Consider the following 115343-nt stretch of genomic DNA (forward strand, 5'->3'; position numbering starts at 1 on the left):
CTTTGCACTCCCTCCATCGTTCTTCCTTAGATTTTCCATGGTTTCCGATTAAGTCATGTCAATCTGGCACTCTCAAGGGCTCGGTTGGGTTTACCGACAAGAGAAAACATGACTCCTCCTATGTCCATCGAGACAAAGAAAGACGAAGAAATCCTGAAAAAACTTCGGGGGCATATTCTTGATCAGTTGGAACGAGACAAACTGGACCTCCCCCTGTTGCCGCAAGTGGCCAATCAGGTGTTAACCGTCTCAGGTGACCCCAACGCCGATGTCGCAAAACTGTCAACACTCATCCAGCAGGATCAAGCTTTAGCCGGCCAACTCTTACGAATTGCCAATTCACCAGCGTATCTTCCTCGATCTCCGATCGTCTCATTGCAACAAGCCATCGCCTGGCTTGGATTGAATATGCTCTCCGGTATCGCATTTTCCATATCAGTCCAATCAGGCATCTTCAACATTAAAGGCTATGAAAAGCCGGTTAAAGACCTGTGGCGCCATGCCTTGACCACAGGTCTATATGGAAAAGAAATTGCTCGAAAAATTCGACATAACGTCGAAAACGCCTTTCTCTGCGGATTGCTCCATAGTATTGGGAAACCCGTCGTGCTGCATACGATTCTCGGCATGCGAAAAACCGATGAAAGCCCCATACCCTGGTCCATCATGGAGCAACTCATGAAAGACTGTCATGTGGAATTGGGGGCGTCGCTCGCGAAAAGCTGGGAACTCCCGGAACCTGTGTGCGAGGCCATTCTTTTGTATCAAGATCACACGTACGCCCAAGCCACTTCTCCGACCAAAGGCGCGATCATTACCTGCCTGGCAGATCATATCGCCTCGTTTCACCTCAACTCGCAATCCATGGACGAAAAAACTCTTCGAACCCGACCTGTCATACAAGATTTAAATTTCTATCCTGAAGACATGGATGCCTTACTGGCATTACATGACTCCATCCATGCCAGTGTGGAATGCATGATCTTATGAGTCTCAACACCCACTATGACATCGTCGTAATCGGCAGCGGGCCGGCTGGCCAAAAAGCCGCCATCCAAGGGGCCAAAGCCGGAAAGCGCGTCGCCCTTATCGAACAGAATCGGGAAGTGGGAGGTTCCTGCGTGTACCATGGAACCATCCCTAGCAAAACCCTACGAGAAAGTGCCCTACAGATCATTCGGTTTCAACAAACCACCGAAGTCTTTGAATTTAAAATGCGAGACGACATCAAAATCGCCAGTCTCATGAAACGGCTCAACCATGTCGTCAATGCCCATAGCACATTCATGAACGAACAGATCAACCGGAATAATATTGATCGGTTTCATGGTCGCGCCAAATTTCTTTCTGATCGGGAAGTTACCATCCAGGGCATTGACGGCAAACCCATTATCCTGAGCGCTAATTTCATCGTTGTGGGAACTGGATCAAGCCCTCGCGTCCCAGACAACATTCCGGTGGATCATGAACATATTTTAGATAGCGATTCCATTCTCTCGCTCGTCTACCTTCCCAAATCCCTCACGGTCTTAGGAGGCGGCGTCATCGCCAGTGAATATGCCTCGATCTTTGCCCTCTTAGGCGTCCAAGTCACAATGATTGACTCGGCAGACCGTCCGCTTCGGTTTCTGGACAAAGAACTCACTGATGAATTTTGTGGAGCTTTTCAGGACAGTGGAGGAGAGTATCAGGGGGACCAAAAGATTCAAGAAGCCCACTGGGACGGCTACTCCAATGTCGTCACGGTACTGAAAAATGGGAAAACCATTCAAAGCGAAAAGTTACTGGTTGCTCTCGGGCGTATCGCCAACATTAAGAATTTGAATATTGAAGTCGCCGGGCTTTCGGCGACTAATCGAGGACTTATCCCCGTGAATGCACAATGCCAAACAACGATCCCGCACATCTATGCGGTAGGCGATGTCATTGGCCCTCCATCCTTAGCCTCTTCCTCGATGGAACAAGGACGGCGAGCCGTCTGTCATGCGTTAGGGTTAGATCCAGGCGTCAATCCTGAAAACATTCCCATGGGTATCTACACTATCCCGGAAATGTCCAGCGTCGGGCTGAGCGAACAGGAAGTGATCGAGAAATATGGAGGGGCGATTGTTGGGCGGGGAAAATTCAATGAAATTGCACGAGGTCAAATTTCGGGAATGACCATCGGACTCTTAAAGATGGTCGCTGACCCAAAAGGCGAATACCTGCTCGGCGTCCACATCGTCGGAGAAGGCGCCACCGAACTCATTCACATTGGCCAGATGGGGTTGCTGCATGACGTCAAAATAGATAGTTTTGTCGAAAATATTTTCAACTTCCCGACCCTCGCCGAAGCTTACCGCGTCGCTGCACTCGACATTACCAAACAACGTCGTCGATAACGCTTTTCCTTCACTCTTCAATTTGACGTATGGAACCGTACCGGATCTCTCAAAAATTCAACCCAAGATCCTTCATAGTAAACATCTGATCGAACACCACCAAATTATCGCTTACCCACACATAGACTGGCTTCAAGCGCATGTTCTAACCGCGCTAAGCCCTTCTGCACATCGCGACCGATATGCACGCGAATGACGCGTCGATCTTTGGCCGTGAGACTTTTTAGATCACCTAATGCTTGGGCTGCTTTGAGCACTCCAAATGTATACGGTTCATCCGGAATGTTGAGGTCTTCGACATCATCACACGTCACTTGAATGAAAACTCCAGAATTAGGTCCGCCTTTGTGTAATTGCCCTGTCGAGTGGAGAAAACGCGGCCCATAGCCCAAGGTCGTGGCCACTTGTTTCGCGTCACGAATCTTTGTTCGCATTCGTTGAAACATTTCTTGAGCTTCGTCCGTATGCTCAACATAGGCATTGATGGCCACATAGTCTCCAGGTTTTACTCTGGAAAGATGATTCGCGATGACGTCATCAAATGTGGCCGCTCCGTTGAGGGCCTTGTGATTCGTCTCATCAGCGTAGACCTCTAAATCCTGATCTGTCAGCACCGGTTTAGCTTCCTGGAGTTTCCCTGTTTTCTTGAATTCGTCGAGATATCCTTTGGTGTAATCTTTACTTTCTTGGACATTGGGTTGATCAAAGGCATTGATGCCAAGAATTGACCCGGCCACGGCTGTCGCCATTTCCCACAGGAAGAATTCCGCTCCGACATTGATCAAGTCGGTGAGATCTACACGAATTATCGGGTGTCCGGCTTTTTCAAGCGCAGCCATTTTGGCATCTTGCGCCGAACACGGTTCTTTTGAATAGCGGATGTAGGCAAAGACACGGTCTTGTCCATAGACTTCGGGAGCGGCCAAGGATTCTCCATCAACGGGAACAATTCCGGTTCCTTCTTTCCCTGTACTCTCCGCTACAAGCTGCTCGAGCCAGGCACCGAGATCCCAAATGGCAGGTGAGGTGACAAACGTGAGTTTATCGCGCCCCGCTTTCGCTAAGGTTCCTAAGGCGGTTCCCAACAGGACCCCCGGATTTTCTTGCGCGTGCACGGAGGCTCCACAGGAATGACGCATGCGTTCCGCCCGATAAAGAAAATCCTGAATGTTGACTCCCATCAGGGCGGCCGGGACGATTCCAAAATTGGAAAGGGCCGAATACCGTCCGCCGATTTCCGGAACGCCCGGGAGGATATGTCGAAAGTTCAATTGCTTCGCCACACCTTCAAGCAATGAGCCAGGATCGGTGATGGCAATAAAATGTTTGCCGGCCTTTTCAGCAACGACCTGTTTCATACGATCAAAGAAGTATTTTTGGAATACCAATGGTTCCGTCGTCGAACCGGATTTACTCGCCACAATACAGACCGTCTTGGACAAGTCCACCTGTTGCTCAAACGCTCGAACTTGGGAAGGCACGGTACTATCCAGCACATGCAACTCGGGATACCCGGCAATCACACCATAGGTCATTCGTAAGACTTCTGGACACAGGCTACTGCCTCCCATGCCCAAGAGCAGAATATGTTTAAATCCCGCCTCCTTGATGTCTTTCGCGACTTCTTGAAGCTTTGCGATATGAGGCAATTGTTCGTGTGAAATGGTCAACCATCCCAACGCTTGCCGAATGATCTTTTGATGTTCAGGGTTTTGATGCCACACGGTCGGATCTTTGGCCCAAATACGGCGAATGAGATCATTCGCTTGAACTTCTTTGAGCGTGTCATCGACTTGGCTCTGCCATTTCCCGAGGGCATAGGTGACTCGATCCAAATGATCGCCAAGCACCTCGACGCGTTTGCGGCTAATCACTCCCATTAATTGATCAAAGGCATCGACAAATAATTTTGCGCCATCGCGCAGGAGGGTATCTGTCACATCATCAATGGAAATCCCGACATCAGCCAATTGCTGCATGGTGGCCTTGGCCTCGTCCAACCCTTCTTGGATTGTCGGCTTCACAGTGCCATGATCTCGAAAAGCCGCAAATGTGGCTTCAGGCATCGTATTCACCGTGTCCTGTCCAATCAGTTGATCGACATACAGCGTATCGGGATACTTAGGATTCTTTGTTCCCGTGCTGGCCCACAAGACCCGCTGCACCTGTGCACCTTTCGATTTCAACGATTGAAATTCCTTACTCGCAAAGATTTCCTCAAATTTCTTATAAGCCAGTTTGGCATTGGCAATAGCCACTTTCCCGAGAAGCCCCTCCATCGCAGCTTTCTGATTGGCTTGTGACTCCGTTTTGATTTTGGCTTCAAGTTGCTTATCGATGAGGCCGTCGATTCGGCTTACGAAAAAGCTGGCCACTGACGCAATCTGACTCACGTCTCCTTTATTCACTGCCAAACGTTCAAGTCCACGGATATAGCGCCATGCAACCTCTTCATACATCTTCACGCTAAACAAGAGGGTGACATTGATATTGATACCTCGTGACAGCAGTTCTTCAATAGCCGGTAAGCCTTCTTCTGTTCCGGGAACCTTAATCATCACATTCTTCCGGGCGACGGTTTTGTGCAGTCGAACGGCTTCTTCAATGGTGCGCTCAGTGTCAAAGGCTAAATCCGGCGAGACCTCGAGACTCACGTACCCGTCACGTCCCTTTGAACGTTCATAAACGCCCTGCATGACATCAGCCGCATCCTGAATATCTTTGATTGCCACTCGCTCATAAATCTCTTTTATGCCAATTAGTTCAGAAATCGCCTGCTGCAACTCCGCATCATAATCGGTACTGCCGGCAATAGCCTTCTCAAAAATCGCAGGATTCGAAGTCATTCCCATGAGTCCGTCTTGATCAATGAGCGCTTGTAGATCACCGGATGTGATCAAACCACGGCGAATATAGTCGTACCAGGGACTCTGTCCACAATCTCGAAGTTTGACGAGGGGATTCATGAATTAGCCTCCTTGCGTAAGTAAAATATCAAAAGGCAAAATGAAAAAGTGTAAATGCCATAGGCAAAGAGATACGTCATCTTCCAATTTACATTTTGCATTTTACACTGTTCATTATTATTCCTGATCCATTAAGCAAGCCTTTTTCAACATCGACCAGTTCCGTTACGACATCTGTACCAGTTCACGTGATTTCGCGTGTTCAAGCTGGGTTTTTGCAGCTGTAACCACATTTTCAGAAGAGAATCCAAATTTTTTTGCTAATTCTTTGAGTGGAGCCGAAGCGCCGAAGGTTTTCATGCCAATACTGAGTCCATGTATCCCGACGTATTGCGCCCATCCAAATGTCGATGCCAATTCCACCGAAACTCGAGCCGTCACGTGTGGAGGAATAACGGCCTCGCGATAATCCGCAGACTGTTGTTCAAACAACTCCCAAGACGGCATGCTCACGACTCGACTTTTAATCCCTTCACGGATAAGTTGCTCATGGGCTTCGACACACAGTGACACTTCACTGCCCGTTGCCAACAACAAAACATCAGGTTGCCCATTTGGAGCATCAGCAAGTACATACGCTCCTTTCGCCACGCCGGAAGCCGAAGCGTACTGCGTGCGGTCGAGTGTGGGAAGCGCCTGGCGTGTCAAAATGAGCGCCGCAGGCTCATGCTGTAACTTCATAATGACTTTCCATGCTTCGACGACTTCATTGGCATCGGCCGGGCGCAAAGTGATCAACCCGGGGATAGCGCGCAAGGACGGCAATTGTTCGATTGGTTGATGCGTCGGACCATCTTCACCAACACCTATGGAGTCATGTGTAAAAATATGCACGACTGGAATTTCCATCAGGGCACTGAGCCTGATGGCAGGACGGGCGTAGTCACTGAAAATGAAGAACCCTGAACCATAGGGTCGGACTTTGGAAAGCGAAAGACCATTGAGAATAGCACCCATAGCATGCTCTCGAACACCAAAATGAATATTCCGTCCCGTTTGGTTTGTGGCCGTAAATTCACCTGCCCCATCAAACGTTAGCCGCGTTTTTGTGGAAGGAGACAAATCCGCAGAGCCTCCGAGCAGCCACGGAACATTTTGCGCAAAGACATTGAGTACCTTACCCGAAACCTCACGGCCGGCCATACCGTTGGCATCGGCGGGAAAAGTTGGGACATTGGCATCCCATCCATTCGGTAAACCTCGGTGTTGCATGGTGTACAGATGATCTGCCAGCTCGGCATATTGTTTTTTGTAGTCATCAAATAACGTCATCCACCCTTCTCGACAGCTCTTCCCGCGTGTTCCAATCCCTTCTTGGAAATGTTGAAGCACATCAGACGGCACAAGAAACATTTCATTCTCCGGCCACTGATAATTGCGCTTGGTGAGACGAATTTCCTCTTCACCCAACGGCTCACCATGTGCCCCATGCGTGTCCTGCTTATTCGGAGCGCCAAAAGCAATATGACTATCGACAATGATTAATGTCGGACGATCGGTCTCTTTCTTGAAGGTTTCAAATGCTCGCGCGAGCATGTCCAGATCGTTGGCATCCCCCACTCTCGTGACATTCCAGCCATAGGCCATAAACCGAGTCGCGACATCATCACTAAACGCCCACTCCGTGTGCCCTTCAATCGTGATTTTGTTATTGTCATAGATCCAGCAGAGATTCGATAATTTCAAATGACCGGCCAATGACGCCGCTTCACTTGAGACCCCTTCCATCATGCATCCATCACCACAAAGCGCATAGGTGTCGTAATTAATCATCTCAAAACCTGGACGATTAAAATACCCGGCCATCCATCGCTCGGCCATAGCCATACCCACACTTGTCGCCACTCCCTGCCCCAACGGTCCGGTTGTCGTTTCAATCCCAGATGTCCATCGATACTCAGGATGTCCTGGACATTTACTCTCGAGTTGGCGAAATTGCTTAATATCATCAAGCGTCACAGAAGGCTGCCCTAATCGTTCGTACTGAGCATTCACTGACTTAACACCACATAGATGTAGAAGAGAATAGAGCAGCATCGAGGCATGACCGATAGAGAGGACGAAGCGATCACGGTTTGGCCAAATAGGGTCTTCCGGATCAAAACGCAAGAGCCGATTCCAAAGACTGTAAACCACAGGCGCCATGGCCATCGCGGTTCCAGGATGTCCAGAATTGGCCGCTTGTACGGCATCCATCGAGAGCGTTCGAATCGTATTAATACATTTCAAGTCAATAGGCTGCTTCGCATCGTTCATGTGATTCCCCTCCTCGGTGACTTCCGAGTTTGTCTCTGCCAGGTCACAGAATGTGACAATTGCCTTCTTTTGAGACAATTCAGATTAAATTCTATCACCTTTATTTCGGTTTACCATACTAATTTTCATATTTCTCCCAATCATGTGGATGCGTCATACTCGCCTCGTCGTTCACTGATATCCACAGTTGATGAAATATTGGCAGCCACACGGTCGCTGGGGTTCCATCTTCTGTAGAAAGCAACGTATTTTCAATTTTTTCTCTTTATTTTTCTTCACTTAGGCTTCATTCATTCTGTTCTAATTCTTAGGTTTGACGAAAGTAGGATCTTCTCATTGCAAAGCACTAAACGAGAATCGTATGATGAAGCCCTTCATGAAGATTCACCTCAGTCATCCCACGAAAGATATAGAAATTGAAGGCCCGAAACATGTGCGGGACGTATTTAAAGAACTGCAGCTCATCCCTGAAGCCTATCTGGTGATTCGCGGACAAGATCTCGTGACTGAAGATGAACTATTAGCTGACAGTGATGCCATTGAAATTCGCCCTGTCATTTCTGGGGGATCGGAACGTAGGCCATGAAATGCCGAAAATGCCCAGCACGCGCCGTGTTACGAATGCCTCGGCACAACACCGCCTTTTGTTCGGTATGTCTGACGGAATTCGTGAGAAGTCAGGTCCAGAAGGCGATCAAATCTCAAAACATGTTCAGTCCCAACGACCGAATTTTGGTCGCGGTCTCAGGCGGAAAAGACAGCTTGACGTTGTGGGAAATTCTCTTAAAGCTTGGGTATCGGGCGGATGCACTCTATGTTGATCAGGGAATCGGCGCCTATTCGCAGGGCTCACGCGAAAAAGTCGAACAGTTTACAGAACAGATTGCCAAACCTTGTGGAGCCTCCCTGACTATTCACAATGTTGAAGCAGAAGAAGGTGCATGCATTCCCGATCTTGCCAATCTGGTTCGGCGTCCGACCTGTTCAACCTGTGGAACCATCAAACGGTACCAATTTAATCGAGCGGCCATTCAAGGAGGCTATGATGTGATGGCGACTGGCCATAATCTGGATGACGAAGCCGCACGGCTCTTGGGTAATGTCCTCCATTGGCAAGAAGAGTATCTCCAGAAACAAAGCCCGACACTTCCGGCCTCAATGGAAGGCTTCGCTAAAAAAGTGAAACCCCTCTACCGCCTGACGGAACGAGAAATTGCAGCGTATGCGGTCATCAACCGGATTGACTATATGGTTGAAGAATGCCCCATGTCCAAAGGCGCAAAGATGCTTGTATACAAAGATGTGCTCAATCGACTCGAAGCGGAATCTCCTGGAACAAAACACACCTTCTATTGGCAGTTTCTCGCCAAACAAGAAAAGGCTCAAGCCACGCAGGGGTCAATGACGGAAACCGATCAAACCACGCTCAAACCCTGTACCACCTGCAGCCAACCCACGAGTACTGGAATTTGTTCTTACTGTAAAATGGTTACACGCGCCAAAACTCCCGCACGTTGACAAAAATTCAAATTCATCATACTTTCAACGGCTTATCTGACACTTGCCTTATTCCAAGCCAAAAACGCCTTCTTCTCTATCCTCAGTGAACATATTTAGATCTGGCTCTTTTTAACCGAAAATTCTTTTAATAAGGTGCGTTCTTTTTTCGATTGCTCTATTTGTCAAAAATGAGACTCTATGCGTTTTCGAGTGAGACGGCACTCTCATTAAAAACCACACATTTCTCAGAGACACTCAAACCATGATTCATCACCCAATACGATTGAAAGGCACAACTGTCTAACGGATCTTCTTATGGCATTTCTTCCTCTCAACCATCCCGATGACCTTCGAATCGGTCTGTATATAAAAATTGAAGGTTCATGGTTTAGCCACCCTTTCTCCACGAATACCTTTAAAGTCAAACTGGACAAAGATATTGAGACATTACGCAGGCTCACAAAAGTGAGACTCCTGTATGACCCAGATCGTTCTGACCCAATATCTTCTGAAGAGTTTTCTGGAAAAGACGTCACACCCTCTTTAGAACCTATCACCGAAGAGGAGAACGTCACCTTCGATTCCAATCAAGAAACAATAGCCCACTATCGTGAGGAAGAGACAGCTGAAAGAAGACGGGAAACCCATACCACACGACGAAAACAATTACGGAAGACGGACCAGGCCTATCAGGCCGTTCTTCAACAAAGCAAACTCATGTTTCGAGAACTGCGAACGGGTCATTCAAAAGCTATGGGGAGAGCTTCGGATATGGTCGCATCACTAGGGAAAATTATCGGCGACCCAACAAGTTCGATGGCTCTGATGAATCTCATGAGCGCACCGGATGATGTTGATGACTTCTTCATGCATTCACTGAATGTGTGTGCTCTTTCTATGATGCTGGGACAAGCCTTTATGCAAGAGGATGAAGAACTCACAGCCATTGGGATGGGAGCCCTTTTTCATGACCTGGGGCTACTCGAATTTGAGCGCACAAATAGTGGTCCGAAATCGTATCGAAGCACACCGGATTCGAAAGTGTTACGAGCACATCCGCAAAATGGACGAACCTTAACAGAACGATTTCGAGGCATGTCCACCGACAGTCTCGATATCATCGATCAACATCATGAACGTCTCGATGGGTCAGGTTATCCGAGTGGATTACATGAGGCGGAGATCGGATTCTTTTCAAAAATTGTGATGGTCGTTGATGAATATGATGAATTGTGCAATCACCCCGACATCTCCAAGTGCCTGACACCCTATGAAGCCCTTTGTTATCTGTACGCAAATCGACGGGGGCCTCTCTGGGACAAAGCAATAGTCGCATTAGTTCAAATGTTGACTGTGTATCCGCCTGGTTCTCTTGTTGAGTTGTCCGATGAGACCATCGGTGTAGTCAGCAGCATCAATCCTCAAACACGCATGGCTCCTTGGGTGATGCTGTATTCCTCAGAAATTCCAAGAGAAGAAGCCCTCATCATTGACCTCTCTCAAGAAAGCAATCTTTCAATCATCAAAAGCTTCCAACCCAAAGAAATTCCGTATGCGATGCGAGAATATCTCAATCCACGACGCATTATCAGTTACTTTCCTTCAGAGAGTGAACAACCCAACACGCTTCCTTCTCAAGTCCTGCACAGCACACAATCAACACAAGTGTAACTCCACAAGATTAAGTTTGTAACATGCCGTTCGCCTCTGTCATGAACAGGAAATCTATCTCGTCGTGTGAGAAGCATACCTTGGCACGAAGAGAAAACCCTTACCCTCTGAGAGACATCATGTGAATGACGAACGTGGAATATGCAGATGGAGAGTTGGGGCTATTAGCGCAGATCTTCTTGAGGTTGTGAGGAAAGTTCAGGCTTTCGCTTTTCAAACGCAAACAGAAGGAACAGAGAGCAGACACCAAGACTTATCGCCATATCGGCAACATTAAACGCCGGCCAGTGGTACCCATTGATATAAAAATCCAAAAAGTCGATGACTTCGCCAAATTGCAGACGATCAATCAGGTTTCCAATCGCGCCACCGAAAATGCTCGAAATCGTAAGCTGCCCCCACCAATCATTTGGCTGCAGTCTGACGAAAATGGTAATGAGCAGACCAAGCGCAAAGATTGAGGTAATGAGAAAAAAGACCATCCGAAACCCACTGCTACTCGACGCAAGAATTCCAAAGGCGGCGCCAGGGTTCCGGATATAGGTGAGACTGAAGTATTCTGGAATAATGGTAATGGACTGATGAAGATACATCGTCGTGGCGATATAGGACTTCGTCACCTGATCAACCACAATGATGATCACACTCACAATCGCGAGAATAGAAAATCGTTTGACCATGGTCACGACACGACGGCTTCCAAACAACGATCACACAAGGTCGGGTGCTGAGAGTCTATACCGACTGTGACTCGATAGTTCCAACAACGTTCACATTTCATCCCGTCCGCTTTTCCCACATCCACCATGACTTCGAGGGCATCATCAGAAACCAGGCCTTTGTCGGCAGAGTACGATTCACTCTGTTCAACCTGTACTTGCGAAACAATACAGAGTGCAGGCAGATCGAATTCATACCGCTTGAGAAGATCATAATGCTTCGCCGTAGCATGAATTGTCACTCGAGCCTCTAATGGAGCTCCAATCACTTTCTCTCGTCGTTGCTTTTCTAACGCATGTTGCACCACCGTCCGCACGGCTAACAAAGATACCCATTCCTGTTCGACTTGCGTATTCTTCCAACGAGCATCGCTCTTGGGAAACGAAGAGACATGCACGCTAAAGACATCGGCACTTTCAGGCAGACTGTTGCGTAGAGTTTGCCAGATTTCCTCTGACGTAAAGCTCAAAATCGGCGCCATGAGTTTCGACAACGCAACGGCAATCTCCAGGATGACCGTTTGTGATCCTCTCCGCAAGGTTGAGTTCTTCGGAAAGGTGTAAAGCCGATCTTTGAGAATATCCAAGTACGTCGCACTCATGTCCACCGAACAAAAGTAGTCAAGTTCGTGCACAGCCTGACGAAACTCAAAGTCACTATATGCCTTCTGCATGGCCTCGATCAGACGACTGAGACGGTAGAGAGCCCACTGATCAACTCGCGACAAATTCTCGTAGGCCACACGATCGTGCGCGGGATCGAAATCATAGAGATTACTCAATAAAAAGCGAGTGGTATTGCGAATTTTCCGATAGGCATCGACCGTCTGCTTTAAGATGTCCGGCGAAATTCTCAAGTCTTCCTGATAATCCTGTGACGCCACCCATAACCGTAAAATATCGGCTCCAGACTGATTAATTACATCTTGCGGGGCCACCACATTCCCTGCAGACTTGGACATTTTCTTGCCTTCACCATCCACGACAAAACCATGGGTCAACACCGCTTTGTAGGGTGCGCAGTCTTTCGTCGTGACAGATGTTAACAGTGCACTGTGAAACCAGCCTCGATGCTGATCTGATCCTTCAAGATAGAGGTCTGCCGGCCACCACCGTGCATCCCTAGCTTGTAGGACAGCCGCATGACTCACGCCTGACTCAAACCAAACGTCCAAAATGTCTTGTTCTTTTTTAAATGACTGACTCCCACAACCTGGACACTTCGTGCCCGGTGGAAGAAGTTCTTCCGCAGACTGTTCGAACCACACATCCGCACCACGTTCTCGCATCAGTCCGGCAATATGTGTAATCACGGTTGCATCAGTTAAGGTTTCCTCGCATTTCGTACAGGTAAACCCCGGAATCGGCGTCCCCCAAATCCGCTGACGTGACAAACACCAATCTGGTCGATTGAGAATCATGCCATAAATTCGATCTCGCCCTCGTTCAGGAAACCATTGGACTTGATCAATTTCTTTGAGTGCCCGTGCACGCAAATCGCCTTGTTCCATCGACACAAACCACTGCTCAGTCGCTCGAAAAATGACCGGGTTTTTGCATCGCCAACAATGAGGGTACGAGTGATTCACCGAGCCGTGTCCGAGAAGGACTCCAAGGCCTTCTAATTTTTTGACAATCTCCGGATTGGCTTTGAGCACTGGCTGCCCGGCAAAATCCTCAACCTCCGGTTTGAATCGTCCTGTATGATCGACAGGAACCACGACTTGAAGCGGTTCTGTCAGCATGCTTTGCAGTGGAGCCTGATTGTATTTGAGCGCAAGGAGGTAATCTTCCATCCCATGACCTGGCGCAATATGCACGCAGCCGGTCCCTTGCTCTAACGTCACAAAATCTCCAAGCAGTATCGGAGAATGTCCTTTTGTCAAAGGACGTGAACAGGTCAGACCTTCAAACTGCTCTTTGCCTTTTTTGACACCAAGAACCCGGTAGTCAGGCAAACCGCAGGCCTTGACGACCTGCTCGACAAGTTTCTCAGCGACGACCAACACCTCATTTCCAACTTGAAGAAAGGCATAGTCAAAGTCGGGGTGAATCGCGATAGCTTGATTGGCTGGCAGCGTCCATGGCGTGGTTGTCCAAATGACGGTTGAGATTTGATGCGCCTCAGACAAAGTGGGAATCCCAAACATGTCTGGTGACGCTAACTTGGCAGCTGAGGCGTCAAAAGGAAACTTCACATAGATCGAGGGGGAGGTATGGTCTTCGTATTCGACTTCGGCTTCAGCTAACGCCGTCTGATCGGCTGTGCACCACAGCACAGGCTTCAATCCTTTGTAGACGCCACCCTTTTCAACAAACTTCCCGAACTCTTCAATAATGGCCGCCTCATACGATTTGTCCATGGTCAGATAAGGGTGAGTCCAATCGCCTAATACACCCAACCGTTCAAACTCCTCTCGCTGAATGCGGTAAAACTTGCTCGCATAATCCCGACACATCTGTCTGAGCTGAATTGCCGAGAGGCTCTTTTTCTTTTCACCAAGCTGTTTCGTTACTTGATGTTCAATGGGCAACCCATGACAATCCCATCCGGGAACATAAGGGACCCGGTACCCTTCCATCGTTTTGTACTTAATAATGATGTCTTTGAGTATTTTATTTAGCGCATGCCCTATATGGATTTTCCCATTGGCATACGGAGGCCCGTCATGCAGAAGATACAGAGGTTTTTTTGCTCCGGCTTCCTGAATTTTTTCATACAACTGTTGTTCTTCCCACCAAGCTAAAAGCTTTGGCTCCCGCTGAGGGAGATTGGCCTTCATGGGAAAATCTGTCTGAGGAAGGTTGAGAGTCGGCTTGTAGTCCATGAATACTCAATGGTTAGAAACAATAATCAAACATTCGGGCATTCTAGCCATGCCTTCGGGACCCGTCAAACTTTGACGAATCCCGTACAGGCACAACAGGAAGCCCGACGTGTATATTAAATCCATACTCGATGAAATGAATCGTAGTGGAAGGAAAAATTGCAGGATTAACTCAACGCCATCATCCGATCCAACGCAACCTTGGCCAAGACCTTTTCATCATCAGGGACAGAAATCTGATTCACCACTTGTCCTTGAGCCAAGTTTTCCATGGACCAGCACATATGTGCCGCATCAATCCGAAACATCGTGGCACATCGGCACACCATGGGCGACAGGAAAAACACTTGCTTCTCAGTCTGTTCAGCCTTGAGACGGTTGACCAAATTCAACTCTGTGCCAACGACCCACGAAGTCCCGGCAGGAGCTTTACTCACCGTCTGAATAATAAACTCCGTCGACCCCACAAAGTCCGCTTTATTCACCACGTCTTCATGACACTCGGGGTGCACAATGACCTGGATACCTGGATACTGCTTACGAAAATAATCCACATGGAGTGGCTGAAACATTTGGTGGACACTACAATGGCCTTTCCAAAGAATAAGCTTGGCCTTGTGAATCGCCTCAGGGGTATTGCCTCCGTTTGTTTTAAACGGATCCCAGACAATCATTTCGTCCTTGGGGAAGCCCATTTTATTCGCCACATTGCGGCCAAGATGTTCATCTGGAAAAAACAAAATTTTCTCTCGTCGTGACCAGGCCCACTCCATGACCACCTTGGCATTGGAAGAGGTGCAGGTGATTCCGCCATGTTCCCCACAAAACGCTTTGAGATCTGCCGCCGAATTCACATACACCACAGGCGTCACAACCTCATCTACAGGCATAAACAGCGAAAGCGCATCCCAACATTCATCGACCTGTTCAATCGCCGCCATATCGGCCATCGAGCACCCGGCCGCTAAGTCCGGTAAAATGACCGTCTGATTGGATTGGCTAAGAATATCAGCCGTTTCAGCCATAAAATGCACGCCGCAAAACACAACATTGGGAAATTCAGAACGTTCGGCCGCCAGCTTTGAAAGTAATAATGAATCCCCGCGTAAATCCGCGTGCACAATGACTTCATCCCGTTGATAATTATGTCCGAGAATCAGTACTTGGTTGCCAAGCGTCTTCTTGGCTTCGACAATACGGTCGAACAGCTCTTCGGCTGGCCGGTCTTGATAATCGGTAATAGGATATGTGGCTTCTTCTATAGTTTTCATCCGTTGAACCTCGTCTATAGCTGGTTAACTAGAAAATTTTTGGATCAAGACTGCAAGAATGACAACTTTCAATTCTTAGAATTGAGATGAATCTACACTCTATCAGATGAATCAATCCTTGCAAAAGTTCTTTCTCACAAGAATATCATTATACCGGTTGCTCATTACGTACGATCGAGTTGCCCAATTAACTGTCTGATCACGCGCAATGTGTGGTCAAGATCGCCCCGTTCGGTACCATACGCACACTGATTGGCCCAAGGAATATGTTTGCGCATAATGGCCGCATACTGTTGCGTCCCTTTCTCTGTCATCGCAACCAACTTGGCCCGTTTGTGATCTGGATTTCCTCGGCATTCAACAAACTCATCATCTTCTAATGCATCAACCAGTCGTTGAACATTCTGACGGGAAAGCCCAATCCGTCGCCCGATTTGCGGTACCGTCAATGGTTGACTCGCAAGTGAGATAACACCTAACACTTTCCACCGCGCAGTCGTTAAACCAAACGGCTGAACCAACTTATCCCCTTCTACGAGAAATCGTCCATAGAGTCTAAACACCTCGAAAAGGACTTCTGTAAAGGCTTCGCCTTCAGGAGAGTATGATTCTTGAGCTGAATAATTCATGTTGACATTATACTGTCATAATAGCAATAAAACACCAAAATGGCAAGTGATTACAGTAATAGAAGCTGCCCCAAGCGACGGATTTTGCCATAGAAAGACAATGTGAATGCATCCAATTCGGCCACCACATTAATCTCTTTGCGGTGATTGTGCCCTAGGCTGTCTAGCTTCCAGACAATGACGGTGTTCACTTTCGCGTCAAAAATGGCTTCATGCAGTTTTTAAAAGGCAGGCCGTTTTAGAGATCTTCCGCTTTCTGGCTATCAGTCTTTTGGCTGCGGGGAAGAGATGCGAATGTAAACAGCAATCTACTCAAAACGCTCTTTGAGACGATGCATGAGGTCCATACGCTCATGAAAGACGGCGATAATTTGAGGCTTCGATTGTTTGGGGAGAAGATAAAAAACATAGTGATGTTCACAAGGAACAACGAAGGCCTGGGGTAAGTGTTTATGAAAGGACTTCCTGGTGTCCTGTCGAGTACCAATCTTGTTAAAACATCGTTGAAGGTTTTTGAAGTATCGTTCGGCTTGCTCCAGTCCCCAGGTCAATGTGGTATACCGGATAATCTCTTCTAGATCAGCTTCAGCATCTTTCGTTAATTCATACGAAAGCACTAACGAAGGTCCTGCTGCACATCATCAAAGATTTGCTGTGGTGTCCGGATAGAAAATTCTCCACGTTCGGCAGCTTCAATCCGGGGCTTGAGAATTTGTTCGAGCTGGTGCAAGGCTTCTTCCTCGGTCATAGACTCACTACCGGGTAAATCCGGCAAAGAGCGATCCAGCACATAATCCTTGATGCTTTTGCCTTGCAAGGCGGCCATGGCTTTCAAGCGTTGATGTTGTTCCCGTGTCAATTCAATCGAGAGACGACTCATATTTTTGGCCTCCTTTTCCTGTATGTATAAGGTCTTCTCTGTAGAATATCACAAAATACACAAATGCTCAAAAGTATACATTACAACCAGATTATTTAGGGTACACCCTATTTAAGAGGGTTATTTCGTCCATTCGGGCTTACACATTTTGTAGCGCCGAGTGCTTTTGATCCGTGGCAGGAATTTCGGATTGGTAAAGATCGAGCCATGACGACTGAGAGGAAACGGTCGCAGCTTTAAAATGTCCGGTAAAATTCATACGGAAAGTATGAATTGAAAACAGGGAAACGCCAAGGCGTTCCGTTGCTTTTTCCACAAGGGAAAAGCATGAAATGGGTACTCACGGAGGTGCAGATCTTCTGCGATCCGAGCGTGATTCATCTCACCGATGACGAATTGGCAAGGCAGTTAGAGGAAAAACCATGGCGTGAAGTCATGCAAGCGTAGGGGCACCTAAGTCCGGACCAAGAGGCTGCCTGTCAGAAAATCATTTGGCAAGTGCTCAAGGCTGAATGCCGCAGCCCCTATGAGAAAATTCCCGACATTGAAACGATCCTTAAACGCGACAAGGGGCCATTTTTTTAAGTCCCTTGCCGTGATCGAGTTGGGCATCTTTCTGACATCCAGCATTTTCTTGCTTGAAATTATAAGTAATTGCTTATAACATGATAGATAGACATGGATGACGAGGACATAAGGCCTGTAGTGTGGGTAAGCGATGCACGAGAACAAGTGCAATCGTTTCCCAAGGCTGTGAGAGCGGATATTGGTGCGGCGCTCTATGATGTGCAATTAGGGGAGAAACCACCAAAAGCCAAGCCATTTAAGGGAGTGGCGAGTGGGGTTTTAGAGATCGTCACCCGCTTTGATACCGACACGTTTCGGACCGTCTATGCGGTCAAGATTGGGCGAAGGATCTATGTCCTCCATGCGTTTCAGAAGAAATCGCCTAAAGGACGAAAAACGGCGAAGCTGGATGTAGAGATGATTACACGGCGATATAAGGAAGCCGTGGAAATGGAAAAGGAGCAAGAGTCATGAAAAAGAATGGGAAAATAGTCTTTGAAGAAAGCTCCGGCAATGTCTTTGCCGATTTGGGCCTTGATGATGCGGACGAACTCTTAACACGGGCCAAGCTCGGACATTCTATACGGATGATCCTTGTAAAGAAGAAACTCAATCAACGGGAAATCGGCAAACTCTTAGAGATTAAACAACCCGAAGTCTCTAATTTGATGAATGGCCGCTATACGCTGTTCTCACCAGAGCGGCTTTTCGGATTCTTGAATAAGCTGGATCGGAAAGTCACCGTGCAGGTCTCACGGCGTAGAAAAAACGAACCGCTGCAAGAAGTGGTGTTGGCGTAAATGGCCAAGGACGCTTTGCAGTGGCGAACCCAACCGTGGACAAAACCACCAACTTGCCAAGGAAGCGCGAAAGCCTGAATTCTTTATTATCCGCACCGAGATAAAACCCGTGAAGTTTTGACAAAAAGGTCGTAAAGGGGTGCAATTGCAGGTACATTATGTATGGACGTTGAATAGCATGATGAGAAACGGGAATATAACCTTAAAAAGCCCGGTATCGACTTTGTCCGGGCCGCGAGAATTTTTGACAATCCGATACTCGAACGTCTCAATGATCGGAAGGACTATGAAGAAGACCGCTATATTGCCATTGGCCATTGGAACGAACAGTTTTTAGTTGTCGTCTATACCTGGCGAGGAAACAATCGCCGGATTATTTCGGCATGGAAGGCAGGACGAGATGAAAAAAGAACGTATAACCAAAGTATCGGGTAATGAGCTGAAAAAAATGGAAGACCGCACACATGCTAATCCGCCTGTGGGCCCATCATTGCCTAAAGACTTTTGGAAGACGGCGAAGGTCGTCTATCCTGCTAGTCCCAAGGAGGCTGTAAAAGTGCGGTATGATCGGGACGTGTTGGATTGGTTCAAAGCCCAAGGCCGAGGCTATCAAACCCGAATGAATGCGGTACTACGGTCTTACTATGAAGCGCATAAAGACGAGCCTAGTGTGAAGCAATAAACACACCTCTTGTTTGTCAAAAGTGGGTGCCGATAGAAACATCTGCTATCGGTGATCGGAAATAGGCCTTTTTTTGAGCCAATAGGCCCACTCTAGCTAGAAAGAGAATCGCTTCAAAAAGGAGAATGTCCCCATTTCCAAAAGCCGTATTCGAGAAAATCCTATCAAATCAGGATTTTCTCAACTGAAATACCAGAAGTGAAGAAAATCGGTTTCGTAACCAATTGAATCTATTTAACTCTTACTCTTATACTGTGAAGCGAGCTATTAATCTTATGGGCACCTCTAAAAACCTCAATTTGCGAATTTCGGTGCCAAGAATACCAATAGCTTATAAATGCAAGATTTTTAAAAACACTTGTTTTTGGGAGGTGCCTTATGCAAAGAGGCGTTTAAAGCCTGCTTTCTTAGCAGCTATTTTCATTCCTAAGAAACAGAGGAAATATCTGGCATGACATGGCAAAGTGTTCTGCTAACTATGGTTTCACTAATAGTGGGGTTTGGTTTAAACCTTCTTGCTATGCGAATGTCACAACCAAAGATTCGCTCAAGTCGGCAGAGGATCTTAAAGGGTGCATGGAACGGAAAATTCAAACAAGAAGCTAACGAAAATAGGGAAAGTAAAGAGTTCTTATTAAAAATAGAATTAGATCCAGGCAAGAGAATGATAATTGGCAAGATGTGGGTAACTGATAAAATAAATTTTGAATGTACGTTAGAGGGAACCTTCCACCACGACCAATATCTGAGGCTGCATTATTCACCAACAGGTAACAACAAAGATTTTATTGACTTCGGTTCAATACTTCTAGCTGTAAGTAAAACCGGAACTGAAATGAATGGTAGGGTTATGGGCTATGGAAGCATTTCAGAAGCGTTTATATCCGGGACTCTTAAATTAACAAAAGACGATGAAAAAATAGTGCCCCGCTTGGCCAGACCACCAAGAGTGAAAAGTAAGTAAGCTTTCGTTCATAGTTTTCACGTCTTCGTCATGCTATTTGGCGTGTCGCAAAATGGATGTCTTTTGGCGGATGGTACCCTAAAGCCTAAAAGCCTGATGGAGCAGGTTACTCATTGTGAGATTGAAAATAAGTGGTTAACCCACGCTCCAATTCTCCGCCTTCCCAGTGATTTGTGCGATAGACATATTCATTCTTCACCTTCCACCACAATCGTTCGCTATAAATATTACGAAAAACTCGCGCACGCCTGTCCATACTGACCTACATCTCGCGGCTAAGAGCCGGCTCGTGAAGGCGGCACTCGTGAACTGGCAGCCTTGGTCACTGCTGAAGATCTCTAGACACCTTAGGGCTAAGGCTTGCTACAGGGCCTTGAAACAAAAAGTAGTGTTCTGTGCACTTGAACCAGCCACGCGACGACATAGCGACTACACCAATCCAGAATGGCGACCAGAAACAAAAATCCGTAAGGCTTTGGCAGGTAAAAGTGGAACAGCCTCCATTTTACATCGGAAAGCGCATCACTTCGGCGCCGAGCACATTTACATATTTTCAGCCGTAAGGATTTCTCCGACTCAATATTTACCTAATGATCCTCGCCAAGAAAATTCCGGCTGTGCCTGAGCATCACAAAAAGAGTACGGAGAAAAACTGCTCTCTCGAAACCGAGTGATGTTTGGAGAAGACGAAATGAAGAGAATACGATCCGTAGAAGCAAGAGGATGTTGTAAACCCACGCTTACGAAAATCGATCGGCCACTACCGGCTTTCCTTTTCCATTCCAATGACCTGCGCTCATCCACTTCGTGACATGCTTGATGGCAAATCGTCCATCAGGGGCTAGCACCAAACAACCGGCCTGCCCGCCTTTAATCCGAGTCACTAATTCCTTTAAGGTCGACTGGGTTGCCTGTTTTGGACTCTGGCCGTTTTTCATCAAGTAAGAAATTTGCTTTGCCATGACTAAGCGCATGATGCCTTCCCCAAGTCCGGTCATCGACACGGCACCGGCTGTGTTATCTGCAAACACACCCGATCCGATCAACGGCGAATCGCCTACTCGGCCAGGGAGCATCATAGGCACTCCTCCCGTTGAAGCTCCCGCGGAAAGATTACCGAAGCTGTCGAGAACCACGGCTCCTACCGTGTCATACTGAGTCATTTTATTAAACAACCTCACGCTTTTCGATTTTCCCAAACCTGCAAGTTTCAAATCTTTGCGTTTTAAGGTTTTCTTAGGAACCGCGTTTCTCTCCAACTTAAAATGTCGTGCCAGGTGAGTCGCGTACTGCCCAACCAGAAGCACGTGATCAGTTTCCTCCATGACTACCTTTGCGACAGAAATAGGATGACAAAAACCCTCCAATCCAGCAACGGCTCCGGCTTGCAGTGAGGCTCCCTCCATGATTGACGCGTCCATCCGTTGAACACCATCTAATTGTTGTCGTGAGCCTAACCCCGCATTGAAGAGACCAGATTTTTCCAGATGGCGAATTATTCCCTCAACCACGAGTAAAGCCGCTTGACCATCTTTCACCATGTCGAATCCAAGGACCAGGGACTCAGACAGGCAGGTTCGTTGTTTGGAGGAGAGCTTTTGGGAACCAGCACCACCATGGACCAGCACTCGAGGGGTTCTATTAGAGGACGATGACATCATAAATTCAACGAGAAAGTTGGACAATGATCTCTGGACAATACAACAATGGATACTCAAAACCACTCAGATCGTTCCCAATCATACAAAAAATCCAACGTCAGATCTATTCGGTTTCATTCATCTACCCTGAGCACTTGTTGCCCGCCTGTAGCCTGTCTAAATAGCTATTGTATTAAGTCAGATACGTCCAGGCGTCGATTTGTGCTGGAAGCACTCCTACCTCAGAACAAACGCCCGTACCTCTATTTATAAGAAATTGAATAATCAACCCGAAGATCATGCGCATTTCGCACATTCCCACCTCAAACAGTATCGTATCGATACTTCATTGACAAACAGAGATGATCGTGCAACACTCGTTAGTATCGATTCGATACATATTTCGATTCCATCAAGAAGAGAGCTACAATAAAAAACATTTTCTATTATTCAAAACTCCCAGTTGCTAGCCTGCTCCTTTTTATTTACATGAATTATTGCTCGTCGGATATGCAACTGAATCATTTGTGGCCAATATATTTTCTTAACCAAGGAGGGTGTTATGAAACAAGGAACTCGGCAGTATTGGATACTATTGGTCGGTTTGATGGTCAGTATAGCTTTTCCATCAAGTGCAAGCGCGATTGAACAAGATGTCAAGAAACAGAGGTTTCGTGATTTAACCACACATGAGCAACTCAAAAACAAACTTTTGCGTATTCAACGACGGGCGAGAAACACAATTCAGGTAGGTCCCTTGATCGAGAATCAAGACAATGGCGGCTTAATCAATATTGACGTTGGTTTGGTGCTCGGGCCATCGACGAACCCTGACCCCTGTGGGCCAGATAACGTACAGCCAACCGTCAGAGAAGCGGTGCTCTGTACAGTTAATGACGGGGGGCGTGGCAATCAGGTTCCGAGTGAAGTGGGGTTGTCCACACAAGGACGTGAGTTGTGGGCCGCACGATTAGGCAATAAAGATGGAATCAAAGTCATGTTCATTACGCAACAACATGGCAATGAAGTTCGGTCGACGGAAGCGGCGTTACAGGTAATTGAATACCTTTCTCGTACGAGACACACATTTCACAAAAGCCTGCTTGAAAAGCTGGATATCTTGTTTCTTGTCCGTGCAAACCCAGACGGCGGGGAGCCATCACCGGAATGCTTTATTGGCACACCGTTTGGCACTGTGATTCAGGAGAATTGTGCGCTGACCCGCACCAATGTCGATCCACAAGCCGGAGGAGGGTATGGCGAAGACTCTGAAAGTGATTTCTTCGGAACCGTGGGTGTGGGCTATAACCTGAACCGGTATCATTATGTTGACCTGAAACATCCGATTCGACCACAAGAAAACCAAGCGATGGTCGCCACCGCTTTAGCCTGGCGCCCAGAAGTGGTGTTTGATCTTCATGGTGATATTCATAAAACAGCCTGCGGCATTGATCCCACCAGTATTACACCAGGAGCTCTTGTTAGCGGGTTGCCTAGCGCGCAATGTCAAGCAGGCAGTGATGAATCTGCGGTGGTATTGAGTCCCATAGTTTCTATGCTTAATGAAGATGGGGGTCTCCAACAAAGGCGTTCACGCACCTTAGCAGCCAGAATTGCCCATAAGGTGAGCCAAAGTGGTTTTGGCTTGGTGAATCGATTTGCTCAAATCAATACTGGGGCCGGTGCGATCAATGAAGGGGGCGCGGGTGCGTATGCGAAAGTCGGCGCGGTCGTGGGCGGATGGGAAAGCCTCAATTTCACCAATGCCGTCAGCCTTTCTATTCAGCGTATTGTCGATGGGATGCCGGTTCCTGGATTAACTCCGGAATGGTTTATGGGCAATACCCGATTCCGGTTTGTGAATACATTGATGAATGCCGTGGCCATCATGGAAGGGTTGAAGGTGGTGAGTGAATGGACGTCAACGGAGCCTGGTGATGAAGGCGGCTATTGCGATCTGCCGTTAACCACAGCCATAAAAGTGGCATTTCCTGAAGACGTGTTTGGACCCCAGCCAGGCTACGGGCCTTTTATTCTTCCTCTGATTGGTTCACTGTTACAAGTGCTCGATAGTTGTTCGACCAATCCCTAGAGAGAACTTTGTTCGACACCAGACGTCCACCTGAAAACGAGTAAAAAGCCCCGTCACTTTGGCGGGGCTTTTCTCAAACCCACCCCACGTGTGGACGCCATCCTCATGGATATGGTGAAACTCGCTTATCGTACAGACCCTCAGGCAAACTCTCATGATCCGGCTACCGCCACTCTCAACAAACTTTGCACAAGCAATCCTCATGTCTTCGATGATTCATCACTATCAGATATGCTGAGAGTATTGCGTACAACGTATACGTTTTTCAGGAAGTTTATTTGTACTTCATGCTTGAAGATAGGAAACCCCGGCGCATTCTCTAGAACTGGAAGAGTCTGGTTTGGGTAAATGAATCCTCACACAGAATCCTTTGGGGTCATCATGAATCAGCACAATATCCCCGCCGTGCTGTCGGACAATAGATCGAGCAATCGCCATACCGAGCCCAATCCCGCCCGTTTCATGACTCCGCGACTCTTCGAGGCGAACAAAGGGTTGGAAGACCCGCTCCGCATCCCGAGATGAAATACCCTGACCATCATCATAAATCAAAACTTGAAATTCCAGGTCTAATGATCGAAGTTCAACCCGTGCCTGCTGACCATACAGCACAGCATTTTCTATGACATTGCGAAACGCACGCTTGAGGCTCACCGGCCTGCACGTATAGGGAGTTTTGTCCATGCCCTCCCAGTTGACTTTCAGTCCGAGGTCAGTCAAATCCTGGCAAAGACTATCAATGAGTGCGGCGAGGTCAACCGAGCGAGAATGCTCAGTAGACGCCTCATCACGCGCAAAGGCCAGAGTCTCCTCACTCATTCGTTGCATTTCCTCCAACGTGATCAACATCTTCTGTTTGATCTCTTCATCTGTGACAAATTCGACTTGGAGCCGAAGAGACGTCATTGGAGTGCGTAGATCATGGCTAATCGCGGCTAACATGTGCGTTCGATCTTGCACAAAACGCTGAAGACGCGCATTCATACGATTGAAGGCCCGAATGGTGTACTGAAGATCAATCGGTCCATCTTCAGAAACCGGGACAATGGTTTCCCCACGGCCAACGGCTTCAGCAGCCTTCGCCAACGTCTCCAAGGGACGAGTAATGCGCTGAACCATCCACACCACAATGAGACAAATGCTGCCCACAGCTAAGGTCATCGAAAAAAACGTTGGCAACGCCCATCGGATCAGAGGTGGGTTGATACCTAACCCAACATTAAGCCATCGTCTATCCGTAAGTTGAGCTGAAATCACGAGACCAGGCGGATCTACCTGGGACAAGGAAAAAGAAGAGGGCGAGTCGTCCAGCTTATGACCCCATGACACATCAATAGCCTCTGGCATACCGACCTGCTGCTCGTGACTTAAGAGTCGCACGTCACGAATATCATGCTCTCCGAGCAACGCATGAAGACGAGTCATCAGATCATGTTCGATTTGACTCACATGAGGTGGAACTGGACTAGTTTCTGCAAACCAAAAGTACAACTTTCGTGAACTTGCCGCTTGCACCATTTGGGGATGAATGGCCGGAGACGTCGTTTCGATAAGCTGAATTAATGAGGCCATGCGTTCCAAGATTTGCGTCCGTTCGACTAATCGAGTGGCCGCCCGGCGTTCGTCCATAAAAATCAGGAAATTGGCAACTTGAGCAATCCCCAACGCGGCGATAAGCAACGCAATCAATTGCCCCGTCAATCGCTGCGGATACCACCGCCGCACTCGTGTCGCGAGAACAGTCACTCGGGTCTGACCTCCCCTGTAAACGTATACCCATCTCCCCACACGGTTTTGATCAGCATAGGACTTTTCGGATCCGTTTCAATTTTCTTTCGCAACCGACTTACTTGAATGTCGATACTGCGATCAATAACATCAGTCATGCGGTTTCGGGTCAAATCCAATAACTGATCTCGGGTGAGGACGATTCGCGGATGGGTCAAAAAAACCATCAGCAGCACGAATTCACTGGTACTAAGAGGAATCGCGACGCGATCGACCCCCATCAGTTCCCGTTGATGGACATGGAGCGTCCATCGATCGAACTTCATCATACTTGCCAAGGGCTCCCGGTCTTTTCTGGGCAGGCTATTGACGCGTCGTAATACCGCTTTAATGCGCGCCAAGAGTTCACGCGGATTAAACGGCTTCACAACATAATCATCCGCCCCCATCTCTAGGCCGACAATCCGATCAGATTCGTCTGCCATAGCCGTGAGAAGAATGATCGGAATGTCTTTCGTGTCACGCAAATGGCGGCAGAGGGATAATCCGTCTTCTCCAGGCATCATGATATCAAGCACCAAAAGATCAATAGAGGTCATTCCTAGAATTTTTCGTGCTTCCGCAGCGCTTTCAGCGGTCTGTATGCGAAATCCTTTGAGCTTCAGATAGTCAGCCAATGGGTTTCGTATGGATGGTTCATCGTCAACAATAAGAATATGAGGTAAAGATTCCATAACGTGCTCGAAGGGAGAACTCCTATTATGACGTGAAATGGCAAAAGGTGAAAAGAAAAATTGTATCAAAGTTTGTCAAAACATGGGTACGAAATACTTTCTTACAAAAAAGCCTGCTCTCCTCGTCGCCTTTGAATATTTGTTCGTTATACTGAGGATATACACGCGAATAGTCATCTTTCGATAACCTTCATCCAGGACGATGCGCCTTGTTTGTCCGATAGGTTTGTCCGATAGTTCTGTCATGAATAGATTGATCACCCTTACCCTCTATAGCGTCGTCGGACTGATGATGCTGGGATTGGCGGGCTGTTTGTCCGACCCCGTCCCTATTGAATTAAAGGCTCAGCTTCCCAAGGCCTTTTCGCAATCTGGACAAACCGCATTACCTGACAAATGGTGGGAGGATTTTGAGGATGACAGTCTCAACTCGTTAATTGAGCTGGCCATGGAAACTAATCCTTCTCTGCTAGCGACCTGGGACCGGCTAAGGCAAGCCGAAGCCCTTCTTGTCCGGGAAGGAGCCAGCCGATTTCCAGCATTAAATGGGAATATGAATGCCAGCAGAAGTCGCGACAATAATGACCTGGAAACCGACCGGTTTGCCCTTAGTCTCACCGTGGCCTATGAATTAGATCTGTGGGGAAGAATTCGTGCGAACACCACGGCCGCTCATTTTGATGCCATCGCCAGCCACACCGATGTCAGAGCTGCGGGAATTACACTCTCAGGAGAGATTGCGAAGACATGGTATAGCTTAATCGAGCAGCGCGGCCAGCTCGACTTACTGGAACAGCAAATCACGACCAATAAAAAAGTTTTGCACCTCGTGACTTTACGGTTTCGCCAGGGTGTCGCCAGTGCAGCCGATGTGCTGCGTCAACGACAATTAATTGAACAGACGCAAGGCGAGACCAAGGATGTCATCGCGGGAATTGATGTGTTGAGTCATCAACTCGCCATTCTTCTCGGCCATCCCCCTCGAACACTCAATTTTCCAAAAAAAGATTTGCTCATCACGCTCCCCCCTTTGCCACACACCGGACTGCCGGCAGAGGTATTACAGCGACGGCCAGATGTGCTTGGAAATTTCTACAAGGTGCAGGCCGCTGATGCGCGCATCGCCGCAGCCATTGCCGAACGATTTCCCCGAATCGATCTGACCGGAGCTCTCGCCACCAATATCACGTCCACGCTCTCAGGTGGATCCTTTGCTGCAACACCGGCAGGCCTATTTTCGAGTTGGCTGGCCACCGTAGCCGCTCAGGTCGTCGCTCCCATTATCGATGCCGGTGCAAGAGCCGCAGAAGTCGATCGACAGGAGGCTATCCGCTCAGAAGCCCTGAATAATTATGAGTCGACCGTTTTGCAAGCGATGCGGGAAGTCGAAGATGCCTTGATTCGTGAGACCCAACAACGAGAAAAGACTCTCAGTCTGGAACGTCAGCTTCAACTGGCAACACAGGTTATCGAACGATTACGGGGACGGTATGTTCAGGGAGCCACTGATTTCCTCGATGTGCTGAATGCCCTCATTAGTCAACAAGGACTTGAACGAGAAATCCTCGCGGCAAGAAGAAATTTAATTGATTTTCGGGTCGATCTTGCCCGGGCCCTGGCTGGTGGATGGGAATTGAATCAACCAGAACTTCGTGAACTCACTCCCTCTGCAGGCTAACACCGACGAACCAACGTACTAGAGAACCATCATGCCACCAACACCATCCTCAAAAAATCAGAGACTGCAGCTGGGCCTCAAGATCATCGTGCCCTTTGTGGTTCTTGCCCTCGCTGGCAGCTTTGCGTTTTCATTAGTGAAAAATACACCTCATCCACAGCGTCAACCAAAATCGAAACAGGCACGTCTTGTCAACGCCATCGAGATATCCGTGACCACCCATCCTGTTATGATTGAAGCGTGGGGAGAAGTCCAACCTGCCCGTCAAGTAACACTTCGACCACAAGTGAGTGGAGAAATTATGTCCGTCAGTCCTGAACTGGTGCCAGGAGGAAAATTCTCAAAAGGCGACACCATCTTGCGCTTGCATCCTGCCGATTACATCCTCGCCCTTCGACAACGCGAAACGGATTTAGACAAAGCTCGTGCTGAATTTCTCCTTGAAGAGGGGAATCAGGTTGTGGCCAAGCAGGAATTTGAATTACTGGGCGAATCTATTACCGAACAAGAGAAATCGATGGTGCTTCGCCTACCGCAGTTACAATCAGCCAAGGCCAATGTCAATGCCGCGAAAGCCGCCGTGGCATCGGCAAAACTGGCCATATCACGTACCGTTTTGAGAGTCCCCTTTGATTCGACCGTGCTTCAGCGTCACGTCAATACCGGCTCGTACATCACCCCAACATCCGATATTGTCACGCTCGTCGGAACGAGAGAATACTGGGTCACGTTATCCGTTCCCATTGCTCAACTACGCTGGATACACTTCCCACGTACGTGGGGCGAAAATGGATCTTCCGTCAAACTCTATCATGACACCATCTGGGGAAAGACCGCATTTCGGACAGGCCAGGTTATTCGGCTCTTAACAGACCTTGAGACGGAAGGACGAATGGCGCGTGTTCTCGTCGCGATCAACGACCCATTAAATCTCCACACGCAAATCCCTGGTGGTCCGGAAGTGATACTCGGCACGTATCTTCGAGCAGAAATTCAAGGACAAGATATGGCACAGGTCGCCAAAGTCGATCGGGATTGGATTCATGATCATGACACCGTCTGGGTCCTCAACAACGAGAATACATTGGAAATTCGTACGGTCACCATCGTCTATCGAGGCCCAAGTTATGTGCTCATTTCTTCAGGTCTGCAACATGGTGAACGTCTGATTGTGACGGATATTCCCGCGCCAGTCGAAGGCATGCCCTTACGCTTGCTTCCTCCGCCGCCTGTGCAAAAAGAGGCGACCCATGCAACCTAAGACATCGAGTTCTCGTCATCCCATGAACGTCGGCCCCTTGGCCTGGATGGTTCATAATCGCATCACACCCAACCTGTTCATGCTGTGCTTATTATTGGGTGGACTGTTTATGGCGACGCAAATCAAACAGGAAGTGTTTCCGGAATTTGAAGAAGATACGGTCACCGTCCTCGTTCCCTTTCCGGGAGCTAGTCCGCAAGAGGTGGAAGAGGGAATCATTTTGGCCATTGAAGAAGCCGTTCGAAATCTCGACGGAGTTAAAGAAGTCGTGTCAACGGCATCAGAAGATCAAGCCTCGGTCGTGGTGGAACTGCAGGGAGATTCAAATTATCAAAAAACCTATCAGGATATCCAACAAGCCATTGGACGGATTATCACCTTCCCGGAAGATGCCGAAGAGCCGCAGTTCACCCTGGACACTCGTCGACGTGAAGTGATCAACCTCCAGTTATTCGGGGATGTCTCCGAATGGGATATACGTGAAGCCGCCGAAGAGGTTCGCGACCGCCTGCTTCAAGAACCTGAAATCACACAAGTCGACTTACTCGGGGCTCGTGCTTATGAAATTCACATTGAAATTTCACAAGAAGATCTGAGAGCCTACGGTTTAACGTTAGAGCAAATTGCACAAATTATTTCAGCAACGGCGCTCGATCGATCCGGAGGTAGCGTTGATACCTCAAGCGGAGAAATCTTACTTCGCGTTCAAGAACGGCGCGATTGGGCTTCCGAATTTGGAACCATTCCGATCATCGCCAATCAAGCCGGCACCCTCCTGCGACTCAGCGACATCGCCATGGTCTCCGAAGGATTTGAAGAAAGTGAAATCTATGCCACCTACGATGGCCAACGTGCGATAGGAATCGGAATCTTTCGGGTCGGCGATCAAACACCCATTGCCGTGGCGAACAAAGTTCGATCGGCGATGAACCTGATCATCGAAGATCTTCCTCCAACGATTCAGTATGCCGTTCAAAAGGACCGGTCAGAAATCTATCAACAACGACTGACCCTCCTCCTCAAAAATGGCTTTCTAGGATTACTGTTTGTATTGGCGGTTCTCACATTGTTCCTTGAGTATAAACTGGCCTTCTGGGTCACGGTCGGAATTCCCACATCATTCCTGGGTGCCCTATTGTTCCTCCCGATGCTCTCGGTTTCGATTAATATGATTTCGCTATTCGCGATAATCATCGGCCTGGGAATCGTGGTGGATGATGCCATTATTGCCGGGGAAAACATCTACGAATATCGGGAACGTGGACATAGTCTTATTGAAGCGGCGATTCAAGGCGCACGCGACATTGCACTCCCTATTAGCTTTAGTATCCTCACCAATATTGTGGCGTTTCTTCCACTCATGTTTGTACCCGGAGCCTTTGGGAAAATCTGGGCGGTCATCCCCGCAGTGGTGTCGACTGCCTTTATTATTTCTTGGGTTGAAGCGCTATTTATTCTTCCCTCACACTTAGCCCATGGAAGTACGAACCCAAGCAACAGGCTCGGGAATGGACTCCATCATTTCCAACAACAATTCAGCCAAACATTTACCCGTTTCATTGAAGGCACATACGGACCGTTTCTGCGTCGCGCGATTCACAATCGATACCTCAGTGTCTCCCTGGGCATTGCGGTGTTTATCGTTGTTCTCGCGTATCCCATTAGCGGACGGATGGGATTTATTTTAATGCCGAAAGTTGAAGCAGACTTTGCAAATGCCACCGCCGTCGTACCATTCGGTAGTCCTTCTCATGAAATACAACGGGTTCGAGATACGCTTGTGCATTCCGCCCAGGAGGTCATTCGAAACCACAAAGGACAAGACGTCGCAACAGGCATCTTTACCTTAGTTCAAAAAAATATAATCGAAGTCCAAGTCTATTTACCGCCACCCGATGCCCGACCGCTCAGTACCAATACTGTCACGCAATTGTGGAGAGAGAATACGCCAGATATTGCCGGCGTCGAATACGTTCGTTTTGAGTCTGATAGTGGAGGGCCAGGTCGAGGGCCTTCGATTAGTGTTGAACTGAGCCATCGAGATATTGACAAGCTCGATCTGGCCAGCGGTCACCTGGCTGAACGCCTTAGTGAATTTTCAAGCGTGAAAGATGTTGATGACGGGTATTCTCCAGGCAAACCTCAGCTTAATTTTCAAATTAACGAAGAAGCAAGAAGCTTGGGTCTCACGGCTCAAGAAATTGGGAGGCAAGTTCGTCATGCCTTTTACGGCTCTCAGGCTCTTCGACAACAGCGGGGACGTAACGAAATTAAAGTGCTCGTTCGATTGCCTCAGTCAGAACGGACAAGTGAATATCATGTCGAAAATCTGATTATCCGAACGCCCGCAGGTCGCGAAGTTCCCTTATATCAGGTCGCCACGGTCGTGAAAGATCGAGCGTTTCGAGAAATTACTCGCCGGGATGGACATCGCACGGTCACGGTCACCGCTAACATTCAGCCAATCAAAGAAACCAATCTCGTCTTGAACACGCTGAAGAAAGAAATTCTTCCTCAGCTACTCAAAGAGTACCCAGGACTTAATTACAGCTTTGAGGGCCGACGAGCAGATTTACGGGATGCCCTGAATAGTTTTCTCTATAGCACCACCCTTGCTCTCATCATTATCTACGTTATGCTAGCCATTCCATTTCGTAGCTATGTTCAGCCAGCGATTGTCATGATGGCCATTCCATTCGGGTTGGTTGGAGCCGTCATTGGACATATGCTGATGGGATATAGCATCAGCATTATTAGCATGATGGGCATTATTGCGCTCATGGGAGTCGTGGTGAATGACTCGCTCATTATGATTGACTACGCGAACATTAAGCGACAAGAAGGGGTGAGTCCTATTAAGGCCATCAGTCAAGCAGGCATTCGGCGATTTCGTCCTATCCTTCTGACTACCTTAAGTACCTTTGGCGGGCTGGCCCCAATGATTTTTGAGACTTCTCGCCAAGCAAGATTTATGATACCGATGGCGATTTCGCTTGGATTTGGGATACTGTTTTCCACAGCCATTTTGCTGATTTTGATACCGTGCCTGTATTTGATCGTTGAAGATGTCAAGAATCTCTACGTGAAAAACGATCAAGCCCAACTTGAACCGGAACAGAGTGAATTTGAACCGCAAGCCAAACCCAGTGAAACTCTAGGTTAAACGTGCTCATCTTCATTATGTGCCATTGATGTCTATACTCACAGGAAAGTACGTGAGATAGTTAGGAGTGCTTGGACTGCATATCGAAATACTGAAGTCGGGTAGTAACGGCATAGCATCCAGACCGCCTGAACTCAAGACTAAAATTCCCATCAGTCAATTCCCAAAACCTGAACTTATCTTCATTACCGTCCTCTCCTCACATTCAATCCTCACAGGAACTTCGGCAAACAAAGTGAGCGATTCACTGGAAGAAGAGTTTCTCACCACATCATTCCTTGTTAGAAAAATCGCGTCGCCAAGAAACAACCATTTCCTCCCGACTCGCTGAATGCCGTCCTGAACATTGAGGTGTTATCTGAACAGATACACGTTGTATCTATTTTTGATTACTTCCCTCTCAGACCACCAATATCTTACTTAACTTCTCTCACACCCTTTTCTCCACACGTCTGCCGTAATAGCTGAATATCATGTCTATTTTTCTCAAATTGTCGTGTGCAAGGAATTTCATTTCTACTTTGGCATTCTAATTGCTGTTGGAAGAACTCGATCATGACAATCGAGTACGAGCTCATTCCCAAACATCAAACGGGTTTGGAGTAAAAAAGAGTTGCTCACAAGGAAAAAGAAGGAAGGAGGAAAGCAATGTCAATGGCACAATAAAACAACGCAAATCAACAGACGTTCACTTCGCATTCACTATTGTTAAAAAGAGGGATTCACATGAAACACAAAATGGTCGCGATCTTGACGCTTCTCCTATTGACGTCTTCCCATTTGACCGCATGGGCTCATAGTCCTAACGACACCACGGGGGACAAACTGAAATCGTTAGTGGGTGATTCGAGTCTCATCGTGTACGGTCAAGTCGTTGATATTCTATATCGAAACTCTGAACCGACCAAAGAGCAACCCAAAGGCGTTCCGCATACGTTCGTCACATACCAGATCATGGAAACGGTACGAGGCAAGGCACCTGACGAACGACTGACGTTGCGCATTCCTGGTGGTTCTGATGGACAAGGCGGTATTTATCTCGTCACGTCCGCACCGGCCTTTGCACGTGGACAAACCGATGTGCTGTTCGTCAAAGGTGGAAAGGACACAGATTGTCCGCTTGTCGAATGCGTAGAAGGTCGCTTTCGAGTGCATGAAAATCAGGTCTTCAATGCGTGGGGCGTGCCGGTCATCGATGTGCGAAAGTCGTTGCGCATCGGAGGACAACCCCGTTTTGATCTGAACGTCATGGAAATTCCCCAGCCATCCTTCGAGACCTTGCTCCAACGGCCTGAGATACGAAAACATGTTGATTCATTACAACGATCCACTTCTCACAGCATGAAAGAGCTCAAAGCTCAATATGAACGAGAAGCTCCCAAATACTCTGTCGTCAAGTATGGCGTACAAATGGATCCGTCTCGAAAAGATTTGACTGAAGGTTCTGAAGCCCTGCCCATTGACACCTACGAAAAGCCGCTCACGCTCAACCTCTTTCTGCAAGGCATTAGCGAATGGAGCGAACGAGTTGGAGAACCGCAGGTGTCAATCAACATCATGAATTTAAAAGAACGATTTATGGTTCCCGACCCACGGCTCATGCCGCTCGAAGCCTCACGATCACTCACAAATAAAACCAGCAATGAAGAACGCTACGATGTCCGTGCCAAAGAGGAGGAACAACAATAATGACGATCACTAAAAAATATATGCTCACGCTAGCAATTATGGCCATCTGTTCGAATTCGGCATTCGCCGCATCGTGGTTGGAATGTAATGGCGACAGCGGCAAGAAAATTCGTTGGGGTGGAAATTCCACCTCGGCAAGAATCAACACCGGGAGTTTCCCTTCAGGAAGTGTCTTGCAAGCCGCGCAACGAGGGATCAATATCACCAACACCAATCCCTCGCCTTTTAACATTAATCATTCAACCGAAACAGGCGGAGTCGGAAGCGGCAATGGACAAAACGAGGTCTGGGCCGAAAGCATTTCCCCCCCGGGAGAGGCACGCATGCGCTATCACTGCTATTGGGCATTCGGATGGCATTACGGGCTTGACGAAGTCGATATCGTGCTCGACTCCACCGGACGCTCCTGGACCACGTCACAGAACAAAAATTCAAACTTTGCATATACCGGGTCCAACCGACCAATCGATGCCGTGATCGTGCACGAAGCCGGTCACTATCTGGGACTGATGCACGTCAACTGGGAATACAACGTCATGGGAGATTCCTGGCGTCACCATCACACCAACGGCAATACAGCCAAAACATACTTTGGCGAAGATGCCTCTCATGGCGCACGAGTCCTCTATGGCTCACAAGGTTCAAATTTTAACGATGTGTCGGCCTCACACTGGCGGCGGACCGGCGCCAGCGGTGAATATTCAAGCCATGGTCGCGTGCGCGTACGAAACAGTGCGAACACCGGCACCTTGCAGGGAATCACCATCGCCGGCGAACCCGGATATCGCGTGACGCGAGGCAATACCGTACGACCAGAATTTACGATTGAAAATAACGGCAAACAGACTCATTCGAACGTCACCTACGGGATTTACATTTCCACCAATGACTATATCAGCTACGGTGATACACGCATTGGTGGCGGGTCGTTTGGTTCGATCCATCCTGCTGATGTGTACACCACAACAGTTCCGGTGATCATTCCCAATTATCTCAATGCCGGTCAAAATTACTGGCTGGGAATTATTGTCGATGAAGACAACGACATTAGTGAAGTGAGTGGTTCAAACAACCGCGCCTACATCCCGGTTCGAGTTCAATAAGACCAAATTATTAAGCGCAAGACGGAGCCCTGGCGAAAAAAGCCAGGGCCCGCCATCTATCGTGAATACAAATCCTTCACTCCTGGATTCACTTAGGTTCATGGACCGATTTTTTATCCAGAGCACCCTCCAAAAACTTTACCTTCTAAAGCAGTGATGTACACTAGAGCATGCTCTGGTTAAGTTTTGCCCTTCTTGCCGCGCTCTCCGAATCATTAAAGGATCTCTTCAGTAAGCAAGGACTCCACTACACTCAACCTCATGTCGCAGCATTGGCTGCCAGTGCCTTCGCTTTTCCGATCCTCCTGTGCTTCTTTTTTTTAACGAGTGAGCTTCCGGTTATCGAACCACGTTATTGGGAAGCCCTACTGTTCGGCGGAATACTGAATGTGCTGGCCTTTATACAATTTATGCGGGCACTCCAAGCCTCAGACTTGTCATTGACAATTCCCTTCATCACTTTCACACCAATCTTTTTGCTTTTTACCTCACCTTGGATCGTTGGAGAATTTCCCGGCGTACTCGGATTACTGGGGATTCTGCTGATTGTCGGCGGCTCGTACATCATTTCCATCCAGGGGGCACCCCTCAGTTGGCTTGACCCTTTTCTCGCAATGGTAAAAGAACCGGGTCCTAGACGAATGCTCTCGGTCGCGGCCATCTATAGCGTCACCTCAAATTTTGACAAGATTGGGGTGCAACATTCGTCTCCCATCTTCTGGAGCCTTTCAATTAATGTGTTTATGACGCTCGCCTTGCTCGTTATATTTTTTCTCATTCGCCCATCAAACACCAATCAAAATCCACCTATCAAGATTTCTCTTCTGATGCTCATTGGACTCTTTAGCGCCACAACGCTGATCGCTCACAACACGGCTTTAAGCCTTGCCAGCGTTCCCTCCGTCATTGCGATCAAACGCACGAGTGTGTTGTTTGCTATTCTATGGGGCTTTTTAGCTTTACGAGAAGCCAACGTACGCCAGCGGTTCATCGGCGCTACATTGATGGTAATAGGCATTGGACTCGTGGCACTAGATGAAACGGAGTGAAGATATAAAAAAGGAGCAGATTTTGATGACAGCGAATCGACACAATATATTATAAAACAAGCGTCTTGACCCCTTATAGTGACGTACATCCCAACCCGAGCGGGCTGGCTCTATCTCGCGGTTCTGCTCGATCTCTATTCGCGGCGAATTGTGGGTTGGAGTATGAATGAGCGCCAGACGGTCATGCTGGTGGTCGAGGCATGGCAAATGGCCTGGCAGCAGCGCCATCCACCCGTTGGGTTGTTACATCACAGTGACCAAGGGAACCAGTATACGGCGGGACTCTATCACACGGTGCTCACACGCCATGGCGTGCAGCTGAGTTTCAGTGGCAAGGGGTGTTGTTATGACAATGCCGTGGTAGAAAGCTTTTTCAGTACGCTCAAGAACGAGCTGACGCATCATCGCTCGTTCCAGGATCGCACGGAAGCTCGTCAGGCAATCTTTGACTATATTGAGTGTTTCTATAACCGGCAGCGCCTGCATCAGACGCTCGGCTATCGCAGTCCCGAGGCGTTTGAACAGCACGCTGCTGACTCTTAACTTCGTGTCTGTTGTTTTAGGGACATCTCAAGGGGCCTCCTCTTTTTTAAATACCGTTTTGGAAAAGGCTTTTTCCAGAGAACTGATCCGATCCAAGTCGATTTCTGCAGTCTTAATTCGTGTTTCCCTCAGATTCTTTGTAAAACTTTTCAAAAGATCAATCGCCCTTTTTGTTTTTCCCCTAGCTTGTCCAAAGTCAACGTCACTTGTTTGCCCATCCTTTAGAAATTTAAAGACGATTTCCCACCGTGAATCCTCTAGCTCTGTTAACTCTTTAGACAACGAATAAAAGAAGTCAATAATACCCCATGTAATTTCATCATTCCTCAAGCCAAGGCTAGTAATGTCGTCCTTTAACTCCTGATCAGGCTCCCAGTCGTCTTGAGAGGGAGCAAATATACACAGCAAGAAAGCTTGGATAGATATCAGAGAATATAGACTTGCGCCTCCAAACATCGAATAAATTCGTCCTGAGACCATTTCATGGCTTGAATCATCTGTAGCTGCTTGAAGAAGTGAATCTAATATACTGTGGTAAGTTTCCTCGCCCTTACATGTTTCCTGAAACCTTTGCCGCAAAAATGTTTGTAGCAAATCCTTAAATAACTTGATGGGCTTAATTTCTCCACTAGAAAATGTTCCCTCATGATGAGCTAATGAGCCATGAATAAGGTTTTTGGCAACCTTGAGAGCAATGGGATCACTATTTTCTTGCATTTCTCCCCTATCGACTAAAAGCAAAATCGAAAGAGTCAATATATCTATCCAGTAGTTATATAATGCAGAAGCAAAAATTTTAAAAGGGAGATCTGCGGGTTGGTTCGTAATGTCGCGAAGCTGGACTTGCTCTTCTACGATCGACCGACCCTTGTTGAAACAATTAAGAGTTAGAAAATAATCTTTCTTAACCGTATAGCCTTTTTCATAATGCTTTTGAACCCACCACTTTTGGAGGACATCGCACATCCAATAAGCTCCTGCAGAATCTCCCTTTTCGATAGCAGCCATTAACATAAAAAGGGTATTGGCAATATGGGATTGGAAGACCATGGAGAGCATCGAAAGGTTTTCCCAATTACCCTCTTCTTGAGGGGAACCCTGATAAAACGCCTGACCCAAACGTTCCCACGATCCCACAAAACTCATGAGTGTTGTTTTATAAATCCCTGCATATGGTGGATTTAGATCTACACCAGATGAACAATTGTGAGATGTTGCACCTTGCTCTTCTGCTCTTCTCACCCACCATACCTGTAAATGAAGAAATGCACTCCTTCCTAACCGGACAATATCGTTCGCAACTGTGGGACTTTTTAGGGCCAGACTTTCAATGAGAAGATTTTTAGGAATATGTGCTGCATACTCAAAATATTCCGGGTCTTCATGAAGAATGGAAGCTGTACGTGCAAAGAGATCTCGGTAATTTTTAAGCCATCCTTGGAATAGACTTCCGAATCGAAAGGGGTCTCCAAGTTCCACATAATTCTTAATGTTGTTTTCCTGAAAAGATGACAAACTACATTCAAGCAACACTGAAAAAAAGTGATTTAGAGACTTTAACGCTTCAACATAATTGTGCTTTTGCCTTATATCTATTGCAGATAGTGTTTCTGACAAAAAATCCTGGATAGCATCTTCGATCGTTAATGGAAAAGGCTCGTGCACCGGCTTACTGAATGAAAAGGATGACTGGATTATCCATTTCTCCCATCTCCGTAAAGGAATGCCTCCTCTACGAGCACATATCAGTACCTCCCCTTCATACTCTGACCCTGGCATTAGAAAAAATATTAGGATTGGACCTTTTTGCAACGGAAAAATTGAAGTCGACTCTGCCCCTGCAGTTGGCTTCGATGATCGCTCAATCCATCTTTTTCCAATCCAATTTAAAGGCATCAACTTTACATCGCTTAGCACTCTAGAACTTCTTAATTTCGCGGTGACTTCTCTTTCGTCTCCTTTTAATTCCTTATGTCCTGGATATATGTGGATGTTGGGTTTAGATGAGGAAGAATCGTTGTTCATAGATCCAGGCATATGGCTGATTTCCTGAGCGACAAGGTAATGATGACATAGAAGGGCTTGTTTTAATTGTTTAATCCAAACGCAATTTAATAAGAACCGTATTAGCAAATCGTTTTGCTTGTCCTGCCGAAGAAATTGCACCGTTTGATAGAGGAAATAAACTGTTCCTAACCCATTAAAGAAAAACCAACCGAGATTTATCCACCCTCCTACAGCTCTAACCTCTATGGGTAGAAAACTCTTAAAGGACAGTTGAATTGATATGAATAAGATTAAGAATATTGAACTTAGTCCTACAAATGGAGCTCCACTAGTTAATAGGTATGTTGGCAACTTTGTTTTTTTAAATGTCCTCCTTGAGGTAAAGAGCCAACTAAACCTATGAGAATTGGAAACGTTAGTGCCGCAATGGTGGCTTGAACAGTGAGAAGATGTCCCTGGAAGTCAAGGTCAGGAAAAATTGGGGGATTCAATTTAATCGGATAGGAACAACCTCTTGTGCATATCCAAGACGAAGCCAACAATATTAATACAGCTACAAAGAAAATACCTAAAGCGTACCAAATGGGATGAGTTGAAGCTTTAATTATCCAGAGGTCGATGGACGAAAGGGAGAGTTTTTTCAGGGTTGGATTGTTCTTTTTTAGACTCTTAATTTCTTTATTGACTAAGCTTTGGAGAGAGTTGAAGGACATAATCAAAATCCTTGTTCTCGGAATAAGGTATAGGTAGTTCTTGCCGAAAAGCTTACTGATCAGACTGAGGGCTTACCAGGTTGGGGAGAATTATATACTGGAACACTAGTATGGGTCTTGTAAAAAGGATATGTGAAGGTTTTATTTTTTATGGAAAAGGGGAAAAGGGGACATTCTCCTTTTCCGGCCATATGGTCCCCCGGGCTCTGTCTAGTAGACTCACATTTTACAGACAACACCATATGTCGACTGTACCCATCAGCCTCCAAAGCCATCTAAATTGAGGGTCAGGTCGCGTGCTTTATGACATACCCCTCACCCTTCTGGGTGTTCCATGAGGTGGTGGAAGTGTTTTTTGTAAACTGAAGTACTTGACTCCTATTTTGGAGCATAAAGGAATTCGCGGTGAGAGAAATCCTAAGTGGAAGAATTCGGGAAACCGGATACAAGTTAGGCAAACATCAATCGACGTCCTTTGGGTTCAGGAATTGGATCACCGAATTCTTTGGCGGTATCGATCCAAAGCTGAATAGCTTCTTTCGCATTCACCAAAGCCGACTCTTGGGTTTCTCCATGTGTCATGCAGCCTGGCAACTCAGGGATTTCAGCCACGAAAGCCTCGTCTGTTTCACTCCAATAGATAATGATTTCGTATTTGAGCATGATGATTTATCCTCCAAGCGTATATCTCAATATTACGGTTCTTACCTGTCTGACTTGGTAAGGCTTCGCTTTGCTTCCGTCTCGTTGAAGATTAAGCTTTTCTTCCACGCCCTGTTTCCTGAAAATATGAGGACTCCCTCTGATCCGTTCTGCAAATCCCAAGCGCTGCAAGAGGTGGCATAGGTCCTCAAAGGATATGTTCTTATCCGATTTACCTTACAGGATTTCCTCAACGAGTTTGTCATACTTACTCATCAAAGAAATACTTTTAACAGGTTCATAGGGGTTTATCAAAGAATGACCTCTGTCCCATTTTTCGGTGGTGTGGTAAGGTTTGGGAGAGACCGCCAGGGCAAGTCTTGCTCCATCCCGTTCCAATAGCTCTCTCTATATATTCTGCGCTTAGGCGGTGCTCACGGGGAATGAATTTTGAGCTACCATTCTCAAACACAACTTTTCCAGCCTTGAAACCTTGAGTGGCATCCCATTCCTATTTTTATTTCATACTTTCCGTATGAATATCACAGGCCATTTTAAAGCCGCGTCCGTTCCCCGTGTCGTCACGGCACTATCATTACGAATCTCAAATTCCTGCCACGAATCAAAAGGAATCGGCGCTTCAAACACCCGAAGTGTACATGGATGAGGATGACATACACCCAATCACATACTGTGTATCCTATCTGAGATGATCGTTGTGTATATCCGGATTTTTCTCACACGCAAAAACCCGATAGCCAGAAATCCGAAATTCAGCACTCTATCAAGTGCTAATGCCCACCGTATCAACAATTACACTTGATTGAAGATACGAAAAGTAGAAATTTACTCAAACATGCAGCCTTGCAAATACAGCAACAGGGTCCAGACGCGGTCTTGGCATCAAACTTGGCAAACACGCCAACAAATTGACATATTGATGCACACATAATATGCTTTGATGTATGAGAACAACCGTAAGACTGGACGATCAGCTCTTGGCCGCGGCAAAACAACATGCCGCCAAAACTGGCTGCACATTGACGTCATTGCTTGAAGACGCCTTACGAACTTTCCTAACAATGAATAAGCGATCCACGAAAACTGCGAGACCAAAGCTTCCGACCTTTAATGGTGGCGGACTTCGGCCCGGTGTCGACCTGGATAATAGTGCTGATCTCTTAGATGTGATGGAAGAGAAGAATGGAGATAGTTGACGTTAATGTCCTTGTGTACGCACATCGAGAAGATTCTCTGGATCACACATTATATCGAACCTGGCTTATCCAGTGGACGCAATCTGACGCCGCCTTTGGGATCAGCGAACTTGTGCTAAGTGGGTTTCTCAGAATCGTCACTCACCCGAAAGTCTTCAACCAACCGACTCCACTCCTCACGGCATTGGCATTTGTCGATGCGATTCGTTCTCAGCCTACCTGTGTGTTGATCTCACCAGGCCCACGGCATTGGGAAATCTTCTCGCGACTGTGTCGTGAAGCCAATGTGAAAGGCAACTTGGGTCCTGATGCCTATCTTGCCGCCATGGCGATTGAGTCTGGGAGTGAGTGGATCACAACAGATCGAGATTACAGCCGGTTCTCTGGATTACGCTGGAGACATCCCTTGCATTAGTTCGCACTGCCCATTTGCCTCATTGACAAGGTCCAGGCTGAGCGCTAGCATTTGCTGAACAAGGCTAGGGGAGCGTTTCGCTGAGATGTCCAACCCAGTTGGACGACCCTTATACCTGACCTGGGTAATACCAGCGTAGGGAAGCGGCAGATGGTAATTGAAATTTCTGGCCGTTTCCTCACAGACAGGGAACGGCCTTTTTCGTTTTTACAGAAGTGGCAATACTGGCTTTCACACCCGTCCATCCTGAGAAAGGATCGCACCATGAGCACCTCTCAACACGAACAAACCAAATCGACCAATGGCAAGGCTATTCCCGTTGTCGATGATCACAACCATACGCCTTCCGCAACATTGACCACAAAGCCGTTTCCCGCTTCTCAAAAAGTCTATGTGACCGGGTCCCATCCTAGTGTTCGAGTACCCATGCGTGAAATCGTCCTCACTCCGACTAAGGGACCCAATGGCGCAACACCGACACCAAATCCTTCGGTGACGGTGTATGACCCATCCGGCCCCTACACAGACCCCGACGTCACGATTAATGTTCGAAAAGGTCTTCAACCTTTGCGTCATGAATGGATCACGCAGCGGAATGATGTGGAACAACTCGAAGAAGTCACCTCGACCTACGGTCGGCAACGTGCAATGGATACAAGCCTGAACTCGATCCGTTTCGCGTTAAGTCGCAAGCCCCTCAGAGCAAAGTCCGGTATGAATGTGACGCAGATGCACTACGCTCGCAAAGGCATCGTGACACCGGAAATGGAGTTTATTGCCATCCGAGAAAACCAAGCACGAGAAGAGCAGGCAGAAACACTTCGAGCCAATGACCACCAAACACGAGGCGTCGTTCAACACCCAGGGCAAGCCTGGGGGGCGGCGATCCCATCGCATATTACTCCAGAATTTGTCCGGGATGAAGTCGCACTGGGGCGAGCCATCATTCCATCAAATATCAATCACCCTGAAGTCGAACCGATGATTATCGGACGAAATTTTCTTGTCAAAATCAATGCGAACATCGGCAACTCCGCCGTCACCTCTTCCATTGAAGAAGAAGTTGAGAAACTCATTTGGTCGATTCGATGGGGCTCCGACACCGTCATGGATCTGTCAACAGGGAAAAACATTCATGAGACGAGAGAGTGGATCATCCGCAATTCCCCCGTCCCCATCGGCACAGTACCAATCTATCAAGCGCTTGAAAAGGTCGGAGGCAAACCTGAAGAACTGACATGGGACATCTACCGGGACACCTTGATTGAACAAGCGGAACAAGGCGTTGACTACTTTACGATTCACGCTGGCGTCCGCCTTGCCTATGTGCCTCTCACAGCGAATCGGATGACAGGAATCGTTTCCCGCGGTGGCTCGATTCATGCGAAATGGTGCTTAGCTCATCATCAAGAAAATTTCACTTACACGCATTTCGAAGAAATTTGTGAGATTATGAAGGCCTACGATGTCTCATTTAGTTTGGGCGATGGGCTTCGCCCAGGCTCAATCGCCGACGCCAATGACGCGGCGCAATTCGGCGAACTCGAAACACTTGGAGAATTAACGAATACAGCTTGGCAACACGATGTCCAAGTCATGATTGAAGGTCCTGGCCACGTGCCCATGCATATGATCAAAGAGAACATGGACAAACAACTCGAAACATGTAAGGAAGCGCCTTTTTACACTTTGGGCCCCCTCACAACAGATATTGCTCCTGGTTATGACCACATTACATCAGGCATTGGAGCAGCCATGATTGGATGGTACGGCTGTGCGATGCTCTGCTATGTGACGCCGAAAGAACATCTCGGCCTACCAAATAAGGAAGATGTCAAAGACGGCGTGATCGCGTATAAAATCTCCGCCCATGCTGCCGACTTGGCCAAAGGTCATCCAGGCGCCCAGGCTCGGGACAATGCCCTGTCCAAAGCCCGTTTTGAATTTCGCTGGGAAGATCAATTTAATTTATCACTTGATCCGGAAACGGCTCGCGATTATCACGACGCCACCCTTCCCGATCAAGCCGCCAAAGGCGCGCACTTCTGTTCGATGTGCGGACCAAGCTTCTGCTCCATGAAAATTACCCAAGATGTTCGAGACTACGCGGACCAACTAAAGGTAGAGGAACAGGAGGCCATTCAAATCGGACTCAAAGAAAAATCCGAAGAATTTCGTAAGGCCGGAGGAGAGATCTACTTATAATACATGATCAAATGCAGATCATGACTAACTTGCGGAGCGTAAGATTATGAAGGAGAACACCATAGCCCCCTTGCGAGAACGTGACGTCACTCGTCACATTGCCAGGGAGTTTTATAAAGAATTCGATCAACTGATTGAAAGTGATGTCATTATCGTCGGGGGTGGACCGTCAGGATTGTTGTGTGCGAGAGACTTAGCCTTGCACGGCATACGAACCTTGCTGATTGAACAAAGCCTGGCACTGGGCGGTGGATTTTGGTCTGGCGGCTATCTCATGAATAAAGCCACGATCTGCGCGCCAGCCGATGTGATCTTGGAAGAACTTGGGATCCCGTGCAAACCCGTGAAAGAATGTGACGGCATGACCATCGTTGATCCACCACACGCGACGGCACGGTTAATTTCTGCCGCCTATGAGGCTGGCGTAAAGATCATGAACTTAACACGGGTCCTCGACTTAATTGTCCGAGAAGAAGGCAAACTCGAAGGCGTCGTGGTCAATAACACGACAGCGGAAATGGCAGGACACGACATCATACATGTTGATCCAATCGCACTCGAAAGCCGTATCGTTGTGGATGCCACGGGCCATGATGCCGTCGTCGTGAACCTTCTCCATCGCAGAAACTTGTATGAGAAAGTTCCAGGCAATGGCGCAATGTGGATTGCAAAATCCGAAGCATTAGTTGTTAAAAATACGCGCGAGGTCTATCCCAATTGTTTCGTCACCGGTTTGGCAGTGGCAGCCGTAGACGGTTCGCCAAGAATGGGACCGGCCTTTGGCGCGATGATCTTATCAGGCAGACGTGCAGCCGAACTCGTGAAACACAAACTTAAGGGAGAATAGTTCTTAGTGTGCATACACATTTCCCACGTTGTTCACGATACCTCTGCAACGAGAAAATCTTTGGTTTCGCTATTTTAGTTGAAAACCAACGCATGGCACCTTAGACTATAAAGATTCACGTTCAACGGAATATTCACTGTTCACTTCGTTTTAACATTTGGAGGAATGAGTATGGATTTGCAGGATTTCCTGCAACAAGGCAGCGGCACGGAAGAAGAAAAGATTTTAGCGTGGAATCTCTTCCAGCAAGCCTACGAATCGCAACAAAAAGGGCAACTGGATGAAGCCGTGAAGCTCTATAAACAGTCAATTGCAACCTCACCTTCGGCAGAGGCCTACACCTTTCTTGGCTGGACCTACAGTTTTATGGGACAGCTGAATGAAGCCATTGAGGAATGCCAGCGAGCGATTAATTGTGATCCGGATTTTGGCAATCCTTACAACGATATCGGAGCGTACTTGATTGAGCTCAATCAATTGGACGAAGCCATTCCTTGGTTTGAAAAAGCGATGGATGCCAAGCGCTATGAAAATCCAGCGTTTCCGCATATGAATGTTGGACGCGTGTACGAAAAAAAGGGCGATTGGGAAAAAGCCATCGAGGCATATAAGCAAGCTACCACATTAGACCCGGAATACACCTCTGCCAAACGAGCCATGATGCGCTTAATCACGCTGATGAACTAGTCATACAGGCAAGAGAAGCACGCCGACGCAAGAACTTCAGCATCTTTTTACAAAAAAAGGATACATACCCGCATGGAACAACAGGAAAAAACAATCTTAGTCGGCGTGAGTGACATCTTTTTTTATACAAAAATTCGCGATGCTTTTCTGCCGCATGGTTATAGCCTTCAACGAGTTAAAAAACAGGAAGACTGGCAGGAAAAAATTTCTACGCAAGAACCCCATGCGATTATCCTCAACATGAATGATGAACGACTCGAGGCCACAGCCGCTCTTCGCCTCCTCAAAGGAACGGAGCAATATAAACATATTCCCGTCCTCGCCTTTGCGAATCATGAAGAAGTGGAGACGTGGAAACAGGCGAAAGAACTCGGCATCAATAAAATTGTTTCACGTAATGAGTTCTCTGCCAGAACGTTGGCACTGCTCGAGGAGATGACGGCCAACGTCACGTAGCATATGTGATGCGCCTAAAAATACGAACGATCAACAGGCCATTGGTTCATGAATATTCATTTATCACTTGAATCGCCGGGCACTCTCAACATTGGAATTATAGGTGTCCTTGGGCACGATGGTTGAGTTTTCCATATGTAAGCGTACACAGAATCTCTTACTTGAAGTTTTAATCCTTCTGCCATGTCAATATTAGGTGCCCAAACATGAAACAATCGCCACTCCATACACAGCACGAAGCCTTAAGCGCACAGTTCCAACCAATCGGGAATTGGGAAATGCCCCAACATTATGGGAATGCCACAGAGGAGCATGTCGCCGTACGGCAAGGTGTCGGCATCGCTGACCTCTCGCTTCGTGGCCTTAACCGCATCACCGGTGACGACCGCGTCACCTGGCTTCAAAATCTAATTAGCAACGACATTCGTCCTTTGGCAGCCGGACAGGGTCTGTATTCAGCTTTTATGGATCATAAAGGCAAGATGCTGTCCTACTTTCGGGTCTTGCTGTTAGAAGACTCAATTCTCCTCGAAGATGCAGGAGAAATTGGAGACATGACCTATCAGCACTTACGGAAATTCTTGCTGTTTGGGACCAAAGCCAAAATGGAAAACTGTCACGAGTCATGGGGGACCCTGCTCATAGCCGGCCCCTCTGCACCTGATCTTGTGAAACAAGCCTTCTCAATCGACATGACAGCATCCAAACCCTTGGACTTTCAAGTCGTCGATCTTGAGGGACAGATAGCCCTATTCGTCAAGACAGAAGAAACTGGGGAACATGACATCGAGATTCATATGCCCAACGCCGGTCTTGTCTCGACATGGGAGAGAATTTGGTCAGCGGGACAACCCTTCAACCTTCGTGCTGTCGGACATGCGGCATTAGAGTCTTTGCGACTTGAGGCTGGGATACCGAAGATTGGACCAGATTTAAATGAACGCATTGTCCCCCCAGAGGCTAATCTGGAGGGTAAGGCGTTTAGTTTGTCAAAAGGGTGCTACCCTGGACAAGAAGTCGTCGCACGAATGGACACATACGGTTCGGTCAAACGGCGGATGGTTGGCTTATTAATTGATTCACCTGACAATCAAATACCGGAACACGGAGCCAAACTCTTTAGCGGAGACCGGGAAGTCGGGTGGGTTTCCAGTGCCGCGTTTTCGCCACTGCTCAAAAAGCCTGTGGCGTTTGGGTTTCCCTTACGCGACTTTACCAAACCGCAAACTGAATTAACCATTGAAATTGCAGAGCAACGACACCCTGCCGTTGTTCAAGAACTTCCCTTCCCGCTGCCTGCGTAACTATAGCGAATCCAATTAAGTTCCAGCTGGACATATCAACTAGCCCAGCGAAATTACCCACATCAAACAGTGAAAGTTAATTGAATCGGCTATAGAACCTCAATAACACGTCACACTCTCAATTGATGAATGACATGTTCGTCATGCATTTTTTTCTGGGTGACGACCCTGTGAAACAGCATCGGCCACGGCAAAAACCCCGGGTCGCTGCTCATCTTTGAGTGCCAAAAGAATATGAGCTTCATCCCCATGCATCAACCGTAAGCTGAGAAAGGCATCCTGCGTTTTATTTTCAGTATTATCCCACGTACCGTCAATCAGTTGAATTTTATCTAAATCACTGCAGGAAAAGATGTCATATCGAAAGTACGAATCGCCAACAACCATATCAAATAAGACATGTCCCGAAGTCATCACAATGACATTAAATCGTCCCTGATCTTCATAGCCTTCAGGAAGAAACTGGTTAATATGGAGTAAATGGACTGATCGCCCAGCTAACACTTGTTCAATTTTTCCTTCTAACGCCTCATAATCAATTTGTAAGGGCCGTTCATCTTGATCGGTTGCGCTCACAGCGGCCTCTTTTGTTCTTTCAAACACATCTTTAGCTTTCAACACAAGATACTCTCCTTTCACCAAACATGAATTACCGAAATTCTTCCCCTGACAACTGGGCACTACGATACCTTCGGTCAGGGAGGATTGCAAGAGAAGCCCCCGTATCGCCTCATTTGATCAGGCTCTTTTACACAAGACTCTGACTTAAGGCCGCCAGACCCATTGCATTCCAGGTTCCGGCTTCGGCATACTCGACGTACTTCCACTTTTGATATATTTTTCATGGAGTTTCTCATGAGTTCAGAACCATGTTTGATTCATGCTTGTCCCCATCCATACTATGCCCCGGCCGGAACACGAGCACTCTGCAAAAAACACTTTATGGACTTCCTCACTTGGCGAAGGAAAAAAGGCGGGTCAGCCATGTTCAAAAAGTATGGCGCCATGACCATGGATGAACGCGATCCCACCGTCAATGAATGGGGAAAGACCATCACCGTCAAAGAATAGAGCCAACTAGGAGGAGAACCGTTAACCGTTCCCTTATCTTGATAGGTCATTCTCTACAGAAAGGATGTCCGCGTTCATGAAGGAGACCGTCCCATCTTTGTGACAATCCATGCACGTCTCTCATTTGGCAAGAGCGATCATCCTTGGGATCATACTATTCGTGTTGTTACCAGAAGTGGGAACGTCCTCAGCATTAGCAGACACAAAAGAAAAGACCACTGAAGCGGGACTCGGCGTTGCGAGCTTTATCACCACATTGCCCTACGGGGCCGTCAAAATAGCCTATGCTGGAGACTTGGAGCCATTATTGGTGGGGTCACGTATCTTCTGACAGCCGGAGATCTCAATTCGGCCAATGTGATATGGGAAAAGTCTTTACTGGGACACTATGTCATTACCCCTGATCATTTAACAGGCGACAAACCCGTCAAATTTATTGGACCATAACTCAGTTCATCCCGTCTTCCAGAAGCAAAAAACACATAGCCTCGCCATTCGTCACGTCTCTACCGTACAAACTCAACAGCCTTTTTACTCAAAAGAGACACAAGATTTTCCCTCTTATTCCATTAAGGGCGACCCATGATGATGGATGATCTTCCATGACTCTCCGATTCGCTCATATAAATTGGTTGCCACAACCACGCTGTTCTGATCAACATCCCCCACGCGACTGGTAATATTTTCCGTACAAATGACCCACGCGACATCAGCCGCAACCTGAACCTGCAGTTCCGTGAGTTGAAACTTCATGGAAAAGGTATTATTGAAAATTACCACCCACGAATCCCGAACTGCCGGCCATCCAACTCGAATACTCCAACCCGGGTGAATACAGGTGACATATTCTTGGTGGGCCCAGATCGTATCCATCGCCGCAATATCCAGATTTTCGAAAGACTGGTAAAAATATTCATTGGCTTGGGTTACTTCTTCAATTCGTTGTTCTAACATTGGATAACTCCTCTCCTCCCACAATGATCATACGATAGACCGATCACGCTTGTCTCAATGATTGTCGGTTCACCAACCATACCCCAAACAAGATGAACCCAATCCCCAGAACGTCTCCCCAGCCTATGGATTCTTCAAGAATAAAAAAAGACAGTACCAATGCCGATACTGGAATAAGATTCACAAAAATTCCTGCTCGTGAGGGACCAACACCCTCCACACCGTAGAGCCAAGCTTGCTGACCGAGAGCTGTTGCAAACACGATGACATAAAACAAGGCCATCCAACCAGATAGCGGCACAACATCCACACCACTTGCCAACACTTGCTGATTCATGAACAACAGTGGAATCTGAAGGAAAATCGAGATCAGCAGTGTCGTCCAGTTCACCGTCAGTGAAGAAAACCGCTCCATGACTCGTCGACTCCCAATGGTATACAGAGCCCAGCTGACAAGGGAGAGAAGGATAGCTCCCCCTCCTAACAGTGGATTTTCTCCCGCATTCACTTGCCCGTTCAAGCCAGACACGAACAAGACACCAACAAAAGACACGGCACAGCCGACCCAGACCCGTCGAAACGGAAGATCATGGATAATGAGCGACGATAAAAAGGCCGTAATTGTTGGACTTGCTCCAATAATAATGCCTGCCGCACCCGCCCCGATAAATTGAAGCCCAATCAGCACTAATAAGTGATTGGCTAACACTGCGACGCCCAGCAAGGTGAACACCCCAACATCTCGAACTGAAAATGCCACCACTCCTTCACGCCACAGCCATAAGGGAAACAAAATTAACAGAGCCCCCAGCCCGCGAAATACTGAGACTTCAACAGGAGAAAATGGCCCAAGCGCAACTTTTTGGGCCACAACGGACCCACCCCAGACGATAGCCGCAGTCGTCAACGCAGCATAAGCCGCTGAAGGTGTACGTGCTGACATGATTGGATGTTAGATAGGCAACGGATACAGTACCAAGAAATGAGACGTCTATAACTAAGACCTTTCTGGAAGCGAAAGGCCTGCTATAACAGCCGTAGGGTATTCCGTCAAGATATGAAACGCTGTCACAGTTCACGTTTTACGACACTCCACAGAATATCATCTAACGCTGAAGCACCTGAGAATAGATTGATTGCTTCATTCTATTTCCTCTCATACAATAATCAGGCATAGGGTTTATGCATTCTCCACTGTCTTATTTCTTCTGACGCTCTTCATCGAAGCATTTTCTTCTATGTCCAACGACTTCAGGTTAAACCATGACGGTTCTTGGCAAACGCCAAACCAAAAAATGACCTTATCTCCAGATGAGGTGCACATATGGAAAGTCGGCCTAACACCGCATGAACACCACCTTCCTAAACTTCAACGCCTTCTCTCTCTCGATGAACTCACGCGCGCTCAGCGCCTGAAGTTCCAGGAACATCGTCATGCCTTTATTGCCGCTCGTAGCGCCCTCAGGCTTATCATGAGTCGATATCTACTCATAGAGGCCCAGTCACTCGTGTTTTCCCAAGGGCCACAGGGAAAACCTTTCTTGAAAGAACCATTCACCGAACCGCCTCTCTTATTTAACCTCAGCCATACAAAGCACGTCGCACTCTATGCCTTTGCCCTTGATCGAGAAGTCGGGATCGACCTTGAATACAAACACCGAAACATCAGCTATCAATCCCTCATTGAACGAATTTGCTCGGAAAAAGAAAAAGCTCACATCATGTCACATGCATCATCTGACCAGAAACAAGTCTTTTTAGCCTGCTGGACCAGGAAAGAAGCATACTTGAAAGCCACAGGGAAAGGGCTCTCATTTCCCTTACAGGCCATCACGGTCTCTCTTCCGCCAACGACTCCGACAGCTCTCCTCGAAGTCGCAGAGGATACCCTGGAGCCTTTACGATGGACCATGCATGAAATTCAGGTAGACCTTGACCATGTGGCCGCCTTGGTCGTCTCTGGGAAGAGCTGGAATCCGGTCTATTGGAGCTGGTCATGGACAATATAAGCCATTCAGAAAAAGAAGACTTTAGCCTTATTTCCTCAAGGCTGCCGGAAATTTACTGATTCGTCACGGTCCAAAGGGCTTAGCGATTTAGGTCTTCTGCGCCGTTGACGTGTATAAAAACATAGGGGTAGAATGAGGCTCGTAAGTGTTTTGTGTTTGCTCGTTCCCGCAAGGGAATTCCATTGAAATTTCTTTTTTAAGGACGTTACCGATTTATTGGTTCTGAAGGAGGGTCTATGTCACTGCTTATTACTGAAGAGTGCATCAATTGTGGGGCGTGCTTACCAGAATGTCCCAATGAGGCAATATTCGAAACTCGAAGTGCTGCAGAGGAAGCCGGCAATCAAGTAGGAGAAGGTCAAGGCGATGGGGATACTGTTTATGTCATCACGCACGAACGATGTACCGAATGCGTGGGTCACTTTGACGAGCCTCAATGTGCTGCCGTCTGCCCAGTCGATGATTGCTGTATCTCCGATCCAGAGATTCCTGAAACCACAGACGTCTTGCTGGAAAAAGCACGAACCTTGAACCCGGATAAAGAAATTGACCCGGAAAAGGTTTGGAGTGGTGTGAGAAACTAACAGTTCGAAAATTCGCTTCTCTCGTTTACTAAAAAGACCCATGCTTCCTTTTGTTCTGAAGCATGGGTCTTTTTTTGTCAGAGAAGACTTCGACTATTCGAATTATGAAACATCCTGAAGCTCATTAAGTCTGACAGATACTAATTTTGACACCCCAGGCTGTTCCATTGTGACACCAAAAAGAGAATCAGCCACTTCCATCGTTCGTTTGTTATGGGTGACAATAAGAAATTGAGACCGTTCGGCCATCTGCGTTAAAAATTGTCCAAACCGTCCAACATTCGCTTCATCTAGAGGCGCATCTACCTCATCAAGGACACAAAATGGAGAAGGTTTAATCAGGAAACTGGCAAACAATAATGCAAGGACCGTCATGGTTTTCTCACCACCTGACAACATCGACAAGTTTTTCAAGCGTTTCCCTGGAGGTTGCGCAATAATATCAACCCCAGCATCTCGTCGTTTCGTTTCACCCTCTTCTTCTTCCGGCTCCACCAGAACGAGTTCGGCACGACCTCCAGCAAATAAGGCTGTAAATACCTCATTAAATTTTTCTTGAATGCTCTTAAAGGTTTCGGCAAACAGCTTGTTGGTGGTTTGGTTCAAACGTTGAATGATTTCTTGGAGAGACTGAATCGAGGTGGTCAAATCAGCTTCTTGAGTGGTGAGAAATTCACAGCGCTCCAGAAGTTCTTGATGCTCTTCGATTGCGGCAAGATTAATCGGTCCCATCCGCCCTAATTTCCCTCGAATGGTCTCTAACTGCTCCTTCCACAACTCAGACGGATTCTCAGGAAAACTTTCAATTTCTACTTCATCCTCATCAAGTTGGGAATCTGTTGCGACTGGAAATTTGAGTGTCTCTAACGAAAGGTTATACGTTTCGGTGAGCGTGTCCTCCACAGTAGTCAACTTCGTCCGAACCTCTGCCAATCGAACTTCAATTCCACTCCGGACCTTCAGTGTCTCAGCCAGTTTTCCCCGAACTTCTGCCACTTGACGATCAAAGAGCCTGGTCTGTTCGAGAACCTGATTATATTGATCTTGAAATTCTGTCAGAGTCCGTTCAATCCCGTCTTTTTTTTCTTGCGCCTTTTCAAACATCTCTTCCAAACGTACACGCTCATCTCGACTTTGACGAGTCTGGAGAAAGAGTTGCTCGAGCTGTTGATCCAGTTGTTGAAGCTTCGTCGATCGGGCAACTTCTTCTTGTTGTAGACGAGTGAGATCACTTTGTTCATGTGCACGTTGAGTTTGAAAGGTCCTCAGGCTCATTTGAGTTTCAGTCATCAATGTCTGCAACTCTCTGACTTTGGTCTCCACACGTGTAAAATCTTCAGAGACGTGCGCGAGATCCTGCTCTCGCTCAACTCGAGTCGCCTCATGTTGAGTCAGTTGTTCTCGAAGTAATGTCGACTCTTCCTGCAGTTTTGCCACTTCGGCTTCTTCCGACTGTTGCTCATGACGTATCGTCTCAAGTCGACGGATGATCTCGGGAAGGGCACTTGCTCGAACACCTTCTTCCTTTTGCAAAGACATGAGTCGCACTTCTGTCTCACGGATAGATTGATGAAGACCTTGAAGCTGAGACTGGGTCGATTCGAGGTTTTGAGCCACCGTATCTCGATCAGATTGATCCTGTTCGAGACTGGCCCCTAACTCAACGGCTTTAGCTTCTAGGCGAAGGATTTCACCTCGCCGGCGCAACACACCACCAGACTCTCCAACGACTCCACCTGTCATGACACCAGATGGATGAATCGTTTCCCCATCTGCGGTGACCAGCAAAGGGCCCCGCCCCTCAAACCACTGATGCTTCTCCATAATTTGCAAGCCGGCATCAAGTGACTCCACCACATAAACATTCTCTAAAAACATCGTCGTGGCTCGCTGCAGTTCCTCTGGAGCGCTGATAAAGCTGATAGCCGATCCCCAAATAGTTGATTCACCTTGCAAGGTTTGCTGCCAACCCGCCTCATCACGTGTCCGAGATGGCACAAAATGCATAGGGACAAAGCTTCCACGGCCCAACGATTGATTCTTGAGTGTGGTGATAGCTCGGACAGCGTCCTCAGGACCCTCCACAACCCATGCTTTAATTCGGTCACCTAGAGCGGCTTCAATAGCTTTTTCAGCATGCTCCTCCACGACCATGCGTTCAGCAAAGGCTTCTTTGACTTCGCGACAGGCTCCGCGAATCGAAGTTTCTTCAATCTCACCCGTTGCACTATATCCAAATTCCTCGTGAAGCACCGCGCGGAGAGCACGAAGCTCGGATTCAATGCCAGCCAAACTCGTTCGCCCCTCGAGGAGACGGCCATCAAGAGATTTTTGACTTGTAGACAACGATTGCACCGATTGCTCGGCTTCTTCACGGTTGGCGCATAACTGTTCAAGAGTTTCAGCCAAGGCTTCTCGCTGCTGTCGTAGCTCTTCACCCTCTGAAGACAAACGGGTCTGCTGAGCTTCAGCCTCTGCACATTCTAATAATAATCGCTCAAGACGACGTGCGAGACCAGATCGTCTCTCATCAAAACTTTCCAAACGATTCTCGGTATTCGTTTTCTTCACAGTGAGGTCCAGAAGTATGTTTCGAAGACGATCAAGTTCTTCACTTGCCACCGTCCGCTTCTCCAACAAGGCACTCTGCTGCTCCTCTCCATCAATGACGGACTGTTCTAACGATTCTATTTGACCTTCCATATGTGTAATGCGTTCGGCAATCGCTTCTGTCAGCCCTTGAGATTGGTCAGCTTCCTCCTTGACCCGCGTCCGCTCTTTCATGGCCTGCCCATGCTGTTCCTCGTAATGTTCAAACTGATTTCGAAGAACTTCAATGGAGGTTAAGGAATGACCCATAGCCTGCTCAACTTCCCGCAATTGCTCTCGACTAAGGGTGACAGACTCTCCAGTTTTTGCTAAATCCAGCTTGACCACTTCCTGCTGGGCCAACAGGCGTTTTTCTTCAGAGATCTGCGTAAGCTCTTGCGTTTCGGACTCTTCCAACTCAAGGTCAATGCTGCGCTGACGTTCCCGTAACTGCTGGTATTCCCATTGAAGAAGCTGTATTTCAAGATTTTTAGCTTCGCTCTTTAATTCTTGATAATTTCTCGCCTGCCTGGCCTGGCGTTCTAACGAACGAAGCTGTCGCTGCACTTCTGTCAGAATATCCCGAACCCGAAACAGATTTTGTTCCGTTGAATCTAATTTTCTCAGAGCCTCGGCTTTTTGCTTTTTATAGCGAATAATACCCGCCGTCTCTTCGATAAATTCACGGCGTTCTAAAGGCGATGCGCTCAATAGTTGATCGATATTTCCCTGTTCAATAACCGTATGCCCCTTCGTTCCTGCTCGAGATGCCCACAATAAGCTTCGAATATCTTTGAGCCGACAAGGAATCTTGTTGATCGAGTATTCACTATCACCATCACGATACAACCGACGGGTAACCATGATCTCCGTGGATTGAGCCAACGCATCTCCCAAGGCCGATAACGCTTCCAGTTCTTGTTCGGTGACTCCCCCAAAAATTGTCGAGACTTCGGCCATTCCCATTGGTTTGCGCACTTCGGTACCGTTGAAGATGACATCTTCCATTTTCTCTGTCCTGAGAGACTTTGGGCTCTGCTCTCCAAGCGACCAGAGCAACGCATCCACAATATTGCTTTTTCCGGTCCCATTAGGCCCCACAATCGCCGTCACTCCCTGAGGGAATTCGATTTTAGCCTCAGCAAAGGATTTAAACCCTTCGACAATCAAGGTTTGGAGATGCATGCGGTTCCTCCCTAGATTTGGAGATTCAGATTTTCAATAAACAACTCTAAATGTCTACCACAGTATTTTTGTAAAATCAAAAAAGCCTACCAAATAAAGTAGGCTTATACTACTATCTATGCCATATATTGTGGGTAAGATGGGGATAACTGCTCTCTCCACTTTAAGCGAATCCAAATAAGTTCTAGCGGTGTGCTGGGGGCCATGAACATTCAACATACCACTCGTCATATCTGTTCAACCTTCACTGAGAATTCCTACGGTCATTCAATATTGTGATCATCGATGACCTCAGTGGATACGATCGTTCGCAAGACCAAGCGTCACGGTTTGGCAATCTATCATGATGACGTTATCCTTTTGATGCTACCAATAAAAGGTATCCAAGGAACTCAGCGTCATTACCTACTTCAAACATTGAAATTTAATTGAATCGGCTATAGAAAATTTGGAGAAAATGAATAGACCTCGCCATCAGTACTTTTTTCATTTCCCCCTTGTTTCATGACTGCAATGAATGGCGATCAGAGTCAACTTCATCATATATTCTAATAAAACCTGACTTTATATACGTATTTTAATGTCGGCATGACACGAAGGTACATCATCGAGCACTATTGATGCCTTAAGAATCCATTATTTTCATCCGATATAAGGGGAATAGCCTAAGGTTTTCATGAGATGGGGATAGGAACAATTGAAGCAAACTGACAGTGAAGACATGCGCTGTTGAAAAGGTCAAACAAAACTCGTCAGCGATGGGGAAATCATGGGCACACCATCAAAGCTGACATCCATTCAATATGCCCGGCAGGAGAAAGAAGATCATGATGTACATAATGCAATTTCTTAACGATGAAGAAGGCGCGACCGCATTGGAGTATGGATTGCTCGCCGCATTGATTGCGGCGGTGATCATTGGCGCTGTCACAACTCTTGGGCAAACCGTGGCTAATACATTCAATTCGATTTCAGGTTCGATGGCCGCGGCCTCTTAATGATCGTTCACACGGTTTCTTGATCGCGTTAGATGAGAGCCTGCACGGTAAAAGCATGCACTCAAACTCGAATGCATAGGCGAATGGGGGCGGCCTCGATGTAGGCGGCCTCCGTTCTACAGTTTCCCCGACATTCCTATAGCCGCTTCAAAGAACCTCCGATGCTTGAGGCGTAGTTTTACGCTTTTTCCTGGCTTGCGAGCAGTTCTCTGGGAAGCAAAAATTCAACATCTTCTTCGACAACAGTCAATTCTTCCAATTCATCCGCCCCTAATGTCCGAAGATAATCGACAACCTCAGTCACGAGAACTTCTGGAGCGGAGGCCCCGGCCGCAATACCAATGGCATTCACTCCCTCCAACCATTCAGGCTTGATGTCCTGATAGGAATCAATCAAGTAGGACGCTTTGCCACATCGCTCTCCAAGCTCCTTCAATCGATTGGAATTTGAGCTGTTAGGGGAACCGATCACCAAAATGACATCGACATATTTCGACAACTCCTTCACCGCATTCTGCCGATTTTGGGTCGCATAGCAAATGTCTTCCTGATGCGGGCCCTTAATGCCAGGAAACCGGCGATTCAAGGCTTCGACAATATCACGGCATTCATCGACACTCAGCGTAGTTTGTGTGACATAGGACAGATGGTTCTGGTTTTCAACGACAAGGGTTTCGACATCTTCCACTGAAGAAACCAGATGAAATTTATCGGGAACCTGTCCAAGCGTGCCGACGACTTCGGGATGCCCGGAATGCCCAATGAGAATCAATTCGTACTGATTAGTGTAGTCACGATTCACCTCATTGTGCACCTTAATGACCAAGGGACAAGTGGCATCAATGATCTTGAGATTACGTCGATTGGCTTCTTCCCATACACTTTTGGCCACTCCGTGTGCGCTAAAGATGACGATGGCCCCATCAGGCACTTCGTCTAATTCCTCGACAAACACCGCCCCTTTATCTCGAAGAGAATTAACAACATGGCGACTATGGACGATTTCATGACGAACGTAGATAGGAGCTCCATACGTTTTGAGTGATAAATCGACAATTTCAATGGCTCGGTCAACTCCTGCACAGAATCCGCGTGGATCCGCTAAGTAAATTTTCACTCCATCCTCCCTTTATCTATCCGTTCATTTATTGTCTTCGGCAGGTCTTGAGTCTTCGGCACCGTCAACGAAGGTCTCTCACTAGAGACTTGAACCGAAATATCCCAATCCATGATCTGCATTCTATCTGCTCCCGCCAATGGTTGCAAAGTCATAAAGATTCAGTGGCTTCGTGATCAGGAAAGTTTACTTTGATTCGTCTTGGGGCAAATCGAAGCGTTTCAATCTCTATTCATTTACAGCCTTGCGGCCTCTTGTAACTCTCTAGTTGATTTAAGGACAGCCTCGTCAAACGCGGCCTCCCATTCCCTAGCAGTCGCATCAACACCGACAGGAAATAAAATTGATCGCGAAGCATTCACGACCCCGCCTTCTAAACACATCGGCCCCCTCAAAAACCCTGCCAATGCATCTTTAGCTGAGGCTCCTTGCGCCCCATATCCTGGCACTAAAAAAAGCGAAGTAGGTAAGATCTCTCGTATTCTCATCGCGTCTGACGGATACGTTCCTCCAACGACAATACCGACACTCGACCATCCACTTGCGCCTATCGTATGAGGCAACAATCGTGTAAGACCTTTCGCCACATGACAATACAGAAAATCATGATCAACTTGGAGACCTTGAAACTCCTCTGCCCCAGGATTGCTGGTTTTGACGAGCACAAAAATCCCAGCCCCACCCTGAATGACATGCGACAAGAATGGCTCAATGGTCTCAGTGCCCATGTACGCATTGAGTGTAATCGCATTCGCCGCCTCGGCTCTTGACGGGTCAATCAATGCGGCATAGGCGGCGGCAGTCGACCCGATATCACCTCTTTTGGCATCAAGAATAACGGGGATTCCCTGTTGCTTACATTGGACAATGAGCTCTTCAAGCAACCGGATGCCATCTGCCCCATATTGTTCGAAGAACGCACTTTGAGGTTTCACGGCCACAACCTTACCGTTCAGCCTCTCCACCACCTCATGGAAGAACTTTGCAATACCGTCAATTGGACGGTTCTTTTGTCCATTCTTTGAAAAAAAGACATTCGGAATATAGGCAACATGAGGATCGAGACCCACACAAAGAGGATGCCCAAGTTTTCTGGTCTTTTCAATAATGGAGTCGGCGAAATTTGAGTCACCCATTCTTGTACTTTCTGTCTCTGACGACTAAGGCGTGAGCCCCATCACCAACTGAAAGACCCAGCTCAGAAAACCACTGCCTGAACATTCAAATTAAAGAAACCTAGATCTCCATAAACACGGTAAGTGAAAGGCTCAGATTCGTCAATCAAATACAATTACCCCAACGGATCAATGCCCCACCCCAGGTGATCCCTCCTCCAAAAGTGCCAAGAAGGATAAGGTCTCCAGGCTTGAGACGTCCTTGCCGATTGGCCATATCCAACGTAATCGGTAACGAAGCCGATGAGGTATTCCCTGTGTGCTCAATGACAGAAAAAAGGCAATGAGAGGGGATATTCATGCGGTTCGCAAGTTTTGCCAAAATTCGGCTATTGGCTTGATGAAACATGACATGATCGACATCAGCCATCGTGAGTTGGCTTGATTCCAGAAGCTCTTGCAACGCTGGGCCTAACTGCTTGACCGCCACGCGAAATAAGGAGGCTCCCTCTAATCGAAGAGTATGTCGCTTCTCTTTGATCGTGGCAGCAGACATGGGTTCGCGAGATCCTCCTGCTGGAATGCGCACGAGAGTCGAGTGCCTTCCATCGGAAAATACCCGAATATTCTGTACCCCAACATGCGGCTCTTGGCTTTTGGTCACCACGGCAGCACCGGCTCCATCGCCAAATAAAATGGAGGTCCCCATGTCTCCCGGATCCAAATAGCGCGACTTGATCTCCGACGCAACAATCAAACATCGTTCGCTGAGCCCCGACCGAATCAATGAGTCAGCCATGGATAATCCATATAAAAAGCCAGAACACGAGGCACTGAAATCAAATGCACTCGCTCCCCTCACGCCTAAACGGCGTTGCAGCAGACTAGCCGTAGAGGGAAACGCTCCGGTTTCCGGCGAAGTCGTCGAAAACAAAATAGTGTCAATCTCACGAGGATGGAGCTTCGCCTGGTCAAGTGCCTGCCTGGAGGCTTGTTCGGCCAACGTTGAAGACTCTTCGCTATCACTCGCCCAGTGCCGTGACCGAATCCCCGATACCCGGTAGATATATGACTCATCAATGCCAAGATTCGAGGCCAGCTCCTTATTCAGAACGACCCGAGCTGGTAAAGACGACCCTGTACCGCTAATCATTGATATCGACATTTCAGTTACTTTCCTTCGGGGCTCTATAATATTTCATGTGGCCCATATCTCACAGTGAGGAAAAAATACCTCTCAACACGCATATTCCCATATTGTATTTGCTTTACTTCTCAAGCATTTGGTAGCGTGGCACGTTTTTTGTGTTAGGCTAAGAATTGGGACTCTCTTTCCTCAATATTAACACTAAGGTGCCCTACCAAATGAAGCCACAATCTTTCGTCAACAGATTTCTTGTCATGATTGTCCTCTGTGGAGTCATCGCGACTGGCTGTTCTTCGACTCCAGACCCTACCCCTTCCGATCCCCAGGTCGCATTGAGTGGGACAGACGAACAAATTTTTGTCGGTGATTCAATTGAAATGAACTACGATCCTAACGTCATTATGAAGCGCGCCGAAGCGTATTTTGAAAAAGAATCGTTTCTCGAAGCTATCGTCGAATATAAACATTTTCTCGACCTTCATCGTAATCATATGTTAGCCCCCTATGCGCAATATAAAATTGCCACGAGTCACTATAAACGATTTAAAACGATTGATCGAGATCCTGAACCCATTCAAGAGTCCTTAGCGTCCTTTCGCAAACTCTTGACTGAATTTCCTGATAATCGCTATGAAACAGAAGCTCACGAGAAAATTACCTCGTGTCAAGAACATCTGGCTTTACATGACTTGTTCGTTGGACAGTTTTATTACAACAGAGAATCCTATCTGGCCGCAGCGCATCGCTTCAAACACATCGTCGAGCGGTACCCTGCATTGGAAACAGCCGGGGAGGCTAAATACCATTTAGCCGAGACCTATGAAAAACTCGGCAATGTGGAGTGGGCGAAAGACTGGCTGATTGATCTTGTGCAAGATCATGGCGATCATCCCTTTTACGAAAGTGGGATGCAAATGCTCACAAAACTTCAAAGTGAACATCCGAATCTCGATATTCCAGATATGCCGAATGAACAGGAAGAACCCATCAGACTCGCCAAAGTTGAGCCTGAATTATCTCCTTTGGACATTCTCGCGTTCCCTCCGTTAGAAGAAGAATTTACGTCTGGGAAAGCAGTCAAGCCTTCCGAATGTTCCATTGGGTCATGGTGTGAATCGTTGCCTCGCACATCTTCTCCTCAACAGACCTCTCCCTCTTTGTCAAACTCATCAATACGTGAAACTTGCCAACCAGGCCAATGGTGCTAAAAAAGAACGTCGTTCGTATCTTGTATTTCGTTGTTCGAAATATAAGGCAAGAACCTACTAAGCTTTCTTTATCTAAATATAGGATGTGGAAGCTATAGCCGCTCCAATTAGTTTCCGTACATATAAAGCAGTGTTTCGCGCTGAGTTGACTTATTTGAATCGCTGGACTTGGACACCTGTCATACAGAGATCAGTTGGATTATTGAGTGACGATGTCGAATGTATGCGAGAAACGCGAGGTCTTGCATGTATCGTGTCCTAGCATGCCTATTTGGTTTCGCTATAGAAGGGAAGGAGAGCCACTACTGCCCGAGATACCAGCCGATACCATGCCGATCTAAGAAACTGGTAATCATCGTCACAGAATTAATGTACAACATAACCCCGATTGTCACCATCAAGACGCCACTGACCATTGAAATAGCCCCAAGATAATGACGGACTTTTTTAAAGTGTGTCAGGAAACTATCGACCCCGAAAGCCGTGAGAAAAAACGGGAGGCCCAACCCCACGGAATAGGACGTTAATAGCACGATTCCATCTTGCATCGACTCCGTCGTGCTTGCATAAGCCAGAATCCCACCCAATACAGGACCAACACAGGGAGTCCACCCTGCAGCGAACGCCGTCCCCACCAGAAAAGATCCAATATACCCCAACGGACGCTTTTCAAAATGCAGTAGCTTACGTTCTGTCATAAGAAACGATAATTTGAGTATACCCATGAGGTAGAGCCCGAACACCGCAATAAGCACTCCGCCAATTTTTCGGATCAGGTCTTGATATTGATACAACATTTGCCCCACAAAACTAGCCGAGGCTCCAAACGCAATAAATACACTAGAGAATCCGGCAATAAAGAGCAGCGAATTCACCATAATGACTTTTCGAAATCGTTCCCGCTCCTGAACGTTGGAGAGTTCCTCGACGGATAAGCCGGTGATGTAAGACAAATAAGAAGGGACCAGTGGTAGAACACAGGGAGAAATGAACGAAAGGAAACCCGCACTAAAGGCGGCCAAGATGGAGACTTGATTAAAGGAGTCCATCGTAGTCCAAAGCTGCAGGAGGATCGAGAAGGGCTTGAATCATTTTTTTGGCTTCTTGACCATTCCAGTCTCGAGCGCCGAAGACTCGATGTTGAATAATGCCTTTCCGGTCAATGACATAACTGATCGGGAGCGTCCGAGCTCCGTAGGCAAGACCCACTTCATATTCCGGATCATGCAAAATGGGAAAGGTCAATCCCATGGCTTCCTGAAAGGGTTTCGTGACTTCTATTCCTTGAGCATCCACCGAAACAGCCACAATTTCCAGCCCGTGACTGTGCATCTCCCGATATAGGGCTTCCATGGCAGGCATTTCTACTCGACAGGGACCACACCAGGTTGCCCAAAAATTGAGCAAGATGACTTTGCCACTAAAATCTGACAAGCTAACCGACTTTCCCTCCATATTCTTCAATGTGAAGGGAGGTGAAGGCGATCCGATGGTTGGCCATCCCCGCTTGACCTGTAACTGAGAATCATTCGAAGACACTTCCGAAAGCCCCGAGGAATATCCTGAATCACAACCCATGAGAGTTGTCATTACACACATCACACCCACCATAAGCACTCTGATGCGAGAGGAATTACAAGAAGCGACAGTGCCGAGAGTTAACATAAATATCAACGTGTTTTATCGTTAAGAATGAATTGAGGCTCTTGCACTCATCATCGGCTGAAGCTAAAACGATCAGAGAAAACTAGTGGTCTGATCAAGAGTTCCATTCAATATAAATCTAGCAAACAAGGCCGTCAATAAGCACTAAATTACATTGTACCACACTACTGGCATTTGGAGATTGGCTCCGAACAAGTTTCTGATTTGTAGACATGGCATAAGTCGGCTACGTAGGCTATAGTGCATCCGGATAATCTGCGGCCATACTAGTGGCCTCACCTACAGCTCATTCAACACATGAAAGGTCCTCCTTAGCGGAACGGCAAAAAGCCGCACGTAATTGTCTGCACACACATAATGGTTATCCAGGCATTCCAACTCAGTAAATCATTTGGAAACTATCGAATTTTTGAGGATCTCTCCTTTGAGATTCCAGCGGGCGAGTGCTTTGCCCTATTCGGATCAAATGGGGCCGGGAAAACCACACTCTTACGAATTTTAGCAACACTGGTCAGACCGACGGATGGTCGCTTTACCGTCCTAGGCAATGATGGTGTCACGGGAAAAGAATCCGTCCGACAGGCCACCATGCTTCTCGCCCATGGCTCCCACTTATACGATGACCTCGATGCACAGGAAAACCTACGCTTTGCGATGGCGATGCGAGGCCTGGACCCAACTCCTCGAGAGTTGAAATTATCGTTGGATCAAGTCAGTCTTGGCGCATTCAGCGAAATGAAGACACGATATTTTTCGGCAGGCATGAAACGTCGTCTTGCCTTAGCCAAAGTGATCTTGGCTAAACCCCAAGTCCTCCTCTTAGACGAACCCTACAATGCCTTGGATGAGGGGGGAGTCCAGGTAACCAACCACATTATTTGTGAAGTCACTCAACGAGAAGGTGTCGTCGTCATGACCACACATGATCGAGACAAAGCCAACCTCGTTGCTCACCGAACCGGCTTGCTCCATCACGGCATTCTGACATTTTCCCGGACAGATCACGTAGCTCATGACATTTCTTAGAGTCATTCAATGGGTGGTCTGGAAAGACCTCATTAGCGAAATGCGGAGTCGGGAGACTCTGTCTTCTATGCTGTTCTTCGCACTCATCGTGATTCTTGTTTTCAGTTTTAGCTTTGCGATGGATCAAGATGCCGCCCAACAACTCATCGCCGGCATTATTTGGGTCTCATTTGCGTTTACCGGCATAATTGGGTTGGGAAAATCCTTTTCGGCAGAATTACAGAACGACGCACTTGAATATCTACAGATGAGCCCGACCCCAAAAGGAGCCATCTACCTTGGGAAGATGCTGGGGAATTTGTTGTTTATGCTTGTCGTCGAAGTCATGCTGTTTCCCTTGTTTGTCCTTTTCTTCAATCTGAATATTGTTGAAGAAATTGGCCTTCTTCTGTTAATATTTTTCTTAGCAACATTGGGACTTTCAGCTGTTGGGACGCTGTTTTCGGCACTCACAGTTCAAATTCGTGCCAGGGAAGTCATGCTCCCGGTCTTACTACTCCCGTTGGCCATTCCAGTGATGATTGCTGCCGTCGAATCCACACGAGGCGCACTCAATGCTCAGCCTTTGGCTCTGTATTTCCACTGGATAGAATTACTGACGATTTTTGACGTCATCTTCACGGTCGTGTCATTTTGGTTATTTGAGTTGATTCTGGATTCATAGCCTCCGGTATAATCCTCACTAAGGAATCCTGCAATACTAGTTTTTTCGAGAACGACCTTCATACGACTTCAGCCTGATCATGATGAATCGAATAATTAGACGGATTCAACGGTTTAAAGGGTGGTTTGGTGCCGCTGCCGCTCTTTCCATTTTTTATGGACTGTACTTAGGCCTATTCGACTCTCCTCCCGATTACTACCAGGGAGAAGTCGTGCGGATTATGTATGTGCATGTTCCCCTTGCTCATACCTCGCTCCTGGCCTATGGGTCACTTTTTCTGGGAAGCCTCTGGTACCTGTGGAAACGAGACCCTCTCGTTGACAACATGTGCCAAGCTGCTGCAGGCCTGACCGTCATTTTCACGACATTGTCGCTGATCACTGGTGCTATTTGGGCGAAGCCCACCTGGAATACCTGGTGGACGTGGGACCCGAAACTTGTTTCATTTGCTATCCTGCTGCTCATTGCGTCAGGATATCTTATGCTACGAACTTTTGTGGAAGACCCTGATAAAGAAGGACGATATGCTGCAGTCATGGCCATTGTCGGTGGCGTCGACTTACCGATTATTTACTTTTCAGCTGAGTGGTGGAGATCTCTTCATCAGCCGCTGTCAATATCCATGCGAGGGGTGAGTATGACTGGGGATATTCTCTTGCCCCTCTCAATCATGAGCCTTGGACTCAATTTGTTATTTATCTACATGCTCATGGTTCGAACACAAATGTTATACTTAACCAACCTGCTGCAGGCCAAAAAAGGACGCCTTCTCAGCCAAGTGCATCTCACCCAAACCAGCTCATGACTGGGTTTTATCTGAGATGGGCAGGCGTGATCGTGATAGCGATCATATTGGCAGTGCTTGCCACACAAAATTATCAAGATCATTTGGCCAGTGTGATCCCAGAGTCCGTCATCACAGGCAATCATTCTCAAGCAACAGTTCGAGTCCAAGGGATGGTCGGCAGCGGCAGCTTGACCGGAAGCCCCGAAGAAGGGCATGCTGAGTTTGAATTATTGGGGGAAACGAAGAGTCTAAAGGTCCAGTATCAGGGACCACCTCCGGAAAACCTTCGTGAATTAAAGACACTGATTCTGATTGGGCGTTGGGACCCAGAAGTTCAGGTATTTCGAGCGCACGAAACGGCACTCGTTACGAATTATGGATTTGTAGCCAGTGCTTATATCATTGCGTTTTTGGTTCTTGTCGCGAGCGTGTTTACGATGAGCCGTAAGGTAGCATTTTTGTTTCAGGAGATTAAAGACTCTAAACTCTATGAACCCGAGTTAGATACCCATGTGGACTAAAGGTAGAAAAACCAGTTTGATTCTTAGCATCCTTCTTGTCGCAGGAGCCCTGGGCTACTTAGCTTTAGGAAACTTTGGCGAAAACCTTGTCTATTTCGTGACGCCGTCAGAAGTTCGGGCATTTTCAGCGGAGCAATCCCAGAAAAAAATCCGCGTGGCAGGTATGGTTGTCAAAAAAAGTATCAAAACTCAAGCCGATCCCGTGGGACTCACGTTTCAACTCACCGATGGAGAGGCCACTATTCCTGTGGTGTTTCAAGGCATACCTCCGGACCTCTTTAAAGAAGGGCAAGGAGCGGTTGCAGAAGGGCACTGGAGGTCCGACAAGGTCTTTCATTCTAAGATGATTATGGCCAAGCACTCTGAAGACTATATGCCGATCGAGATGAAGCGAGCCGGTGTCGAATTACCAAAAAAGGATTTCATGAAGACCCTCTCTCCTTAAAAACAGGAACATAAAGAGGGATAAAGAAGAAAAATGCTGTTTAGAAAATTGATTGCCGTTATGGACAGAAACTCCTCTTCCCCTCCTACTGAAAGCTTGCGGTAGGGTCTCCTGAAAAAACGTGCAAACACCTTTAGGTTAGTCAAACTCCCACTAATTGAAATACCATACGATCCATGATCATTGAGATTGGCCATTTTTCTGTTGTTGTTGCCTGGGTCCTTACCCTTTTGGGCATTGGCTCATCCATCGTCGCACTCCGGTCGCGAAACGCAGACTGGGTTCGTGTAGGACGCATTGCGGTCACCCTGACGTTCGGTTTGTTGTTTATCGGCATGGCTTCTCTTGTGTATTCATTTCTCATGAGAGATTTTTCTGTCCTCTACGTTGCCAATAATTCAAATTCGAAATTGCCATTTTTCTATACCGTCGCCGCAGTGTGGGGCGGGCATGAAGGCTCCTTACTCCTTTGGGCCTTTATTCTTTCCTCATTTAGCACTCTCGCCGTCTGGCTGCATTGGCGAACCCAGCCAACCATCATGCCGTACCTGATCGCGGTAGAATCAGCCGTCATGCTTGGGTTTCTTTCTCTGATCGTGTTTCTTTCCAGTCCGTTTGCCAGATTGGTTCCAACCCCCCTTGACGGCAAAGACCTGAATCCCTTGCTCCAAGATCCGGCCATGGTCATGCATCCCCCAATGCTGTACATGGGATACGTGGGTTTTTCCATTCCCTTTTCCTTTGCGATGGCCGCCCTTTTTTCAGGCCGTCTCGGGGAAGAATGGATTAAAGTCACACAGCGGTGGACCATTTTTGCATGGCTCTGCCTGACGACTGGCATCTTACTTGGCGGATACTGGGCCTATTACGAATTAGGGTGGGGAGGTTATTGGGGATGGGATCCAGTCGAGAACGCATCGTTTATGCCATGGTTGGTGGGAACAGCATATCTTCACTCAGTCCTCGTGCAAGAAAAACGAAAGATGTTCAAAGTCTGGAACTTGCTTTTGATCATCGTGACATTTTCGCTCTCGCTCATTGGGACCTTTTTGGTCAGAAGTGGCGTCCTCACGTCTGTCCATACCTTTGCGACCGACCCTGAGCGGGGTCTGTATATTCTCATTTTTATTACGATCATTATTGGTACCGCCTTTGGCGCCTTAATCATTCAATCAAAAAAACTCAAGAGTCAGATCGAAATGGACTCGTTTGTTTCACGAGAATCCATCTTTCTTTTCAATAATTTGTTTTTTCTGGTCGCCGCGGCCACAGTGTTTCTCGGCACGCTCTATCCCCTCATGGTTGAAACATTCCAAGGGGGAAAAGTGACGGTTGGTCCTCCTTATTACAACGCTGTCTTCATGCCAATTGCTCTAGGGCTTCTCTTCCTCATGGGCATCGGCCCATATATTCCATGGCGCAAGGCCTCCGCGAGTAATTTAAAGAAAAACTTCCTTGTTCCGCTTATTGTTGGGGTAGTGACGATGGTTCTCTTATTCATCTCTGGCATCCACAGCTTGTACGCACTGGCTGGCGGGTTTGTTGTCGGATTTTCCGGATCTGCGATACTTCTCGATTTCGGAAAAATTTCTAAACTGTATGCCAATCGTGAACATGTCAATATTTTCAAAGGTTTCTTGAAGGCCTTTTCAGCCAATCAACGCCGATATTCAAGTCTCATCACACACATTGGCGTCCTGATCTTGGTGATTGGAATTATTGCCTCAACGATCTATCAAACCGAAAAAGTTGTCTCCATGAAAGTTGGAGACACATTTTCCATTGCCGATTACGAGATGAAACTCCTGAATATCCATGAAGTCGAGGGAAAAAATTGGAAAGCCCAAGAGGGCGTGTTTGAAGTCACTCAAGACAATGAAGTCATCACGAAGCTCAGACCACAGAAACGTGTATACACAGCCTCACAGAGTCCGACAACAGAGTCAGCAATTCATGCCATCAATATGGGGCACATCTTTCTGACCATGCCGGATGTCTCTGCAGATGGTGTGGCCGTCGCTCGAGGGGTGATTAATCCTCTCATCCTGTGGGTTTGGGGCGGAGGTGGTATTATGGGCTTAGGCGTTTTATTAAATATTTTTCGACCACGAAGACGGGAAGAATGAGTCGCGGCTTACAACTTTCATTGATCATAGGGTTACTGGGCCTTTTCGCCCTCTTTTATCAAGGGCTTTGGGGTGACCCGCGTAGTATCCCTACGGTCCTCATTGGAACTGAAGCCCCGACGTTTACCGGGCCGGATGTTGAGTCTGGGAAAGCTATTTCACTCGAACAGTATAAAGGCAAGGTTGTCTTGCTCAATTTCTGGGCATCTTGGTGCTATGAATGTAAAGTGGAACACAAGGATATTCTGCGTCTTCATCAGCAATTTAAGGATCATCCAGACTTTGTGATGTTAGGGATCAATTATCAAGACGAGCTGCCTGATGCAAAGAAATACCTCAAGACCTATGGATCAACTTTTCAACATGTCCGCGATATTAAAGGCACTCTGGCAATAGATTATGGCGTCTATGGCGTACCCGAAACATTTGTCATCGATCAACAGGGAGTGATCCGACATAAATGGGTTGGACCAATTGTTGGACAAGTGTATACCAATCTCACAGAAAACGTGATTTCTCCACTTCTGAATAACACGCAATCCTCAACATGATTAGCCGTTGCTTTCTGCTTTTCTTCGTCATGGTTCTGACTCTTCCTTGGCAAGGCTTTGCCAAAGTGGTGGATGAGACTGAACTGGATATTCAGGTTCGTGAAATCGCGAAAACATTACGCTGTACCGTCTGTCAAACAGAAAACATTTGGGAATCCGGTGCGCCGCTAGCCGTTCAAATGCGAAGCGCGATTCGAGAGCGTTTAACTCTTGGACATTCACCTGAAGAGATTCACGCATACTTTCTGAGTCGGTATGGTGATTATATCCTCATGCAGCCCCCAAAGCACGGTATGAATTGGTTGATTTGGGTGGCACCGTTTGCCCTCCTACTCGTGGGTGGATTTTTTCTCTATAAAGAAGTGAAACTTTGGGTCCGACCACCATCACCAACACCACAACAACAGCCTCCCCCTCTCGATCAGGAATCCCGGGAACGAATCGAACGGGAACTTCATCATCCCTAACGCGTTCACCAACGAAACACGATGCTACTCATTCCCGTTACCACCATCCTTATTTTTGTCATTGTGGCGATCACATCACCGTTTTGGCGAAAAGATCCCTATCCGTTCTCTCCGTTTCACAATGACGAACGACATCAAGAGATCGCTGATTTAGTCGTCGAACGTGAGGTGCTCGTCCGCTCATTACAAGAACTCGATGTGGAATTGGCCCAAAAACGAATGGAGCCAGAAGATCATATCCGCCTTAAGGCCACCGATGAACATCGTCTCCTTCAAGTTCTTGACCGACTTGAGTTTCTGCAGAAAGACGCAGCCGATGAAGCCAACGCTCCTCAGACGACTCCACCTCGAAGAAAAATATGGATACCCGCAACCATCTGCGCATTAATTGTGCTCTTCTCTTCCTTGGGAACATATTTGTGGGTACAGATCCAAGCACTAGAAAAACTGACCGCGTCTCAGGCGCAACAAGGCCCAGGGGAAGGCGGACCCAATCCATTGGAAATGGTGGCAAAGCTGGAGGAACGTCTTCGTAAAAACCCAGATGATCTGGAAGGACAAATCATGGCAGGACGCTCCTATCAGGTCCTCAACCGATACGAAGAGGCCCATAAGGCATGGACAAAAGTCTTGGAACTTCAGCCTCGAAACAATGAAGCCTTATATAATTTAGGCGTGATTTTGATTGAGACAAGGAAGTTTGATGATCCTGAGGTATTCAACACTGCTCTCGGTTATTTTGATAAAGTATTGATCGACCGACCGAATGAGCCTGGCGTCAATTGGTACCGGGGTTTAACCCTGTGGTATCTCAAACGACCCCGCGAGGCCGAAGATGCCTGGGCCTTGGCCTTCAAAAATCTTGACCCTGCCAGCCCTGATGCAAAGTTTGTGAAGGAAGCCCTGGCGAAACTCCGTGCCGGCGACACGCCTTTTTAGGTCATTTTACGACTCAAAATCTCAGACATCTATCGTGAGTCAAAATATGTTCCAGTCGAGCCAGCTCTTAGATACGATCGTTTGCAAGACCAAGCGTCACTGTTGGGCAATCTATCGTAATGACGTTATCCTTTTGATGCCACCAATCAGAGATATCCACGTAACCCAGCGTCAAGACTCACTTCAACCATTGGTAGTTAATTGAATCGGCTATAGAGATTATTCCTCGCCTCACCCCATCGTTCGTTACATCGACGAGAGATAGGTGGCGACAAACAAGATGATCAGCGCCAGCGCAAGAATCATTTGCTGGACAAACACTGCCCGTCGAATGTTGCTTTGAACCGTTGGAGTTTTAACAGAAGATTGCGATGATGATGCGTAAGGATCTAACACAAAATCATGAATTAACACTAAGCCAAATGCGATAGCAAACAGAAAGAGCTTTAGCATGAGCACCACTCCCCACTCCGTTTCAATTCTCGCAGACCCACCTTCGCTCAACATATTAAATGCTCCCGTCAAGATGAGAGCAATCAAGCTCATCCACGTCATCGTTCGAAATCGTTGACCAGCTTTTCGTAAGACGTCATAGGATTCGATCTCAGACCCCTGAGACTGCAACACTGGCCTCAGCACAAGATGAAGATACATCAGTCCTCCAATGAAGGTAATCGCGGCAACGAGATGAATCCAGACAACGAGAGAAAGTGGCATGTGAATATACGTTCCTGAATAATTTTGGCAGAAAGGACGAGAATCGAATTTTTCTTTTGGGAAAAACTATACTGCAGGCTTTTCTAGATCGTCAAAGCCTATAAAGAAAATAATGTTCTTTTGGACTTCAGAAGAGCGTGAGATGGTGTCAACATAGCAGATTGAGCAGCGGGTTCACACGGATGGGAAGAGAAATACATAAAGGCACAAGCGAAAACACAAAGGACAGGGTCGTTCATTCTCAATCATGATAGAGAGTAACCGATGTTTCTCCGGACTTTTAACGGAAAAACTTACAGAATCATTTAATTCATCACGACTAAATATGAGTCGTGAATTATTCTGTATCGCCCTTCAAAGCTCATGTCGATGCACAGATGACGTGATCATTAATAGGTTTTTTTGACACCATTCGTCTTCATTTCAACCGTGCCATTTAACACCACACCATTCTCCATGGACAATTGAGGAGTATTCAGAGAACCCTCCATGACAGCCGTGGCCAGTAGCTGAACTTTTTCTTTTGCCACAATGTCTCCCTTAATCTCTCCACGGCTGATGACGGAACCCGCGCTAATTTTTGCGGTAATCACGGCTTGTTCTCCCACCAAGAGCGTTCCTTCAGTGTGCAATTCTCCATCAAGTTTCCCATCGATTTGCACGCTCCCTTGATAACTAATCACACCTTTAAACTCAACGCCAGGGCCGATAAACGCAACCACATCGCCTTTCACCCCTGCTGGAGTTGATCCATTTCGATACCCTGAACTCCCACCATTGGTCGTTGAACCCGTTGATTGTCCATTCATCGTGTCTCGTTCATCTAATTCAATTGCCATGACTCGTTCCTTTCCCCTTCAATGAGATTATTATGGGTATTTGACCTTTCCCAGTCCATGTTGTATGCACTCATCATCGTTCTCAAACTGTTGTCGGTGGTTACTGGAATTTTCTTTAGTCTATAGCGAATACATTTAATTGCCGCTTACGACATTAAGACTTTCTACGCGACATTAAACACATCAAACATCGGAAGGTTATACCCGCTTGAATTACCTGACGATAATCAACGTTTATAATACGTATTAACATCAGCATTAGAGCCAGTTGGCACATTCTCGTTTCGGTATAACTAAATCGGCTATAGCTTGACCTTAGTCTATTTGAAGCATGTATTTTCGTTACTCAAACCAATTTTGCCACCCACCATCACCTTCTAGCCGACTGCAATCTCCGGAACCTGAGAAGGCCACCAAGGAGGATGAGCAATCGCTTCGTGCTGGAATAATTCATTCCAGATATTCCCCGGAATTCTCCCGCCATTTATCCAAAGAGACCAGTCCGTCTCTAACACTGCACCTTCCTCCATAGACAGATACGGGGTTTTCACGGATCCTTTCACGACGGCGGAGGACTTAAGATGCAGACTCTTCTTCGCCGTCACATTGCCTGTAATCATCCCTTGTGCGACGACGGACTCCGCCTGAATATCAGCATCCACGGTCCCCTCTTCGCCAACGATCACCGAACCGCTTGAATGGATTTCCCCCTCCAACGTCCCATCGATTCGCATCTTCCCATCTCCGGTCATCACGCCTTTACATTCGCCACCTGGACCAATAAACGCAGAAGGATTCTCCTTCTGCCAGTCTCCAGACGCTTGTCTTCCCGTTCGTGCAAGCTTGGGTTCTCTCACAATTTTGGAAATTCGACGTATGGGATACATCGTCCCTTTCAACCGAGAAGGTCTCCCGTGCAACAAGGCAATTTGCTTCATCGCGCTCCTTTATTCCATTGAATACGATAGGGCCGCTTCAAGAACATCGACTCCAAGCCTCTGACAATCTTGATTCAAAACCCAGGAAAATCACTTATATTCTCGGCAGTTTTTCCAAAATCCTGATTGTTATTTGCTCAATACATGATAAAACCACATGGCGATTCTTCACGTGAGGGTCACAAATCTCAACAGAATGACCAATTGAGCTTGTATCAATTGACCATAACTTCTAAATTTTTACTTTAATCCATCAGGTCATTGATGATGGCCAGACATCTCATGTTCAACGAACTAAGTTAAAAACCTTTATGGGTCATGACAAACCCCACATCCTTTGGCTTGCGAGCATTTCCTATGTTGATGTAGTCTTTCATCTTTCCAAGTAAGGAGATGACCTTGACTTGATAAAAGAAAGATGCGCGATCGTGAATACCATTCAACCCGTTACTGTTGACTCGTTGTTGAGTGAGCTCACGGCTCACCCCGTCAACTCAAACATATTTTTCATTGACTTTAGAGAACGTGTTCTCACCACGACTCAGCTGCAGATGTTTATCCGGCACTATCACTTTTTCTGTCATCGATTCGTCAAACTCTTGGAAGGCCTGCTCTACTGTACGCCACTCGAAGAATTAGAGATGCGTGTCGAACTGACGAAAACCTTATATTCTGAACTCGGAAGTGGATCATCCAAGCACGCTCATATTCGGCAACTCGAACGGTTTGCCCAGGCTGCTGAAGTCAGTCAGCATGATCTACGGCAGACTCAACCTCTCCCAGAAATCCAGGAGTACCTCGACACCGTACAACATTTGTTTATGGAAGCCGGATACCTGCAGGCCCTTGGGGCTGAATGGGCAATCGAAACCACTGCAGTTTCAGAATTTCACTATTTCTTGCCAGGATTACAAAAATATTCGATCTTTACGTCACAAGACCTTACCTTTTTCTCAATGCACCTTGAAGAAGAAATGGCTCATAGTGATTGGATTACACAAGGCGTACGCCATACGGCAAAAAATGCTAAGGATCTGGAACAGGTCGCTTTTGGAGCTCGACAAACTGCTGAAGCATGGCACACCTTTTGGAAGGGCATGCATCGAGCGGTTTTTGATTCATGTGCGTAGATGAGGAACATACCCGTGCAAGACACTACCATTTCGATTCGTACACAACAGTCTGACGAACCGCTCAAACTCGAAGGGGATATTCTCAATCAACGAGCATGGCGCATGCCCGACCTCATCATCTACCAGCACGGGCCAGAAGAATGGTGGGTCAGCCCACTTGATGAAGACTTGCCCTTGATACAACTCAACCGAATGGGTGCCTCGCTTCTCGGGGCCATGGACGGGCACTCAACGTTAGCAGCCTTAGTCAGCCGATTTGGGAAATGGGTCTGTGGGCCAAATCAAGAAACCGGTCAGTGGTTTTTAGAACGATGGGCACAACCCCGATACTCATTGTGCTTTTACGGGTCTGAAGCTCCAAGTGGACACAGCACTGAAGCCAAATGGGATCTCTTATTACAACGAGTTCGTGAAGGATGGCATGGCAATGTTGCGGAAGAAACCGAGGGACATCTCTCGAAGTTTCACATGCAGGGAATTCAGACGCAACATGGGCATTTTGAAATCATTGAGACCACAGTTTCCCATCTGTTCCGTGAACCGTGTGAGGCGTTACATGGTTTGACTTATGGCCGACTGCTCGGCCAAACACTTCGAAAAATGGGCTGGTTGACTCCCCGCCCCACACGCATCGTCGAAGTCGGCGCAGGACTCGGCTATGTATCCAAAGAGCTATCTGGCGAATTACGTGACGATGAACGTCAACACATTCATTATACATTTCTAGATCTCACACGACCATTTTTGGGTTCGCAAACCAGTCTGGCTCGTTCTGCTGGATGGAACGCTTCGGCGACTCAAGCCAACGCTGAACATCTGCCATTTACTGATGGAAGTGTGGATCTGATTATCGATAATGAAAATTTGGCAGACATGACGCCCGTTCACTTGACCGCCAATGAATTGGAATCTCACGAAGGCACCACTCCCCAACATCAAGGCGCCTTAGATCTTATTCGTCGTCTCCACTTACCACTTGATAAGCCCTTTCCCAACGAGGTCATCTTTAATTATGGAGCGCTCTCATTTCTGATGGAAGTCTGGCGAGTACTGAAACCAGGCGGGCACGCAATCATGATAGAATTTGGTATTGAAACAGGCTATCCAGAACCGGTAAAGCTCCCGGGCCACACTGAATACGAAGTTCAATATTCACACATGCGTCATGCGGCACGTGGTCTCGGATTTCGAGAACAATACTGTCCACTCCCACAGCTTTTGAATATTTCAGGAGACACGCAAGTTCTTTGTACCGGAGCCGCCTATGCCATCCGCCGCATTTGCGAATCGCTCGACACCCCGTTTTCCGTTCGTGCCTACACCCAGGATGAGCTCAAGCAATCTCTTGGGGACATACTTCCTAAGTTAACCGGACTGCATTATCATAGCGTCCTAGACCCTGCGTGGTTTGGACTTTGGGACTTTAAAGCTCTGATGCTTGAAAAACCAGGCGCCAAAATCCATCGTCCACAATATCAAGAATCCAAAGGATTTCGCTGGTATAGCCAGCGGTAAATCAGCTTTAACAGGAGAAACAACACGGAAAGCTAACGATTATATTTTTTATTCATGAGATCAATCAAGATTCCTTCCCGCAACCCATAGTCGCTGACTAAACACCGTGCAAATCCTAGCGTTTCCATAATCGTTCGAAGAATAATCGTACCGGCGACGATGACGCCCTCTCGACCCGCCTCCAAGCCTGACAGGTGAGTACGTTGATCGCTCGAACGCGAGCGCAAGACATATTCCAGTTCACGAATCTTCTCAAGCGTTAACCAATAATTGTGGATTCTGGCCGGTTCGTACCGTGCTAATTGTTGTGCCATCGCAGCTAAGGTCGTCACGGTCCCAGCCGTCCCCACAAGCGTGACATATGCATGAGCACTCAAGCCTTGTTGAAGCGGTCGAAGATGATCCTTGATTAGCTGTTCAGCAGCGATCACGTCTTGTTCCTGTGGCGGATCAGACTGAAAACAACGTTCAGTTACGCGGACAACCCCAATATCAAGAGAGGTGACAACAGGCGGTCCATCACCAGATATTCGGATACATTCGGTACTTCCACCACCGATGTCCAGACCGACATAATCCTCAACCTCAGGCGGAAGCCCAAACTTGATTCCAAGCAGCGTTCGTCGCGCTTCTTCGTCTCCACTCAACACGTCTATTGAAAATCCAGTCTCCAGCTTCACTCGCTCCAAGAACTCCTGTTGATTGTTCGCTTCTCGAACTGCGCTCGTTGCAACAAGCACGATGGCTTCAACCTGACAGCGTACAATGATTTTCCGCCACTCACCAAGAACGTGAATGACTCGTTCCATGGCTTCAACATTGAGTATGCCCTTTTGATCTACCCCTTCCCCCAATCGTAAAATTCGTCGATCTGAGTCAATCTCTCGCAAGGACCCGTCTGACCCAACGTTTGCAATTAATAGCCGACAGGTCAAAGTTCCAATATCAATACCCGCAACAATCACGTTGAAAACCTCCCCCGTTTGATGAATGAATTTGATCTCATTATCACTTTTCCTTCATCAAAGAGGTATGATAGGATTCATCCGTACGTGAGTTGACTGTGACAACGACCCCATTATTGTTAAAGGAGCACTGGATTAAATGTCTGAAATCACTTGCCTTAAATGCGAAAAAACATCAGAAATGATGACAGACAATTTGTTCTTAGGAAAATTGGAGCAAGAAATCAAGAAGAATGTCTGTCAGGATTGCTGGAATGAATGGAATGGCCCAGGAGGGGTCAAAACCATGGTCATCAATGAATATCGCCTAAATCTGGGAGATGAAAGTGCGAGAGAGACGCTCAAAAATCAAATGCGCGCCTTTTTCAAACTTCCGGATGCCTCAGCTGAATTTAAAGACTACCGAACTTAACTCTATTGCTATCCAAATGAGGTTACGGTCACGTCAGGATAGGTATATCTTCGATATCCTTTCATTTCCTAGGTTTATCATACTGAGTAAAACTTTCGTAGTCTGCGACCGGCTCCGACTTCCTTTAGATCCTCTTTAGCATAACCGATACTCCCTTCAAGATCACCTATAGCCGTTTCAGCTATACCGAAATGATAAAGCGCCAACGTGTACAATTTTGCTATCCAATACGTGAGAGAAAACGTCAATCATTATCAGTAATTCAAGCGGGTATAACCTTCCGATGTTTGAGGCGTAGTATTACGCGGTCTACGCGACCGATAATGAACACGTCAGAGGCAAAGAGGTCTCGTCATTGACACCCACTTCAACCCTGCGTGAGGTAGACAATAATTGTCGCCTAGGCGACCTTCTCATTCTACACTTCAATGGCAGAACCGCGTTCAACGTCAGTTGCCATTGGAGTTGCATAGGTTACGGAACAATCGTCGCTAAGGTCGACACTGGAAATTAATTGAATTCGCTATAGCACATTGACGGTCAGAGGAGAGTCATATGTCTTCAGTATCCCAGGTGGGAAGTCATTTTCTGCCCGCCATTCAACCAAATTCACTCAACTCATCATTCACTTCGACCTCGAAGCAATTTCATGCCCGCTCACAGTCGCTAAATACCGCAAACTTCACGTTTGTGACATCAGAGGGAGATCGAGTTTCCCTTTCGTCGGCCTCAAAAGTCAATACATCTTTGGGAACCTATTCTTTTCAAGGATTAGCAAACGATCAGGTCCTTAACGTTCAAGCTCAGCAATTCAGCAGTTCAACTCAAAAAAGTTTTCATCTACTCGTTGAAGGCGAGCTCAATGAACAAGAACAAGCGGATATTCGAGAGTTTCTGAAGTCGGCAAATAATATCCTTCACGAATTGAGTCACGGGAACACTGAAGAAGCCACGAATGTTGCGGCCTCATTAGAAAAACTTGACACTCTTTCTCAAGCCGCACTCTTTTTTCGACAAACAACCTCCGTCTCTCTTACCTCACAGTCTACGAACATCGCTCGTCAAGACGGGACAAGATCGAATGAGTATTCACGGACGAAGACTCAAGCAAGCTCAGAACATGCGAGTCCACTTGAACGAATCATTGGAAAGCTACGAGAGGCCCAAGAGCACGCTCAGGTTGACCCGGAACAATTAGGGAATCGATTGCCAACGCTCGTGACGACTCTCATTCAGTCTCTCAAGTATGACCCTGATGAAAACATCGACACAGCACCTTCAATGCTGGAACAAATTCAAAAAAAATTCCTTGAATCACTCCTTGAGTTCACTGAAAATCGCAACGAGCCATTTCCGGCAGATGAGACTCTCACCGATCAACCTGCCCCCCTACCCCCTGCCCCACCTCTCAACGAGGAAGAAACACACAGCCCCTCACTCGTGCAGGAAACGAGCAACAAACCAACCAACATCCTGGGATAGGCGACATAGACCTCACTCCATTCATACCTCTCAGACTCACCAGTTCCGGCAATTAGAGTAAAATTCTGAGTAAGACAACCTGGTTAGATAGACACAGATACCAGTCCGATGGACTCCCTCTTGAACCTGCCAGACAGTCACGGTAGGATAAACGCATGAGTACTGCATTAGAAAAAGGGGTATTCCTTATTGCCACACCGTCCTTGCGAGACCCAAATTTTCGGCAAACCGTAATTCTTCTCTGTGAACATGGCCATGAAGGCGCTCTTGGAGTGGTCATCAATCGACCCACTGAAATCAATATTACCGAAGTTCTTCCGCAAATACCTATCATTGAAGGGCAACGGCATCATGTCTTTACAGGTGGACCGGTTCAAAAAAACAGTTTACTGATTTTGTATCGTGTTCCAGAAGAACCATCTGATACCCATCATGTTGTTGATGGCGTTTATTTAGGCGGGAACGTCCAAACGCTTGAACGAATTTTAGAACAGCCGTCAAGCAATGAGGCATTTCGTGCATTTATGGGTTACTCAGGCTGGGCTCCTGGGCAACTAGAAAATGAGATGCAGACAGGTTCATGGTTGACGATACCTGCTGATCCAACTTGGGTCTTTGAGAAAGATCCCGCAGTGTTGTGGGGAGAGATTATTCAATCATTAGACGAAAGCTATAAAATCTATATCGATATGCCCGTGGACCCTACCTTAAATTAATTCTTGCAGTTCATACTTAATTCAACAAACCTTACAATCTTTTACCCCTCGACTTTTTCTTCAAGCCTCACATTTTGATCTCAACATCGTGACCGGCCCCAATTCTAAAAGTGACAGAATATAACGTTCAGCACAGCCTGTGCCCATCAAGCAATCATTTTGGTAAAATGGAAGGGACAGGTGAGTGGGAAACGAATAACCAAGAGTCTCTGAGTAAACAGCAGAAAAAACACTATAGATGTCGTATGGATTGCCTCATGAGACTCTTAAAGAGCTCATGAACCTTTTGATTTCGACTCAAATAGAAATGACGTTCAGTTCCTTCGAGAGAGTGATGTTGTTCATCTGGCCAAAAATAGACAATCATCGTATCGTGACCTTCCAGCAACTCAGGGTACGTTAAGACCTTGCTATCTAACCCACCCTTTCGAACCGCCTCAACAATATCAAAAAACGTATGTTTATGATAACGTTCTGAAAAAAATGTGCCATGCGGCAATGGATGCGACAAAGTCCAGCCTTCCAAAAAAGGCTTCACATGAAGAGTCAAACAAGCTTCGGCTTCAAAGAGATACGGACAGAGGCGCCCGTCGCCAACAGGCCGAGATTGACAATAACGTAGGACGTGCCCCCACATTGAAGTCGAGACTGCTGTCACAAAAAAATAGTCTGATATGATAGATGCCGTCATACCTTCCCTGCCGTCGGCAGGTCTCCTATACAACAATACATGACAAACGTTTCCAATTGAGTAGACTCATATTAAACCGTGACCAGATCGTACATTTTCTGACTTACCGACATTATCCAATTAGATACAGAAAAAATCAAAATTCTTATAGATCGATTATTCGTCATGCGAACTCTGGAAACTGACAGACATCATGGCCGATGAACTAAAGTCAATACCAGATCAAGCACTTAGAACAAAACCAATTTTTTATCTCCTTCCTAGGACCAGATATGTGCACACACTCCATACCCTTACATCTTGCTCGTTTATCATTATTCAATCTGTACTTACCTCAAGATCAAGCAAGATGCAAACCAATTTCCAGCTATGAATAGAGTTGGAAATTAAAAAAATGATTCCCTGCAGACCATACAGAAATATTTCTGATCCGCTATCCATACATTATAGCGAATCCAATTAATTTCTAGTCGAATGAGAAAGGAAGCCCTAGGCGACGGTTGTTGCCTGCCTCATGGTCGGGTCAATTGAGCCACTGACGATGCTATGGGGGGTGCCCCCCCTGAATTGCTGATGAGAAGTCGCCTAGACAGCGTAATACTGCGCCTCAAACATCGGAAATTATTTGAAACGGCTATAACGAACTTCAGGGAGTCATGGGGTGAGAATACTTGAGAGAATTTTTCTATCGTGTCTTCACAAAGACCTATGAGGATGAAAGCACTTGGAAAATCGTCTCACTCAGGTCATGAAGTAGAAGGGGTTTCCATAAAAAGGCTTGAATCCCCAAATCACGCGCTTTTTCTGGCGTCATTCTCGGACTGTACCCCGTGCAAAGGATAATGGGGATACCTGGTCTTTGATGCAATAATTCCTGTGAAAGAACTTCACCCGTCATGTTGGGCATCGTTTGATCGGTGATTACAAGATCAAAATCCTCCGGAGCTTCACGAAACGCTTTCAAGGCGTTAACACTGTCAGTCTCAACTCTTACGGAATAGCCAAGTTGTGTTAAAATTTCCTTCCCCAAGTGAGCAATAGACTCTTCATCTTCAACAAATAAAATACGTTCCCCAGAACCAAGCTTCAGTGAAACCTCATTTGATCGTTCCTGTATCGAAGCTATATTGAGTTCAGGTAAAAATACCGTAAAAGTTGTCCCTTTACCCAGAGTACTCTCGACTTTGATCCCCCCATGATGGTTTGACAGAATGCCATGAACAACCGACAATCCAAGACCAACTCCATCGCCAGCATCTTTTGTGGTAAAAAATGGATCAAATATTCGCTCAAGAATCTCTGAAGGGATACCTGGCCCTGTATCTCGAATAGTTGTTTTGAGGTAAGACCGGCTTGGGACGTCTCTATTTGAGAATGCTTGACCAATCTCCTCATCTGTCATCAAGCAATGCTCTAGACTCACTTCCAACTCACCACCTTGCTCACCCATGGCCTGCGCTGCATTCGTACAAAGATTCATTAATACTTGATGGATCTGAATCGGGTCGGCAATAATTGGGCTGACCTTATTAGCCAATGAGGTTTTAATTTCGATGGTTGATGGCAGCGTGGCACGAAGAAACCGAAGAGCTTCCTCGATCACCTGCGGCAAATGGATCGGTTTTAATTCTTGGTCAGTTTGACGGCTAAAGACAAGAATTTGTTTGGTGAGCCCTTTCGCTCGAATACCCGCTGCGTGCACTTCTTCAAGGTATCGATACACCGGACTCGTTGTCGGAAGAAACGAGCGGGCCAATTCATTAAACCCAAGAATCGCAGTCAGAATATTATTGAAATCATGCGCAATTCCTCCCGCTAAGGTCCCAATGGCTTCCATCTTCTGTGATTGACGAAGTTTACTCTCGCTATCCTTGAGAGCCAATTCCGTCACATGCCGCTCACAAGCAATACTCGCAAGATGCGCTCCTGTGGTCATCAGATGCTGATCATTCGTTGTTGGGACACAAACCGATGGGTGCGAAATGCAAAATGAACCCAACACTTTCTCATCTTTCCCAAAAAACGGAGTCGACCAACAGGCCCGAATACCATGCTTTTCTGGAAAGTCTCCAAATTTCGAAAAGCGAGGGTCTTGCCTGACGTCAGGAACAATGACGGGTTGCCCCAAAAACTCGGCAGCTCCACAGGATCCGCTCAAATCTCCAACGGACAGTCCATCCAGTCCCTGGGAAAACTCTTCTGGAAGTGACGGAGCCGCACCTAGACGTAGAGTTTTGCCATCATAATCGACAAGCAGAATTGAACAATAGGTGTCTGACCTTTGTTGTTCGATTAAGAGACAGATTTTGTCAAGAACATGACTAAGCGGCTCATCACAGGCCAGCAATTGTAACACCGTATTTTGAGCTTGCAGAAGATGTTCAGCTCGTTTTCTATCGGTAATATCCGTCGCCATTCCACATATGGCATTCGACTCTTCGTGAAAAGCTGGAACGGGGAATTTAATAGAAAGATACGTGCGAGCTCCATCATTGTGAGGAATGATCTCTTCAAATTCGATCGGAGCTTGCTTTTCATATACCTGCCGATCATTGGCAAACAACACATCTGCGGTCTCTTTTGGTAGCACCTCATGGATCGTTTTACCAATCACATTCTTTCGCGACAAGGAAAAACGGTTCTCCCATTGACGATTCACCATAAGATACCGACCTTGAGGATCTTTCACAAACACCAATGCCGGGGAATTATCGAGAATGGCTTGAATCCGCTCTTCGCTTTTTTGGATCGCGACTTCGGCTTCTTTCTGCTTGGTAATATCAAGGGAAAATCCTTGAAGAAATTCCGGTTCTCCATTCTGGTCATAAACGACATTGACGAGGTCATGTATCCAAACAGTCGCACCGTTCGCCGCTGTCAAACGATATTCTAGTTCAAAATCTCGTTGTTGCGTTGAAATTTCACGACAGAAGTCCAACACCCATTGACGATCATCAGGATGTATACGGTCTTCCCATGCATGCTCTTGATACCAATACTCCTCTGGAAATCCTAGAAGCTCTTTGACCTGAGACCCAATGTAGGATATACGCTCAGTCGAATACTCCATCTCCCATGGGATCACATGAGCAGATTCCACAAGTCGTTGAAACCGCGAGGCATTGCTTGAAAGCGTTTCCTCCAGACGTGCACGCTCAATCACCATTCCCGAGAGATGCGCATAAATTTCAATGAGCCCGTGATGCATGGCATCAGGCGTCCGAGGTTCTTGGAAATACATCGCAAAGGTTCCGAGCACATTGTCCGAAGCAGAAAAGATTGGGGTCGACCAACAGGCTCGAAACCCATGCTCTAACGCAAGATCCTTATATCGTTTCCAACGGAAATCCGTGGCAATATCAGACACAATCACCGTTTCTCGTTCATATGCCGCGGCCCCACAAGAGCCCGTCTCTGGCCCAATGATCACCCCGTTAATTTGACGAATATATGAATCTGGCAAGCTGGGTGCAGCAATATGGCACAAAGCTTCCCCATTCAATAGAAGAATAGAGCACCACATTCCTGGAAACTGTTCTTCAACTTTCTGACAGAAAAGCGTCAGAATGTCTGGCAACGACTCACCAATGGCAATTTTTTCTAAAAGGAGCTTTTGACTGGCGATAGAAGCAAGGGCCTGCTGACGTGCACGAATATGAGACGGCAATTGAAGCTGTGCCAAATGAGGAACGTCTCGCTTCGACTTAGAAAGCGAAGGAGGCGAAGAATCTGATTTCATATATGGACTCTTTCACTGGCTTCAGTAACTCCTTCATAATACTGGATGGAGCATTCGTATCAATAAAAATCAATAAGTTCGTATCAGTCCGCCAATGAAGACATCGTCAAGAAATGAGAAATACCTCCTGGGGAAAATGAATGAAATACAGGTTATGTGGAAAGTAAGAATGGGGAATAAAAATAATGAAGAGGGGGAACGATCATCAAATTGATATAAACGAAATCAGAACACAGCACATCTCTTGAATCTAGTATGAATATGTAACATGTGCCATAAATTATGTTGGAATAGTATAGGCTGACACTTCCCCCTCCTTATGTCAAGGTTTTTCTCAATACATTCACACACTTCCTGAAGAAGGCCTGCAACGATTGAGCTCCTTGATATCGCTCATGACTTAACACAAAAGAGACTCATCCTAACTTACGCCGCCACATGATAGATACGCCAATAGCTATCATAGGGATCATACTCTCCATCAGATGCCTGGAGGGCCATCAATAAAAACTCTAAGCTCTGAATGGCCTCAGCTCTGACACCAAGCTGTTCAGACTGAGTCGACACATGGCGTGAGACAATCTCTAGACTTTCTCGAATACACCTGCCAGTCGATCGTATATGACTTCGGACCCATGACTGGGTGTTTTTTGTGAGAATCAGGTTCATGCGCTGCTCGTAACGTGTAATCCCGTTGAGAAGTGAAGGCGCCATCAATCGTACGGCACCTCCCAATACATATCCCAAAACCATCATGCTTTCGGCAAGGCTTTGACGATGCGTGACTGTCCAGAGGTACTGATTTAACACCTTTACATTCATCCGAATCGATGTTTCAAATAATTGTTGCCGAGACACGCCAAAACCTTCAGCCATTTGCCTCCAACGATGTGCCTGCCATTTGATCGCACGTACATGACGTTGGAGCGTGGCCCGCAATGCACAATCAGAGGTCTTTTCAACATTCAACGAAACCCAATGCGGAAATGTTTCCATCAGTGGATAGAACTGAATGAGACAATCATGCGCTTGAGCTCTTGTAAACGTTCCATGAGTGACATTTCGAATTCTGAAACTGTCTTGTACGGTGCGGTGATACGGTTTAATTTCTTCGATCAGTGAACCAAGCCAGGGTGGATAGGATGGCACGAGACATGGACCAATCGGAATGTCCACCAAGGCCTGAGGCCATTGGTGGACATGGACACCTCCAGAACCCTCAGCGCTCATGGTCTAACCCTCCCATCCTCAGATGAGACTGCTCACAAGAAAATATCGGGGGCAAGAATCAACCACAGCAATAACATTGCCTAACTGAACATTATAGCGAATCCAATTAATTTCCAGTTTATGAGAAAAGGTGGCCTAGGCAACGATTGTTGTATACCTCTCGCAGGGTTGAAGTGGGTGCGAATGGCGGGACCTGCTTGCCTCTGACGTGTTCATTATCGGTCGCGTAGACCGCGTAATACTACGCCTCAAACATCGGAAGGTTATACCCGCTTAAATTACTGATAATGATTGACGTTTTCTCTCACGTATTGAATATCAACATTGTACACGTTGGCGCTTTATCATTTCGGTATAACTGAAACGGCTATAAGCAAAAAGAGTCTCGCGACACACTCACAGAATGTCTGACAGAGAGATACGAAAGAACATCAAACATTTTTTTGAGAGCTTTGACACAGACTCTTTCTGTTTCGTTAAAACGATATGTTACAACATGACAGGGCAAAATTTGCCGTCAACTTTGACAACACGTCAAATATTTGACAGGATTTTTTTACCGACTTCAGCGTATAGGTGCCGGTGCATCAACCTTCCAGACCACTTCCCAAATATTGATAAGCTACCTATGCCATGACTTTCTTCTTCTATAGAGCTGAGGAAGACTCAATCCATTGCCCGTGGTAATCTCTTACGTATGAACACTGAAATTCGTTCAGGTCATTGGTTGTTGGATTTTGTCAAACTGTTAGTCGGGCCCAAGATGCTCGTCATGTTGCTAACGGGATTCGCTTCTGGCTTGCCATTGCTGCTCACCGGATCAACATTAAAGTTTTGGCTTCGTGAAGAAGGACTTGATCTCAGCACCATTGGATTCTTCAGTCTCGTCGGACTGCCCTACACACTCAAATTTCTTTGGGCTCCTTTTATGGATCGCTTCATCCCTATCGACTTCGGTCGCCGGCGAAGCTGGATGCTCATTAGTCAAATTGCTCTGCTGCTGACCATCAGTGCCATTGCCCTCACGAATCCCCTCACACATTTACCCAGTGTTGTGTTCCTTTGCCTTCTCATCACATTTTTTAGCGCCAGTCAGGATATTGTCCTGGATGCCTATCGACGTGAGGCGTTAACGGACGAAGAACTCGGGATCGGATCTTCAATATTTATTTATGGGTACCGCCTAGGAATGCTGACCTCTGGCGCACTCGCGCTCTTTCTCGCTGATCAAGATTTATTCTCATGGCAAGATGTCTATGTCATCATGGGAACCTGCATGGTGATTGGAATCTTCGCCACCTGGTTCGCCCCAGAACCGACGAGGGAATATCCTCTACCCGCATCCCTCCAAGAAGCGATTGTGGGGCCATTTGTGGAATTTTTCTCACGACCACATGCCATTCTGATTTTGGCCTTCATTCTTCTTTATAAACTTGGGGACAGTATGGGATCTGAAATGATTTCCCCATTGATGGTCGATCTGGGAATTTCTAAAACCCAATATGCCATGGTCGTCAAACTCTTTGGAATGATCGCCCTCATTGCCGGTGGGTTATTGGGGGGATTGGTCATCTATCGACTTGGCATTATCCGCTCTCTCTGGATCTTTGGAATCTTACAAATGGTCTCAACGGCAGGTTTTGTCGTGCTTGCCATGGCGGGCAATCATGTCCTGGTCTTAACAGCCGTTATTGCCTTTGAAACCATCACGAGCGGCCTAGGACAAACAGCCTATGTGGCCTTCATGGCCAGCATCACGAATAAACGATTCACCGCAACGCAATATGCACTCTTAACAAGCTTGATGGGAGTTCCAAGAGTCATTGCAGGGTCAACAACGGGAATCTTAGCTGACTGGGTGGGCTGGGAGGTCTTCTATGCCTTCTGCACATTCATTGCGTTACCAGGACTTCTGCTCATCGGACGAATCGCAAAAATTGAAGCAAACGACGCTTCACGAGAGACCAACCAACCACTCACTTCTGGAGGTAGCAGATAGTCTTCTTTGCAATCATTTTTTGGGAAACCACGGGACAAATACACTGGTCGTCCTTTGGTACGCACGATAATCATCCCCGCGTGAGGCAAGCGCTTGAGCTTCAACATAGGGAATGCCAGTCACCTTCAACAGCGCTCCGGTCATGACCACTGGACCAATCAGTGTGTACCACCCAAATGGCACACCAATAGCCATCACCACATAGGAACACCAAATCAACGTTTCAAAAAAGTAATTGGGGTGACGAGAATACCGCCACAAACCCACACGACATGTTTTCCCTGCGTTCTCAGAGTTTTCACGAAACGTCCCCAACTGTTGATCTGCCAGCGCTTCTCCTGCTACGGCCATAAGCCAAAGCATCATTCCCAGAATTTCAGCAATTCCAAATGACGGGTAAGGATTGGCCATAAGAACGGCTAGCGGGGTCAAGAAAATGATCACAGCTACAGCTTGACCTTGGAAATAAATAAAAAACCCCAACTGCGCCCATTTGCCCATTTTCTTTCGAAGTGCCTGATACCGAGCATCTTCGATTTTTCGATTGATCCTATGAACAAGCAGATACCAGGCTAATCGAAACGCATAGATCATTCCCATTGCGCCAAGCAGCCATTTTCTTAATGGATCTCCCTCAATGACGTTCGCCGAGACAAGGCTCATCACGCCAAAGACCAGACAAAACCCTAAATCAGCAAGGACCGCATTTTGCTGAAACCATTGCACACACCAAAAACCAAGCATGACCAGAGCCGCAATTGGCCAGACAATGACAAGGATGTCAAAGGGAGGAGGAAGAAAGGACATATTCGAGATGAGAAGTGTAAAGGTTAAAATGAAAAGTGGAAACTTAAAAGAGGATATGCGGCCTCAAAACAAAAGTCACTATTTTTCAATTTACACTTTTCACGTTATCTCGTTCTAGACATTACCCTGCAGTTAATGAAAGAGGACTACGCACCAGATTCTGGTCGGCTTGGGCATTTAACTGAACTTCGATTAAAAAGACTTGTTCTTTAGGAATTTTCCCTTGTTGAATTAGATGATCACGGATTGCTTGCGCTCGTTGCTGAGCTAAAAGACGGACCTCACTTTCATGCACATCCATGGCATCCAATAATTGACGCTTCATGCGTTCCCAGGGCTCTTCCTGTGTAGGCTCTGAGTTCGTCGCCACCCTAGAACTGGCATTCTTGGGCTCTGGCAGGTCTTCTGAGTTTGACTCGGCCTTCTGAGCAGCATCGGATGCTGACTCGAGCTTTTCCGCCATCGCCTCACCGAACTTCTGGACAAAGAGCTCGCGAATGAAACGGCGTTGCTCGTCAGACGTCATGGGTGAATCTTTCTGCTCACGCAGCCCATTGAGCTGCGTCTCGAGTTTTACCTCAGCAAGTGCGGTGCGATCATGCGCCGGATCGGCTGTTCCCGTGACTTCCAATCTTAACGCCGGGCGTTCAACAAGCGCACTGGCAAGTGTATTAAGCTTCTCCTGCTCTTGTTCATTTAGCTCCTGAGAACCAAGCTCAAATTCCACGAACTGGAGATCGTCATCTCCCCCTCCAACGAGACCTCCGACAAGATTAAAGGGTGAAGTCACAGCTTTGGTCAGGAGATTGAGCAACGTCTGTATCAACACCCCACCATAGCTGAAGTCTGGATCATTCAAATTACCCCGGACCGGCAAATCAATATCAATTTTCCCATGCCGATCCTTGAGCAGTGCTATCGCCAGAGGCACAGGCAGCGAGGTGGCATCCGGACTTCCCGTCTCTGCCCCCATCGTCATCTGATCGATGAGGATCTTGTTTTCTCCCTCCAAAACATGTTCAGCAACCTTATATTTGAGGTCAAGAGACAGTTTGCCTTTCGTAATCGGATGACCCGCATATTTTCCGGAATACGGGGATACAGCAGTCAAATTCACATTCTTAAACAGTAAGGTCAAATCAGAGTAGGCATCCTTGCTGAGCGGATTAATTTTTCCGTTCACTTCAAACGGCGCATACTTGTCAACTTTTCCTTTGAGTTCAATATCTGCCTTTGCCACCTGAGCGGAGGATAACCCGGAAATCGTACCCGTTAATTCTTGAATACCCGTTTGGACATTCGGCTCTAATGACAAATCAGCAAACTGCGCAGCTGCATTCACAAGACGCACTCGGCCAATCTTGACGGGAAGCGGCTCTTGGGCTGGTTCCGCGGATTGCGAAGACTCTTCCTCTGGAACGTCAGGCTCCTCACTTGCACCTGGGGGTGAAAACAGTCGTGAAAAATTCATCGATCCATCATCAGCAATGGTAGCTTTGACAAATGGTTCGACAAGCTCGATTTCTTCGATCAACACAGTTGTCGGCTCAACATCTAACACCACTTTTTTTAATAAAAGCGATTGGAACTTCAAAAATTCTTCAGCCAATTCAGGATCGCTCGCGCTGAACTGACTGAGAGCCACCTGCCCCGAATAGTGGAGAAGAGGCGATTTCCCAGGCGCTCCCTGATATTGCAACTTCCCATCCAAATCGATGGCTCCATCACTCAGCTGAAACTGAACATGCGGAGACAGATACGGTGAGAATGGCGGAAGTCCTAATTCTGTGACCTTGAGATCAAGATCGGTAACCACAGGCTCAATTCCCAGCGTGCCTGCCACGTCAACCTTCCCGGTGTCATTAACGGTGAATGCCAACGCCACGTCAAATGGTTCTTGAAAGGTCGTTATGAGTTTTTTCACTTGAAGATCGAACCCAGCAAGATTGAGTTGAGCGGGAGGCTCTACCGTTCGATCCTCGAAATCAATAGCATAGTTTTGTACCGCAAAGTCTTGAATGTTTATGACCCATGGCTGGTCATTTGTCGAGCCATCGGTTGGAGCATCGGCTAGTTCAGCTGCCGGATCAGAAGCTTCAGACTCTTCTGTCGCATCAATAGGGGTAAAGAGTTCTTGATAGTTCATCATCCCTTTCTCGTTCACCCAGGTTGAAAACACGGCATCTTTGGAACGAACTAATGGAATCGTGACGTGCTGTTTGGCAACATCAACGCTTACGTCCTCCACATCAAAAGCAGGAATGGCCAGCACGGTGTCAGCATTACCTTTCGCGGCCATGTTCAATTTACTGACATGGATTTCCCCTCCAGTCAGGATAGTCTCTACGGTTTCACCTTGTGTCGTTAGTTCGTACTGTGTACTGACATTCAAGAACCCATTTTGTATTTCAAAACGCAATTGATCTTGAAGATATCGCCATGGAGTGTGAAGCCGTAACCCGGTTAGTGAGATCTTTCCTGAAGAGCTGAACGGTTCTAACACCAGCGTCCCTTCCCACTCGAGCATTTCACCCTCGCTCAACTCGGCCGTTACCGTGTAAGGATTTTTCAAATCGGGATGCGTTGCAAAATTATTGAGGGAAATTTCAATCGGAACAATATGGGCGTGAAAGGGAGTCGGCCTGGATTCATCATGAAACTCAACCATGCCCTGCTCAATCGCAATACGCTGAATTTCAATGGCTGGGACACCCGCCTCTTCGCTAGACGCTTGCTCGAATTCATCTTCTAAAGACGCTGAATCCGATTGAGACGCAGTGGTCGGTCCCAGCTCAGCGACATTCAATGTGCCGTCCGGTCGAATCTTAATCAGTCCGTATGGCAAGACCAACTTGATGTGTTCAAACGTGTAGATCTGTCGAAAAATGGAAGAAACTTGAAAATTCACAAAAAGTTCTTGAAATCCAAACAGAGGACTCTGGTCCTGCTCTTGAACTTCAAAGTTCTGAACACTTATTGAAAGTGTGAAGGGGTTAAACGTAATGTCGTTCACCACCACTGTCCGACCAAGCTGCTCAGACAATATGGCCGGAAGTTTGGACTTAGCCACCCAGGGAATCACGACAAATCCGACAAGCGTATACAGCAATAGTAGGCTTACCATTATTATGATTAGTCGCTTTGTATTCCGAAAGAACGCCATGACAAATTTCTTACAATACTGTGAATTCAGGAAAAAGTTTCGAGGACCATACCACACAGTCTATCATTTCACTATATGCCACTAAATATCCATTCCTGTCGTGCAACACCCTTGATCATGAGCGGGTCCGAAAGATCTGAGCAATCACTTCTTCAACCAGGATCCCTGCAAAGCCTGCCTATTCCTTCTCACCGCGTTGTTGCCACCTCACTCTGGGTGCAACGCCGCAATCAATACGTTATAATAAAGCTCAAAGTATTGCACTGCACACTAAGATAGCATCTGCTCGTGCCCCCCTCGCTTCATCACAGACGCCCCCGTAAAAACTTGTCCGCTAGAATAGATTACGGTACCCTTGAATACAGGGAAACGAATGAGCATACCAACCACAACAACGGTCTCAAGCAAGTTTAGGCTCAGTGGATTCCAGATAGTTGGAATCAGCCTCATCCTGGCCATCCTTTTGTTCACGACGTGGTGGCTGAGCAACAATATTTACGCGGCTCCATTCACCCCGACACAACTGACAACATTAGAGCAACAAACTCTCGAAGCCAAGCTGGCTCAGGTTTCTGAAGCCCATCCGCCAACAATCGATTCAGCAACAGCAAGACCAGCAGAGACGTCATCCGGACCATTAGAACCAGAACCTTATGACGAGAATCATGGGAAACGAGAAATTCACTTGTCTGAGAAAGAACTAAATGCCCTGATTGCCAAAGATCCAGAAACCGCGAGGCATGTGGCCGTAGACTTAACCGATGATCTTGTTAGCGTCAAACTCCATGTTCCCATGGACCACGATTTCCCTGTGCTTGGCGGGAAAACGCTCAAATTACATCTAGGGGTTATACTAAAATATGTCGACAATCGACCGGTTGTTGCCATTCGCGGTATGAGCCTTGGTGGAGTTCCACTACCTCAATCTTGGTGGGGTGATATCAAAAATGTGAACCTTGTGGAAAAATTTGGTACAGAAGGAGGTTTTTGGAATCAATTCGCCAAAGGGGTAGAACGCATCAGTATTCAGGAAGGTCAGTTTCGAATCAAGCTGAAAGAATAATCCCCCCTCTCTCGTTAATGCTGACCTCGCAAGAACCGATAGAGAGTGTAAGCCAGCAATTAATTGATTCATAGTATATAATGAAAACAAGATGTCTCGATTTCACCCACCATTTCCCCACGGAGAACCCTATCCATGACGCTTAGCTTAGAGGACCAAGAAGCCCTTGAACAGGCCTATTCGCTACTTGAAAATCCCAGCTTCGCTGCCAAAGTCACCAACCTCATTGGAACACCGGTCGAAAAAGCTCTGGCGGTCTTACCCGACAATTGGTCAGACAAGTTAATGACCTCCACAAAAGGGGCACTCTCAAGGGCTCTGGATGTTGCGGTTGCCACGCTCAACTACCAACATGCTGGCGAGGCATCTAATACCGCCCATAAAGTCTTCACATCAATCAGCGGAGCACTTGGTGGAGCATTCGGTCTAGGTGGCTTGGCGGTCGAACTGCCTATCTCGACGACGATAATGCTTCGATCAATTGCTGATATTGCTCGAAGTGAAGGGGAAAATATTCTGGATGTGGAAACTAAGCTTTCATGTCTTGAAGTCTTTGCACTAGGAGGCCCAACTCCAAACGATGATGGCTCTGAAACAGGATATTTCGCGGTTCGAACAGCACTGGGTGCCGCGGTTTCCGAAGCGGCGAAGTATATCACTGAACGTGGAATGGCCGAAACCGGAGCTCCAGGATTAGTCCGCCTCGTCACCCAGATCGCCTCACGCTACAGCATTCAAGTCTCTGAAAAAGCCGCAGCTCAAGCTATACCTATCATTGGCGCAGCTGGCGGTGCCACAGTCAATCTCTTGTTCATTAATCATTTTCAAGATCTCGCACGCGGCCACTTTACCGTGAGGCGGCTTGAACGAATTTACGGGCCAGTACCGGTTAAAGCCGCCTATGAAGCCATTGGAAGTACTGAGCAAGCCACCGAGAATCATGCTGAATCATATTCCGCGTCTTCCACTCGCTAGGGCTTCTCGATTATTCGAGTCGTCATCTCCGACACGTCTACATGTGTCTCCTATCCAAACATCTTATTTGCATCAGAAATGCTTCCTGTTGGTGAATAATCTCCCCAAAAGTTATCTTCACCTGAATTATGTACCAAAAGCCGCAATCCAAGGGTCTTGATTTAAAACCCACAAATAAAAAAATGTCCCGAGCCATCCGTGATACACGCCAAGAACCCAAAGATTCCGGTGCTGGAGATAGCTGGGAATAAAGACACATCCCAAGAGCCACGTCGCCAGCATCAACCACCCTTCAGGAACATGAACAACCGAGAACAAACATGCCCCAATCAGCACGACACTCCAGGAGCTAAACTGGGGAAACAGTTTAACAATATTCGATACACCTAACGCTTGCACCAGAAACTGCTGAAGTACACCCCATATCGGGTACACCAGCAATAAAACAGGAATGTGAGCACTCCACAGATCGCGCCCGTAACTGAATGCAATCAACAACATACCCACCATCGCGATGACAAAGACGATGGTGGGCCATATCAGTGCGGCTTTCAGATTATCAGTTTGAAATCCCCATCTTCTCCAATGATCGGGCCGATGCCAAACTTGCCATCCGACATAGGTCACCCAACCTATGCTTGCTAGTACGATAAAGAACCCTTTGGCTCCTAATTCCTGAAAGACAACATGTGCCATCCCCGTGAAGGCTACGGCCCCCAGTTCGAACGCAGGTGACTCATGTGGCGTGACAACCTTTTCCATCAAACTGAAACCTAGACGAAAAGATAGACGTCTAAGCTCCACTTCGCAAGATCGTTATTCATAAAAATATCCAAAATAGATTGTCTGGTCTAACTCGTTTGCCAAATAAATATTATGACGCATAATCCACGGTGCGGGGTTCCAAGGTGTGTCGGGATGATACGGCGTCCCAATATCGCCCCAAGCACCATTTTCCGTGGGTAGTTGGGAAACCTGATCATAATCTGGAAAACTGTTATACACCACTGCGGTGATACCGCCGGCGAGTCCGGGAGGAGCCGTACATTCAGCCACTTCACTGCCGAAGACATTGAGCACCACCAGTCTATTAAGAGCCGTATCGCTGGCTATATAGGACCACGGAGCTGCCGTGAGACCTTGAATACTGGACCCCAGTGAGACATTCACACTTCCCAACACGACTCCATTGTTGGCTATGGCCTCTAGGACTGTGCCATCCGTTCGAACAAAATATAAGCCATTATGCGCTAGCGCCACGCCACGTCGGGTCGGCACGGTAATCGTATCGACCTGATTACCGGTGTCGGGATCAATACCGATGATCGTATCCTGATTCGTGGTGGATTGCACGGCCCAAATGATGTTCCGAAACCGCCCATAGGTCATACCGCTAATGACATCCTGATCGAGAGGTGTTGCAAAACGTACAGCCTCTTTCGAGACAGACAGATGCAAATAGAGTAAAACGATTTCGTCTTCATATGATGTCTGGGTTAAAAACGCTAAATAGGGATCGTTATTCCTGCGGCAAATAGTTAGCGCACTTCCAGTACCAGTCGTCGTAACCGGATACGGGTATGATCCCACTTGATAAAATTGAAGTGGTGTGGGTGGTGTGGGTGGCATGATTGCCTCCTTTCTTCTCGAACAATCTGAAAAACAACATGACCGATCACGGCACGATGCACGGCACCGTATCCCCGATATTCGTCCCATTCAAATGAACATTTCTTAGACGCGCCTTAATCAGACATTTCCATTTATCGTTCTTATCTTTTCGCCCTTCAAGCCGGATCCGATAATGATGATCCTCTTTCAAATTGGGAATCACGTAAAAATTATTTTCAAACTTTCGAACCTTTTGATTCTCGTCACAGGCATTGGTAAACGTATCGCCCCAATCCTTCCAACAGATCTTCCATTTGTCGTACTTGTCGGGCTGCACACTCCACGACACTTTGATATTGCAAGTGTTTTTATCGAAATCACAGGAATGCCCACCGTCATATCCGTCTGGGCCAAGAGTGAGCCAAACGGATGACCCAATCCCTTTTTCATCATGGGGAGGTTCGTATGGTTCACTGTCACGTTCCTGTTGTAGACCATCAGGACAATCCGGATCGGCAGAACAAGCATTCAGGTTACAATAGCCATCCTTCCCACAGGGTGGCGGCCCGTCAAGAGAATCAAGCGCCACAAGCCGGATCGGCAAATCACTCTGACGATCCGCTCGGGAATACGCACTGTGAGCTGCGAGCAGACGCCCCTGAAACAATTCATTGTTCATTAATGTATAAGACCTGGTATTAGGACTCTCGATTAGGCCCAATTGTATTTCATGTCGATAGAGCTCCCGAATCTGCTCCTCCGACTTATTGTTAGTCTCCGCACTCACAACACATGGAGCACAAAGTCCCAGAATCAATACCATGACCACATGAGTTCGATAGGTCCTCTGTCTCATTTTCACGCCTCCTTTTTCGAAACTTTTGTCAATCATACACCCAACCTATCAATCTGGATTAATAAGCCCTTTGATCAGATTCCCTCATGGTTTGATACTCCTAAAAACATTCCAAACATCTTGTTTTTTGTCGATACAAGTAAGGTTCGTACTTTTTCCTACCGTCTTTACGCGTTATCTCCTGAACACATTTCATCTTGCCATTAGGTACTTCAAAACGTTCTCTTGCCTCATGGCTGTTTCGTAAACTTACCGAACCCGAAGTCTCCATACTCTCGAATGATTGGAGATCATCATTATTTTATAGACTAGTAACCATCTGCATCCTTAACAGGTGGCGTGGAAATTTTTCTCGACGCCACGCTCTTACAGTTCGCGGATAACCCCGTAAAAAATTTGTCTTTCGCAGAGTACGCGCGAACGCCCGTGACCATCTGTCCCGTCGGACAATCCGACCAATTGTCCCAACCCGGCTTGGCGTCCGTCGCCTGGATTTTCTTTCGACAGTTCGCCCGCGTGAAGCTCTGCACGTCCGGACTCACAACGAGATGGCCTTCAAGCACAGGAGCATCTTTCAGTTTAACCTCTGTGGGCTGCACCTTAATCCCTTTGATTTCCCATGCACTGGAATGACGGATATTCTGTAGAATCCCGCCCCCGCGACAAACCGACATTCCGCTCACAAACACCCTTCCCTGCTTGCGAGCGTCGAAATTGTGGATATCTTCTGATAAATCAACTGTCTTCGAATCTTTTCCCGGCAACACTTTCTTGCACCGTTCAAGTTCATAGCGTGCGACTTCCCTCGTGTAACTTGGGTAACGTGGATCAACTAATGCACCCAACAAGGTCAACACACAGGGCCTGTTGTTCCGTTCATCTATTCGAACCCCTGTAACCGCGTAGTAATTCGTCGGGTTTGGTAACGTGACATTCTTCCCAATGTTGACTTCCACTGAAGTATCCCCAGGAGAGCCAGACCCATTCGCAATCTCCCAGGAGAAGAGAGGAACTCTTCCCCCTGCGCTGGATTGAGAATCGATAGTCACTCCAACCTCACCTGGTTCTGGGTCACCTTTCTGCCCTGTTGTGGTCATAAACAGAAGATAGTCATCCTTATTGTAATCCGACCGCACGATAGTCTTTGTATTACCAGCCACCTCAGATGCGAGAGAACCGAACATGCACACTGCCCCTAGACAACAGACAGATACGACGCATCCCGTTATCCGTTTTCGTGAAAACATTTTCCCACCTCCATGTATGTATTATTTTAGAATAGGCGAATCCTGGCTTGACGATACGGCTCCAGATATCCCTATTTTGCTATCAATTAGTTCCATAAATTTACACTTACTCGATGTGTTCTAGCTGTTCTTATTGATACCATCATGAAGCCTATACATCGGTTCGCAGCTGAATTAGCTTCTTGGCCCTATGCCTCTGCCCAGTGTGCGCCCCCCTCCACCTCATCAGCACATTGAATGGTATATTTATGGGCAACCGCTTCTGCATCCAACCCTAGCCAGACACGCCAGATTACAACTTATCGTTGTCGCCTAAGACTTCTTCTTTTCCCATAAAGATCGTTCGGTTTTAAACCGGCCAGGCCTGGCTTCTAAGCAAGACCCGGCTCAAGCAAAAAGACAAATCACTATTCCGTCATACAGACATCATCGATGAGAAGTTGGCTGCTTCGTCCTATCGAAAACCTGTCGATGCCTCTATCGGGCAACAGGGGATTGACGGGATCAGAGGCCAGCGTCACCATGCCACGGACCCAATAAGAATCGGGATCTGAATCCACAACCCCAGCGACCGCAATCCGTACCCGCCCTCCGAATGTTGGTTGACCAAGAGACTGTCCATCAAGGGTAGACAATTGTCCTCTCCAAATTTGCCGTTCATTATTGACACCAACATTCCATAATTGTTGATCAGTGGCTCCGGTGTTTTCGGCGAACTTCAGGGTCACGGACGACATTCGACTGTTTGGCACGACTTGAATGGTGAATCCGCCGTGATTCAGCAATGAAGGATTTTGCCCCTGACCGGGAATGGGAACATTATTATGACTCGTTACCCCATTCGAGTTTGGTTGCATGGGATTACCATTTTCATCAAACACTTCCAGAAGATTAATATCCCCATGCTGTGTAGGGATCGTTTGTCCTACCTGGTAGCCCGTATTCGCGAAATTGCTGAAATCGTAGCAGTACGTCTCCGCGTGGCTCACCGCGCCACTGAGAGCTAAAACCAAAGCTCCGATGACGGCCACCTGAGGACTCATGTTAGTTGATTGTTTTTGGTTAAGATTTTTCATGATACGACCTCCTTGTACCCATTGCTCCATGGTTAGCAGTCACCAGACTCCGAGCAAGACACACACCTGGCAACTTGTTAAGAAGTGAAAGATTGAATACTTTTGTACTCGGTCAGTCTGAATAGAACTTGTCCCAATCTCAATTTTTAATATTGATTTGGATCGTCTCACCAGATTTGAGCTTCACATCATCGCGCCGAACCCATTTCTTGCTCGATCCATCCAAGTATCGGACCCTGAAGTCGACCTTCCCTGTCCAACAAGGCAACTTCAACTCAACACCCTGCTTCGAGTGAGACGCTGGGCCAGAACCTTTTGGATCTAATACGGTATCGACCATGCCTTTCAGTGGACCCCACACATTTAGGCCGGATTTGCTGGCTCCACTATCAGAAGCCCCATAGACCGTGATCGCATTCGGTGTGTGGTTATTCACCCGTACATTCAGATCACATCCCGGTCCTGCAGTCGCTTGGCCAACAAAGGCCATACTGGCACACAGCGACAAACCTAATAGCCCCATAACTCGAAATCTTTTCGCTAAACCGACACGATTAAACAGTTGATAACGTCTTGTATCTAAACGTTGTTGAATTGATGAACTCATGATTGGACCTCCTCTATCTGTTGAATAACTTGACCTCGTGATACGTCGGACAAAAATGCACTCATCAGAATAATTGCTTCACCTGCTAATTCTGTCTCTTTTTTTATGTACATGTATCCAAAAAATTAAATGATTCATGAAGATGTGAAACCTTCAACGCAATGAATTTTGGGATAAACACAATCAAAGTCTCCCTCCCGTGAGTCGAACAGATGAATTGCTCGAATCGTGGGTGTACCGACTGGAACTCTTTCCTACCGTGCGCCAGGAATTGTCTGACCGGAGGGTTTGAAGATTGATTTGAATAGACGCAATCTTCCAGTCACTGTATTTGCTGAGATCGACGTTTTTATACCAATGCGAATTATCAGAGGCACAAAACTTTCCGCCAACTTTTGTCTCAAGGAGGTCTCCGTCAAGCGAAAAATATTTAATCTGCAATCTGGCACAAGCACTCGCAGCATTGTTAATGTGCATGGTGCCAGCCACACGAGGAGTGATTTTCCCGCCACTCCATGACCACGTCACATCGCCAGAACCTGTCGGAGCGCCGAGGGCAAAGGATTTGCCACCAAAATCAAACCCATCTTCAGTAATTTTGACTTTGTGATGAATCGGTTTAAGTTTCACAGTCTCAGACCCAATGATGGTCCAGTCTTTACTCGCGGTTTTCTTTTCAATAGAAACCTTAATCTCATTCAATTTATTGCTGTCGTACGGATCAAGAGAAACGGACCACGATTGTCGACTATCCCCTATCGCACAGACTTCCCCGCCATATTTCGAGAGCAGTAAGACATGTCCCTCCGCATAGAAATCCATGCGCATGCGGCCGCAGAGCCCTCCAGCATCTTTCAAGTCCAGCTCGCCAGAAAGACGAGGCCGTACCTCTCCGTCGTCGATACTCCAGAGCACATGGCCATCAAAGATAAATTTATTCTCTTTAATCTTTACGTTGACGACTGAGTCGTCAATCGTCTGAGAATGTGCCTGTTGCCATGTCCATACAAGACACAATACGCACACCGCCATGACCATCATCGAGAGCCAGACAAACTGAGCTATCGAGTGAACGAAAGACTGATCCACAACACGATTATTGATACTCATGATTCCCTCCTTTTGGTTATATAAATTTTTATGTTGATCAGATAGGTGAAGATTTTCATAACCATATATTCCTTTTCCTCAAGATGAATCCTTAGCTGGCCTTGGCTTGCACCATGAAAATCGCACATAAGATGAACGCGACTGACGTCAATTTGACCGGGATGGAAGTTGTTTGAAGCAACAAGGTATCGTGAAATTCCTGACTCATCGCCTTCCATCGTTCTGAGATCAAGAGCAATCCGCTGCTAAACACCATCACAAATAGCGGAAGACTACATTCCACTACCGCCACAAAGGATACCGATGGTCCAATATCCGTCGCGCGCTGCGAGGCCAACACCGCTGCCAGTTGAAGAAGTTCTGCCAAGAGAAAAATTTTCCAGAAACGCCGACACAATCCGACAATGCGCTGGAGCCGTGTCCGTTGGAGACTACAGATAAACAGCGCAGTCACGAACGTGCCCATCGCGAACAACACGATCCCATGCCAATACCCCATGTGCTCGAACACCCAGGCCTGCAAAACCATTGTTAGTGAGATACTTATGACTGCGAGGGTTAACCAAGCGATTGCCAGTCGGTGGAAACCGGAGAGGTGAAACCGAATCAGCACAAGAATACCGAGTAACGCAAGGACAATGGCCACGTAATAGATCGGGGCCAAGCGTTCGCCTAGCATGGCAAACGCCATGATAGGAACAAAGAACACCGTCAACGTATTGAAAATTTCTGAACAGGATGCATCGTTGATCGTAAAGAGCGCTCTAAAGATGAAGTACAGGTGAAGGAAGTAACACACGCCAGCCAAGAGTGCAGGCCAAGTCAACGAAAAAGTCACCGCTTCCCAGTCACCAAGTTCCGCAAACAGCAGAGCCAGCGGAAGGACACAGAAAAGCCCAGAGATGATTGGGCCATCTGACGGATAACGAAATACACGCTCACCGATACAGCGCACATCAATCAAACAGGACACCGCCCAGAACGCAGGTGTAAGCCACGCCATCAACAGCCAATTATTCCAAAGTATAAAATTCATTGAGTGGCTTCCTTAGATCTTTAAAAACTTATGAATGCTTCTGAAAAACCGCAAATGGCTGATTATTATTCTTCATGTAGGCCACAAAAAATTTGATTGCGAAGTTGCATCACATAAAAGAAAAGCAACATGAATGCCGCACGGCCTTCCATGTCACCCATACCCAGAAAACTATTCGAACCTGTGAATTCTTATGAATATTTCTGATGAAGGAATTGAAACGAAGGAAAGACTTCAAACACCGACTGACCTATTTCATCACACCTCAAACAACGAACGTGTGACTCCATTTAGGACAGGGGAAATTGAATCGATGGTTAGGAAGGAACGGCAATGCCTACAGATACACAGACAAAAGATGCCGTACGTCACAACAGCAAGAACAGAAGTCACGAGCACGAGACAACAAGGTTTGATCTCTTCGGATTATTGAGTTACAACACATCGCGTAATCCAACCATTGTAAGCAATGGGATCCTAATTGCTGATCAATCTCGATTGACACGAGTGAGAAGAATCCCCCGCATGAAGTTCATAATATGAAATCACATCGTTTCGGTCATCGATATTTGCTTAGACATGCTGCTACTCATTGGCCTCATATGGTCCACAATATGTGGACCGCTCTATCCATGCCATGCATACTGGAGTCTTGCCAATGACCTACCAAGATCTCATGCAACTGGCCAATGGCTATGCCGACTCCAAAGTTTTGTTGGTTGCGAATGAACTGGGCGTCTTCACTACTCTTGGAAAAACAAAACGGACTTCTGACGATATAGCGAGAGCATGCCGTTCCGACAGAGAAGGCATGCGCTTACTGTTGAATGCATTGGCAGGGTTGACATTGATTCATCAGCGAGCAGGGCAATATTGGAACACAGCACTTGCACGAAAATTTCTTGATGCAAACAGCCCGACCGCCATCACGAATCTGTTGTGGTTACTGAATCATCATTGGTCAAATTGGACAGATATGGTTCAGGTCATAAAAAAGGGAAGACGGGGTTGGGCACCAATCACCAAGAGTCCAGAATTCCGTCGGCGGTTGGCATTGGCTATGGAGGAGCGAAGCCTGATCTTGGCACGTCCCACGATTCGAACCTGTCGAATGCCGCGGAGCGCGACGACGTTTTTTGACCTCGCCGGCGGTTCAGGGGCGTATGCCATGGCGCTCGCGCAACGTTACCCGACATTAACCGGTGTAATCATTGATCAGTCCGTCTCTGTCGCAAAGCGCCTGATCACACAACAAGGATTGGGGCATCGACTATCTGTTCGTCAAGGCGATATCTTTACAGCACGACTCCCTCAAGACAGTGATGCGGCATTGGTCGCAAACATTTTCCATGATTTTAATGCTCAGGAAAATCGAACCCTTCTTCGTCGAATACAACAAGCACTCAGGCCTGGAGGGAAGGTCTTCATCGTGGAATTTTTTCTCGATGACACGGGAACCAAACCGGTAGATGCAGCAGTCTTCTCCCTGCTCATGTACGCCTTTACGGATACGGGTCGGAGTTATGGATGGTCAGAAGTCGAAGAGTGGTTGAAGGCTGAAGGCTTTGGGCAATTGCGACGACATCCTATTTCCGGAAGCATCGGGACATTGGAAGCAACACGGTTGTGAGAATAGTCGCTCAATTAGACGCAGATGTCGGGACGGAATCAAGTCGTTGATGATAGTCTTGGAGATGTCGCCTGACGGGAATGAGAAGTCTCGGGGGCATCTGGGAACAGATATCCCGGCTATACGAAACAGGCCGTTGGTATTTTTTGATTCCAAGAGCGGCCTCGGCAATTCCCCAATAAAGGTTTTCAATCCATTTTGATTTTGTTACAGCATCTAAATACTGATACAGAATCTTTCGATCTCGAATCGCACCTCGAAAAGCATCTTTAATCTCTACCAACAAGTCTTCTTCGGCAACCGTACGTTGATAGACACCTTCCGTGATATGACTCAACGAAATGAAGTCCTGTAGGTCGAATCGAGCATCGATATCTTTTGTCCGCTCTCGATACTCATCCCAATCGGTTGTGAAGTGTAACCGTTCCAATAGTCCAAGAAAATCATACAAAGTCATTTCCTCAACCGTCTCAAAGGCTCGCGAGAGGCGAACTTTCACAAACGATCGCCGTTCATAGGTATGGTGCGGAAAATGATAAGTGCATGAAAGTTCTTCAAGTCGGCCGGAGTCGTCATATTTATGGTATTGATATTCGAATTCGTGAGGAATCGCGACTCCATGGGATTCGAGAGCGGCTAGATACCGAGGCAGAAAGTCTTTGTAGAAAGGCCCGCCCTGGCCCTCAATCGGAGTACTTGGAAGACTCCCAACAGCAAGAGTCAAACGGGCAAAGGGCATGCGGGTATATCCGTCCTCTTGAACCGCAAAATTGAACCCACCCCACGGTCCGACATCGAACAAGGTTTCATAGCCCTGCTTGGCTAATTCATATTCCGTTTCGAGAGAAAGACGGTGCCATAATTGAATAAGCGTCCCGATGTGCACATGACGATCTCGAAATAAAGGGACCGAAGGTGTTTCCTGGCAACTGGAAGCCGAATTGATCCGCGTTTGCAGTTTCAGCACTTCCCACTCAATGGCCTGTGTTAATGAGCCGTGCCGGTAGGAAATAGCGGCGAGATCTTCACATTCCCCACGAAGCTGTTCCCAATACTCTGTACATTCAGAGACATTTTGAGACTTCGACAGCAAGATATCAGGCAAACGTTGAGCGGCTGTGGGAGCATGAGTCTTCAGCAATGCTGCCACAGCAGCATGAAAAATTCGGAAAGCCCGTTGCTTTCTTGACTCAACCTCTTTCGGTTTGTGATCCATTCAAATAGATCTTTAGACGAGTGGAGATCACACAGGAAGACATCTGATAAAAAAGGACATTTAAACATAGCTCTATCATGAATAGAGTTGCAAGCGGAGGAAAAGCCAACGACTTGGTAGCGGGGGAAAAGTATACAAACACTGAGGCAATGTATCATGCTCCTAACCATTGCAACCCTGACTGTCTAAATCCATGCAAAACCAGATAATCGCATCGGCGTGTTGACCAACCCTTCTAAGGTTGACAAGCTCTCCAGACTTCCTCCCACCATTAGGGGTCAAGTAGAATTTCAATAAAGACGTGCTTCCTCACGAATCGTATGCGATATCAAGTGGTCTAACTGCCTAGGATGTGGTTCATGCTTATTTATGTGGGATCACGACTCATCATTGACTCCATCACTCAAGAATTGCATGTCACATGACTTCAGCATCAAATCCGTAGGCTTTGTTCCTGTTTGCACCGGATACATCACGGAGAACAAGTATAGGTCGTATCCACCCACGGGGTATCGTCTGATATTTGATTGGTCTTGAATGAACGATATGGGTTCGCGGGGCAAGATCGTAGGCCGCTATAATCGCTCGAACAAAACGGAAGGCCAGTTCCTGAGTCGCCATACCCATCGACAGGCTCGCCATCCAAAACTTGTACAGGAGCTGGAACTTCGCTCCACACATTTCGAGAAGCATCTACAGGTACTAAAAAAACCGCGTCTTTGGTCAATCCAGTCAAATTATTGCATGTGACTTGTATGGTCTCTAATTCATTCGCCGCCTCCCCATTTAATCCCGTGTGTATCGCCTCGACGGTGTTATTATTTATGGTGACTGACTGCACGCCTTTGCCAATAAAAATCCCATTAGTGTGGCCGACTACAGTGCCTTGCCCCTCGATCGTTAAGCCACGTATTTCGTTGTTCAGAAGAGGAATAGGACTCAGGCTGCCCACAAGGATGGCATGCTCAGTCTGAGCAGTTGAGGTCATGGAATTGTTACTGACCTGTCCACCGCTACCGCTAAAATAATGTATCGCACTTTTTGCTATTGGAACTGGATCGATATTCGGATCATATTCAAGCATGTTGCCATCGACTTGCGCGCCGTCAGCATCGATGCGAAGGCCGGTGATCGTGGCATGTCGGATAGTGTTCTCTAGAATATTGACATCAGGTGTCTCATTCACAGTGATGCCTATTTCAAGATTCTCAGACGTATTGGAGTCAATAGTCGTCTCCGCGCTAGACCTGACTGCAATACCTGTAGTCAGGTCATGAACAATGTTACCTGAAATTGTCAGAGCATTGCCTCCTTCCACATCGATACCGGCTCCAGTCAAGGAGTCATCGTTCACAACATCATCAGCAACAACGACGTTACTAATAAAGTTCCCTTTCACTTCCACGTTATCGCTATCGAACACTCGAATGCCTGTACCACCACCGAGAACATCGATCCTATTGTTATAGCGCACGTTTATGAGTTCTCCCTCAGTTGATTTGATCCATATGCCGGTCTCGGCGTGACGAATGGTGTTATTCGAAACCAGCCCGCTTGAGGCGCCCGACAGGATGATGCCTGTTCCAGCTCTGGTTATAATATTGGTATAAATATTATTGAGGGCCGGATTCCCTAAACTATTTATGATATCGATACCCAGCACTGAGGCATGTATGAAATTCCCGTAGATCTGATTTTGTTGTCCCCATGACTCCTGGACACCCACACGGACTTCCTGATTAATGAGGTTCCCAAAAATTTTATTTCTCAGCGGGCTGTCAATTTGCATTTGTCTTGACATGTCGGCATATTTAAGTCCCTCCAGCATTACACCAACTGCTGCATCATCGATGATGTTAAATGAGACGATATTATCCGCCGGTGACCGACCTCGAACTGCGGCCAGTGCGATACCGGAACGATCCGGATTATCTATTCTGTTCAGGGTCATCGTACTGTTGGTTAGCTTTCCCTTCGCCAAAATCCCGTGATCCGCTATATTCACTATGGTATTGGTTCGGACTGTAAGGTTGTTCGTACCGTTTTCACCCAACGCATCCACCAGAACGCCAATATCTGTGTCTGTCACGGTATTTCCATCAATCACACCGCTACGTCCACCAATAACATGAAGGCCAATATCGAAATCCCGAACCTGGCACTCGCGGGCAGTCACTCGGTCACGATTCGTCCGAATACCCGCGTACAGTCCTAATGAATTCGCGTCGAAGTTGTTCCCCTCGCCTATCACAGCGTGATCAGTGCAGTCGAACACAACATCTTCGTTCTCGATGGAGACTGCGGGCTCAAGCAATTCTCGTGGACACGAGATTTCTGTGGTTAACGTCGTGTGGCTATAAATACGGAGCGGGCATTCCCCAGTCGTAAAAACCAAGCTGAAAGATTGCGGCGGCTCGCTCAATATACCGTGAGTCACCCGAGCTTGCCATGTTCCAGTTGGCAACGCTTGGGCAGTACCAATATTGGGATCAATCCTTGTGACGAGAACCTGCTCCACGTTGTTGAGGCGATCACAATAGATAGCATTGCGGTTGCATGGTTGCGCCCCCTGTTCCGCCTCTGCTAAACGTTCCGCCGTTCCTACACTTGTAAGTTCAGTATCGAATGGAAAATAGGGATTGCCATGAGGATCGAGGATCACAAGATTTAAGTCATTGAGTAACGCCACGTTCGAAGACTTCGACGCCGGCGGATCGTCCCAAACCAGAGTGACTTTCAGTCCATACGTCGTTTGAGAAACATCAATATTGTACGTATCCTCGTAGTTGTTAGCGGCATCGAGTGATCCTTCATACACATGTGCGCCATTGTTCAAGGCCAAGTGGACCGCGGAAGATGCATTGACGCGCCCCCAACCCGTGAAATAATCAGGACCAGGCGGCCCCACATCAGTGGCGGAATGAATCAAAATGGCTTTGACTGTTGCGGGTGGAACCGTCAACGGGTCGCGAGTAGGCCTTGTGCCAATTCTTGAGAACGCTTCATAGACTTGTCCCATCACGCCGGAGACTACCGGTGCCGCTGCCGAGGTACCGCCAAGGGTACCGTAGGTAAAAATAGCTTTTCCAGGGTCAGTAGCTGGGATTATCTCGTAGGCAGTCGTAATGTTTCCCGTTCCAGGGGCAACCAGGTCAGGTTTCAAGCGGCCGTCTGCCGCAGGTCCCACTGCACTCGTGGCATGGATGTCGTTGATACTCAAATCCCAATTACCGACCGCGACATCGTTTTTGGGAACCGGATGCGGAAGACTTTCCAGGTTTCGTGGACAGGGACCGTGTTTCGCGGCTGCAGCGGCGATATCGGGATCTTTATCCTTTGGATCCAACCCGAAGGATCCTCCGCTCCCGCGAGTATTACCCACGGCTCGTACGATGGAGATACTCTTTTCGTACACGCTCTTGTCAAAATTTTTGCCATCCGTCCTATACTCACCCACCTTATTACAATTCGGGTCACCGTTCGAATAATTGATAAGCACCGCACTATGATCGTCACGCGCTCTCTTGGGAAATTTGTAATAGAGTTTCTTTGACGTCCGACCAGCACCTATAGAAGGTTTACTCGAGAAATCAATCAACTTAGCATCAGGTAAAAATCCACGATTCGTTTTATCGAGACTGAGGAAACCATTTCCGACCATGATCCCTGCAACCTTGAGGTTGTGATTGTCATCATCAAACTCCTCCGGCCCAGAGCTATCGTGAATGATCCGGCCTGCCAGATCTGGATGCGTTGGCGGAACCAAGGCCCCTTCTACCATCGCAACGGTAAGACCGTTTCCTGTAAAACCCATAACTTGCTCCACGAGATTGGCAGTAGTCTCGACACGAGCCCGTTCGTCTTGACCTCTTAGCTCAACAGGGCCATCGTCAATCCAGTACACAAGATCGCTCATGGCAAGGGCCAAGACAGACTCATATCGCTCCACCTGCACCAGCCTCTCTTCCTCATCCCGCTCAATCTGTCGCACACCCAACTTGTCAAAGAGTTTGTCTATGGCTCCTTGGATCACGTCCGGAAAGAATTCAACTGTATATTGTAAGCTTCCATCCAGCTGACGTTCTGGCTTCGAGCCCTTGCCGACACGTACACTCCGAGCAAGACGATCATTGGGTTGAATGGTGCTGATACCCTGTATAAACGGAAGGTTACCTATGGAAGTTATCTTTGCTTCCGTCCCTGGTATCGTGGCGTAATACGTGAAATGAGGTAAATATTCCCACAGTTTGACGCCAGCAGCTTGGAGCCGCTCACGTTGCTTCTTGTGTAGGACAACTTGATCTTTGTTGGGTTTGATGTGAAGGAGAACGTGTATGAAGGAACCTCTCGGCTTTAGCTCCGGATCAATCCCAAGTCGCGGACGAAAAGTTCGTGAAGAGAGGTACACATGGCGATCGATCGCCGTCTTAAAGCCTGGACCACAGACTATTGGCTGCCTATTGCCTTTTTTCGGAGCATTCGGAATATTCGGGCAATTATCCTGGTCATCTGCTACACCATCCAGATCTTGATCCAACGTCATGGCAGCGGGCAAAGAATTCGGTGCTGCACGAATTTTCCGGTCATTTTCTCCAGCGGATGCGGATGAACCCAGGAGTGATCCCAGAACACCGAGCAGGATCACTCCAAGGGCAGCATGATGCCATCCAGCGAACACATACCTGGCTTTAAATGAAACGCCCCCGGCCTGAGAATGAATGGGTTTTATCTGATTGGTTTTCGCCCTGTCGTATTTACTGCTCATCGCACGAGACCTTCCTGATGAAACTGTACTGAATCACCTTATGAACATACACAAAATAGGCATCACCCAATGACCACTGTAGCCGGCACATGGACATAACGTTCTGTGTCTTTGCCTCTCAAGTCTGCGGTACTATCAGTACGAACAGTTTGGAGATTAATCCTGACGCACGATATTTTTCATCCACGGTATAGATGAACAGCCACATCAAGCCAAGAATGCGAAATCGTGATTACGAAAAGATGTCTAGCGAGTATCGATCCGTTACTGAGAACCACATCGCAGGTTCAGGATTTTCACAGGAATCATTGTTGCTTCGTTTTTAAATTACGCGATGGTTCATTACTCATTTTCTTCTACACTCTTTTCTCTTAACCTATCTGGATTAGATTGCTGGTTGTCCTCCTCAGACTCCGAAGAAAACACTCTTTCCCGTTTTGCCAACGCACAATAGGTTCCGAATCCGAGACTGAATGGGCCAGTTTCCATGATTTCGCTCCTTTATGAATTTGTGAATTGTTAACGCTTCACAACTTATTATTAGCAACATCAATACCTTGCCTCTCACATTACAAGCATCAAGTGAACATGCGCAGAACTTCTTAATTTTTAAAAAGATTTTAGGTAAAGACGTGAAACAAAGATGAGAGATGTACTATGGCTGTCCTATTTCGTCACAGCAGCAGCTTGTAGGAGATGACTCAATTTGAGACAGCTGGTAGGCGAGACGATGACGAGTCCTCTAATTTAGACTTCCTGAACTGGAGCGACATACAGCTTATGAGGAAACGAAATATGAAGTCGAGACTATGTCAGAAATCAGAGAAGAGGATTGGCAGTAGTCTCGATCGATGTTTTTTTGAATGAACATATGTTTATGAAGGAGGAGTCGATGAGATACCAAGTCGTTTCATGAGCCGTACGAAATAGGAGCGATGAATCTGTAAGACTTCAGCCGCTTTCGATTGATTCCAACCGGTCTGCGTTAGCGCTTGGATCAGTAAAAACCGGCTATGACGATCAAGAGACTCTTTAAATGGTGGAATGTAATCATCGTCATCATCAACACGGCATTCTTTTTTTGTCGGACCGCCGTTCTCCAATCGTAAATTCTCTGCCGTAATCGTCTCTTCAGCGCTCAAAATCACAGCCCGTGCCAGCACACTCTCTAATTCTCGAATATTTCCTGGCCAATGATAATGCATCATGGCCTCAAGCGCGCTAGAGGACAAGGTCTTGCCCGGACATTTGGTATGACGGCAATGTCGAATCACAAAATATTTCGCCAGTTCCGGAATGTCTGTCATTCGCTCACGAAGCGGTGGGAGGGTGATAGGGAGAATATTGAGACGGAAAAACAAGTCCTCACGAAACGTGCCGCTGGTGATGCCTTTCTGTAAATCTTTATTCGTCGCGGCAATAAATCGAACATTAACTTTTATAGATTTCGTACCGCCAACCCGATGGAACTCTTGATCCTGAAGCAGCCGCAACAGCCGACCTTGGAGTTGAATCGGCATATCTCCGATCTCATCCAGGAAGACCGTGCCCCCATCTGCGGCTTCAATCTTGCCCGCCTTCATTTCCGTGGCACCGGTAAACGCACCTTTTTCATGGCCGAACAGTTCATTCTCTAACAGCGTCTCTGGAAAGGCAGAGCAATTGACGGCCATAAATGGACCATCACATTGCCGACTCCAGCGATGAATCGATCTCGCAAGAATGTCCTTCCCTGTCCCCGTTTCCCCTAATAACAGCACAGTTTCTTTGGAGGACGCGATTTGCTCTGCCATAAACAACACGTCTTTCATCTTCTGACTCTCTCCGACAATTTTCGCATACCGGTAGTTGACCTCTTCTCGGAGAAACTTGACCTCCTTTAACAGTGCCGTCTGTTCAAGCACTCGCTGCATCACCATTTCCAAGTGATCAAAATCAAATGGTTTCGTGAGAAAATCATAGGCCCCACATTTCATCGCTTCTACCGCATCGTCAACCGACCCATACGCGGTCATCACAATCACGAATGGCCGGACCAGTTGATACCCTGCCGACGACATCAGCTTTGTTGATTGAGACTGATTCTTGCGACCTCGTAATTGCCGCAATACCTCGATTCCGGAGAATTTTGGCAATTCAAGATCGAGTAAGACGACATCAGGAGATTCTTGCTGAATCTGCTCAAGAGCCTGCGCCCCATCTTGAGCTGAGATAGACTCATACCCCAACATTTCCAATCGCTGATGCAGAAGAACTCCGGTATCAACATCATCATCAACAATAAGGACTTTCGCTTTCATGGTATTGCCTTCATCAGTTCTATCAGCCTTGGATCGAATTCTAGACCTCACACACACATCAGTATCAGGAAAACCAGTCAGTATCATATACAACAATGTCACGTCCACTTCTTAGGTCATTACCCCGTAACTGTCTGTTGCATGACAGAAGAGGTAACCCAGACTCTGAATAAATTTTGGCAAACAACCATCTTGCTTCCTTGTTAAAGAAAGAGACTCTATTTTTCAACTACATCCCTTTTTACTCTAATCCGATGAGACAAAATATAGGCTGATTGAATATTCAATTCTATAGCTAATTTCACACATCAAGCTTTTTGAGGCACAACATGCCCCCAAAAGGTGTGGTTTACTGAAGTAAACTCGTAGGATTTCAAAGAAGAATAGGCTGACGGTAAGTGAAAACTTCAGAGTGAGTCATAAACCAACAGAGAGAAGGCAAAGATTCCTTTACGCCACGCTTTGTAAGCGTGCCGCGAGTTCACCACGTGAGGAAACCTCAAGTTTTTGAAAAATGGCTTTCACCTGATTGGCGACCGTATATTCACTCACGTTCCGACGTTGGGCAATGTCATTGTTCGTGGAGCCTGCCACTAAATGAGCTAAGACGGCGCGCTCTGCCTCGGTTAGCTTGCTCACACGTTCTTCATTGATTAATGGATAGGCCCCAACGAGAAGATCTTCACCAGCAATTGAGACTTCTGCAAGCTTAGCTCGCAGTCCGCTTGGGGCAAAGAAGGCGGCTAATTCGGCAATCGATGACAAACCAAGCTTGCTTTGTACACGGGCAGTACAGTTCGTAACCGCAGAGTGAGACACTCCAAGTGTGTAGCTAATTTCCTTACTTGAATGACCCAGACCGACAAATTCTGCCACTTGTCGCTCACGCATGGTGAGTCCACGGGGATCAGGATAAGTAGGATCGTTTTTGATGGCCAGGACAAACCGCCGTCGGTCCGTATCGAAATGATCTACCAGCGACCAGCGGCCTTGCACGAGACCTTCCCAGGCTTCCATAGCATTATCCGGGTCACTTCGACCTGCTCGAGTACGAATTCGATCAATGCGACGGACTGCCTCTCGCAATGCTTCACGAGCAGAAGTATCCATTGCATATTCTCGAGCATCACAGAGCCTCCCACCTGGTTCGAAAATTGCTTCGACAGGGACCTTATCAAGCGTTAATGACGCAGCCACGTCCCGTAATCGGAGCCCAGCACCCAAATGACTCGCAATCAATGGCCAGCGTTTTTTCTCTATAGCTTTAGAGGTGATCTCTTTGAAGAACATCAGACACAAGAACAGTCCAGTATCTTGTCCTGTAAAAGCCTTTATGCCAAGAACATCTTGAATGAGCCCCTTAGTGCTACGTCGCATGACGGTGCGTTGGTCAGGAAAGCGGGAAAATACCAACTCACTCATCGAAGCAACTTGGACAGAACTTCGATAGACAAGATCAACTGCCTCTGGAAGTTCACGTGTACCTTCCCGCAAGAAAGTTAGAAGCTTCTTCGGCCCACGAGTCACGGCATGCTCAATATCAACGGTTGTGGGAGTAAAACGGTAGGAAGCCAAACCCGGCCACCATCCGCGGTCAAATAAAGGGGCCGCCCGATCCAAGACATTGTTGAGCCACGCTTCCTCGTTTCCCTCAAGGCTATACCCGGCTTCTATGAGTGCAACCCAATCTTTCGACTTCATCGGGAAACTCGTAATAAAATGACTTGCTAAACCGAATGCTCTCTATCACTTAAATTTTGAGACGTATCTTACTGATAAATTTCCAGACTGGAAACTCATTACTCATGACTCGCTCCAAAAAGTCTTCAGAATAATAGTAACTTTAACCTAGGCAAATAAACCGATTATTACAGCTTGACTCCTCAGAAAGTCTTTACTAGACTAGCTTGTTTTGGTGGCGAAAGAATGTGGGACAGGATCGTTAACTTATGTTTGGCTCGTTAACAGAAAAAATTGACAATGTTTTCAAGCAGTTGCGTGGACAGGCTGTTCTTTCTGAACAGAATATTACCGACGCATTGAAGGAAGTTCGCCTCGCGCTGTTAGAGGCAGACGTCAACTTCAAAATTGTTAAAGACTTCATTGAACGAATTCGTGAAAAGGCTATTGGGCAAGAAGTTTTCAAGGGCCTAGACCCTGCCCAGCAAGTGGTCAAAATTGTCTGGGAAGAGCTTCGTGATCTCCTCGGCAAAGATCAAGCTGAGCTTCATCTTTCTTCGACTCCTCCAACCGTCATTATGATGGTGGGTCTTCAAGGCTCAGGAAAAACCACAACAACAGGAAAACTGGCCAATCATTTCAAAACCCAAGGGAAACGAGTGCTGCTCGTGGCTGCCGACCCGCGTCGACCAGCCGCCGGAGAACAACTCGCTTCATTAGGTCAAGACCTTGAGGTCATAGTCCACCGTGGCGATCAAGAAGGCAAACCGAACGCCAACGCAGTTCAAACGTGTCGCGACGGCGTATCTCGCGCCAAAGAACTTGGCTATGAAGTCGTCATTCTTGATACTGGAGGACGCCTGCAAATTGATGAAACACTGATGCAGGAACTCGTCGACATTAAACAGTCTGTCAATCCAGACGAAGTGCTGTTGGTTGCAGACTCCATGACTGGACAAGAAGCCGTTTCTGTGGCCGAACGATTTGATCAAGTAGTCGGCCTGAATGGCGTGATCCTGACAAAAGTGGAAGGTGATGCTCGCGGCGGTGCCGTCCTGTCCATTCGATCAGCGACCGGCAAACCCATTAAATTTCTCGGCGTGGGAGAAAAACTTGACGCCCTGGAACCCTTCTATCCTGACCGCATGGCCTCCAGAATTCTGGGTATGGGCGATGTGCTCACCCTTATTGAAAAGGCACAAGAAAACTTTTCGAAAGAACAGGCCGAAACCCTTCAACGAAAAGTTTCGAGTAATACACTCACACTTGAGGATTTTCGCGATCAAATCCAACAAGTGAATAAGATGGGGTCATTTGATCAAATCTTGGACATGCTTCCTGGTGGACAAAAAATTAAATCCATGGTGGCCGATGCAGGCTCTCAAGGTGGACTTCCAGAAAAAGAGATTAAGCGTGTCGTCGCCATCATTGACTCTATGACGAAAAAAGAACGACGCGATCACACCATTATCAATGGCAATCGGAAAAAACGAATCTCACGAGGAAGCGGGACGTCCGTTCAAGAAGTTAATCGTCTCATTAAACAGTTTTTAGAAGCCCGGCGTATGATGAAGTCCCTGGTTGGTGGCCGAATGGGCATGGGGAAGATGGGAAAAGGGAAAAAACGAAAGAAGTTAGTCAGGGTCCTCCAGACCCCTTAACCCAATTCATCACGTCATTCATCATCACAATCACGATATTTCAGAGTTTCAATCACATTTTAACGAGGAGTACACACAGTGGCAGTTCATTTACGGTTAACACGAGTGGGACGACATAAGCATCCTGTTTATCGCGTCGTTGCCGCTGATTCGCGTAAACGACGCGACGGTCGTTTCTTGGAAGTCATTGGAACCTATAACCCTTTAAAGGATTCTGATAAAGCGACGTTCAAGGAAGATCGAGTGCTTGATTGGCTTCAAAAAGGTGCGCAGCCCACGGACCCCGTTCGTGCCCTCCTCCGAAAGACAGGAGTGATGAAAGCGCTGGCTGAAGCTAAAAAGAGTGCAGCACAAGCATCATAAATCAAACAGACAGCTGGCTATAACCAGCTTTGCGAGCCAAGAGTCTCACTCTCAACAAGTCACGACTAGGGAGAGGACTGTAAAAGGCCGATGCGAAACCACAACATTGAGCATGCAAGCGACAACTGACTCCATCACAATAGGACGTGTACTCAAACCTTTTGGGGTGAAGGGTGAAGTTCGCATTGAATCATTAACGGATGTTCCCGGACGTTTTGAAAACCTTCCATCTGTTACGCTGGTCTCGCCAACCGGCCAATCGTTAAAAACGAATGTCACGCAAGCTCGACTCTCTGGACGCTCGTATCTCCTCAAGTTTTCAGCGTTTTCTTCACCGGAAGCCGTCTCGGCCTATCAAGGAGCGTTGATTCAGGTTCCCCTTGAATCCGTACCGCCTTCTCCAGCTGGACAGTTTTATCAATACGAGCTCATTGGCTTAGATGTCCATGATGAACATCATCGAGCCTTGGGACAGGTTGAAGAAGTTTTAGATCTTCCCCAACACCTTGTGTTTATAGTGAGGCAAGACAGCGACGAATACCTCATTCCCGCCACACGACAGGTCATCAAACAGATCGACCTCAAAGGCAAGTCTATGACCGTCGCTCCGGTAGAGCAGTGGGGGTTATCCGATGCAGTGTGATGTTCTCACCCTATTCCCTGCGAGTATTCAGGCTGTGACGTCTCAGAGCATCGTCAAACGTGCACAGGAAAAAGGGTTGCTCCACCTCAAGATCCACAATATCCGGGACTATGCCGATGGCCCTCATTTCAATGCCGATGATACGCCCTATGGCGGCGGCGAAGGTATGGTGATGAAAGCCGAGCCCATCTTTCGTGCCATTGATGTCTTGCGGAAGGATCATCAAGATCTTCGGATCATTTTACCTTCCCCCCAAGGCATCTCCTTTACTCAAGGCCATGCACAGGCCTTGAGCAATGAATCTAGAAGACTTGTATTTATTTGCGGCCATTATGAAGGCATCGATGAACGAGTCCGATCTACACTTTTTGCAGAAGAAATTTCTGTGGGTGATTACGTCTTAACGGGTGGTGAGTTACCAGCTATGGTCATGATTGATGCGGCCGTCCGCCTTATTCCAGGAGTGTTAGGCGACCCCCTTTCTGCTCAACATGACTCTTTCATGGATTCTCTGTTAGATTACCCGCATTACACAAGGCCCAATAAGGTTCGAGGAGCGGCCGTTCCTGAAATTCTTTCATCAGGCAACCATGAAGCGATCAGGCTGTGGCGCCGGAAAGAAGCGTTACGGAATACTCTTGTCAAACGGCCAGATTTACTCAATCAACAAACATTGAGCGAGAAAGACCAACTGTTACTTGAT

The 115343-nt window shown here is 47.2% G+C and carries 100 protein-coding genes and 1 riboswitch (1 of these 101 running past the window's edge); of the genes, 54 read left to right on the plus strand and 46 right to left on the minus strand.

Annotated features, from left to right (window positions below):
* Positions 1–108: 108 nt before the first annotated feature.
* Together ACWQXP_RS12525 and sthA are read left to right on the plus strand one after the other, a co-directional pair.
* A complete protein-coding gene (locus ACWQXP_RS12525; protein ID WP_454063210.1) occupies positions 109–990 on the plus strand; it encodes an HDOD domain-containing protein in 882 nt (293 codons plus the stop codon).
* The gene (sthA, locus tag ACWQXP_RS12530; RefSeq protein ID WP_454063211.1) at positions 987–2381 is read left to right on the plus strand and encodes a Si-specific NAD(P)(+) transhydrogenase; all 1395 of its coding nucleotides are present in this window, start codon (positions 987–989) and stop codon (positions 2379–2381) included. The genes ACWQXP_RS12525 and sthA overlap by 4 nt, the downstream gene beginning before the upstream one ends.
* 104 nt (positions 2382–2485) lie before the next feature.
* Here sthA and ACWQXP_RS12535 read toward each other — a convergent pair whose 3' ends face one another.
* Both ACWQXP_RS12535 and tkt read right to left on the minus strand, forming a co-directional pair.
* Positions 2486–5347 (minus strand): bifunctional transaldolase/phosoglucose isomerase, encoded by a 2862-nt coding sequence (locus ACWQXP_RS12535; protein WP_454063212.1) that lies wholly within the window; start codon positions 5345–5347, stop codon positions 2486–2488.
* Between the two features lie 165 nt (positions 5348–5512).
* Complete coding sequence (gene tkt, locus ACWQXP_RS12540; protein ID WP_454063213.1) at positions 5513–7603, minus strand: transketolase; 2091 nt, start codon at positions 7601–7603, stop codon at positions 5513–5515.
* A 361-nt stretch (positions 7604–7964) separates the two neighbouring features.
* Here tkt and ACWQXP_RS12545 point away from each other — a divergent pair, with 361 nt between their 5' ends.
* The 3 genes from ACWQXP_RS12545 to ACWQXP_RS12555 all read left to right on the plus strand — a co-directional run bounded on the left by ACWQXP_RS12545 (position 7965) and on the right by ACWQXP_RS12555 (position 10774).
* On the plus strand, positions 7965–8189 hold the full coding sequence (locus ACWQXP_RS12545) for a MoaD/ThiS family protein (protein WP_454063214.1): 225 nt from the start codon (positions 7965–7967) through the stop codon (positions 8187–8189).
* A complete protein-coding gene (locus tag ACWQXP_RS12550) occupies positions 8186–9121 on the plus strand; it encodes an ATP-binding protein (RefSeq protein WP_454063215.1) in 936 nt (311 codons plus the stop codon). Before ACWQXP_RS12545 ends, ACWQXP_RS12550 begins: the two co-directional genes overlap by 4 nt.
* A gap of 297 nt (positions 9122–9418) precedes the next feature.
* Entirely contained in the window at positions 9419–10774 is a 1356-nt protein-coding gene (locus ACWQXP_RS12555) for an HD-GYP domain-containing protein (protein WP_454063216.1), read from the plus strand.
* Positions 10775–10938: 164 nt separating this feature from the next.
* Here the strand turns inward: ACWQXP_RS12555 and lspA are convergent, their stop codons facing one another.
* From lspA to ACWQXP_RS12585, 6 genes are all read right to left on the minus strand, one after another.
* Positions 10939–11454 carry a signal peptidase II gene (gene lspA / locus ACWQXP_RS12560; RefSeq protein WP_454063496.1) on the minus strand — a complete coding sequence of 172 codons (516 nt, stop codon included), beginning with the start codon at positions 11452–11454 and terminating at the stop codon, positions 10939–10941.
* 2 nt (positions 11455–11456) lie between these two features.
* Complete coding sequence (gene ileS / locus ACWQXP_RS12565; protein ID WP_454063217.1) at positions 11457–14321, minus strand: isoleucine--tRNA ligase; 2865 nt, start codon at positions 14319–14321, stop codon at positions 11457–11459.
* Positions 14322–14488: 167 nt separating this feature from the next.
* A complete protein-coding gene (gene nadA, locus ACWQXP_RS12570; protein WP_454063218.1) occupies positions 14489–15592 on the minus strand; it encodes a quinolinate synthase NadA in 1104 nt (367 codons plus the stop codon).
* Positions 15593–15756: 164 nt separating this feature from the next.
* Positions 15757–16221 carry a MarR family winged helix-turn-helix transcriptional regulator gene (locus ACWQXP_RS12575; RefSeq protein ID WP_454063219.1) on the minus strand — a complete coding sequence of 155 codons (465 nt, stop codon included), beginning with the start codon at positions 16219–16221 and terminating at the stop codon, positions 15757–15759.
* A gap of 308 nt (positions 16222–16529) precedes the next feature.
* The gene (locus ACWQXP_RS12580) at positions 16530–16838 is read right to left on the minus strand and encodes a type II toxin-antitoxin system RelE/ParE family toxin (protein ID WP_454063220.1); all 309 of its coding nucleotides are present in this window, start codon (positions 16836–16838) and stop codon (positions 16530–16532) included.
* Positions 16838–17101, minus strand: a complete 264-nt coding sequence (locus ACWQXP_RS12585; protein ID WP_454063221.1) for an antitoxin — start codon at positions 17099–17101, stop codon at positions 16838–16840. The genes ACWQXP_RS12580 and ACWQXP_RS12585 overlap by 1 nt, the downstream gene beginning before the upstream one ends.
* 678 nt (positions 17102–17779) lie before the next feature.
* Between ACWQXP_RS12585 and ACWQXP_RS12590 the strand changes: the two genes are divergently transcribed.
* From ACWQXP_RS12590 to ACWQXP_RS12615, 6 genes are all read left to right on the plus strand, one after another.
* On the plus strand, positions 17780–18142 hold the full coding sequence (locus ACWQXP_RS12590) for a type II toxin-antitoxin system RelE/ParE family toxin (protein ID WP_454063222.1): 363 nt from the start codon (positions 17780–17782) through the stop codon (positions 18140–18142).
* The gene (locus tag ACWQXP_RS12595; RefSeq protein WP_454063223.1) at positions 18139–18468 is read left to right on the plus strand and encodes a helix-turn-helix domain-containing protein; all 330 of its coding nucleotides are present in this window, start codon (positions 18139–18141) and stop codon (positions 18466–18468) included. The genes ACWQXP_RS12590 and ACWQXP_RS12595 overlap by 4 nt, the downstream gene beginning before the upstream one ends.
* Before the next feature lie 240 nt (positions 18469–18708).
* On the plus strand, positions 18709–18903 hold the full coding sequence (locus tag ACWQXP_RS12600; protein WP_454063497.1) for a BrnT family toxin: 195 nt from the start codon (positions 18709–18711) through the stop codon (positions 18901–18903).
* Positions 18869–19150 (plus strand): BrnA antitoxin family protein, encoded by a 282-nt coding sequence (locus ACWQXP_RS12605; RefSeq protein WP_454063224.1) that lies wholly within the window; start codon positions 18869–18871, stop codon positions 19148–19150. Before ACWQXP_RS12600 ends, ACWQXP_RS12605 begins: the two co-directional genes overlap by 35 nt.
* A 451-nt stretch (positions 19151–19601) precedes the next feature.
* On the plus strand, positions 19602–20114 hold the full coding sequence (locus ACWQXP_RS12610) for a hypothetical protein (RefSeq protein WP_454063225.1): 513 nt from the start codon (positions 19602–19604) through the stop codon (positions 20112–20114).
* 373 nt (positions 20115–20487) lie between these two features.
* Positions 20488–20739: a hypothetical protein gene (locus tag ACWQXP_RS12615; RefSeq protein WP_454063226.1), complete on the plus strand. Its 252-nt coding sequence runs from the start codon at positions 20488–20490 to the stop codon at positions 20737–20739.
* A gap of 115 nt (positions 20740–20854) precedes the next feature.
* Here ACWQXP_RS12615 and ACWQXP_RS12620 read toward each other — a convergent pair whose 3' ends face one another.
* The gene (locus ACWQXP_RS12620) at positions 20855–21775 is read right to left on the minus strand and encodes an isoaspartyl peptidase/L-asparaginase family protein (protein WP_454063227.1); all 921 of its coding nucleotides are present in this window, start codon (positions 21773–21775) and stop codon (positions 20855–20857) included.
* Positions 21776–22316: 541 nt separating this feature from the next.
* Here ACWQXP_RS12620 and ACWQXP_RS12625 point away from each other — a divergent pair.
* Entirely contained in the window at positions 22317–23846 is a 1530-nt protein-coding gene (locus tag ACWQXP_RS12625) for a M14 family zinc carboxypeptidase (RefSeq protein WP_454063228.1), read from the plus strand.
* A 285-nt stretch (positions 23847–24131) separates the two neighbouring features.
* Here the strand turns inward: ACWQXP_RS12625 and ACWQXP_RS12630 are convergent, their stop codons facing one another.
* Positions 24132–25592: an ATP-binding protein gene (locus tag ACWQXP_RS12630; RefSeq protein WP_454063229.1), complete on the minus strand. Its 1461-nt coding sequence runs from the start codon at positions 25590–25592 to the stop codon at positions 24132–24134.
* The gene (locus ACWQXP_RS12635) at positions 25589–26308 is read right to left on the minus strand and encodes a response regulator (protein WP_454063230.1); all 720 of its coding nucleotides are present in this window, start codon (positions 26306–26308) and stop codon (positions 25589–25591) included. Before ACWQXP_RS12635 ends, ACWQXP_RS12630 begins: the two co-directional genes overlap by 4 nt.
* 244 nt (positions 26309–26552) lie before the next feature.
* Here ACWQXP_RS12635 and ACWQXP_RS12640 point away from each other — a divergent pair, with 244 nt between their 5' ends.
* The 7 genes from ACWQXP_RS12640 to ACWQXP_RS12670 all read left to right on the plus strand — a co-directional run bounded on the left by ACWQXP_RS12640 (position 26553) and on the right by ACWQXP_RS12670 (position 36794).
* On the plus strand, positions 26553–27986 hold the full coding sequence (locus ACWQXP_RS12640; protein WP_454063231.1) for an efflux transporter outer membrane subunit: 1434 nt from the start codon (positions 26553–26555) through the stop codon (positions 27984–27986).
* Positions 27987–28017: 31 nt separating this feature from the next.
* A complete protein-coding gene (locus tag ACWQXP_RS12645; protein ID WP_454063232.1) occupies positions 28018–29247 on the plus strand; it encodes an efflux RND transporter periplasmic adaptor subunit in 1230 nt (409 codons plus the stop codon).
* Positions 29237–32410, plus strand: coding sequence for an efflux RND transporter permease subunit (locus ACWQXP_RS12650; protein ID WP_454063233.1), 3174 nt, complete (start codon positions 29237–29239; stop codon positions 32408–32410). Before ACWQXP_RS12645 ends, ACWQXP_RS12650 begins: the two co-directional genes overlap by 11 nt.
* Positions 32411–33136: 726 nt before the next feature.
* The gene (locus tag ACWQXP_RS12655) at positions 33137–34099 is read left to right on the plus strand and encodes a hypothetical protein (protein ID WP_454063234.1); all 963 of its coding nucleotides are present in this window, start codon (positions 33137–33139) and stop codon (positions 34097–34099) included.
* Positions 34099–35202, plus strand: a complete 1104-nt coding sequence (locus tag ACWQXP_RS12660) for a CARDB domain-containing protein (protein ID WP_454063235.1) — start codon at positions 34099–34101, stop codon at positions 35200–35202. The genes ACWQXP_RS12655 and ACWQXP_RS12660 overlap by 1 nt, the downstream gene beginning before the upstream one ends.
* A 170-nt stretch (positions 35203–35372) precedes the next feature.
* Complete coding sequence (locus tag ACWQXP_RS12665) at positions 35373–36251, plus strand: EamA family transporter (RefSeq protein WP_454063236.1); 879 nt, start codon at positions 35373–35375, stop codon at positions 36249–36251.
* A gap of 78 nt (positions 36252–36329) precedes the next feature.
* The gene (locus ACWQXP_RS12670) at positions 36330–36794 is read left to right on the plus strand and encodes an IS3 family transposase (protein ID WP_454063237.1); all 465 of its coding nucleotides are present in this window, start codon (positions 36330–36332) and stop codon (positions 36792–36794) included.
* Between the two features lie 27 nt (positions 36795–36821).
* Here ACWQXP_RS12670 and ACWQXP_RS12675 read toward each other — a convergent pair whose 3' ends face one another.
* The 4 genes from ACWQXP_RS12675 to ACWQXP_RS12690 all read right to left on the minus strand — a co-directional run bounded on the left by ACWQXP_RS12675 (position 36822) and on the right by ACWQXP_RS12690 (position 40375).
* On the minus strand, positions 36822–38831 hold the full coding sequence (locus ACWQXP_RS12675; protein ID WP_454063238.1) for a hypothetical protein: 2010 nt from the start codon (positions 38829–38831) through the stop codon (positions 36822–36824).
* 302 nt (positions 38832–39133) lie between these two features.
* Positions 39134–39514 (minus strand): hypothetical protein, encoded by a 381-nt coding sequence (locus tag ACWQXP_RS12680; RefSeq protein ID WP_454063239.1) that lies wholly within the window; start codon positions 39512–39514, stop codon positions 39134–39136.
* A gap of 450 nt (positions 39515–39964) precedes the next feature.
* On the minus strand, positions 39965–40177 hold the full coding sequence (locus tag ACWQXP_RS12685; protein WP_454063240.1) for a type II toxin-antitoxin system HicB family antitoxin: 213 nt from the start codon (positions 40175–40177) through the stop codon (positions 39965–39967).
* 6 nt (positions 40178–40183) lie between these two features.
* Positions 40184–40375: a type II toxin-antitoxin system HicA family toxin gene (locus ACWQXP_RS12690; protein WP_454063498.1), complete on the minus strand. Its 192-nt coding sequence runs from the start codon at positions 40373–40375 to the stop codon at positions 40184–40186.
* A 746-nt stretch (positions 40376–41121) separates the two neighbouring features.
* Between ACWQXP_RS12690 and ACWQXP_RS12695 the strand changes: the two genes are divergently transcribed.
* The 7 genes from ACWQXP_RS12695 to ygfZ all read left to right on the plus strand — a co-directional run bounded on the left by ACWQXP_RS12695 (position 41122) and on the right by ygfZ (position 47287).
* Entirely contained in the window at positions 41122–41373 is a 252-nt protein-coding gene (locus ACWQXP_RS12695; protein WP_454063241.1) for a DUF2191 domain-containing protein, read from the plus strand.
* Positions 41360–41788 carry a TA system VapC family ribonuclease toxin gene (locus tag ACWQXP_RS12700; protein WP_454063242.1) on the plus strand — a complete coding sequence of 143 codons (429 nt, stop codon included), beginning with the start codon at positions 41360–41362 and terminating at the stop codon, positions 41786–41788. The genes ACWQXP_RS12695 and ACWQXP_RS12700 overlap by 14 nt, the downstream gene beginning before the upstream one ends.
* Positions 41789–41844: 56 nt before the next feature.
* Positions 41845–41947, plus strand: a riboswitch (TPP riboswitch).
* A 105-nt stretch (positions 41948–42052) separates the two neighbouring features.
* Complete coding sequence (thiC, locus tag ACWQXP_RS12705) at positions 42053–43993, plus strand: phosphomethylpyrimidine synthase ThiC (RefSeq protein ID WP_454063243.1); 1941 nt, start codon at positions 42053–42055, stop codon at positions 43991–43993.
* Positions 43994–44039: 46 nt separating this feature from the next.
* The gene (locus ACWQXP_RS12710; protein WP_454063244.1) at positions 44040–44840 is read left to right on the plus strand and encodes a sulfide-dependent adenosine diphosphate thiazole synthase; all 801 of its coding nucleotides are present in this window, start codon (positions 44040–44042) and stop codon (positions 44838–44840) included.
* Between the two features lie 171 nt (positions 44841–45011).
* Positions 45012–45527 carry a tetratricopeptide repeat protein gene (locus tag ACWQXP_RS12715; RefSeq protein ID WP_454063245.1) on the plus strand — a complete coding sequence of 172 codons (516 nt, stop codon included), beginning with the start codon at positions 45012–45014 and terminating at the stop codon, positions 45525–45527.
* 72 nt (positions 45528–45599) lie between these two features.
* Positions 45600–45983, plus strand: coding sequence for a response regulator (locus ACWQXP_RS12720; RefSeq protein ID WP_454063246.1), 384 nt, complete (start codon positions 45600–45602; stop codon positions 45981–45983).
* Between the two features lie 206 nt (positions 45984–46189).
* Positions 46190–47287: a CAF17-like 4Fe-4S cluster assembly/insertion protein YgfZ gene (ygfZ, locus tag ACWQXP_RS12725; RefSeq protein WP_454063247.1), complete on the plus strand. Its 1098-nt coding sequence runs from the start codon at positions 46190–46192 to the stop codon at positions 47285–47287.
* Between the two features lie 141 nt (positions 47288–47428).
* Here the strand turns inward: ygfZ and ACWQXP_RS12730 are convergent, their stop codons facing one another.
* A complete protein-coding gene (locus tag ACWQXP_RS12730; protein WP_454063248.1) occupies positions 47429–47908 on the minus strand; it encodes a hypothetical protein in 480 nt (159 codons plus the stop codon).
* A 234-nt stretch (positions 47909–48142) separates the two neighbouring features.
* On the opposite strand from ACWQXP_RS12730, the gene ACWQXP_RS12735 reads away from it, so the two are divergent.
* A complete protein-coding gene (locus ACWQXP_RS12735; protein ID WP_454063249.1) occupies positions 48143–48358 on the plus strand; it encodes a hypothetical protein in 216 nt (71 codons plus the stop codon).
* Between the two features lie 109 nt (positions 48359–48467).
* The gene (locus ACWQXP_RS12740) at positions 48468–48689 is read left to right on the plus strand and encodes a hypothetical protein (RefSeq protein ID WP_454063250.1); all 222 of its coding nucleotides are present in this window, start codon (positions 48468–48470) and stop codon (positions 48687–48689) included.
* A gap of 230 nt (positions 48690–48919) precedes the next feature.
* On the opposite strand, the gene ACWQXP_RS12745 is transcribed toward ACWQXP_RS12740, so the two are convergent.
* Both ACWQXP_RS12745 and ACWQXP_RS12750 read right to left on the minus strand, forming a co-directional pair.
* The gene (locus ACWQXP_RS12745) at positions 48920–49312 is read right to left on the minus strand and encodes a nuclear transport factor 2 family protein (RefSeq protein ID WP_454063251.1); all 393 of its coding nucleotides are present in this window, start codon (positions 49310–49312) and stop codon (positions 48920–48922) included.
* Between the two features lie 43 nt (positions 49313–49355).
* A complete protein-coding gene (locus tag ACWQXP_RS12750) occupies positions 49356–50255 on the minus strand; it encodes a DMT family transporter (protein WP_454063252.1) in 900 nt (299 codons plus the stop codon).
* Positions 50256–50550: 295 nt separating this feature from the next.
* On the opposite strand from ACWQXP_RS12750, the gene ACWQXP_RS12755 reads away from it, so the two are divergent.
* A complete protein-coding gene (locus ACWQXP_RS12755; RefSeq protein WP_454063253.1) occupies positions 50551–51321 on the plus strand; it encodes a 4'-phosphopantetheinyl transferase family protein in 771 nt (256 codons plus the stop codon).
* Between the two features lie 236 nt (positions 51322–51557).
* Positions 51558–51905 (plus strand): YfhL family 4Fe-4S dicluster ferredoxin, encoded by a 348-nt coding sequence (locus ACWQXP_RS12760; RefSeq protein WP_454063254.1) that lies wholly within the window; start codon positions 51558–51560, stop codon positions 51903–51905.
* 102 nt (positions 51906–52007) lie between these two features.
* On the opposite strand, the gene smc is transcribed toward ACWQXP_RS12760, so the two are convergent.
* Positions 52008–55679: a chromosome segregation protein SMC gene (gene smc, locus ACWQXP_RS12765; RefSeq protein WP_454063255.1), complete on the minus strand. Its 3672-nt coding sequence runs from the start codon at positions 55677–55679 to the stop codon at positions 52008–52010.
* 827 nt (positions 55680–56506) lie between these two features.
* Here smc and ACWQXP_RS12770 point away from each other — a divergent pair.
* A complete protein-coding gene (locus tag ACWQXP_RS12770; protein ID WP_454063256.1) occupies positions 56507–56677 on the plus strand; it encodes a Flp family type IVb pilin in 171 nt (56 codons plus the stop codon).
* Positions 56678–56855: 178 nt separating this feature from the next.
* On the opposite strand, the gene ispH is transcribed toward ACWQXP_RS12770, so the two are convergent.
* From ispH to ACWQXP_RS12785, 3 genes are all read right to left on the minus strand, one after another.
* Entirely contained in the window at positions 56856–57794 is a 939-nt protein-coding gene (gene ispH, locus ACWQXP_RS12775) for a 4-hydroxy-3-methylbut-2-enyl diphosphate reductase (protein ID WP_454063257.1), read from the minus strand.
* 236 nt (positions 57795–58030) lie between these two features.
* The gene (gene pyrF, locus ACWQXP_RS12780) at positions 58031–58930 is read right to left on the minus strand and encodes an orotidine-5'-phosphate decarboxylase (RefSeq protein WP_454063258.1); all 900 of its coding nucleotides are present in this window, start codon (positions 58928–58930) and stop codon (positions 58031–58033) included.
* 145 nt (positions 58931–59075) lie between these two features.
* Complete coding sequence (locus ACWQXP_RS12785) at positions 59076–60074, minus strand: 3-oxoacyl-ACP synthase III family protein (RefSeq protein WP_454063259.1); 999 nt, start codon at positions 60072–60074, stop codon at positions 59076–59078.
* Between the two features lie 200 nt (positions 60075–60274).
* On the opposite strand from ACWQXP_RS12785, the gene ACWQXP_RS12790 reads away from it, so the two are divergent.
* Entirely contained in the window at positions 60275–61264 is a 990-nt protein-coding gene (locus ACWQXP_RS12790; RefSeq protein ID WP_454063260.1) for an outer membrane protein assembly factor BamD, read from the plus strand.
* Between the two features lie 302 nt (positions 61265–61566).
* Here ACWQXP_RS12790 and ACWQXP_RS12795 read toward each other — a convergent pair whose 3' ends face one another.
* Both ACWQXP_RS12795 and ACWQXP_RS12800 read right to left on the minus strand, forming a co-directional pair.
* Positions 61567–62313: a cytochrome c biogenesis CcdA family protein gene (locus ACWQXP_RS12795; protein WP_454063261.1), complete on the minus strand. Its 747-nt coding sequence runs from the start codon at positions 62311–62313 to the stop codon at positions 61567–61569.
* The gene (locus ACWQXP_RS12800; RefSeq protein ID WP_454063262.1) at positions 62300–62842 is read right to left on the minus strand and encodes a peroxiredoxin family protein; all 543 of its coding nucleotides are present in this window, start codon (positions 62840–62842) and stop codon (positions 62300–62302) included. The genes ACWQXP_RS12795 and ACWQXP_RS12800 overlap by 14 nt, the downstream gene beginning before the upstream one ends.
* A gap of 444 nt (positions 62843–63286) precedes the next feature.
* Here ACWQXP_RS12800 and ccmA point away from each other — a divergent pair, with 444 nt between their 5' ends.
* From ccmA to ACWQXP_RS12845, 9 genes are all read left to right on the plus strand, one after another.
* The gene (ccmA, locus tag ACWQXP_RS12805; protein WP_454063263.1) at positions 63287–63955 is read left to right on the plus strand and encodes a heme ABC exporter ATP-binding protein CcmA; all 669 of its coding nucleotides are present in this window, start codon (positions 63287–63289) and stop codon (positions 63953–63955) included.
* Positions 63942–64619: a heme exporter protein CcmB gene (locus ACWQXP_RS12810; protein ID WP_454063264.1), complete on the plus strand. Its 678-nt coding sequence runs from the start codon at positions 63942–63944 to the stop codon at positions 64617–64619. Before ccmA ends, ACWQXP_RS12810 begins: the two co-directional genes overlap by 14 nt.
* Before the next feature lie 79 nt (positions 64620–64698).
* The gene (gene ccsA, locus ACWQXP_RS12815) at positions 64699–65424 is read left to right on the plus strand and encodes a cytochrome c biogenesis protein CcsA (RefSeq protein ID WP_454063265.1); all 726 of its coding nucleotides are present in this window, start codon (positions 64699–64701) and stop codon (positions 65422–65424) included.
* 32 nt (positions 65425–65456) lie between these two features.
* Positions 65457–65927 carry a cytochrome c maturation protein CcmE domain-containing protein gene (locus ACWQXP_RS12820; protein WP_454063266.1) on the plus strand — a complete coding sequence of 157 codons (471 nt, stop codon included), beginning with the start codon at positions 65457–65459 and terminating at the stop codon, positions 65925–65927.
* The gene (gene ccmE / locus ACWQXP_RS12825) at positions 65917–66372 is read left to right on the plus strand and encodes a cytochrome c maturation protein CcmE (RefSeq protein ID WP_454063267.1); all 456 of its coding nucleotides are present in this window, start codon (positions 65917–65919) and stop codon (positions 66370–66372) included. The genes ACWQXP_RS12820 and ccmE overlap by 11 nt, the downstream gene beginning before the upstream one ends.
* Before the next feature lie 176 nt (positions 66373–66548).
* Positions 66549–68498, plus strand: coding sequence for a heme lyase CcmF/NrfE family subunit (locus ACWQXP_RS12830; protein WP_454063268.1), 1950 nt, complete (start codon positions 66549–66551; stop codon positions 68496–68498).
* Positions 68495–69049 (plus strand): TlpA family protein disulfide reductase, encoded by a 555-nt coding sequence (locus ACWQXP_RS12835; protein ID WP_454063269.1) that lies wholly within the window; start codon positions 68495–68497, stop codon positions 69047–69049. The genes ACWQXP_RS12830 and ACWQXP_RS12835 overlap by 4 nt, the downstream gene beginning before the upstream one ends.
* Positions 69046–69516 carry a cytochrome c-type biogenesis protein gene (locus ACWQXP_RS12840; RefSeq protein ID WP_454063270.1) on the plus strand — a complete coding sequence of 157 codons (471 nt, stop codon included), beginning with the start codon at positions 69046–69048 and terminating at the stop codon, positions 69514–69516. Before ACWQXP_RS12835 ends, ACWQXP_RS12840 begins: the two co-directional genes overlap by 4 nt.
* Positions 69517–69537: 21 nt before the next feature.
* A complete protein-coding gene (locus ACWQXP_RS12845) occupies positions 69538–70455 on the plus strand; it encodes a tetratricopeptide repeat protein (protein ID WP_454063271.1) in 918 nt (305 codons plus the stop codon).
* 246 nt (positions 70456–70701) lie between these two features.
* Here the strand turns inward: ACWQXP_RS12845 and ACWQXP_RS12850 are convergent, their stop codons facing one another.
* The 3 genes from ACWQXP_RS12850 to ACWQXP_RS12860 all read right to left on the minus strand — a co-directional run bounded on the left by ACWQXP_RS12850 (position 70702) and on the right by ACWQXP_RS12860 (position 72949).
* Positions 70702–71172: a CopD family protein gene (locus ACWQXP_RS12850; RefSeq protein ID WP_454063272.1), complete on the minus strand. Its 471-nt coding sequence runs from the start codon at positions 71170–71172 to the stop codon at positions 70702–70704.
* A gap of 389 nt (positions 71173–71561) precedes the next feature.
* Positions 71562–72011, minus strand: coding sequence for a bactofilin family protein (locus tag ACWQXP_RS12855; RefSeq protein WP_454063273.1), 450 nt, complete (start codon positions 72009–72011; stop codon positions 71562–71564).
* Between the two features lie 377 nt (positions 72012–72388).
* A complete protein-coding gene (locus tag ACWQXP_RS12860) occupies positions 72389–72949 on the minus strand; it encodes a bactofilin family protein (protein ID WP_454063274.1) in 561 nt (186 codons plus the stop codon).
* 404 nt (positions 72950–73353) lie between these two features.
* Here ACWQXP_RS12860 and ACWQXP_RS12865 point away from each other — a divergent pair, with 404 nt between their 5' ends.
* A complete protein-coding gene (locus ACWQXP_RS12865) occupies positions 73354–74079 on the plus strand; it encodes an iron-containing redox enzyme family protein (protein ID WP_454063275.1) in 726 nt (241 codons plus the stop codon).
* A 15-nt stretch (positions 74080–74094) separates the two neighbouring features.
* Entirely contained in the window at positions 74095–75597 is a 1503-nt protein-coding gene (locus tag ACWQXP_RS12870; protein ID WP_454063276.1) for a class I SAM-dependent methyltransferase, read from the plus strand.
* A 32-nt stretch (positions 75598–75629) separates the two neighbouring features.
* Here the strand turns inward: ACWQXP_RS12870 and ACWQXP_RS12875 are convergent, their stop codons facing one another.
* Positions 75630–76562 (minus strand): Ppx/GppA phosphatase family protein, encoded by a 933-nt coding sequence (locus ACWQXP_RS12875; protein WP_454063277.1) that lies wholly within the window; start codon positions 76560–76562, stop codon positions 75630–75632.
* Positions 76563–76701: 139 nt separating this feature from the next.
* On the opposite strand from ACWQXP_RS12875, the gene ACWQXP_RS12880 reads away from it, so the two are divergent.
* The 3 genes from ACWQXP_RS12880 (at position 76702) to ACWQXP_RS12890 (ending at position 79172) form a co-directional block, all read left to right on the plus strand.
* Positions 76702–76974 (plus strand): Fe(2+)-trafficking protein, encoded by a 273-nt coding sequence (locus tag ACWQXP_RS12880; protein ID WP_454063278.1) that lies wholly within the window; start codon positions 76702–76704, stop codon positions 76972–76974.
* Positions 76975–77529: 555 nt separating this feature from the next.
* A complete protein-coding gene (locus tag ACWQXP_RS12885) occupies positions 77530–78456 on the plus strand; it encodes a hypothetical protein (RefSeq protein ID WP_454063279.1) in 927 nt (308 codons plus the stop codon).
* Positions 78457–78611: 155 nt separating this feature from the next.
* A complete protein-coding gene (locus tag ACWQXP_RS12890) occupies positions 78612–79172 on the plus strand; it encodes a YqgE/AlgH family protein (RefSeq protein ID WP_454063280.1) in 561 nt (186 codons plus the stop codon).
* Between the two features lie 232 nt (positions 79173–79404).
* Here the strand turns inward: ACWQXP_RS12890 and ACWQXP_RS12895 are convergent, their stop codons facing one another.
* The 3 genes from ACWQXP_RS12895 to ACWQXP_RS12905 form a co-directional block, all read right to left on the minus strand.
* Complete coding sequence (locus tag ACWQXP_RS12895) at positions 79405–79863, minus strand: hypothetical protein (protein WP_454063281.1); 459 nt, start codon at positions 79861–79863, stop codon at positions 79405–79407.
* 706 nt (positions 79864–80569) lie between these two features.
* Positions 80570–83602, minus strand: a complete 3033-nt coding sequence (locus ACWQXP_RS12900) for a GAF domain-containing protein (RefSeq protein ID WP_454063282.1) — start codon at positions 83600–83602, stop codon at positions 80570–80572.
* A 426-nt stretch (positions 83603–84028) separates the two neighbouring features.
* Complete coding sequence (locus ACWQXP_RS12905; RefSeq protein ID WP_454063283.1) at positions 84029–84832, minus strand: thiaminase II/PqqC family protein; 804 nt, start codon at positions 84830–84832, stop codon at positions 84029–84031.
* 697 nt (positions 84833–85529) lie between these two features.
* Here ACWQXP_RS12905 and ACWQXP_RS12910 point away from each other — a divergent pair.
* Positions 85530–86831: an AmpG family muropeptide MFS transporter gene (locus ACWQXP_RS12910; RefSeq protein ID WP_454063284.1), complete on the plus strand. Its 1302-nt coding sequence runs from the start codon at positions 85530–85532 to the stop codon at positions 86829–86831.
* 12 nt (positions 86832–86843) lie between these two features.
* On the opposite strand, the gene ACWQXP_RS12915 is transcribed toward ACWQXP_RS12910, so the two are convergent.
* Positions 86844–87638, minus strand: coding sequence for a DUF1295 domain-containing protein (locus ACWQXP_RS12915; RefSeq protein WP_454063285.1), 795 nt, complete (start codon positions 87636–87638; stop codon positions 86844–86846).
* A gap of 121 nt (positions 87639–87759) precedes the next feature.
* Positions 87760–90801 carry a DUF748 domain-containing protein gene (locus tag ACWQXP_RS12920; RefSeq protein WP_454063286.1) on the minus strand — a complete coding sequence of 1014 codons (3042 nt, stop codon included), beginning with the start codon at positions 90799–90801 and terminating at the stop codon, positions 87760–87762.
* Between the two features lie 373 nt (positions 90802–91174).
* On the opposite strand from ACWQXP_RS12920, the gene ACWQXP_RS12925 reads away from it, so the two are divergent.
* Both ACWQXP_RS12925 and ACWQXP_RS12930 read left to right on the plus strand, forming a co-directional pair.
* The gene (locus tag ACWQXP_RS12925) at positions 91175–91864 is read left to right on the plus strand and encodes an arginine N-succinyltransferase (protein WP_454063287.1); all 690 of its coding nucleotides are present in this window, start codon (positions 91175–91177) and stop codon (positions 91862–91864) included.
* A 135-nt stretch (positions 91865–91999) separates the two neighbouring features.
* Positions 92000–92839, plus strand: coding sequence for an EcsC family protein (locus ACWQXP_RS12930; protein ID WP_454063288.1), 840 nt, complete (start codon positions 92000–92002; stop codon positions 92837–92839).
* 126 nt (positions 92840–92965) lie between these two features.
* On the opposite strand, the gene ACWQXP_RS12935 is transcribed toward ACWQXP_RS12930, so the two are convergent.
* The 8 genes from ACWQXP_RS12935 to ACWQXP_RS12970 form a co-directional block, all read right to left on the minus strand.
* Positions 92966–93601, minus strand: coding sequence for a CPBP family glutamic-type intramembrane protease (locus tag ACWQXP_RS12935; RefSeq protein WP_454063289.1), 636 nt, complete (start codon positions 93599–93601; stop codon positions 92966–92968).
* A 54-nt stretch (positions 93602–93655) separates the two neighbouring features.
* A complete protein-coding gene (locus ACWQXP_RS12940) occupies positions 93656–94468 on the minus strand; it encodes a hypothetical protein (RefSeq protein ID WP_454063290.1) in 813 nt (270 codons plus the stop codon).
* Positions 94469–94514: 46 nt separating this feature from the next.
* On the minus strand, positions 94515–95306 hold the full coding sequence (locus ACWQXP_RS12945; protein WP_454063291.1) for a hypothetical protein: 792 nt from the start codon (positions 95304–95306) through the stop codon (positions 94515–94517).
* Positions 95307–95614: 308 nt separating this feature from the next.
* Positions 95615–96490, minus strand: a complete 876-nt coding sequence (locus tag ACWQXP_RS12950; RefSeq protein ID WP_454063292.1) for a hypothetical protein — start codon at positions 96488–96490, stop codon at positions 95615–95617.
* A 470-nt stretch (positions 96491–96960) separates the two neighbouring features.
* Entirely contained in the window at positions 96961–97629 is a 669-nt protein-coding gene (locus ACWQXP_RS12955; protein WP_454063293.1) for a hypothetical protein, read from the minus strand.
* 139 nt (positions 97630–97768) lie between these two features.
* Positions 97769–98236 (minus strand): hypothetical protein, encoded by a 468-nt coding sequence (locus tag ACWQXP_RS12960; RefSeq protein ID WP_454063294.1) that lies wholly within the window; start codon positions 98234–98236, stop codon positions 97769–97771.
* 183 nt (positions 98237–98419) lie between these two features.
* Complete coding sequence (locus ACWQXP_RS12965; protein WP_454063295.1) at positions 98420–99346, minus strand: hypothetical protein; 927 nt, start codon at positions 99344–99346, stop codon at positions 98420–98422.
* Positions 99347–99437: 91 nt separating this feature from the next.
* The gene (locus tag ACWQXP_RS12970; RefSeq protein ID WP_454063296.1) at positions 99438–100382 is read right to left on the minus strand and encodes a hypothetical protein; all 945 of its coding nucleotides are present in this window, start codon (positions 100380–100382) and stop codon (positions 99438–99440) included.
* Between the two features lie 616 nt (positions 100383–100998).
* Here ACWQXP_RS12970 and ACWQXP_RS12975 point away from each other — a divergent pair.
* Positions 100999–102012 (plus strand): methyltransferase, encoded by a 1014-nt coding sequence (locus tag ACWQXP_RS12975; RefSeq protein ID WP_454063297.1) that lies wholly within the window; start codon positions 100999–101001, stop codon positions 102010–102012.
* Between the two features lie 10 nt (positions 102013–102022).
* On the opposite strand, the gene ACWQXP_RS12980 is transcribed toward ACWQXP_RS12975, so the two are convergent.
* From ACWQXP_RS12980 to ACWQXP_RS13000, 5 genes are all read right to left on the minus strand, one after another.
* Positions 102023–103228 (minus strand): hypothetical protein, encoded by a 1206-nt coding sequence (locus tag ACWQXP_RS12980; protein WP_454063298.1) that lies wholly within the window; start codon positions 103226–103228, stop codon positions 102023–102025.
* A 472-nt stretch (positions 103229–103700) separates the two neighbouring features.
* On the minus strand, positions 103701–107993 hold the full coding sequence (locus tag ACWQXP_RS12985) for a S8 family serine peptidase (RefSeq protein WP_454063299.1): 4293 nt from the start codon (positions 107991–107993) through the stop codon (positions 103701–103703).
* A gap of 342 nt (positions 107994–108335) precedes the next feature.
* Positions 108336–108482 (minus strand): hypothetical protein, encoded by a 147-nt coding sequence (locus ACWQXP_RS12990; RefSeq protein WP_454063300.1) that lies wholly within the window; start codon positions 108480–108482, stop codon positions 108336–108338.
* A 386-nt stretch (positions 108483–108868) separates the two neighbouring features.
* A complete protein-coding gene (locus tag ACWQXP_RS12995; RefSeq protein WP_454063301.1) occupies positions 108869–110395 on the minus strand; it encodes a sigma-54-dependent transcriptional regulator in 1527 nt (508 codons plus the stop codon).
* A gap of 348 nt (positions 110396–110743) precedes the next feature.
* Positions 110744–111994, minus strand: a complete 1251-nt coding sequence (locus tag ACWQXP_RS13000) for a helix-turn-helix transcriptional regulator (protein ID WP_454063302.1) — start codon at positions 111992–111994, stop codon at positions 110744–110746.
* Positions 111995–112242: 248 nt separating this feature from the next.
* Here ACWQXP_RS13000 and ffh point away from each other — a divergent pair, with 248 nt between their 5' ends.
* The 4 genes from ffh to trmD all read left to right on the plus strand — a co-directional run.
* Positions 112243–113634, plus strand: coding sequence for a signal recognition particle protein (gene ffh, locus ACWQXP_RS13005; RefSeq protein ID WP_454063303.1), 1392 nt, complete (start codon positions 112243–112245; stop codon positions 113632–113634).
* A 78-nt stretch (positions 113635–113712) separates the two neighbouring features.
* A complete protein-coding gene (rpsP, locus tag ACWQXP_RS13010; protein WP_454063304.1) occupies positions 113713–113997 on the plus strand; it encodes a 30S ribosomal protein S16 in 285 nt (94 codons plus the stop codon).
* Positions 113998–114109: 112 nt separating this feature from the next.
* Positions 114110–114640 (plus strand): ribosome maturation factor RimM, encoded by a 531-nt coding sequence (rimM, locus tag ACWQXP_RS13015; RefSeq protein WP_454063305.1) that lies wholly within the window; start codon positions 114110–114112, stop codon positions 114638–114640.
* Positions 114630–115343 carry the 5' portion of a tRNA (guanosine(37)-N1)-methyltransferase TrmD gene (trmD, locus tag ACWQXP_RS13020; RefSeq protein ID WP_454063306.1) on the plus strand. It continues 39 nt past the right edge of the window, so the window shows 714 of its 753 coding nt (coding positions 1–714); its start codon is at positions 114630–114632; the stop codon falls past the right edge of the window. The genes rimM and trmD overlap by 11 nt, the downstream gene beginning before the upstream one ends.

The sequence above is a fragment of the Candidatus Nitrospira salsa genome, from assembly GCF_965152625.1.

Excerpts from the sequence above, each read along its gene's own strand:
- ccsA (WP_454063265.1), top strand. The coding sequence starts at position 64,699 with ATGATGAATCGAATAATTAGACGGATTCAACGGTTTAAAGGGTGGTTT.
- ACWQXP_RS12740 (WP_454063250.1), top strand. The coding sequence starts at position 48,468 with ATGCACGTCTCTCATTTGGCAAGAGCGATCATCCTTGGGATCATACTA.
- ACWQXP_RS12650 (WP_454063233.1), top strand. The coding sequence starts at position 29,237 with ATGCAACCTAAGACATCGAGTTCTCGTCATCCCATGAACGTCGGCCCC.
- ACWQXP_RS12550 (WP_454063215.1), top strand. The coding sequence starts at position 8,186 with ATGAAATGCCGAAAATGCCCAGCACGCGCCGTGTTACGAATGCCTCGG.
- ACWQXP_RS12810 (WP_454063264.1), top strand. The coding sequence starts at position 63,942 with ATGACATTTCTTAGAGTCATTCAATGGGTGGTCTGGAAAGACCTCATT.
- ACWQXP_RS12835 (WP_454063269.1), top strand. The coding sequence starts at position 68,495 with ATGAGTCGCGGCTTACAACTTTCATTGATCATAGGGTTACTGGGCCTT.
- ACWQXP_RS12710 (WP_454063244.1), top strand. The coding sequence starts at position 44,040 with ATGAAGGAGAACACCATAGCCCCCTTGCGAGAACGTGACGTCACTCGT.
- ACWQXP_RS12735 (WP_454063249.1), top strand. The coding sequence starts at position 48,143 with ATGAGTTCAGAACCATGTTTGATTCATGCTTGTCCCCATCCATACTAT.
- ACWQXP_RS12795 (WP_454063261.1), bottom strand. The coding sequence starts at position 62,313 with ATGGACTCCTTTAATCAAGTCTCCATCTTGGCCGCCTTTAGTGCGGGT.
- ACWQXP_RS12940 (WP_454063290.1), bottom strand. The coding sequence starts at position 94,468 with ATGCCACCCACACCACCCACACCACTTCAATTTTATCAAGTGGGATCA.
- ACWQXP_RS12905 (WP_454063283.1), bottom strand. The coding sequence starts at position 84,832 with ATGAGCGCTGAGGGTTCTGGAGGTGTCCATGTCCACCAATGGCCTCAG.
- ACWQXP_RS12720 (WP_454063246.1), top strand. The coding sequence starts at position 45,600 with ATGGAACAACAGGAAAAAACAATCTTAGTCGGCGTGAGTGACATCTTT.
- ACWQXP_RS12620 (WP_454063227.1), bottom strand. The coding sequence starts at position 21,775 with ATGATGTCATCGTCCTCTAATAGAACCCCTCGAGTGCTGGTCCATGGT.
- ACWQXP_RS12575 (WP_454063219.1), bottom strand. The coding sequence starts at position 16,221 with ATGAATTATTCAGCTCAAGAATCATACTCTCCTGAAGGCGAAGCCTTT.
- ACWQXP_RS12955 (WP_454063293.1), bottom strand. The coding sequence starts at position 97,629 with ATGAAAAATCTTAACCAAAAACAATCAACTAACATGAGTCCTCAGGTG.
- ACWQXP_RS12885 (WP_454063279.1), top strand. The coding sequence starts at position 77,530 with ATGTCTTCAGTATCCCAGGTGGGAAGTCATTTTCTGCCCGCCATTCAA.
- ACWQXP_RS12790 (WP_454063260.1), top strand. The coding sequence starts at position 60,275 with ATGAAGCCACAATCTTTCGTCAACAGATTTCTTGTCATGATTGTCCTC.
- ACWQXP_RS12685 (WP_454063240.1), bottom strand. The coding sequence starts at position 40,177 with ATGCTCAAATACGAAATCATTATCTATTGGAGTGAAACAGACGAGGCT.
- rimM (WP_454063305.1), top strand. The coding sequence starts at position 114,110 with ATGCAAGCGACAACTGACTCCATCACAATAGGACGTGTACTCAAACCT.
- ACWQXP_RS12830 (WP_454063268.1), top strand. The coding sequence starts at position 66,549 with ATGATCATTGAGATTGGCCATTTTTCTGTTGTTGTTGCCTGGGTCCTT.
- ACWQXP_RS12555 (WP_454063216.1), top strand. The coding sequence starts at position 9,419 with ATGGCATTTCTTCCTCTCAACCATCCCGATGACCTTCGAATCGGTCTG.
- ACWQXP_RS12985 (WP_454063299.1), bottom strand. The coding sequence starts at position 107,993 with ATGAGCAGTAAATACGACAGGGCGAAAACCAATCAGATAAAACCCATT.
- ACWQXP_RS13000 (WP_454063302.1), bottom strand. The coding sequence starts at position 111,994 with ATGAAGTCGAAAGATTGGGTTGCACTCATAGAAGCCGGGTATAGCCTT.
- ileS (WP_454063217.1), bottom strand. The coding sequence starts at position 14,321 with ATGGACTACAAGCCGACTCTCAACCTTCCTCAGACAGATTTTCCCATG.
- ACWQXP_RS12910 (WP_454063284.1), top strand. The coding sequence starts at position 85,530 with ATGAACACTGAAATTCGTTCAGGTCATTGGTTGTTGGATTTTGTCAAA.
- ACWQXP_RS12665 (WP_454063236.1), top strand. The coding sequence starts at position 35,373 with ATGCTCTGGTTAAGTTTTGCCCTTCTTGCCGCGCTCTCCGAATCATTA.
- ACWQXP_RS12925 (WP_454063287.1), top strand. The coding sequence starts at position 91,175 with ATGAGCATACCAACCACAACAACGGTCTCAAGCAAGTTTAGGCTCAGT.
- ACWQXP_RS12950 (WP_454063292.1), bottom strand. The coding sequence starts at position 96,490 with ATGTTCGGTTCTCTCGCATCTGAGGTGGCTGGTAATACAAAGACTATC.
- ACWQXP_RS12585 (WP_454063221.1), bottom strand. The coding sequence starts at position 17,101 with ATGAGTCGTCTCTCGATTGAATTGACACGGGAACAACATCAACGCTTG.
- ACWQXP_RS12755 (WP_454063253.1), top strand. The coding sequence starts at position 50,551 with ATGTCCAACGACTTCAGGTTAAACCATGACGGTTCTTGGCAAACGCCA.
- ACWQXP_RS12610 (WP_454063225.1), top strand. The coding sequence starts at position 19,602 with ATGACATGGCAAAGTGTTCTGCTAACTATGGTTTCACTAATAGTGGGG.
- ACWQXP_RS12595 (WP_454063223.1), top strand. The coding sequence starts at position 18,139 with ATGAAAAAGAATGGGAAAATAGTCTTTGAAGAAAGCTCCGGCAATGTC.
- ACWQXP_RS12970 (WP_454063296.1), bottom strand. The coding sequence starts at position 100,382 with ATGAATTTTATACTTTGGAATAATTGGCTGTTGATGGCGTGGCTTACA.
- ACWQXP_RS12860 (WP_454063274.1), bottom strand. The coding sequence starts at position 72,949 with ATGAAGCAAATTGCCTTGTTGCACGGGAGACCTTCTCGGTTGAAAGGG.
- lspA (WP_454063496.1), bottom strand. The coding sequence starts at position 11,454 with ATGGTCAAACGATTTTCTATTCTCGCGATTGTGAGTGTGATCATCATT.
- ACWQXP_RS12990 (WP_454063300.1), bottom strand. The coding sequence starts at position 108,482 with ATGGAAACTGGCCCATTCAGTCTCGGATTCGGAACCTATTGTGCGTTG.
- ACWQXP_RS12920 (WP_454063286.1), bottom strand. The coding sequence starts at position 90,801 with ATGGCGTTCTTTCGGAATACAAAGCGACTAATCATAATAATGGTAAGC.
- ACWQXP_RS12785 (WP_454063259.1), bottom strand. The coding sequence starts at position 60,074 with ATGTCGATATCAATGATTAGCGGTACAGGGTCGTCTTTACCAGCTCGG.
- smc (WP_454063255.1), bottom strand. The coding sequence starts at position 55,679 with ATGCATCTCCAAACCTTGATTGTCGAAGGGTTTAAATCCTTTGCTGAG.
- ACWQXP_RS12770 (WP_454063256.1), top strand. The coding sequence starts at position 56,507 with ATGATGTACATAATGCAATTTCTTAACGATGAAGAAGGCGCGACCGCA.
- ACWQXP_RS12640 (WP_454063231.1), top strand. The coding sequence starts at position 26,553 with ATGAATAGATTGATCACCCTTACCCTCTATAGCGTCGTCGGACTGATG.
- ccmE (WP_454063267.1), top strand. The coding sequence starts at position 65,917 with ATGTGGACTAAAGGTAGAAAAACCAGTTTGATTCTTAGCATCCTTCTT.
- ccmA (WP_454063263.1), top strand. The coding sequence starts at position 63,287 with ATGGTTATCCAGGCATTCCAACTCAGTAAATCATTTGGAAACTATCGA.
- ACWQXP_RS12965 (WP_454063295.1), bottom strand. The coding sequence starts at position 99,346 with ATGAGTATCAATAATCGTGTTGTGGATCAGTCTTTCGTTCACTCGATA.
- ACWQXP_RS12895 (WP_454063281.1), bottom strand. The coding sequence starts at position 79,863 with ATGACGGCATCTATCATATCAGACTATTTTTTTGTGACAGCAGTCTCG.
- ACWQXP_RS12635 (WP_454063230.1), bottom strand. The coding sequence starts at position 26,308 with ATGGAATCTTTACCTCATATTCTTATTGTTGACGATGAACCATCCATA.
- ACWQXP_RS12590 (WP_454063222.1), top strand. The coding sequence starts at position 17,780 with ATGGATGACGAGGACATAAGGCCTGTAGTGTGGGTAAGCGATGCACGA.
- ACWQXP_RS12625 (WP_454063228.1), top strand. The coding sequence starts at position 22,317 with ATGAAACAAGGAACTCGGCAGTATTGGATACTATTGGTCGGTTTGATG.
- ACWQXP_RS12935 (WP_454063289.1), bottom strand. The coding sequence starts at position 93,601 with ATGGAAAAGGTTGTCACGCCACATGAGTCACCTGCGTTCGAACTGGGG.
- ACWQXP_RS12880 (WP_454063278.1), top strand. The coding sequence starts at position 76,702 with ATGTCTGAAATCACTTGCCTTAAATGCGAAAAAACATCAGAAATGATG.
- pyrF (WP_454063258.1), bottom strand. The coding sequence starts at position 58,930 with ATGGGTGACTCAAATTTCGCCGACTCCATTATTGAAAAGACCAGAAAA.
- ACWQXP_RS12745 (WP_454063251.1), bottom strand. The coding sequence starts at position 49,312 with ATGTTAGAACAACGAATTGAAGAAGTAACCCAAGCCAATGAATATTTT.
- ACWQXP_RS12660 (WP_454063235.1), top strand. The coding sequence starts at position 34,099 with ATGACGATCACTAAAAAATATATGCTCACGCTAGCAATTATGGCCATC.
- ACWQXP_RS12960 (WP_454063294.1), bottom strand. The coding sequence starts at position 98,236 with ATGAGTTCATCAATTCAACAACGTTTAGATACAAGACGTTATCAACTG.
- ACWQXP_RS12535 (WP_454063212.1), bottom strand. The coding sequence starts at position 5,347 with ATGAATCCCCTCGTCAAACTTCGAGATTGTGGACAGAGTCCCTGGTAC.
- ACWQXP_RS12800 (WP_454063262.1), bottom strand. The coding sequence starts at position 62,842 with ATGGGTTGTGATTCAGGATATTCCTCGGGGCTTTCGGAAGTGTCTTCG.
- ACWQXP_RS12850 (WP_454063272.1), bottom strand. The coding sequence starts at position 71,172 with ATGCCACTTTCTCTCGTTGTCTGGATTCATCTCGTTGCCGCGATTACC.
- ACWQXP_RS12545 (WP_454063214.1), top strand. The coding sequence starts at position 7,965 with ATGATGAAGCCCTTCATGAAGATTCACCTCAGTCATCCCACGAAAGAT.
- ACWQXP_RS12900 (WP_454063282.1), bottom strand. The coding sequence starts at position 83,602 with ATGAAATCAGATTCTTCGCCTCCTTCGCTTTCTAAGTCGAAGCGAGAC.
- ACWQXP_RS12845 (WP_454063271.1), top strand. The coding sequence starts at position 69,538 with ATGCTACTCATTCCCGTTACCACCATCCTTATTTTTGTCATTGTGGCG.
- tkt (WP_454063213.1), bottom strand. The coding sequence starts at position 7,603 with ATGAACGATGCGAAGCAGCCTATTGACTTGAAATGTATTAATACGATT.
- ACWQXP_RS12715 (WP_454063245.1), top strand. The coding sequence starts at position 45,012 with ATGGATTTGCAGGATTTCCTGCAACAAGGCAGCGGCACGGAAGAAGAA.
- ACWQXP_RS12680 (WP_454063239.1), bottom strand. The coding sequence starts at position 39,514 with ATGTCCTTCAACTCTCTCCAAAGCTTAGTCAATAAAGAAATTAAGAGT.
- ACWQXP_RS12980 (WP_454063298.1), bottom strand. The coding sequence starts at position 103,228 with ATGGATCACAAACCGAAAGAGGTTGAGTCAAGAAAGCAACGGGCTTTC.
- ACWQXP_RS12700 (WP_454063242.1), top strand. The coding sequence starts at position 41,360 with ATGGAGATAGTTGACGTTAATGTCCTTGTGTACGCACATCGAGAAGAT.
- ACWQXP_RS12930 (WP_454063288.1), top strand. The coding sequence starts at position 92,000 with ATGACGCTTAGCTTAGAGGACCAAGAAGCCCTTGAACAGGCCTATTCG.
- ACWQXP_RS12840 (WP_454063270.1), top strand. The coding sequence starts at position 69,046 with ATGATTAGCCGTTGCTTTCTGCTTTTCTTCGTCATGGTTCTGACTCTT.
- ACWQXP_RS12645 (WP_454063232.1), top strand. The coding sequence starts at position 28,018 with ATGCCACCAACACCATCCTCAAAAAATCAGAGACTGCAGCTGGGCCTC.
- ACWQXP_RS12525 (WP_454063210.1), top strand. The coding sequence starts at position 109 with ATGACTCCTCCTATGTCCATCGAGACAAAGAAAGACGAAGAAATCCTG.
- ffh (WP_454063303.1), top strand. The coding sequence starts at position 112,243 with ATGTTTGGCTCGTTAACAGAAAAAATTGACAATGTTTTCAAGCAGTTG.
- ACWQXP_RS12750 (WP_454063252.1), bottom strand. The coding sequence starts at position 50,255 with ATGTCAGCACGTACACCTTCAGCGGCTTATGCTGCGTTGACGACTGCG.
- ygfZ (WP_454063247.1), top strand. The coding sequence starts at position 46,190 with ATGAAACAATCGCCACTCCATACACAGCACGAAGCCTTAAGCGCACAG.
- ACWQXP_RS12760 (WP_454063254.1), top strand. The coding sequence starts at position 51,558 with ATGTCACTGCTTATTACTGAAGAGTGCATCAATTGTGGGGCGTGCTTA.
- sthA (WP_454063211.1), top strand. The coding sequence starts at position 987 with ATGAGTCTCAACACCCACTATGACATCGTCGTAATCGGCAGCGGGCCG.
- nadA (WP_454063218.1), bottom strand. The coding sequence starts at position 15,592 with ATGAAAACTATAGAAGAAGCCACATATCCTATTACCGATTATCAAGAC.
- thiC (WP_454063243.1), top strand. The coding sequence starts at position 42,053 with ATGAGCACCTCTCAACACGAACAAACCAAATCGACCAATGGCAAGGCT.
- ACWQXP_RS12945 (WP_454063291.1), bottom strand. The coding sequence starts at position 95,306 with ATGAGACAGAGGACCTATCGAACTCATGTGGTCATGGTATTGATTCTG.
- ACWQXP_RS12655 (WP_454063234.1), top strand. The coding sequence starts at position 33,137 with ATGAAACACAAAATGGTCGCGATCTTGACGCTTCTCCTATTGACGTCT.
- ACWQXP_RS12855 (WP_454063273.1), bottom strand. The coding sequence starts at position 72,011 with ATGGCAATTGAATTAGATGAACGAGACACGATGAATGGACAATCAACG.
- ACWQXP_RS12695 (WP_454063241.1), top strand. The coding sequence starts at position 41,122 with ATGAGAACAACCGTAAGACTGGACGATCAGCTCTTGGCCGCGGCAAAA.
- ACWQXP_RS12605 (WP_454063224.1), top strand. The coding sequence starts at position 18,869 with ATGAAAAAAGAACGTATAACCAAAGTATCGGGTAATGAGCTGAAAAAA.
- ACWQXP_RS12890 (WP_454063280.1), top strand. The coding sequence starts at position 78,612 with ATGAGTACTGCATTAGAAAAAGGGGTATTCCTTATTGCCACACCGTCC.
- ACWQXP_RS12675 (WP_454063238.1), bottom strand. The coding sequence starts at position 38,831 with ATGCCTGGATCTATGAACAACGATTCTTCCTCATCTAAACCCAACATC.
- ACWQXP_RS12915 (WP_454063285.1), bottom strand. The coding sequence starts at position 87,638 with ATGTCCTTTCTTCCTCCTCCCTTTGACATCCTTGTCATTGTCTGGCCA.